The sequence below is a fragment of the Vibrio sp. Vb0937 genome, assembly GCF_033338855.1.
Window position 1 is genome coordinate 1 of the sequence record NZ_JAWOTK010000015.1, and the last position, 81,736, is coordinate 81,736.

General features: G+C 46.6%; 80 protein-coding genes. 45 read left to right on the forward strand and 35 right to left on the reverse strand.

The genetic code is table 11. The features are described 5' to 3' along the window. Window positions 1-120: 120 nt before the first annotated feature. The 3 genes from hemG to R7P67_RS16605 are packed head-to-tail and all read right to left on the reverse strand — an operon-like array spanning window position 121 to window position 2,785. Window positions 121-648 carry a menaquinone-dependent protoporphyrinogen IX dehydrogenase gene (gene hemG / locus R7P67_RS16595; RefSeq protein ID WP_213877810.1) on the reverse strand — a complete coding sequence of 176 codons (528 nt, stop codon included), beginning with the start codon at window positions 646-648 and terminating at the stop codon, window positions 121-123. Window positions 649-657: 9 nt separating this feature from the next. After that, on the reverse strand, window positions 658-2,115 hold the full coding sequence (locus R7P67_RS16600; protein WP_005378893.1) for a TrkH family potassium uptake protein: 1,458 nt from the start codon (window positions 2,113-2,115) through the stop codon (window positions 658-660). Window positions 2,116-2,161: 46 nt separating this feature from the next. Then, window positions 2,162-2,785 carry a YigZ family protein gene (locus R7P67_RS16605; protein WP_213877812.1) on the reverse strand — a complete coding sequence of 208 codons (624 nt, stop codon included), beginning with the start codon at window positions 2,783-2,785 and terminating at the stop codon, window positions 2,162-2,164. A 261-nt stretch (window positions 2,786-3,046) separates the two neighbouring features. Here R7P67_RS16605 and fadB point away from each other — a divergent pair, with 261 nt between their 5' ends. The 3 genes from fadB (at window position 3,047) to R7P67_RS16620 (ending at window position 7,639) form a co-directional block, all read left to right on the forward strand. Then, window positions 3,047-5,218 carry a fatty acid oxidation complex subunit alpha FadB gene (gene fadB / locus R7P67_RS16610; RefSeq protein ID WP_186584584.1) on the forward strand — a complete coding sequence of 724 codons (2,172 nt, stop codon included), beginning with the start codon at window positions 3,047-3,049 and terminating at the stop codon, window positions 5,216-5,218. Window positions 5,219-5,232: 14 nt separating this feature from the next. Continuing rightward, entirely contained in the window at window positions 5,233-6,408 is a 1,176-nt protein-coding gene (fadA, locus tag R7P67_RS16615) for an acetyl-CoA C-acyltransferase FadA (protein WP_006743176.1), read from the forward strand. A gap of 250 nt (window positions 6,409-6,658) precedes the next feature. Further along, window positions 6,659-7,639 (forward strand): MDR family oxidoreductase, encoded by a 981-nt coding sequence (locus R7P67_RS16620; protein ID WP_262646302.1) that lies wholly within the window; start codon window positions 6,659-6,661, stop codon window positions 7,637-7,639. Between the two features lie 52 nt (window positions 7,640-7,691). Here R7P67_RS16620 and R7P67_RS16625 read toward each other — a convergent pair whose 3' ends face one another. Next, on the reverse strand, window positions 7,692-8,636 hold the full coding sequence (locus tag R7P67_RS16625; RefSeq protein ID WP_017821924.1) for a LysR family transcriptional regulator: 945 nt from the start codon (window positions 8,634-8,636) through the stop codon (window positions 7,692-7,694). Window positions 8,637-8,804: 168 nt separating this feature from the next. Then, window positions 8,805-8,987: a hypothetical protein gene (locus tag R7P67_RS16630; protein WP_005378880.1), complete on the reverse strand. Its 183-nt coding sequence runs from the start codon at window positions 8,985-8,987 to the stop codon at window positions 8,805-8,807. Between the two features lie 133 nt (window positions 8,988-9,120). On the opposite strand from R7P67_RS16630, the gene tusA reads away from it, so the two are divergent. After that, entirely contained in the window at window positions 9,121-9,369 is a 249-nt protein-coding gene (gene tusA / locus R7P67_RS16635) for a sulfurtransferase TusA (protein ID WP_005378879.1), read from the forward strand. A 44-nt stretch (window positions 9,370-9,413) separates the two neighbouring features. On the opposite strand, the gene R7P67_RS16640 is transcribed toward tusA, so the two are convergent. Further along, window positions 9,414-9,674 carry a hypothetical protein gene (locus R7P67_RS16640; protein WP_005378878.1) on the reverse strand — a complete coding sequence of 87 codons (261 nt, stop codon included), beginning with the start codon at window positions 9,672-9,674 and terminating at the stop codon, window positions 9,414-9,416. Between the two features lie 160 nt (window positions 9,675-9,834). Continuing rightward, a complete protein-coding gene (locus tag R7P67_RS16645) occupies window positions 9,835-10,389 on the reverse strand; it encodes a TMEM165/GDT1 family protein (RefSeq protein ID WP_005378877.1) in 555 nt (184 codons plus the stop codon). Between the two features lie 484 nt (window positions 10,390-10,873). Here R7P67_RS16645 and glyQ point away from each other — a divergent pair, with 484 nt between their 5' ends. The 4 genes from glyQ (at window position 10,874) to R7P67_RS16665 (ending at window position 17,656) form a co-directional block, all read left to right on the forward strand. After that, a complete protein-coding gene (gene glyQ, locus R7P67_RS16650; RefSeq protein WP_005383818.1) occupies window positions 10,874-11,791 on the forward strand; it encodes a glycine--tRNA ligase subunit alpha in 918 nt (305 codons plus the stop codon). A 13-nt stretch (window positions 11,792-11,804) separates the two neighbouring features. Beyond that, window positions 11,805-13,871, forward strand: coding sequence for a glycine--tRNA ligase subunit beta (gene glyS / locus R7P67_RS16655; protein WP_262654150.1), 2,067 nt, complete (start codon window positions 11,805-11,807; stop codon window positions 13,869-13,871). Window positions 13,872-14,088: 217 nt separating this feature from the next. After that, the gene (locus tag R7P67_RS16660) at window positions 14,089-16,173 is read left to right on the forward strand and encodes an alpha-amylase (RefSeq protein ID WP_262654151.1); all 2,085 of its coding nucleotides are present in this window, start codon (window positions 14,089-14,091) and stop codon (window positions 16,171-16,173) included. A 229-nt stretch (window positions 16,174-16,402) separates the two neighbouring features. Further along, the gene (locus tag R7P67_RS16665; protein WP_017635592.1) at window positions 16,403-17,656 is read left to right on the forward strand and encodes a valine--pyruvate transaminase; all 1,254 of its coding nucleotides are present in this window, start codon (window positions 16,403-16,405) and stop codon (window positions 17,654-17,656) included. Window positions 17,657-17,782: 126 nt separating this feature from the next. Here R7P67_RS16665 and R7P67_RS16670 read toward each other — a convergent pair whose 3' ends face one another. The 6 genes from R7P67_RS16670 to dnaA form a co-directional block, all read right to left on the reverse strand. After that, window positions 17,783-18,220: an Hsp20 family protein gene (locus tag R7P67_RS16670; protein WP_005378857.1), complete on the reverse strand. Its 438-nt coding sequence runs from the start codon at window positions 18,218-18,220 to the stop codon at window positions 17,783-17,785. A gap of 532 nt (window positions 18,221-18,752) precedes the next feature. Beyond that, complete coding sequence (locus tag R7P67_RS16675) at window positions 18,753-19,169, reverse strand: GreA/GreB family elongation factor (protein ID WP_213967173.1); 417 nt, start codon at window positions 19,167-19,169, stop codon at window positions 18,753-18,755. Window positions 19,170-19,512: 343 nt separating this feature from the next. After that, window positions 19,513-21,930, reverse strand: a complete 2,418-nt coding sequence (gene gyrB / locus R7P67_RS16680) for a DNA topoisomerase (ATP-hydrolyzing) subunit B (protein WP_005378841.1) — start codon at window positions 21,928-21,930, stop codon at window positions 19,513-19,515. 13 nt (window positions 21,931-21,943) lie between these two features. Continuing rightward, window positions 21,944-23,023: a DNA replication/repair protein RecF gene (gene recF, locus R7P67_RS16685; RefSeq protein WP_005378839.1), complete on the reverse strand. Its 1,080-nt coding sequence runs from the start codon at window positions 23,021-23,023 to the stop codon at window positions 21,944-21,946. A gap of 9 nt (window positions 23,024-23,032) precedes the next feature. After that, entirely contained in the window at window positions 23,033-24,133 is a 1,101-nt protein-coding gene (gene dnaN / locus R7P67_RS16690) for a DNA polymerase III subunit beta (protein ID WP_005394106.1), read from the reverse strand. 63 nt (window positions 24,134-24,196) lie between these two features. Beyond that, complete coding sequence (dnaA, locus tag R7P67_RS16695) at window positions 24,197-25,603, reverse strand: chromosomal replication initiator protein DnaA (protein ID WP_005378835.1); 1,407 nt, start codon at window positions 25,601-25,603, stop codon at window positions 24,197-24,199. A 412-nt stretch (window positions 25,604-26,015) separates the two neighbouring features. On the opposite strand from dnaA, the gene R7P67_RS16700 reads away from it, so the two are divergent. The 23 genes from R7P67_RS16700 (at window position 26,016) to glmU (ending at window position 46,265) form a co-directional block, all read left to right on the forward strand. Further along, a complete protein-coding gene (locus tag R7P67_RS16700; RefSeq protein ID WP_005378831.1) occupies window positions 26,016-26,762 on the forward strand; it encodes an amino acid ABC transporter substrate-binding protein in 747 nt (248 codons plus the stop codon). 114 nt (window positions 26,763-26,876) lie between these two features. After that, window positions 26,877-27,548 carry an amino acid ABC transporter permease gene (locus R7P67_RS16705; protein WP_005378829.1) on the forward strand — a complete coding sequence of 224 codons (672 nt, stop codon included), beginning with the start codon at window positions 26,877-26,879 and terminating at the stop codon, window positions 27,546-27,548. Beyond that, a complete protein-coding gene (locus R7P67_RS16710; protein WP_054730019.1) occupies window positions 27,545-28,282 on the forward strand; it encodes an amino acid ABC transporter ATP-binding protein in 738 nt (245 codons plus the stop codon). Before R7P67_RS16705 ends, R7P67_RS16710 begins: the two co-directional genes overlap by 4 nt. A 242-nt stretch (window positions 28,283-28,524) precedes the next feature. After that, on the forward strand, window positions 28,525-28,659 hold the full coding sequence (rpmH, locus tag R7P67_RS16715; RefSeq protein WP_005378825.1) for a 50S ribosomal protein L34: 135 nt from the start codon (window positions 28,525-28,527) through the stop codon (window positions 28,657-28,659). A 46-nt stretch (window positions 28,660-28,705) separates the two neighbouring features. Then, the gene (gene rnpA / locus R7P67_RS16720) at window positions 28,706-29,029 is read left to right on the forward strand and encodes a ribonuclease P protein component (protein WP_005394102.1); all 324 of its coding nucleotides are present in this window, start codon (window positions 28,706-28,708) and stop codon (window positions 29,027-29,029) included. Further along, entirely contained in the window at window positions 28,996-29,253 is a 258-nt protein-coding gene (gene yidD, locus R7P67_RS16725) for a membrane protein insertion efficiency factor YidD (RefSeq protein ID WP_005378822.1), read from the forward strand. Before rnpA ends, yidD begins: the two co-directional genes overlap by 34 nt. A 2-nt stretch (window positions 29,254-29,255) precedes the next feature. Beyond that, window positions 29,256-30,878, forward strand: coding sequence for a membrane protein insertase YidC (gene yidC, locus R7P67_RS16730; RefSeq protein ID WP_005383834.1), 1,623 nt, complete (start codon window positions 29,256-29,258; stop codon window positions 30,876-30,878). 130 nt (window positions 30,879-31,008) lie between these two features. Further along, complete coding sequence (gene mnmE / locus R7P67_RS16735; RefSeq protein ID WP_005383836.1) at window positions 31,009-32,370, forward strand: tRNA uridine-5-carboxymethylaminomethyl(34) synthesis GTPase MnmE; 1,362 nt, start codon at window positions 31,009-31,011, stop codon at window positions 32,368-32,370. A gap of 100 nt (window positions 32,371-32,470) precedes the next feature. Next, window positions 32,471-32,905 (forward strand): FMN-binding protein MioC, encoded by a 435-nt coding sequence (gene mioC, locus R7P67_RS16740; protein ID WP_154204938.1) that lies wholly within the window; start codon window positions 32,471-32,473, stop codon window positions 32,903-32,905. Window positions 32,906-33,382: 477 nt separating this feature from the next. Further along, window positions 33,383-35,278, forward strand: a complete 1,896-nt coding sequence (gene mnmG, locus R7P67_RS16745) for a tRNA uridine-5-carboxymethylaminomethyl(34) synthesis enzyme MnmG (RefSeq protein ID WP_062730794.1) — start codon at window positions 33,383-33,385, stop codon at window positions 35,276-35,278. Next, window positions 35,278-35,913: a 16S rRNA (guanine(527)-N(7))-methyltransferase RsmG gene (gene rsmG, locus R7P67_RS16750; protein WP_005378902.1), complete on the forward strand. Its 636-nt coding sequence runs from the start codon at window positions 35,278-35,280 to the stop codon at window positions 35,911-35,913. The genes mnmG and rsmG overlap by 1 nt, the downstream gene beginning before the upstream one ends. 10 nt (window positions 35,914-35,923) lie before the next feature. Then, window positions 35,924-36,697 carry a ParA family protein gene (locus tag R7P67_RS16755; RefSeq protein WP_005383838.1) on the forward strand — a complete coding sequence of 258 codons (774 nt, stop codon included), beginning with the start codon at window positions 35,924-35,926 and terminating at the stop codon, window positions 36,695-36,697. A gap of 24 nt (window positions 36,698-36,721) precedes the next feature. After that, entirely contained in the window at window positions 36,722-37,603 is an 882-nt protein-coding gene (locus tag R7P67_RS16760; RefSeq protein ID WP_005383840.1) for a ParB/RepB/Spo0J family partition protein, read from the forward strand. A gap of 189 nt (window positions 37,604-37,792) precedes the next feature. Further along, window positions 37,793-38,182 (forward strand): F0F1 ATP synthase subunit I, encoded by a 390-nt coding sequence (locus tag R7P67_RS16765; protein ID WP_005378921.1) that lies wholly within the window; start codon window positions 37,793-37,795, stop codon window positions 38,180-38,182. Window positions 38,183-38,190: 8 nt separating this feature from the next. Further along, window positions 38,191-39,003, forward strand: coding sequence for a F0F1 ATP synthase subunit A (gene atpB / locus R7P67_RS16770; RefSeq protein ID WP_005378922.1), 813 nt, complete (start codon window positions 38,191-38,193; stop codon window positions 39,001-39,003). Between the two features lie 57 nt (window positions 39,004-39,060). Next, window positions 39,061-39,315: a F0F1 ATP synthase subunit C gene (gene atpE, locus R7P67_RS16775; protein WP_002540812.1), complete on the forward strand. Its 255-nt coding sequence runs from the start codon at window positions 39,061-39,063 to the stop codon at window positions 39,313-39,315. A gap of 74 nt (window positions 39,316-39,389) precedes the next feature. Further along, window positions 39,390-39,860: a F0F1 ATP synthase subunit B gene (gene atpF, locus R7P67_RS16780; protein ID WP_005378929.1), complete on the forward strand. Its 471-nt coding sequence runs from the start codon at window positions 39,390-39,392 to the stop codon at window positions 39,858-39,860. A 14-nt stretch (window positions 39,861-39,874) separates the two neighbouring features. Further along, a complete protein-coding gene (atpH, locus tag R7P67_RS16785; protein WP_005378930.1) occupies window positions 39,875-40,408 on the forward strand; it encodes a F0F1 ATP synthase subunit delta in 534 nt (177 codons plus the stop codon). 13 nt (window positions 40,409-40,421) lie between these two features. Next, window positions 40,422-41,963, forward strand: a complete 1,542-nt coding sequence (gene atpA, locus R7P67_RS16790; protein ID WP_005378931.1) for a F0F1 ATP synthase subunit alpha — start codon at window positions 40,422-40,424, stop codon at window positions 41,961-41,963. 44 nt (window positions 41,964-42,007) lie between these two features. Then, window positions 42,008-42,874 (forward strand): F0F1 ATP synthase subunit gamma, encoded by an 867-nt coding sequence (atpG, locus tag R7P67_RS16795; protein ID WP_005378932.1) that lies wholly within the window; start codon window positions 42,008-42,010, stop codon window positions 42,872-42,874. A 35-nt stretch (window positions 42,875-42,909) separates the two neighbouring features. Beyond that, on the forward strand, window positions 42,910-44,313 hold the full coding sequence (atpD, locus tag R7P67_RS16800) for a F0F1 ATP synthase subunit beta (protein WP_005383849.1): 1,404 nt from the start codon (window positions 42,910-42,912) through the stop codon (window positions 44,311-44,313). An 18-nt stretch (window positions 44,314-44,331) separates the two neighbouring features. Then, window positions 44,332-44,754 carry a F0F1 ATP synthase subunit epsilon gene (locus R7P67_RS16805; protein ID WP_005378937.1) on the forward strand — a complete coding sequence of 141 codons (423 nt, stop codon included), beginning with the start codon at window positions 44,332-44,334 and terminating at the stop codon, window positions 44,752-44,754. A 149-nt stretch (window positions 44,755-44,903) separates the two neighbouring features. Then, the gene (gene glmU / locus R7P67_RS16810; RefSeq protein ID WP_017821563.1) at window positions 44,904-46,265 is read left to right on the forward strand and encodes a bifunctional UDP-N-acetylglucosamine diphosphorylase/glucosamine-1-phosphate N-acetyltransferase GlmU; all 1,362 of its coding nucleotides are present in this window, start codon (window positions 44,904-44,906) and stop codon (window positions 46,263-46,265) included. A gap of 84 nt (window positions 46,266-46,349) precedes the next feature. Here glmU and R7P67_RS16815 read toward each other — a convergent pair whose 3' ends face one another. Further along, window positions 46,350-47,090, reverse strand: a complete 741-nt coding sequence (locus tag R7P67_RS16815) for an amino acid ABC transporter permease (protein WP_005383852.1) — start codon at window positions 47,088-47,090, stop codon at window positions 46,350-46,352. 115 nt (window positions 47,091-47,205) lie between these two features. Between R7P67_RS16815 and R7P67_RS16820 the strand changes: the two genes are divergently transcribed. Further along, window positions 47,206-47,982 carry a transporter substrate-binding domain-containing protein gene (locus R7P67_RS16820; RefSeq protein WP_005378944.1) on the forward strand — a complete coding sequence of 259 codons (777 nt, stop codon included), beginning with the start codon at window positions 47,206-47,208 and terminating at the stop codon, window positions 47,980-47,982. A gap of 44 nt (window positions 47,983-48,026) precedes the next feature. On the opposite strand, the gene punC is transcribed toward R7P67_RS16820, so the two are convergent. Then, window positions 48,027-49,232, reverse strand: coding sequence for a purine nucleoside transporter PunC (punC, locus tag R7P67_RS16825; RefSeq protein ID WP_005378946.1), 1,206 nt, complete (start codon window positions 49,230-49,232; stop codon window positions 48,027-48,029). 152 nt (window positions 49,233-49,384) lie between these two features. On the opposite strand from punC, the gene punR reads away from it, so the two are divergent. Continuing rightward, window positions 49,385-50,287, forward strand: coding sequence for a DNA-binding transcriptional activator PunR (gene punR / locus R7P67_RS16830; RefSeq protein ID WP_005378948.1), 903 nt, complete (start codon window positions 49,385-49,387; stop codon window positions 50,285-50,287). Window positions 50,288-50,341: 54 nt separating this feature from the next. On the opposite strand, the gene ilvA is transcribed toward punR, so the two are convergent. Genes ilvA through ilvG form a run of 5 tightly spaced genes read right to left on the reverse strand, consistent with a single transcriptional unit; the run spans window position 50,342 to window position 56,640 of the window. Further along, window positions 50,342-51,889, reverse strand: a complete 1,548-nt coding sequence (gene ilvA / locus R7P67_RS16835) for a threonine ammonia-lyase, biosynthetic (RefSeq protein ID WP_215810514.1) — start codon at window positions 51,887-51,889, stop codon at window positions 50,342-50,344. A gap of 2 nt (window positions 51,890-51,891) precedes the next feature. Next, the gene (gene ilvD, locus R7P67_RS16840; RefSeq protein ID WP_005383859.1) at window positions 51,892-53,733 is read right to left on the reverse strand and encodes a dihydroxy-acid dehydratase; all 1,842 of its coding nucleotides are present in this window, start codon (window positions 53,731-53,733) and stop codon (window positions 51,892-51,894) included. Window positions 53,734-53,746: 13 nt separating this feature from the next. Beyond that, window positions 53,747-54,685, reverse strand: a complete 939-nt coding sequence (gene ilvE, locus R7P67_RS16845; protein ID WP_005378953.1) for a branched-chain-amino-acid transaminase — start codon at window positions 54,683-54,685, stop codon at window positions 53,747-53,749. Window positions 54,686-54,697: 12 nt separating this feature from the next. After that, window positions 54,698-54,982 carry an acetolactate synthase 2 small subunit gene (ilvM, locus tag R7P67_RS16850; protein WP_005378958.1) on the reverse strand — a complete coding sequence of 95 codons (285 nt, stop codon included), beginning with the start codon at window positions 54,980-54,982 and terminating at the stop codon, window positions 54,698-54,700. 11 nt (window positions 54,983-54,993) lie between these two features. Next, the gene (gene ilvG, locus R7P67_RS16855) at window positions 54,994-56,640 is read right to left on the reverse strand and encodes an acetolactate synthase 2 catalytic subunit (protein ID WP_053350673.1); all 1,647 of its coding nucleotides are present in this window, start codon (window positions 56,638-56,640) and stop codon (window positions 54,994-54,996) included. 465 nt (window positions 56,641-57,105) lie between these two features. Here ilvG and R7P67_RS16860 point away from each other — a divergent pair, with 465 nt between their 5' ends. Continuing rightward, window positions 57,106-58,629, forward strand: coding sequence for a YifB family Mg chelatase-like AAA ATPase (locus R7P67_RS16860; protein WP_005383862.1), 1,524 nt, complete (start codon window positions 57,106-57,108; stop codon window positions 58,627-58,629). A gap of 55 nt (window positions 58,630-58,684) precedes the next feature. On the opposite strand, the gene R7P67_RS16865 is transcribed toward R7P67_RS16860, so the two are convergent. Beyond that, entirely contained in the window at window positions 58,685-59,641 is a 957-nt protein-coding gene (locus tag R7P67_RS16865) for a DUF2860 domain-containing protein (RefSeq protein WP_054729808.1), read from the reverse strand. Between the two features lie 149 nt (window positions 59,642-59,790). Between R7P67_RS16865 and R7P67_RS16870 the strand changes: the two genes are divergently transcribed. Next, window positions 59,791-60,669 (forward strand): acyltransferase, encoded by an 879-nt coding sequence (locus R7P67_RS16870; RefSeq protein ID WP_137282462.1) that lies wholly within the window; start codon window positions 59,791-59,793, stop codon window positions 60,667-60,669. Window positions 60,670-60,715: 46 nt separating this feature from the next. On the opposite strand, the gene R7P67_RS16875 is transcribed toward R7P67_RS16870, so the two are convergent. From R7P67_RS16875 to R7P67_RS16895, 5 genes are all read right to left on the reverse strand, one after another. Then, complete coding sequence (locus R7P67_RS16875; protein WP_005379036.1) at window positions 60,716-61,318, reverse strand: thiol:disulfide interchange protein DsbA/DsbL; 603 nt, start codon at window positions 61,316-61,318, stop codon at window positions 60,716-60,718. Window positions 61,319-61,352: 34 nt separating this feature from the next. After that, window positions 61,353-62,339 (reverse strand): serine/threonine protein kinase, encoded by a 987-nt coding sequence (locus tag R7P67_RS16880; RefSeq protein ID WP_031777274.1) that lies wholly within the window; start codon window positions 62,337-62,339, stop codon window positions 61,353-61,355. A gap of 53 nt (window positions 62,340-62,392) precedes the next feature. Further along, on the reverse strand, window positions 62,393-63,814 hold the full coding sequence (gene ccoG / locus R7P67_RS16885) for a cytochrome c oxidase accessory protein CcoG (protein ID WP_262654156.1): 1,422 nt from the start codon (window positions 63,812-63,814) through the stop codon (window positions 62,393-62,395). 308 nt (window positions 63,815-64,122) lie between these two features. Further along, a complete protein-coding gene (locus tag R7P67_RS16890) occupies window positions 64,123-64,389 on the reverse strand; it encodes a YihD family protein (RefSeq protein ID WP_005379040.1) in 267 nt (88 codons plus the stop codon). Window positions 64,390-64,555: 166 nt separating this feature from the next. Continuing rightward, window positions 64,556-64,723, reverse strand: a complete 168-nt coding sequence (locus R7P67_RS16895) for a hypothetical protein (protein WP_005379043.1) — start codon at window positions 64,721-64,723, stop codon at window positions 64,556-64,558. Window positions 64,724-65,019: 296 nt separating this feature from the next. On the opposite strand from R7P67_RS16895, the gene R7P67_RS16900 reads away from it, so the two are divergent. After that, window positions 65,020-65,826, forward strand: a complete 807-nt coding sequence (locus R7P67_RS16900) for a sporulation protein (protein ID WP_005379045.1) — start codon at window positions 65,020-65,022, stop codon at window positions 65,824-65,826. 70 nt (window positions 65,827-65,896) lie between these two features. After that, window positions 65,897-66,550, forward strand: a complete 654-nt coding sequence (gene trhA, locus R7P67_RS16905) for a PAQR family membrane homeostasis protein TrhA (RefSeq protein WP_195723066.1) — start codon at window positions 65,897-65,899, stop codon at window positions 66,548-66,550. 33 nt (window positions 66,551-66,583) lie between these two features. On the opposite strand, the gene R7P67_RS16910 is transcribed toward trhA, so the two are convergent. The 6 genes from R7P67_RS16910 to def all read right to left on the reverse strand — a co-directional run bounded on the left by R7P67_RS16910 (window position 66,584) and on the right by def (window position 72,953). Beyond that, window positions 66,584-67,168, reverse strand: a complete 585-nt coding sequence (locus R7P67_RS16910; RefSeq protein ID WP_054575337.1) for a DUF3157 family protein — start codon at window positions 67,166-67,168, stop codon at window positions 66,584-66,586. Window positions 67,169-67,194: 26 nt separating this feature from the next. Further along, the gene (locus tag R7P67_RS16915; protein ID WP_017821575.1) at window positions 67,195-68,640 is read right to left on the reverse strand and encodes a TrkH family potassium uptake protein; all 1,446 of its coding nucleotides are present in this window, start codon (window positions 68,638-68,640) and stop codon (window positions 67,195-67,197) included. A 9-nt stretch (window positions 68,641-68,649) separates the two neighbouring features. Further along, window positions 68,650-70,026, reverse strand: coding sequence for a Trk system potassium transporter TrkA (gene trkA / locus R7P67_RS16920; protein WP_005379062.1), 1,377 nt, complete (start codon window positions 70,024-70,026; stop codon window positions 68,650-68,652). A gap of 63 nt (window positions 70,027-70,089) precedes the next feature. Continuing rightward, window positions 70,090-71,373, reverse strand: coding sequence for a 16S rRNA (cytosine(967)-C(5))-methyltransferase RsmB (rsmB, locus tag R7P67_RS16925; protein ID WP_262654158.1), 1,284 nt, complete (start codon window positions 71,371-71,373; stop codon window positions 70,090-70,092). 80 nt (window positions 71,374-71,453) lie between these two features. Beyond that, window positions 71,454-72,401 carry a methionyl-tRNA formyltransferase gene (gene fmt, locus R7P67_RS16930; RefSeq protein WP_017635609.1) on the reverse strand — a complete coding sequence of 316 codons (948 nt, stop codon included), beginning with the start codon at window positions 72,399-72,401 and terminating at the stop codon, window positions 71,454-71,456. A gap of 33 nt (window positions 72,402-72,434) precedes the next feature. Continuing rightward, window positions 72,435-72,953, reverse strand: a complete 519-nt coding sequence (gene def, locus R7P67_RS16935) for a peptide deformylase (protein WP_005379068.1) — start codon at window positions 72,951-72,953, stop codon at window positions 72,435-72,437. A gap of 138 nt (window positions 72,954-73,091) precedes the next feature. On the opposite strand from def, the gene R7P67_RS16940 reads away from it, so the two are divergent. The 4 genes from R7P67_RS16940 (at window position 73,092) to R7P67_RS16955 (ending at window position 76,407) form a co-directional block, all read left to right on the forward strand. Next, window positions 73,092-74,186 carry a LysM peptidoglycan-binding domain-containing protein gene (locus R7P67_RS16940; protein WP_042523883.1) on the forward strand — a complete coding sequence of 365 codons (1,095 nt, stop codon included), beginning with the start codon at window positions 73,092-73,094 and terminating at the stop codon, window positions 74,184-74,186. Then, a complete protein-coding gene (dprA, locus tag R7P67_RS16945) occupies window positions 74,170-75,279 on the forward strand; it encodes a DNA-processing protein DprA (RefSeq protein ID WP_042523881.1) in 1,110 nt (369 codons plus the stop codon). Before R7P67_RS16940 ends, dprA begins: the two co-directional genes overlap by 17 nt. 2 nt (window positions 75,280-75,281) lie before the next feature. Further along, window positions 75,282-75,761, forward strand: a complete 480-nt coding sequence (locus R7P67_RS16950) for a DUF494 family protein (protein WP_005379074.1) — start codon at window positions 75,282-75,284, stop codon at window positions 75,759-75,761. Between the two features lie 76 nt (window positions 75,762-75,837). Further along, the gene (locus R7P67_RS16955; RefSeq protein WP_017821580.1) at window positions 75,838-76,407 is read left to right on the forward strand and encodes a type I DNA topoisomerase; all 570 of its coding nucleotides are present in this window, start codon (window positions 75,838-75,840) and stop codon (window positions 76,405-76,407) included. A gap of 65 nt (window positions 76,408-76,472) precedes the next feature. Here the strand turns inward: R7P67_RS16955 and R7P67_RS16960 are convergent, their stop codons facing one another. Together R7P67_RS16960 and purE are read right to left on the reverse strand one after the other, a co-directional pair. Further along, window positions 76,473-77,606: a 5-(carboxyamino)imidazole ribonucleotide synthase gene (locus tag R7P67_RS16960; RefSeq protein ID WP_025768914.1), complete on the reverse strand. Its 1,134-nt coding sequence runs from the start codon at window positions 77,604-77,606 to the stop codon at window positions 76,473-76,475. 4 nt (window positions 77,607-77,610) lie between these two features. Further along, window positions 77,611-78,096: a 5-(carboxyamino)imidazole ribonucleotide mutase gene (gene purE / locus R7P67_RS16965; RefSeq protein WP_017635614.1), complete on the reverse strand. Its 486-nt coding sequence runs from the start codon at window positions 78,094-78,096 to the stop codon at window positions 77,611-77,613. Window positions 78,097-78,294: 198 nt separating this feature from the next. Between purE and R7P67_RS16970 the strand changes: the two genes are divergently transcribed. The 4 genes from R7P67_RS16970 to R7P67_RS16985 all read left to right on the forward strand — a co-directional run bounded on the left by R7P67_RS16970 (window position 78,295) and on the right by R7P67_RS16985 (window position 81,019). Continuing rightward, window positions 78,295-78,852, forward strand: a complete 558-nt coding sequence (locus R7P67_RS16970) for an L-threonylcarbamoyladenylate synthase (protein ID WP_005379084.1) — start codon at window positions 78,295-78,297, stop codon at window positions 78,850-78,852. 47 nt (window positions 78,853-78,899) lie between these two features. Next, a complete protein-coding gene (gene hemF, locus R7P67_RS16975; RefSeq protein WP_017635615.1) occupies window positions 78,900-79,817 on the forward strand; it encodes an oxygen-dependent coproporphyrinogen oxidase in 918 nt (305 codons plus the stop codon). A gap of 101 nt (window positions 79,818-79,918) precedes the next feature. Beyond that, a complete protein-coding gene (aroE, locus tag R7P67_RS16980) occupies window positions 79,919-80,752 on the forward strand; it encodes a shikimate dehydrogenase (protein ID WP_042523879.1) in 834 nt (277 codons plus the stop codon). Window positions 80,753-80,755: 3 nt separating this feature from the next. Further along, window positions 80,756-81,019, forward strand: a complete 264-nt coding sequence (locus R7P67_RS16985) for a DUF1488 domain-containing protein (protein ID WP_005379090.1) — start codon at window positions 80,756-80,758, stop codon at window positions 81,017-81,019. 7 nt (window positions 81,020-81,026) lie between these two features. On the opposite strand, the gene R7P67_RS16990 is transcribed toward R7P67_RS16985, so the two are convergent. Next, a complete protein-coding gene (locus tag R7P67_RS16990) occupies window positions 81,027-81,575 on the reverse strand; it encodes a gamma carbonic anhydrase family protein (protein WP_213969140.1) in 549 nt (182 codons plus the stop codon). Window positions 81,576-81,736 lie beyond the last annotated feature (161 nt).

The window sequence follows — 81,736 nt, forward strand, 5'->3', positions numbered from 1 at the left end:
TCAGCGAGGTGGCATTATAGAGATTGCGATCACATTGGCAAGCCCTTTTTCTCGTTTTTTTTGATTTTTTTATCGTTCGGATAAATTTGCATCAAAAGCGGTCAAAAGAGCACGTTATTTCTACAGTTCTCTAAATTTATCTGTGAAAAGAGCCACTTTTTCCCAATTGGTGTACTCCACCTCTTTGGTCGTATCGGTTTCGCCACCCGTCATCGACATAATGAACCTAATCATAGTTCTGTCGAACCAGCTATAACGTGGGTAATAAAGTGCACCAGCAAAAACACCGATTAGCGTTGGTTTCCAAGGGGACTTAATTAGGAACTTGCGAATGTAGGCACTACCTTCAGGTGTATCCTTTCCTTGGTCCTCTTTACGAGCGGTTAAGTTTACGCAGAAAAATGCCACTTTATTTTGCTCCAATTGATTGAGGTTTCGCTCAATAAACTGGTATAGCTTTTTATTAAGATGGCCATAGCGAATAGAGGCGCCTATCAATACTCTGTCGTATTGGCTGAAGTCAATCGTCTCGACATTATGTAAATCCACCAGATCACAATCGAAGTCTGGAAGTTGTTCATCTATATAGTGGAGAATTTTTTTAGTCTGCCCTTCGCGGGAAGAGTATAGAAATAATGCTTTTGCCACGATTTCCCCTTAGCTACGCCAAAACGTCGGCGTAAGTAGAATAAGTAAGGTAAAGATTTCCAAACGACCAAACAGCATAGAAACTATTAATACCCATTTTGCTTTGTCGTTAACATCACCAAAGTGAAGCGCCACTTCTCCCAAGCCAGGACCGAGGTTGTTCAGAGTCGCAGCCACCGCAGAGAACGCACTGAGCTCATCCATTCCTGTTGCAATCAACCCCAACATACAAACCACAAATACCAATGCGTATGCGGAGAAGAAACCCCAAACCGCATCGACAACACGTTGCGGTAGGGCACTGCCACCTACTTTGATGGTGTAAACCGCGCGTGGATGGACTAAACGTTTTAGTTCACGCGCACCTTGTAAGGTAAGAAGCAGGATACGGATCACTTTCATGCCGCCGCCTGTTGAACCAGCACAACCACCTATAAAGGAAGAGAACAATAACAGCACAGGTAAGAAGAGCGGCCAATCCGCAAAACCTGTTGTCGTAAAGCCCGCTGTTGTGGATATTGATACGGTTTGGAACAGAGCCTGATCGAAAGCATCGTATGTCGATGTGTAAGAGTGATGTTTCAGTAATAATAGAAAGCAAATGATAAATAGCAGCACTTGAATAAACAAGAAGGCGCGAAACTCAGGATCTTTCCAGTAATACTTGGGATGTACGCCACCTGATGCAAATGCAGCAAAGTGCAGTGTGTAATTACATGCAGATATAAGCAGAAAAACCACCGTAATCAGGTTAATCGCGTAACTATCAAAGTATCCGATGCTGGCATCGTGGGTAGAGAAGCCGCCAATAGCAATGGTGGAAAAGCTGTGACTGATGGCGTCAAATGGCGTCATACCAGCTAACCAAAAAGCCGAAGCACAGGCGATAGTCAGGCTCAAATAGATGTACCAAAGCGCCTTAGCAGTTTCTGCTATGCGCGGCGTCACTTTAGTGTCCTTGACTGGACCAGGGATCTCGGCGCGGTAAAGCTGCATACCACCGATGCCAAGTACTGGCAAAATCGCCACCGCTAATACGATGATTCCCATACCGCCGAACCACTGCAGTAACTGTCGATAGAATAGAATCGCTTTAGGTAACTCATCCAAACCAACAATAACGGTCGCCCCGGTCGTCGTGAGAGCAGAAAACGATTCAAAAAACGCATCTGTCACTGAGACGTTCGGGTTGTCAGCAATGAGAAAGGGGATCGAGCCTGCACTGCCAAGTACTGTCCAGAATAAGACGACAATAAGAAAGCCATCTCGAGCTTTAAGCTCGTGCTTATACCTGCGGTTTGGGTACCAACAAACGGCCCCACAAAACAGCAGAACAAAAAATGTCGTGACAAAAGGCACACCAGCACCATCTCGATAGATCAGCGCAACGAGTGCTGGCGCAAGCATAGTGACACTAAAGAGTGCGAGCAGTAGCCCGACGATTCGAATAATTGAACGAAATTGCATGGATAAATTGACTAGCGAAGCTGTCCCTGTTGCTTCCTGTTTTTCATTATTGTCCGTCTAGCGGAGTGACAATTGCCTTTGCCCCGCTTTTATTGATGATTGCTTGGGTAAACGCGCTCACTTCTCGAAGCTCAATTTCCACCACTAATACTACCTGATCGCTGTATTCAGCCTCGACTTCTATCGCACCAAATTGCGGCATGATTGATTGTGCGATAGGCATAAACCCATAGTCTAACGTTAGTCTGAGCTTTGTGGTTATTTTTTTCTCAATAGTTTGAAGCAGCTTGAGCGCTTGTTGAACCCCACCCCCATACGCTTTAACCAAGCCGCCTGTACCTAACTTGATTCCACCAGAGTATCGCGTGACCACAGCCGTGATCTCCCCCACCCCAGATCCAGACAGCTGCGCCAGGATTGGTTTGCCTGCCGTCCCTGAAGGTTCTCCATCATCACTAAAGCCCCACTTCATCGAATCTTCTGGTCGACCAGCAACAAAGCCCCAACAGTTATGTCTAGCATCAGCGTGTTTAGCTTTGATTTGATCAACAAATGCTTTTGCAGCTTCGATACTTGGCGTGTGTGTCAAATAAGTAATGAAGACGCTCTTTTTAATTTCTTCTTCAAATTGAGCGGGCTCTGCTGGAATCAGATAAGGCTTGTCATTCATAGGATTATGGATTCATGTCTATTTGCCTGAAGTCTATCACGAGTGTTATTTACCCGTCGCATAAGATCTGCCACAGCGCACAATGTTAAACACTTGTTTAAAAAATGTATTGAAATTAAACAGTCCACGATCCAAACTAACTTTACTGGTCAAACCAGAACAAAAATAAAACGACTTCCTCGATACCTATTTGCCGAGGTACACGGCGTCGTTGAAATAGGTATACAGACAATCCACGATTGTATGTCATGGAGATAGACAATGATTTACCAAGCCGAAACCCTACAGGTAAAGGAAATACAAGATGGTATTGCAGAGCTAAGCTTCTGCTCTCCAAAATCCGTCAACAAACTCGACCTAGCGACATTGGAATCGCTAGATAAAGCTCTTGATGCGCTCATTGCCCATCAAGGCCTCAAGGGATTGTTGCTCACTTCAGATAAAGACGCATTCATTGTAGGCGCAGACATTACCGAGTTTTTAGGTCTGTTTGCTAAAACGGATGCCGAGCTCGACCAATGGCTGCAATTTGCTAATAGCATCTTTAACAAATTAGAAGACTTACCCGTTCCGACCATCTCAGTGATCAAAGGCCACGCTCTTGGTGGCGGTTGTGAATGTGTGCTAGCAACAGACATGCGTATTGGTGACAAAACCACCAGCATCGGCCTACCAGAAACGAAACTGGGAATCATGCCTGGCTTTGGTGGTTGTGTACGCTTACCTCGCGTTATTGGCGCAGACAGCGCAATGGAAATCATCACCCAAGGTAAAGCATGCCGAGCTGATGAAGCATTGAAAATTGGCTTACTCGATGCAGTTGTAGAGACTGATGCTTTATACGAATCAGCACTACAAACTCTTAACTCTGCAATTAATGAGAAACTTGACTGGCAAGCACGCCGAGCACAGAAAACATCTCCGCTAACGCTGAGTAAGCTTGAATCAATGATGAGCTTCACCATGGCGAAGGGTCTGGTGGCACAAAAAGCAGGTCCTCACTACCCTGCCCCAATGACAGCCGTTATCACGATTGAAGAAGGTGCTCGCTTTGCACGTAATGAAGCGTTAGACATTGAACGTAAGCACTTCGTGAAATTGGCTAAATCGGAAGAAGCAAAATCACTCGTTGGCCTCTTCCTTAATGATCAATACATCAAAGGCATTGCGAAAAAAGCAGCGAAGTCAGCAAGTAAAGACACGCAACGTGCAGCCGTATTAGGTGCAGGTATCATGGGTGGCGGCATTGCTTACCAATCAGCGCTAAAAGGTGTGCCAGTCTTGATGAAAGACATCGCACAAGCGTCGCTCGACCTAGGCATGACTGAAGCATCTAAGCTGCTGAATAAACGCTTATCTCGCGGTCGCATTGATGGCTTTAAGATGGCGGGTATTTTAGCATCAATCACACCGAGCTTACATTACGCAGGTATTGAAAACTCTGATGTGATTGTTGAAGCTGTCGTTGAAAACCCGAAAGTAAAAACAGCAGTTTTAAGTGAAGTTGAATCCCATGTCGGTGACGACACCGTTATCACCTCAAACACTTCGACGATTCCTATCAACCTATTGGCAAAATCACTAAAACGCCCAGAAAACTTCTGTGGTATGCACTTCTTCAACCCAGTGCATCGTATGCCTCTTGTTGAGATCATCCGTGGTGAGCACACCTCTGATGAAACCATCAATCGTGTTGTGGCGTATGCTGCGAAAATGGGCAAATCACCAATTGTCGTTAATGACTGCCCAGGGTTCTTCGTTAACCGCGTATTGTTCCCATACTTTGGCGGCTTCAGCATGCTACTTCGTGATGGTGCTGACTTTACGAAAATCGACAAAGTCATGGAGCGTAAGTTTGGCTGGCCGATGGGACCGGCGTACTTACTTGACGTAGTCGGCATTGATACCGCGCACCACGCACAAGCTGTGATGGCTGACGGTTTCCCTGAGCGTATGGGTAAACAAGGTCGTGATGCGATTGATGCACTATTCGAAGCAGACAAATATGGTCAGAAAAATGGTAATGGCTTCTACAGCTACACCATAGATAAAAAAGGTAAGCCGAAGAAAACCTTCTCCGAAGCGATCTTACCGGTACTTGCTGACGTTTGTGCCGATAAGCAGGACTTTGACGATCAGACCATCATTCAACGTATGATGATTCCAATGATCAACGAAGTGGTGCTGTGCCTACAAGAAGGCATCATCGCAACTCCGCAGGAAGCAGATATGGCGTTGGTTTATGGTCTTGGTTTCCCTCCATTCCGCGGTGGCGTATTCCGTTATCTAGACAGCGTGGGTATTGCTGAATACGTTGAAATGGCAAAACAACACGCCGAGCTAGGTGCGATGTACCAAGTACCGCAAATGCTGATTGATATGGCGGCGAAAGGTGAAAGCTTTTACGGTGCACAACAGCAAGGTTCTATCTAAGGAGGGATTCTAAAATGACTAATCAAACAAGAAATGTTGTCGTAGTCGATTGTCTACGTACTCCAATGGGTCGCTCTAAAGGTGGTGCTTTCCGTCATACACGAGCAGAAGATCTATCTGCGCGCCTAATGAAAGGCATTCTTGCGCGTAACCCACAAGTGAACCCAAGCGAGATTGAAGACATCTACTGGGGCTGTGTACAGCAAACACTAGAGCAAGGCTTTAACGTTGCACGTAATGCCGCGCTACTCGCGGGCCTGCCGATTGAAATTGGCGCCGTGACGGTTAACCGCTTGTGTGGTTCATCAATGCAAGCGCTTCACGACGGTACACGTGCCATCATGACTGGCGATGCTGAAATCTGCCTAATTGGTGGTGTTGAGCACATGGGGCATGTGCCAATGAACCACGGTGTAGACTTTCACCCAGGTATGTCAAAGAACGTAGCAAAAGCTGCGGGTATGATGGGCTTAACGGCTGAAATGCTTGGTAAATTACATGGTATTAGCCGTGAGCAACAAGACGAGTTTGCCGCTCGCTCTCACGCTCGTGCGCACGCAGCAACCGTAGAGGGTCGTTTTAAAAACGAAATTCTACCAATTGAAGGCCACGCAGCAGACGGCACACTGTTCACTCTGGATTACGACGAAGTGATTCGCCCTGAAACATCCGTTGAAGGTCTATCTCAACTTCGCCCAGTGTTCGACCCTGCAAACGGTACAGTAACAGCCGGTACATCATCGGCTCTGTCTGATGGTGCATCAGCGATGTTGATCATGAGTGAAGAGAAAGCCAATGAGCTTGGCTTGAAGATTCGTGCACGTATTAAAGGCATGGCCATTGCGGGCTGCGATCCTTCTATTATGGGTTACGGTCCTGTACCTGCGACGAAAAAAGCGCTCAAGCGTGCCGGTCTTTCAATTGAAGACATGGATGTGGTTGAGCTAAACGAAGCATTTGCCGCGCAGTCTCTGCCGTGTGCTAAAGACTTAGGCCTGCTTGATGTTATGGATGAGAAGGTCAACCTTAACGGTGGTGCGATAGCATTGGGTCATCCACTAGGCTGTTCTGGTTCACGTATCTCAACAACGTTGATCAACCTAATGGAAGCGAAAGACGCGAAATACGGTCTGGCCACCATGTGTATCGGTTTGGGTCAGGGCATTGCGACAGTATTTGAACGACCATAACAGTTCAAGACGTTGTTGTAGTGATCGAGCCAACAATCATAAGCAAATGAACTAGTACTAAAATTTTTAGTATTACACTTAAGGGCGACAATTGATGTCGCCCTTTGTTTTACATCAAACATGCATGAAGAGCATACATTAAATGCTCAAGTTTCATTTTATTCATAGACAAAGAAGACATACACTTAGACCAGTTGATATCTTGCTGCATGTGACCCAGAGTCATGCTACCGCACAATCGGAGAACCTTATGTTTAATGCTCTAGTTCTAAATCAAGAAGACAGACGTACTATCGCTAACATCGAGCAAATCGATGAAACACAACTGCCTGAAGGCGACGTTCTGATTGACGTTGATTACTCATCGTTAAACTACAAAGACGGTCTTGCGATCACAGGTAAAGGTAAAATCATCCGTAACTTCCCGATGGTGCCAGGTATTGACCTAGCAGGTACGGTAGTAAGCTCAGAAGACGACCGCTACCAAGCTGGTGACAAAGTTGTCCTTACTGGCTGGGGCGTGGGTGAAAACCACTGGGGTGGTATGTCTCAGCGTGCTCGTCTAAAAGCAGATTGGCTAGTACCACTACCAAAAGGTCTAGACAGCAAGAAAGCAATGATGGTTGGTACTGCTGGCTTCACTGGTATGCTGTGTGTTCAAGCACTGCTTGATGCAGGCATCAAACCTGAAAATGGCGAAATCCTAGTAACTGGCGCAAGTGGCGGTGTAGGCTCAGTCGCAGTAACGCTTCTAGCACAGCTTGGCTACAAAGTTGCTGCAGTGACAGGTCGTGTAGAGAAAAACGGCCCGCTACTTGAAAAACTAGGTGCTAGCCGCATCATCGACCGTACTGAATTTGAAGAACCAGCACGTCCGCTTGAAAAACAAGTATGGGCAGGTGCGGTTGATACTGTAGGCAGCAAAGTACTAGCAAAAGTATTGGCGCAAATGGATTACAACAGTGCAGTTGCAGCTTGTGGTCTTGCAGGTGGTTTTGATCTACCAACCACAGTGATGCCGTTCATACTACGTAATGTTCGCCTACAAGGTGTGGACTCAGTAATGTGCCCTACAGAGAAACGTATCGCTGCATGGGAAAAGCTGGTCGAGCTACTACCAGACAGCTACTTCGAGCAAGCGTGTACTGAAGTTGCTCTTGCTGAAGCACCGAAATATGCAGAAGACATCACCAACGGTCAAGTAACGGGTCGTGTGGTTATCAAGCTATAAACACTGACTCAGTGTAAACAGACGAAGAGCCGGCATTGCTGGCTCTTTTTTGTTAGCAGTTCAGTCCCATATCTTCGATACGTTTAGCTATCAGACGGCTACACTCTTCACGCACAATCGTTCTTAACCATTCTTGAGCAGGAGAATGCTCGCAACGCGCATGCCAAATCATCGAGTATTCAAATGGAGTAAATTGGAATGGTAACGGTTTCACCACCAAGTCATAACGCTCGGCAACCAGATACGCCAAATCCGCTGGCACTGTGATGATAATTGGCAAGGTATCCATGATCGCCAATGCGGCTTCTAAATGATAAGCCCGCAGAACCATTTTACGCTTAGGTTTCTCCATCAAAGCTTGTTCGATCAGTGCCTTAACACCATCACTGATGGCGATCATGGCATGTGGATGACTCAGATAATCATCCAAGCTCATTTCTTTATTCGCTAATGGATGCTGTTTTGAAAGCATACACAGCACCCCCACTCGCCCCAACACTTCACTGCGTAGAGGCTCCACCGGGCCTGTCGGGCGACAAATCGCTAAGTCTGCACCTTCATAAGTGAGCTGATCTGATAAACGGTCGTGTTGCAGTGGTAAGAAGTTGAAAGACACGTTTGGTGCTTCTTGGTAAATTCTCGGCAAAGCGAACGGTAAGATCGTTTGCATGGCATAATCGGTGGTCACGATGTTGAAAGTCTGTACGCATTGCAATGGGTCAAACTCAACCGGAGATAACAACTGACGTAAAGACTCTAATGGCTCGCCCAATGAGCGATCGATCTCTAACGCTTTCTGAGTTGGGATCAAATGCTGTCCCTGACGAGTAAACAGCGGGTCTCCCAATAAGTCGCGTAGACGACCAAGCACACGACTCATTGCCGATTGACTCAAGTTCAGACGTGTTGCCGCCTTACTGACACTGTTTTCTTCTATCAGTACTCGCAACGCAACCAGTAAATTTAAATCTCGGCGATAGATATCTTCCAGTTCCACGAATTAGCCACTTATTTTGTATGTGTTTGGGTAAATTGTACTCTTTAGGCAAAAAAAATCCCGCCTTTCAGCGGGGAAGCCCAAGAAAAATGGGGATAGTGTCGGAATGAAGTGTCGGTAAAAAATAGGTGAGCGTTATTAAAAGCATTCTGATCCAAGCAAGAAGCGCTAATTTTCTTGCTCAGATGCGCCAGACCATCTGCGCATCTCGATCCAAATCCCAATAATAGTGGCAACCATGCCTACTAGAGGCGTCAAAGAGGTGTCAGCTGGCGTCCTGAGTACCAATGCACAAAACGAGATAAAACACAGCACTGAGTAAATCGTAAGTCTGTCTAACGCTGTTAACATTGCCTCTCCCTTGCCAGTTGTTACCAAATTGTTAATTTAAGGTAAAACAAAAAATTCGGTTTGCCAAGTGGTTATTGAATATTTTTTCAACGAAAGTAAAATTCAACGCTCAGTTAGTTACGAGAATCACACTATGAGCTTTAATCCTGAACTGGCAAACAAGACATTAGAGGCGGAAGGACTGCGCTGCCCAGAGCCAGTGATGATGGTCAGGAAGACAATTCGCAACATGCAAGATGGTGAGATTTTGCTGGTCAAAGCAGACGATCCATCCACAACTCGAGACATTCCGAGTTTCTGCCGCTTTATGGACCACCAATTAGTTGCGGCACAAACGGAGCAAGTTCCGTATCAGTACCTGATCAAGAAAGGATTGGAATAATCTGGTCGAACTAAAAACGGCAGCCAATATTGGCTGCCGTTTGTTTATTCGTCGTATTCGAGTGTGCGAACTTCTGATTGGAGCTTGTTAAGTTGTTTCTTCATTGCCCGCATCTCTTCATGCATAGGAATGATGTGAGCGACACGAATCCACGCTTCTACTGTCAATCCAGTAAGGACGAACGATCCTGCTACAATCGGTAACCACATATCAGTTAGCACCATCGCTAGTAAACACAGCGCTAAACCAAAAGTGAATAAATAACTCTGACTCTTCGGGGACATCCCCATGTAACGTGTAAGCATAAACTTGCCCTCTCGCTATCATTCACACCATTAAACTACCATGACAAGTATGACACTTATATGTCATCCGTCACGCAACGGAACGATTTAGAGTCAGAGTTTGAACTCGCGCAGCACGCCACTAATGATTGATAACTCACATCATTTCACGTGCAAAAAATCAGAACAGTGCAGCCCCTATTGCCAGAGCAATAAACAAAAATGCGGTGATTTTACGGATCAGCCCTAAAGGCATCTTGTCGGCCGACAATTTACCAATCAGGACCACAGGTACATTCGCCAGCAGCATACCGATTGTGGTACCGATAATCACCAAACTTAACGCATCCGCGTATTGCGCCCCTAAGATGGAAGTGGCGATCTGAGTTTTATCGCCTATCTCCGCAACGAAGAACGCGATAAAGCTGGCAATAAATGGGCCTCGATTAGAAATCTGCTCGTCATCATCCAGTTTGTCCGGGATCAGAACCCAAGCCGCCATCGCGACAAAACTGACCACCAGCACCCACTTTAAAATCTCAGGTGATAGATAGTCTGCGACAACCACACCTAACCATGCAGCCAAAGCGTGGTTGGCAATAGTTGCCAAAAAGATTGCTGCAATAATTGGGATTGGTTTTCGGTAACGACTTGCAAGTAATAGAGATAGCAATTGGGTCTTATCGCCAATTTCTGCTAACGCTACAGTAGTAATTGAAATAGCTAAAACGCTCACGACATGCTCATTGGGGCAGGGATTATTATTTTTAACCGAAGACAAACCTCACGCCCCTACCCCGGTTCGTGATGATTTGTCTAAGGTCTTGCTAAACTTGAAAGGCTTCAAGTCTCGAACGCCATGGTGATTTTGCACCAATTATGTTGACGGACGAACCAGATGAAACAGAAACTTCATCAGGTAAGCTACTCCCCAAAGACAGGCGCAATTCTAGCCACCTTTGTTGCGCTTCTCAAGAGCCAAAGCAGGCAAAAACTCCCTTTTAGGAAAAATACAGCAGATAACGCGGTAAAAATTCATTAAAGGAGAAAATCGCCCACGAATTAATCAAGATTAGCTCTACTCCCATGCTCAATATCTGGTTATACTAGATTGTTAATTTATTCAACCGTAATTACTCTTTATCGCCGTTGTTAGAGTTGAAAAACTCGGCATAGATGACGAATTAACGAGTAACAAGAGAATCGCGCGAACCTGACTTATGCAAAAATACGATATCAAAACCTTCCAGGGAATGATCCTCGCGCTGCAGGATTATTGGGCTCAAAATGGTTGTACCATTGTTCAACCGCTAGATATGGAAGTGGGTGCGGGTACCTCTCACCCAATGACCTGTCTACGAGCGCTTGGCCCAGAGCCAATGTCGACAGCTTACGTACAACCTTCACGTCGTCCTACTGATGGCCGTTACGGTGAAAACCCTAACCGTCTTCAGCACTACTACCAATTCCAAGTAGCGCTAAAACCATCGCCTGACAATATTCAAGAGTTGTACCTTGGCTCCCTTGAAGTTCTTGGTATTGACCCTCTTGTACACGACATCCGTTTCGTAGAAGACAACTGGGAAAACCCAACACTAGGCGCATGGGGTCTGGGCTGGGAAGTTTGGCTAAACGGCATGGAAGTGACCCAGTTTACTTACTTCCAGCAAGTTGGTGGTCTTGAGTGTAAACCAGTAACTGGTGAAATCACTTACGGTATCGAACGTCTAGCAATGTACATCCAAGAAGTAGACTCTGTTTACGACCTAGTTTGGAACATCGCACCAGACGGCAGCAAAGTGACTTACGGTGATATCTTCCACCAAAACGAAGTAGAGCAATCAACTTACAACTTCGAGCACGCAGACGTTGAATTCCTATTTGGTTTCTTCGAACAGTGTGAAAAAGAGTGTAAAGAACTACTTGAGCTTGAAAAGCCACTGCCACTGCCTGCTTACGAACGCATTCTAAAAGCTGGCCACGCATTCAACCTACTAGATGCGCGTAAAGCGATCTCAGTAACTGAACGCCAACGTTACATCCTACGCATCCGCAACCTGACGAAAGCAGTTGCAGAAGCATACTACGCATCGCGTGAAGCTCTTGGCTTCCCAATGTGTAAGAAAGAACAAGCGTAAGGGGTAGAGTAACATGGCAAAAGAATTTCTAATCGAGCTAGGTACAGAAGAGCTACCACCAACGCAACTTCGCACTCTAGCTGAAGCATTCGCAGCAAACTTCGAAGCAGAACTAAAAGGCGCTGAGCTTGCTCACGAAGGCGTGAAATGGTTCGCGGCACCTCGTCGTCTTGCACTTAAAGTAGCAGCACTAGCAGACAGCCAGTCTGACAAAGTTGTTGAAAAGCGTGGTCCTGCAGTTTCTGCAGCGTTTGACGCGGAAGGCAACCCAACAAAAGCGGCTCAAGGCTGGGCACGCGGTTGTGGCATCACGGTTGACCAAGCAGAGCGCATGGTTACAGACAAAGGCGAATGGCTACTGTTCAAGCAAGAAGTGAAAGGTCAGCCAACGTCTGAGATCGTAGTTGAACTTGCAGCGAAAGCACTAGCGAACCTACCTATCGCAAAACCAATGCGCTGGGGCAACAAAACGACTCAATTTATCCGTCCAGTTAAGACGCTAACCATGCTAATGGGCAGCGACCTAATCGAAGGCGAGATCCTTGGTGTTGCTTCTGACCGCACTATCCGTGGTCACCGCTTCATGGGTGAGCAAGAGTTCACTATCGATTCTGCTGAGCAATACCCTGCGATTCTAGAAGAGCGCGGTAAAGTAATGGCAGATTACGAAGCGCGTAAAGCAATCATCCTAGCTGACGCACAAAAAGCGGCAGCAGCGGTTAGCGGTATCGCTGACCTAGAAGATGACCTAGTAGAAGAAGTAACGTCTCTGGTTGAATGGCCAGTGGTACTAACAGCGAAGTTTGAAGAAGAGTTCCTAAAAGTGCCTTCTGAAGCGTTGGTATACACCATGAAAGGTGACCAAAAATACTTCCCTGTTTACGACGAAAACAAGAAGCTACTACCTAACTTCATCTTCGTATCGAACATCGAATCAAAAGAGCCTCGTTACGTAATCGAAGGTAACGAGAAAGTGGTTCGCCCTCGTCTTGCAGACGCAGAGTTCTTCTTCAACACAGACCGTAAGCGTCCGCTTATCGACCGTCTACCTGAACTAGAGCAAGCGATCTTCCAAAAGCAACTGGGTACGATCAAAGACAAAACAGACCGCATCACAGAGCTTGCTGGCTACATTGCTGAGCAAATCGGTGCTGACGTTGAGAAATCAAAGCGTGCTGGTCTACTAGCAAAATGTGACCTAATGACCTCAATGGTATTCGAATTCACGGATACTCAAGGTGTTATGGGTATGCACTATGCTCGCCACGACGGTGAAGCAGAAGAAGTTGCAGTAGCACTGAACGAGCAATACATGCCTCGTTTCGCAGGTGATGAACTGCCATCAAACGGTGTTTCAACTGCAGTTGCAATGGCAGACAAACTAGACACTATCGTAGGTATCTTCGGTATTGGTCAAGCACCTAAAGGCAGCGATCCATTCGCACTACGCCGCGCATCTCTAGGTGTACTACGTATCATCGTTGAATACGGCTACAACCTAGATCTTGTTGACCTAGTTGCGAAAGCGAAGTCACTGTTTGGCGACCGCCTAACCAACGACAACGTTGAACAAGACGTTATCGAGTTCATGCTTGGTCGTTTCCGTGCTTGGTACCAAGACGAAGGCTTCAGCGTAGACATCATTCAAGCGGTTCTAGCTCGTCGTCCGACTAAACCAGCAGACTTCGACCAACGTGTTAAAGCGGTTTCTCACTTCCGTGAACTAGAAGCAGCAGAGTCTCTAGCAGCAGCGAACAAACGTGTAGGTAACATCCTAGCGAAATTCGACGGTGAACTAGCAGCAGACATCGACCTAGCACTTCTACAAGAAGACGCAGAGAAAGCACTAGCAGAAAGCGTTGAAGTAATGACCGAAGCGCTAGAGCCAGCATTTGCTACAGGTAACTACCAAGAAGCCCTAAGCAAGCTAGCTGACCTACGTGAACCAGTTGACGCGTTCTTTGATAACGTAATGGTAATGGCAGACGACGAAGCACTTAAGAAGAACCGTCTGACACTACTGAACAACCTGCGTAACCTGTTCCTACAGATCGCAGACATTTCTTTGCTTCAAAAGTAATTCATTACTCTTAGAAGTGATTAAGAAATAAGTGAAAGGGAAGCAGATGCTTCCCTTTTTTGTTGCCTTCAAACCGATGAAGGTGACGCTTATTATTCATTTTGTGAACAAGACTAAAATTTGTAGGGTGAGACGCGTTTAACTTGTTGGTGTAGAGCTCGGATTGTAGAGGCATAGTTTTGCTATAACTGGACTGTTTATTCGGGGGAAGGACACAATGAAAAAAACAATTCTCGCACTCTCTATCGGTCTACTGAGCGCCTGCAGCCAGATTCCAGAAAATGCCATCGTATTAAGCGTTGGCGATGACACCGCTGTTTTTGAAGAAAACTCACAAGGCTTACTTGTCGCCGAGCAAAAACTCGAAAAAGGCAGTTACACCTTTACCATTGCTGACAGCAAGCAAAGCTGTGGCAGTAGCTTTGCCCTAGCAGAAGAAGATCGCATCAAGTTCAATCGTCCATTAAAAATGGATAACTGCGCCACTGATGCACAAATGCCGCTGCGTATCTTCAAAGCCAATACCTATCAATTTACGCTCAATCCAACCACCAACGAACTGACGGTAAAAATTAAACCAAAACAAAGTCAGGACATCACCTACTCTTGCCCTGTCGCAACTGACGCGCCAAAAACCATCAACGTTGCTCAAACCTTTAATGATGGCACTGTCGTTCGTGATGCCTTAACCGGACAAGAAGCCACAGTCACCAATGGCACCGTCACCATGCAACCGGGTCCTATGAGCCAAGGTCTATTGCTGCTAGAAGAAGTCGATCAGCAAGCCGACAAACCGTTCAGCTGGGATAACGCAACAGTGTACTTCGTCATGACTGACCGCTTCTACAATGGCAACCCTGACAACGACAACAGCTACGGTCGCAGTAAAGACGAAAAATATGAGATTGGTACCTTCCACGGTGGTGACTTAGCGGGTCTAACGAAAAAACTCGATTACATCGAATCACTTGGTGTGAATGCTATCTGGATAACCTCACCACTGGAACAAATCCACGGCTGGGTTGGCGGCGGCGATAAAGGCGACTTTAAGCACTACGGCTACCACGGCTACTATCACCAAGATTGGACCAAGCTTGATGCCAACATGGGTACCGAAGATGAACTCAGAACCTTCGTCGATACCGCCCACAAGAAAGGTATCCGCGTGATTTGGGATGTAGTCATGAACCACACAGGTTATGCGACATTAGCAGACATGCAGGAATTCGGATTTGGTCAGCTTTACCTTGATGACCAAGAAGCCAAAGAAGTCCTTGGTGAAAAATGGACCGACTGGCAGCCAAAATCAGGACAAAGCTGGCACAGCTTCAACGACTACATCAAATACGGTGATAGCGAAGCGTGGGATAAATGGTGGGGCAAAGATTGGGTCCGCACCGACATTGGCGACTACGATGCTCCGGGCTACAACGACATCACCATGTCTTTGAACTACCTACCGGATCTAAAAACCGAATCGACTCAGAAAACCGGATTACCAAATTTCTTCCGCAATAAAGACACCAATGCGCAAGATGAGCTGCAAACCCCGCGTGAGCATCTGATTAACTGGTTATCCGATTGGGTGCGCGACTACGGCATTGATGGCTTCCGCGTCGACACCGCTAAACACGTTGAAATGGAAGCGTGGGCAGAGTTGAAAGCCAGCACCACTCAAGCCCTGGCCCAGTGGAAGCAAAACAACCCGGACAAAGCCTTGGATGATCTACCTTTCTGGATGACGGGTGAAGTATGGGCACACAGCGTAATGAAGAGCCCGTATTTCGATAACGGCTTCGATTCCATCATTAACTTCGAGTTCCAATCTGATGTGGCACCAAAAGCACTGAAGTGTTTCGCTCAACTTGATAATGATTACCGCCGCTACGCAGAACGCATCAATACCGATCCTGAGTTCAACGTGTTGAGCTACCTATCTTCACACGATACACAGCTGTTTTGGTCAGCGCGCAGCCGCAGCTTTGATGACCAAGCACGTGCCGCGAATGCACTGATGCTGGCTCCCGGTGCAGTACAGATCTATTACGGTGATGAGATAGCTCGTGATTTTGGCATTACTGGTTCAGACGCCCACCAAGGCACACGCTCAGATATGCCATGGGATAAGATTCATGGCGAACGTGAAGATCTACTGCAACATTGGCAAAAGTTGGGTGAATTCCGTAAACGCCACCCAGCGGTTGCTCAAGGTAAGCACATCACTCGCAATCAAGAAGGTTACTACGCGTTCGAACGCCAATACCAAGACGACAAGGTACTGATTGTTTACACCGGTGAGTAAATCACACTCTCTCCACCAGCAAGGGAAGCATAAGCTTCCCTTTTTTATTGTTCTTTTTGCCCTTTTGTCTCGTTCCTCTGGTCTGATGACGCACTTTTTTCTTTTTCGGCTTAATTCACACTTTGCGTTAATTACACATTGAGGTAAGGTCAAGGATTACTCGATAAGCCGATAAAACATCGGCATAAACATACACAAAGCAATCACAATGAATTAGGTATAAGTCAGCATGCAGTTCTCAAAGTTTGGTGAAAAATTTAATCAGTATTCAGGTATTACGCAGTTAATGGACGATTTGAATGATGGTCTGCGCACACCAGGTGCCATCATGCTCGGTGGAGGTAATCCTGCCGCCATTCCTGCCATGCTCGATTACTTTCACCAAGCCAGTGAGGAAATGCTCGCCAGTGGGGAGCTCGTCGCCGCCCTCGCCAACTACGATGGCCCGCAGGGTAAAGACGCGTTCGTCAAAGCGCTAGCTCAGTTATTCCGTGAAACTTACGGCTGGGATATTTCCGAAAAAAACATCAGCCTAACTAACGGTAGCCAAAGTGGCTTTTTCTACTTGTTCAACTTGTTGGCAGGTAAACAGCCAGACGGTTCGCACAAGAAAGTGCTACTGCCTATCGCGCCTGAATACATCGGTTATGGTGATGCTGGCATTGATGAAGATATCTTTATCTCTTACCACCCAGAAATCGAGCTGTTAGATAACGGCCTGTTTAAATACCACGTCGATTTTGAGCAACTCGCCGTCGACGACTCTGTTGCGGCAATCTGCGCGTCTCGCCCAACTAACCCAACGGGTAATGTACTGACAGATGAAGAAGTACGTAAGCTGGACAAGCTAGCACGTGAGAACAACATCCCACTGATCATCGATAACGCCTACGGTCTACCTTTCCCGAACATCATCTTTGAAGATGTCGAACCGTTCTGGAATGAAAACACCATCCTATGCATGAGCCTATCTAAGCTTGGTTTACCGGGCGTGCGTTGTGGCATTGTGATTGCGAGTGAAGAAATCACTCAAGCGTTAACCAATATGAACGGCATCATCAGCCTAGCGCCGGGCAGTGTTGGTCCAGCGCTGGCAAACCATATAATTGGCAAAGGCGATCTTCTTAAACTGAGTTCAGAGGTGATTAAGCCGTTCTACAAGCAAAAATCACAACGTGCGGTTGAACTGCTCCAACAAGCAATTACCGATGAGCGATTCCGCATCCACAAGCCGGAAGGCGCTATCTTCTTGTGGTTATGGTTTGATGAACTGCCAATCACAACAATGGAACTGTACCAACGCTTGAAAGCGCGTGGCGTATTGATTGTCCCTGGTGAATATTTCTTTATTGGTCAGCAAGACGAGTGGGATCACGCGCACCAATGCCTGCGTATGAACTACGTTCAAGATGATGAGATGATGCAAAAAGGCATTGCGATTATCGCTGAAGAAGTGGAAAAGGCTTACCGCGAAGGTAAATAGACGGATTGAACTCAGCCGTTCTTCTCTTTGAAATTACGGCTTTAAAATAGCGGATTTGAAAACCCCAAACTAAAAAGAGCGCCCATATGGCGCTCTTTCTCATTCTATAACCGGGTGGTTAACTGATTAGTTGTTCTCAATCAGGTTGTTACCACCGATAGCAATCTTACGTGGTTGCATGGCTTCAGGGATTTCACGAACTAAATCGATATGAAGCAGACCGTTTTCCATTGATGCACCCACGACTTTTACGTAATCCGCTAGCTGGAATTTACGTTCAAAATCGCGTTCTGCAATACCTTGGTAAACGTAGTTTTTGCCTTCTTCGGCTTTACGTTCGCCCTTCACAATCAACATGTTTTCGTTTTGAGTCAGATCGAGCTGTTCTTCAGCAAAGCCAGCAACGGCCATAGTAATACGGTAGTTGTGCTCGTCTTTTTGCTCAATGTTGTATGGAGGGTAACCGCCAGAAGTATTTTTCGCTGTATTCGCTTCCATCAGGTTTAGCAGACGATCAAAGCCAATTGCATTACGGTATAATGGTGAGAAATCTACATTACGCATAAATCTATCCTCTTAATTAAGCAATAGTCTTAGTTCAGATGAGTTCCATCCTACTGGCGTGTTTATGCAAAAACCAACGCCGAACTAAGAGATTCTTATCATTCCACTGGCCTTGGTTTGGCTCGGAGACATGATATTGAATCTAAAGGTTTAAGTTGTGTACCAAAACGCCATATCCTCTTCTGAGCGATCTCGTTTTAGCGATTCCAGAGGGCTGGTCTTCTAGTCTCTAGCAAGCCAGTCACCCTCTTCATAACTAGATATAAGGTCGTCAAAAATGACTTTCAAGGGAAAAAATAAAAAATTTTTAAAGCATCCACTATCCCCTTGAACAGCTTAGTTCCTCATCACTTCGCGATCAGTGATAAAAAGCCCACCGTTCTGGAGGGCTCAATCTACACTTTACTTGCGGGAGGATTTACGCGCTTTTACAACGCCCTTTTCTGCCGCCTTTTCCTGCTTTAGTTTGCGCTTTTCTTTTAGACTCAACTGCGGTTGTTTCTTTTCTTTCTTACTCATGACTTCACCTCATCTATTGGCACAACAGACAACCACACAGCATTTTCTGAGCTGGTGGCTGCGATTGATGAACAATTTCAGTAATCACAAAGCAGCGTCGCTGATTAAAAATTTCCACTTCAAGCGCATCATTTTTAGCTCGACCTAACAGTCGAGACCCCAAATAAGAATCGACCGCGAGCATACCTGTCATGGGTTGCCCCTTACGCGAGCTGACCAATGTCATGCGATATTGATAGGCGCGTTCAACATCCACTAAGCGAACCGTGTCCCCAACCACAATACGAGCTCGGTTACGGCAATGGGCTTGTTGCTCGCAGATTTCAAATAGCGATAACAACCTTAGTGGTGATTGATAGGTTAAAAAGCGACTGGTTAACCACCAAGTTCGCAGCGCCAAGCAGTACGCCGAGAACCAGCGTTCAAACATGATTATTTCCTTCTTAATGCCTTGTCTTACAAATAAATTCAGTGCATTGAACCGGAAGTGCATCACTTCCGGCTTAGTTCAGGAAAGTCATCACCATTTTCTTAGTCTCCTTAATCATCAGCTCTTCAGCACTATAGCGAGCAGAAAAAAGAAAGCAAAAGCGCTCAAGCGAACAAAATGGCGAGAAAAAAAGAAAACAGATATAAAATGGCAGGCTTGATCGGGTTGTTGGCAGTTAGTACCAGAAAAACATCCGCTTTAGCAGAAAGTGGCGATTTTAGCTGGTGGTACAACAAAAAAAGCAGCGATTTCTCGCTGCTTTTTACTATCACGAACAGTGTCGTTATACGTCTAGGTTCGCTACTTTCAGTGCGTTCTCTTCGATGAAGTTACGACGAGGTTCTACTTGGTCACCCATTAGCGTAGTGAACAGTTGATCTGCGCCTACCGCATCTTCAATCGTTACCTGCATCATACGACGAGTTTCTGGGTCCATGGTGGTTTCCCAAAGTTGGTCTGGGTTCATCTCACCTAGACCTTTGTAGCGCTGACGGCTTAAGCCACGCATTGACTCTTTCACTAACCAGTCAAGCGCTTCTGCAAAGTTTGCCACTGGCATGGTACGCTCACCACGTTTGATGTACGCGCCTTCTTCCAGAAGTCCATCAAGTGCTTCTGATAGATCAGCCAACTTGCCGTACTCTTTCGAGTTTAGGAAGTCGATGCTAATTGCATGTTCGTGCGTCACACCGTGAGTACGAACCACAATCTTAGGCAAGTTTAAGCCTAGCTCTTCGTGCTGCTCAACTTCGTAGCTGTACTGACTTGCACCCACTTCTTTCGCATTCAGCTGCTCAATAAGCTGCTTCGTCCACGCTTCCACAACTGATGCGTCATGGCATTGCTCTGGCGTTAGGCGAGGAGTGTAAATCAACTCGTTTACCAAAGCACTTGGGTAACGACGGCTCATACGTTCCGCCAGTTTAATACCCGCATTGTACTGTTGAACAAGCTTCTCTAGTGCTTCACCTGCCAATGCTGGTGCTTCTGCGTTTACGTGTAGCGATGCGTTGTCCAGAGCCAATGATACTTGGTATTGGTTCATCGCTTCTTCATCTTTGATGTACTGCTCTTGTTTGCCTTTTTTCACTTTGTATAGTGGTGGCTGAGCGATGTACACATAGCCACGCTCGATAAGCTCTGGCATTTGACGGTAGAAGAAGGTCAACAGTAGCGTACGGATGTGCGAACCATCGACATCGGCATCGGTCATGATGATGATGTTGTGGTAACGAAGCTTGTCCGGGTTGTACTCGTCACGACCGATACCACAACCAAGTGCAGTGATCAGCGTTGCTACTTCTTGCGAAGACAGCATCTTGTCGAAACGCGCTTTTTCTACGTTAAGAATCTTACCTTTTAGCGGTAGGATTGCTTGGTTCTTACGGTTACGGCCTTGTTTTGCGGAGCCGCCTGCCGAATCACCCTCCACTATGTATAGTTCAGAGAGTGCCGGATCTTTTTCCTGACAGTCTGCAAGTTTACCTGGAAGGCCAGCTAGGTCTAGTGCACCTTTACGGCGCGTCATTTCACGAGCTTTACGCGCTGCTTCACGAGCACGTGCTGCATCGATGATTTTCGAACAAACCATCTTCGCTTCTGTCGGGTTCTCAATCAAGAACTCAGACAGTTTTTCACCCATTGCAGACTCAACAGCTGATTTCACTTCAGAAGAAACCAGTTTGTCTTTTGTTTGGCTTGAGAACTTAGGATCAGGCACTTTCACCGAAACAACCGCAGTTAGACCTTCACGCGCATCGTCGCCTGAAGTCGCTGTTTTCGCTTTCTTCGAGAAACCTTCTTTGTCCATAAAGCTGTTCAATGTACGTGTTAGCGCAGCACGGAAACCAGCAAGGTGAGTACCACCATCACGCTGTGGGATATTGTTGGTAAAGCAGAAGATGTTCTCTTGGAAACCATCGTTCCATTGCATCGCCACTTCAACTGAAATGCCGTCTTCACGCTCAGAGTTAAAGTGGAAGATTTTTTCGATGATTGGCGTTTTGTTGGTGTTTAGGTGATCAACGAACGCTTGAATACCACCTTCATACATGAAGTGATCATGTTTGTCCGCTTCACGTTCATCAACCAATTTGATCGACACACCAGAGTTCAGGAATGACAGTTCACGCAGGCGTTTCGCTAGAATGTCATAGTGGAACTCAGTGTTAGAGAACGTTTCGGCACTTGGCCAGAAACGAATTTGTGTACCGGTTTTATCCGTATCACCCACAACGGCTAGTGGCGCTTGAGGCTCACCATGGCGGTAGGTTTGCGTATGGATATGGCCACCACGATGAATCGTTAGCTCAACTTTCTCTGATAGTGCGTTTACTACTGAAACACCTACCCCGTGAAGACCACCCGATACTTTGTATGAGTTATCGTCGAACTTACCACCCGCGTGAAGAACCGTCATAATTACTTCTGCTGCAGAGACATTTTCCTCTGAGTGGATTTCTGTTGGAATGCCACGACCATCATCGCTAACGGAAACCGAGTTATCCTCATGAATTGTCACAACGATGTCTTTACAGTGACCTGCCAACGCTTCATCAATTGAGTTATCCACCACCTCGAAAACCATGTGGTGAAGGCCGGTGCCGTCGTCCGTATCGCCGATGTACATTCCTGGACGCTTACGTACCGCATCCAGACCCTTCAGTACCTTAATACTCGATGAATCGTAATTTTCAGACATGAGTTTCTCTCTTCTAGTTTGACTCTATCCTGCCATGTTCCACATGAAACAATTTACCGTTATCGTCCAACATATCGGCGATTTGGCTTTCAGTGATAGAGCTTACAAATACTTGTGCGCCCGTCTCTTTTAAGCAGTCAGCAAGACGCTTGCGACGTTGGCTATCTAATTCCGACGCGAAGTCATCAATTAGGTAAATGCATTGTTTACCGGCCATCTCTGTCAGGTGTTGCCCTTGCGCTACACGCAATGCACACACCATGAGTTTTAATTGACCGCGTGACAGAACATCTTCAACGGGCGTTCCGTTCACTTTAATGCGCAAATCAGCTTTGTTTGGGCCACTAAAGGTGTATCCCAATGCCTGATCACGCTCAAAATTCTTTTCTAGTATCTCGTGGTATGGAGTGTCTTTATCCCAGCCACGATAATACTTCAATTGGATCTCAAATTCTGGCAAAAATGTCTGACAGATAGTTTCTGCGACGGTTTTCATCTGCTCGATGTAACTTGCTCGCCATTGGCTGATGTTTTCAGCCAATCCTGCCATTTCCTGATCCCAATAACTGAGCTCACGATAACTATTGGCGGTTTTCAACAACGCGTTGCGCTGCTTGTTCAGGCGCTTGAACCTTCCCCATGCTTGATAAAAAGCGGGCTCGGTATGAAACACGCCCCAATCAATAAACGCACGACGATGTTTAGGGCCATCTGTCAGTAAATCAAACCCTTCTGGGTGTATCAACTGCAGAGGCAGAACTTGTGCCAACTGCGCTAATTTTTGTCCAGATTGACCGCCTATTTTAACCTCTGTTGAGCCATCACGCTGCTTATTAATGCCGATAGGTAGCTCAAATTGATCCGAGTTCAAAAAACGACCATGAACAAACAGTTCGTCACACTCATTTTGTATCACTCGTCCGGTGAGAGAGCTCTTGAATGAGCGGCCATGCCCGAGCAGATAAACCGCTTCTAAGACACTGGTTTTACCGCTGCCGTTCGGCCCGATAAGAAAGTTAAAGCCTGCTGATAACTCAATATCACAGGCTTTAATGTTTCGAAACTGCTGAATGATGAGACGAGAAAGAGGCATTCAGTTGGCTTATAGACGAATTGGCATCACCACGTACATGGCACTGTCATCGTCGGCATTTTCAATCAACGCGCTAGCGTTAGCATCCGACATCGACACTCGTACATTTTCACAACGCAACGTGTTCAGAACATCAAGCACATAGCTTACGTTAAAGCCGATTTCGATGGCGTCACCTTCAAAAGTTACATCAAGCATCTCTTCCGCTTCTTCTTGTTCTGGGTTATTCGCAGTTATGCGCATTTCAGTATCAGCCAGATTCACTCGCACGCCACGGAATTTTTCGTTGGAAAGAATCGCAGCACGAGAGAAGGCTTGGCGCAACTCGTCACAACTTGCTATTAGGGTCTTATTGGTGCTCTGAGGCAATACACGGCGGTAGTCAGGGAAACGACCATCAACCAACTTAGAGGTAAAAGTAAAGTTATTCACCTCAGCACGAACATTGGAGCTACCGATCTGAAGTACTACAGGCTGCTCTGGCGCATCCATCAACTTTACTAATTCTTGCACACCTTTGCGTGGCACGATGATTTGCTTCTGCGCAAAGTCCGCACCTAGCTGAGTTTGCGATACCGCCATACGGTGGCCGTCCGTCGCCACGCTGCGTAGCGTGGTGCCGTCAATTTCAAACAACATGCCGTTGAGGTAGTAACGAACGTCTTGATTCGCCATCGAGAACTGAGTTTTGTCGATCAGCGTACGTAAATCAGCTTGGCTCAGTGATACTTCCACTTCACTTTGCCAGTCTTCAATATTAGGGAAATCGTTCGCAGGAAGCGTTGCCAATGAGAAACGGCTGCGACCAGAGCGAACTTGTACGCGATCACCTTCTAATACAAATGTGATGATCGCATCGTCCGGTAAACCACGGCAGATATCGAGAAACTTACGCGAAGGAACGGTAATGCTGCCCGCTTCAAAATCACCTTCTAGCGTCACTTTGCTTACTAACTCTACTTCAAGATCGGTTGCCGTCATCGACAATACGTTCTCTTCTACTTTAAGAAGTAGGTTACCCAGGATTGGCAGAGTTGGTCGGCCACCTAAAGCGCCCGAAACCTGCTGTAGCGGTTTGATTAAATGACTACGTTCAATGGTAAATTTCATGCTTGGCTCTTTACGCTGTCAGCTCAATAAATGATTTGCTTAGAATACCGTTATTCTAACCGATTACGAAGACAGGGTGCGAATCAAGTTAGAGTAATCTTCTTTAATGTCGTGGCTCTCTTCACGCAGCTGCTCAATCTTGCGACAAGCATGAAGTACGGTCGTATGATCGCGGCCCCCAAACGCATCGCCAATTTCAGGCAAGCTATGGTTGGTTAGTTCTTTTGCTAACGCCATAGCCAGCTGACGAGGACGCGCTACAGAACGAGAACGACGCTTAGACAGCAAGTCCGCCACTTTAATCTTGTAGTATTCCGCCACGGTCTTTTGAATGTTATCGATCGTCACCAGCTTCTCTTGTAGAGCAAGCAGATCGCGCAGCGCTTCACGCACAAAATCAATCGTGATTGGACGACCAGTAAAGTTCGCGTTCGCGATAACACGGTTCAATGCACCTTCTAGCTCACGAACGTTCGAACGCAGACGCTTGGCAATGAAGAATGCCACTTCATCAGCAAGGTGGATTTGGTGATCTTCAGCTTTTTTCATCAAGATCGCCACACGCGTTTCAAGCTCAGGCGGCTCGATCGCAACAGTAAGACCCCAACCAAAGCGAGATTTAAGACGATCTTCAACGCCATTAATTTCTTTAGGATAACGGTCAGACGTTAGAATGATCTGCTGATTACCTTCCAATAGTGCGTTGAAGGTATGGAAGAATTCTTCTTGCGAACGTTCTTTATTAGCAAAGAATTGGATGTCATCGATAAGGAGTGCATCCACACTGCGGTAGTAGCGTTTGAATTCTTCAATCGCATTGTTTTGCAGCGCTTTCACCATGTCTTGCACAAAACGTTCTGAGTGCATGTAGACCACTTTTGCGTTCGGGTTGTTATCCACAATCGCGTTACCCACCGCATGCAATAAGTGGGTTTTACCCAAACCCGTGCCGCCGTATAGGAATAGTGGGTTGTAAGCTGCACCTGGGTTATCCGATACCTGACGCGCCGCAGCCAAACCCAGTTGGTTCGACTTACCTTCAACAAAGTTGTCGAACTTGTGTTTTGGGTTCATGTTTGAGCGGTGATTGATAGCCGCAATCGCTTGAGCGTCGTCATCCCAGGTTTTGTGTACTGGCTTACGCGCCTGTAATTGCGCAGGTGCAGATGACTCCGCAGCCACATCTGCAGGCGTACGTGTCGGCGCTGGTTTTGGAGCAGAGACAGGTCGGCTCCCCACTTCAAAGCGTAAGTTAGGAATGTCGCCACCACAGTATTCCTGCAGTAAGCGAGTAATATTGTTCAGATACTTATCACGCACCCAGTCCAACACGAAGCGGTTTGGCGCGAATAGAGTGAGAGTATTGTCATTGAGCTCCGCTTGTAGCGGACGAACCCACATGCTGAATTCTGTAGCTGGTAGCTCTTCTTGAAGCTGCTGCAAACATTGCAGCCAAAGCGAAGATGACACGGTGCCCCCACTGAGTAATTGAATTATCGGAAAAGACTGGCAATTTTACCTGTTGATAACCAAGATCGCCAGCGATTGATCGACGATCCAGTGAATAAGATCCAAGTTATTCACAATTATTTCTGCAAACTTGATGAGATCAACACACCTTGCCCCAAATTTGCCCACACAACGATCCACAATTGGGCAAAATTCACAAGATCGAGCGATTGGTGATAAGTCTGTGTATTATTTTATTCCCAATGCTGATTTTGTCGATCATTTCGCTAGGTTCAGTTCGCATTTTCGTCACATTTAACATTCTTCTTCTATTATCTAATAACTCACAGGTCTAGGTTATTGCTCTTGGTTATTTATTTAATTGAGCTAACTAACAGTAGTATTTCCAACCATAAAATTATGGAGATGTATTATGAAAAACTGGATTAAGGTTGCCGTTGCAGCCATTGCACTGTCGGCAGCAACCGTACAAGCCGCTACTGAAGTCAAAGTTGGTATGTCAGGTCGCTACTTCCCGTTTACTTTTGTAAAGCAAGACAAGCTACAAGGCTTTGAAGTCGACATGTGGGATGAAATCGGTAAACGTAACGATTACAAAATCGAATACGTAACAGCCAACTTCTCTGGTTTATTTGGTCTTTTAGAAACTGGTCGTATCGATACGATCTCCAACCAAATCACCATGACTGACGAGCGTAAAGCTAAATACCTATTTGCTGACCCTTACGTTGTAGATGGCGCACAAATTACCGTGCGTAAAGGCAACGACAGCATCAAAGGTGTTGACGATCTTGCGGGCAAAACCGTTGCGGTGAACCTAGGCTCTAACTTTGAACAACTGCTGCGTCAATACGACAAAGACGGCAAGATCAACATTAAAACGTACGACACAGGTATCGAACATGACGTGGCGCTCGGTCGAGCAGATGCATTTGTAATGGATCGTCTTTCTGCGTTAGAGCTGATTAAGAAAACTGGCCTTCCTCTGGAATTGGCAGGCGAACCGTTTGAGACCATTCAAAACGCATGGCCTTTCGTTGACAACGAGAAAGGTCGTAAGCTGCAAGAAGAAGTAAACAAAGCACTGGCTGAGATGCGCGCAGATGGTACAGTAGAGAAAATTTCCGTGAAGTGGTTTGGCGCTGACATCACGAAATAAGAACTCTTTGTACTTTAGGCCGCAAAGTGGTATCACTCTCGGACTAAAATAAACTTACGTAAAGGTGGAACTTGTTTTCCACCTTTTCTTTTCTCTAGCCTTTAGGTAAGCCGTATGGGATTTGACTTTAATTACATGTTGGAACTGCTGCCGATATTGCTGAAATATCTTGGCACAACCATGGAAATGGCGACATGGGGATTGGTGTTTTCGCTGATTTTATCCGTCATTTTAGCCAATATTCGCGTATTTAAACTGCCAGTTCTGGATCAATTAAGCCAACTGTACATCAGCTTCTTCCGTGGCACCCCACTGTTGGTTCAGCTTTTCCTGCTTTACTACGGCTTACCGCAAATTTTTCCATTGATGGTCGGTATCGACGCCTTTTCAGCAGCGGTAATCGGTTTAACGCTGCACTTTGCCGCTTATATGGCGGAAAGTATTCGTGCCGCCATTATTGGCATTGATCGCAGCCAAATGGAAGCGAGCTTATCGGTCGGTATGACGACATCCCAAGCAATGCGCCGAGTGATTTTACCTCAAGCAACGCGTGTCGCACTGCCTTCATTGATGAACTATTTCATCGATATGATCAAGTCAACGTCTCTCGCTTTCACGCTTGGTGTGGCCGAAATCATGGCGAAAGCACAGATGGAAGCCTCATCAAGTTTCCGTTTCTTTGAAGCTTTCCTTGCGGTTGCTCTTATTTACTGGGGCGTGGTGGTAATTCTGACTCGCGTACAAATCTGGGCAGAAGCAAAACTGAATAAGGCGTACGTACGATGATTAAGCTAGAAAATATTCACAAACGTTTTGGTGAGACTGAAGTGCTGAAAGGCATCGACCTCGATATTAAGCAAGGTGAGATCATCGTGATTATCGGCTCAAGTGGTACGGGTAAATCAACCTTGCTGCGTACGGTGAACTTTCTAGAACAAGCAGATGAAGGTCGTATCACGATAGATGACATCTCCGTTGATACTCAAAAACACACTAAAGCCGAAGTATTAGCGCTGCGTCGTCGAACTGGCTTTGTGTTCCAAAACTATGCCCTGTTTGCCCACATGAATGCGCGCCAGAACATTGCCGAAGGTCTAGTGACCGTTCGAGGTTGGAAAAAAGCCGATGCTCTCAAACGAGCGCAACAAATTCTGGATGACATCGGCCTTGGGGATAAAGGCGATAGTTATCCAGCGTCATTATCTGGCGGCCAACAACAACGTGTGGGTATCGGCCGAGCGATGGCGCTGCAACCAGAACTGCTGTTGTTTGACGAACCAACTTCTGCGCTGGATCCTGAATGGGTCGGTGAAGTTCTCTCATTAATGAAGAAGTTAGCTAATCAGCATCAAACCATGCTGGTGGTGACGCACGAGATGCAATTCGCGAAAGAAGTAGCTGATAGAGTGATCTTCATGGCGGAAGGCAATATCGTTGAGCAAGGTTCTCCACAGGATATCTTCGATAATCCACAAGATCCTCGTTTGAAAAAATTCCTTAACCAAGTAGGAATAGAGTAACGATCAAGCATCAGGATCGATTGATCCTTGAGATTTTACTCACACTACGTATAATCGCCCGGCCGGAATTTCGTACTCATTGAGTCATTGACACATTATGTGAGTGTGATTACAATTCCGCCTCTTTGTTGAGAGGCGTCGGTTGTCCTTCTCTATATAAAGAGCTTCTTTATATAAGAAAGCAAATACCCACGCCGGGTTTAACAAGAACCTAAAACTACTGATCAGTAAAGGTAATTATCATGAAACGCACTTTTCAACCTACAGTTCTAAAGCGCAAGCGTACTCACGGCTTCCGTGCTCGCATGGCAACTAAGAACGGTCGTAAAGTTATCAACGCACGTCGTGCAAAAGGCCGTGCGCGCCTATCAAAATAATCGCTAGTTTATTTTGAACACGTACGCGTTTAATCGGGAGTTACGTTTGTTAACTCCCGAGCATTATCAAAACGTCTTCCAGCAAGCTCATCGAGCTGGCTCGCCTCATTTCACCATCATTGCTCGCAATAACAAACTTTCTCACCCACGATTAGGTTTAGCGGTTCCCAAAAAGCAAATCAAAACGGCTGTCGGTCGTAACCGATTTAAGCGTTTGGCTCGTGAAAGCTTTCGTAACAATCAACATCAGCTTCCAAACAAAGATTTTGTTGTGATTGCGAAGAAAAGCGCGCAAGATTTAAGCAATGAGGAAATTTTTAAGTTGTTTGATAAGCTATGGCAACGCCTGTCTCGCCCTTCACGTGGATAGCCATTGGGCTCGTTTATCTGTATCGCTGGTTTATCAGCCCTTTGATTGGTCCTCGTTGCCGGTTCACACCAACCTGTTCCACTTACGCGCTAGAAGCTTTGAGAGCTCACGGTTTTGTAAAAGGATGTTGGTTATCAGGCAAACGTCTATTAAAATGCCACCCTTTGAATGAAGGGGGGTATGACCCCGTTCCACCAGTCCAAAAACAAGACAGAGATAACTAACGATGGATTCTCAACGTAATATCCTGCTCATCGGTTTGGCCCTGGTTTCTTTTTTGCTGTTTCAACAATGGCAAGTTGCAAAGAATCCAGAACCTCAAGCAGTTGAACAGGCTCAATCAAGCAGCACTCTACCTGCACCATCTTTTGCTGATGAACTTGACCCAGTTCCTGGTCAACAGCAAGCTTCTGCAAAAACTATCACAGTAACGACTGATGTTTTAACTCTGTCGATCGACACCGTTGGTGGCGATGTGGTACATGCCAACCTTAACGAATACTCTGCTGAGTTAGATTCATCAGATTCCTTTGTTCTGCTTAAAGACGCTCAAGGTCACCAATTTATCGCTCAAAGCGGTCTAGTGGGTCCTCAAGGTATCGACTTGAGCAGCACAAATCGCCCTCACTACAACGTAAGTGCAGACAGCTTCACAATGGCTGACGGTCAAGATGAACTTCGCGTTCCGATGACATTCACTGCAAACGGCATCGAATACACCAAAACTTACATCTTTAAACGCGGCAGCTACGCGCTTAATGTTGAATACGATGTAGTGAACAACTCAGGCAACAACGCAACATTTGGTATGTACGCTCACCTACGTCAAAACCTAATGGACGATGGTGGTAGCATCACAATGCCTACTTACCGTGGTGGCGCATACTCAACAGAAGATACGCGTTACAAGAAGTACAGCTTTGATGATATGCAGGATCGCAACCTGTCTCTTAACCTAGCCGATGGCCAAGGTTGGGCAGCAATGATTCAGCACTACTTTGCCGCAGCTTGGATCCCACGTAACGAACCAGGTACTAACCTATACACTCGTGTAATTGGCAACCTCGGCGACATCGGCGTTCGTATGCCGAACAAAACTATCGCAACAGGCGATCAGGCTAAGTTTGAAGCAACACTTTGGGTTGGTCCAAAACTGCAAGATGAAATGGCAGAAGTTGCACCTAACCTAGACCTAGTAGTGGACTACGGCTGGTTATGGTTCATTGCGAAGCCTCTTCATATGTTGCTTTCATTCATCCAGAGCTTTGTTGGCAACTGGGGTGTGGCAATCATCTGTCTGACCTTCATCGTTCGTGGTGCAATGTACCCACTAACAAAAGCGCAATACACGTCTATGGCGAAAATGCGCATGCTACAGCCTAAGCTGCAAGCAATGCGTGAGCGTATCGGTGATGACCGTCAGCGCATGAGCCAAGAAATGATGGAACTGTACAAGAAAGAGAAAGTGAACCCACTAGGTGGCTGTTTACCTCTTATCCTACAGATGCCTATCTTCATCGCGCTTTACTGGGCACTAATGGAATCGGTTGAGCTACGTCACTCTCCATTCTTCGGTTGGATTCATGACCTTTCAGCGCAGGACCCTTACTACATCCTGCCTCTACTGATGGGTGCGTCAATGTTCCTAATCCAGAAGATGAGCCCGACAACAGTAACGGATCCAATGCAGCAGAAGATCATGACCTTTATGCCGGTTATGTTTACCTTCTTCTTCTTGTTCTTCCCATCAGGTCTCGTTCTGTACTGGTTGGTGTCAAACATCGTAACGCTTATCCAGCAAACTCTGATCTACAAAGGATTAGAGAAAAAAGGCTTACACAGCAAGTAACCTTTTAGGAAATGATTGAGAAAGGCGGCCAAAAGGTCGCCTTTTTGTTTTTGGCTGATTACAATTCAGCTAATTAATTGTGATGGCTCCCTAGGTATCTTCCCTATAGCCCAGCTCAAAAGGCAAAATTATGACTACAGATACGATTGTCGCTCAAGCGACCGCGCCTGGTCGTGGCGGTGTCGGTATTATTCGAGTTTCTGGCCCTAAAGCCAACCAAGTGGCGTTAGAAGTCACTGGCAAAACACTAAAGCCCCGCTACGCAGAGTACCTGCCGTTTAAGTCAGAAGATGGCACTGTGCTTGATCAGGGCATCGCACTGTACTTCCCTAACCCGCACTCATTTACAGGTGAAGACGTACTTGAGCTGCAAGGCCATGGCGGCCCTGTCGTGATGGATATGCTGATAAAACGCATTCTAGGTATAGATGGTATTCGAGCTGCTCGCCCTGGTGAGTTCTCTGAACGCGCATTTCTGAACGATAAACTCGACCTAGCTCAAGCCGAAGCGATTGCAGACCTCATTGATGCCAGTTCTGAAGAAGCAGCAAAATCGGCGCTGCAATCCTTACAGGGCGCATTTTCAGGCCGTATTAATACCTTAGTTGAGTCGCTGATTCATTTGCGTATCTATGTTGAAGCAGCCATCGACTTCCCTGAAGAAGAGATCGACTTTTTGGCCGACGGTAAAGTGGCTGGTGACCTACAAGCCATCATCGACAACCTAGATGCGGTGCGCAAAGAAGCTAACCAAGGCGCTATTATGCGTGAAGGGATGAAAGTCGTGATTGCGGGTCGTCCAAATGCGGGCAAATCAAGCCTGCTGAACGCACTATCGGGTAAAGAGTCTGCAATCGTAACCGACATCGCAGGAACCACGCGTGATGTACTGCGTGAGCACATCCATATTGATGGCATGCCACTACACATCATTGATACAGCAGGTTTGCGTGATGCTTCCGATGAAGTAGAGAAAATCGGTATCGAACGCGCGTGGGATGAAATAGCCCAAGCAGACCGCGTGTTGTTCATGGTGGATGGCACGACAACCGATGCCACCGATCCGAAAGATATCTGGCCAGATTTTGTGGATCGCCTACCAGACAACATTGGTATAACTGTGATCCGTAATAAAGCGGATCAAACGGGTGAAGATATGGGGATCTGCCACGTCAATAACCCTACCCTTATCCGTTTGTCAGCGAAGACTGGTGCAGGGGTTGAAGCTCTGCGCGATCATCTCAAGGAGTGTATGGGCTTCTCTGGCAACAGTGAAGGTGGGTTTATGGCTCGTCGTCGTCATCTCGATGCATTAGAACGTGCCGCACAGCACCTTCAAATAGGCCAGGAGCAGCTTGAAGGCTATATGGCTGGTGAAATATTGGCTGAAGAGCTACGCATCACCCAACAACATCTCAATGAGATTACCGGTGAGTTCAGTTCTGACGACTTACTGGGACGAATCTTCTCTTCATTCTGTATCGGGAAGTAAATAATCGAACGCGCGGTGCTGAGCTTAACTCACACCGCGTTTCTTTTTGTACGGCAAGCCATCCATGAGCTTTAGCCGTCGCATTCAATAAGGAAGAAGTATGATCCACATTATTACAGGCAGCACGTTAGGTGGCGCAGAATACGTAGGGGATCACCTGAGTGATCTACTCAACGAGAATGGATTTGAAACAACGATCCACAACCAGCCTTCCCTCTGTGATATCGAAAATCAAGGTACGTGGTTGGTGATCACCTCTACACATGGAGCTGGTGAGTATCCTGATAATATCCAACCTTTTATCGCAGCATTACAAAATACACCGCCAAAAATGACTGATGTAAAATTTGCGGTGATTGCGATTGGTGACTCTAGCTACGATACGTTCTGTGCCGCTGGTCAACACGCTTATGATTTATTAGAGGATATTGGTGCAACCCCTCTCGCAGATTGCTTTAAAATCGATGTACTGAGCCATGATGTGCCAGAAGACGCCGCAGAGATGTGGTTAAAAGAGAATATCGAACGTTTTTAAACTCACGACTTTCCCTTCAACAGAGTCGAAATTCGGCTCTGTTTTCTCCCATGTGAATAACTCCCACCAAATTATTTTGTTTAATCGCTCAAAAACCAACCAAACAGACTGTGGGTAACTACAATAAGATCCAGTGATTTTCCTTTAGTTATCCCAATAACAACTTTGATCAATTTTACCCCCTGTGTATAACTACCACTTTTGATCCCAGGTAATCCTCGATCTGATCCAATCATGATCACAAGATATGATCCAAAGAAGATCCATGATCTTGTTGATCATTTTTAGGTTATCCACAGAAACGGTCGATCCTAATAGTAGATCTAATAAAAGATCATATATATAGATCTTATATATATTTATCTTGAAGCTTAAAACGGATAAAACGAGAAAACGTTTTTCTCTCTGGCATAAAGCAGGTAAAATACGGCTCCTTTATCTGTCCATTAAATCCCTTTGAATACCTGAGGTCAGTTCATGCTTTATCACGAAAACTTTGACGTCATTGTTGTCGGTGGCGGACACGCAGGAACGGAAGCCGCGCTCGCATCTGCACGCACAGGACAAAAAACGCTTCTCCTTACCCATAACATCGATACATTAGGCCAGATGTCTTGTAATCCGGCGATCGGTGGTATTGGTAAAGGTCACTTAGTAAAAGAAGTAGATGCTATGGGCGGTTTGATGGCTGAAGCCATCGACCATGCAGGTATTCAGTTTCGTACACTAAATGCCTCCAAAGGTCCTGCAGTACGAGCAACTCGAGCTCAAGCCGATCGCGCTCTGTACAAAGCGTACGTTCGTAATGCATTAGAAAATGCGCCTAACTTAACGTTGTTCCAGCAATCAGTTGATGATCTGATTGTTGAACAAGATCGCGCAGTTGGTGTGGTAACTCAAATGGGACTTCGCTTCCATGCGAAAGCCGTTGTGCTAACCGTGGGTACCTTCCTTGGTGGTAAGATCCACATAGGTATGGAAAGCTCGTCTGGTGGTCGTGCCGGGGATCCACCATCGATCGCATTAGCGGATCGACTGCGTGAACTGCCGTTCCGTGTGGATCGTTTAAAAACAGGTACTCCACCGCGCATTGATGCTCGTACTGTTGATTTTTCAGTGCTAGAAGCTCAGCACGGTGATAACCCAACGCCTGTATTCTCGTTCATGGGCAAACGTGAACAGCATCCGCGTCAGATTCCATGTTTCATCACCCACACCAATGAACAAACTCACGATGTGATCCGTAGTAACTTGGATCGCAGTCCAATGTACGCAGGTGTGATTGAAGGTATTGGTCCGCGTTACTGTCCGTCTATTGAAGACAAAGTGATGCGTTTCGCTGACAAAAACAGCCACCAAATCTTCATTGAGCCAGAAGGCCTAACCACGCACGAGTTATACCCTAATGGTATCTCGACCAGCTTGCCATTTGATGTGCAAGTACAAATCGTGCGCTCAATGAAAGGGTTTGAAAATGCACACATCGTTCGCCCAGGTTATGCGATTGAATATGATTTCTTCGATCCACGTGATTTGAAGCAAACGTACGAGACGAAGTTCATCCATGGTTTGTTCTTTGCTGGCCAGATTAATGGTACGACTGGCTACGAAGAAGCCGCAGCGCAAGGCTTGATGGCCGGTCTAAACGCAAGCTTGTTTAGCCAAGACAAAGAAGGCTGGAGCCCACGTCGTGACCAAGCTTACATGGGCGTGTTGATTGATGACTTATCGACCATGGGTACTAAAGAGCCGTACCGCATGTTCACTTCTCGTGCGGAATACCGCCTGCTACTTCGTGAAGATAACGCCGATTTACGTTTAACGGAAAAAGCGCGCGAGCTAGGCTTGATTGATGATGTTCGTTGGGCTCGCTTTAACGAGAAAATCAACAATATGGAAACGGAGCGTCAGCGTTTGAAAGCAACGTGGATGAATCCGAAGTCAGAGGGTGTTGATGAGTTGAACAAGCTACTGAAAACCCCAATGGCCCGTGAAGCGAGTGGTGAGGATCTTCTGCGTCGTCCAGAGATCACTTATGCGCAACTGACGCAACTTGAAGCGTTTGCTCCTGCTCTTGAAGATCAGCAAGCGGCTGAGCAAGTTGAAATTCAAGTGAAATACGATGGTTACATCAAGCGTCAGCAGGAAGAGATCGAAAAATCACTGCGTCACGAAAATACCAAGTTACCTGCTGATTTGGATTACCGCGATGTAAAAGGTTTATCAAACGAAGTCGTTGCTAAACTGAGCGAGGCCAAACCAGAGAGCATCGGTATTGCATCACGCATTTCTGGTATTACGCCTGCTGCAATTTCTATTCTACTTGTTCACTTGAAAAAGCATGGTTTGCTGAAGAAAGGTGAGGAAGAATAATGAGCGCATTGCGAACAAAGCTGGATTCACTGATCGCGAAAACCGATTTGGAAGTGTCAGAACAGCAACGAGAGCAGTTAGTTGGTTATGTCGAACTGCTCGACAAATGGAACAAAGCGTACAATTTAACATCGGTACGTGATCCGCTTGATATGTTAGTGAAACATATTCTTGATAGTATCGTTGTAAGCGCACACCTGCCCGGTGAGCGCTTCATTGATGTTGGTACTGGTCCGGGGTTACCGGGCATCCCTTTGGCAATAATGAACCCTGAGAAAACCTTCTTTTTGCTCGACAGTCTTGGCAAACGCATTCGTTTTATCAAGCAAGTCGTGCACACATTAGGACTGAAAAACGTGACACCAATTCAAAGTCGCGTCGAAGAATTCCAACCTGAAGAAAAATTTGATGGCGTTTTGAGTCGAGCTTTTGCTTCAATGACAGACATGGTGGAATGGTGCCACCATTTGCCGAAACAAGAGCACGGGGTGTTTCTAGCGCTGAAAGGACAGCACCCTAAAGATGAAATGGATCAGCTTCCTGAATGGTGCAGTGTGACAGAGATCATATCTTTGGCTGTTCCTGAGTTGGAAGGTGATCGTCATCTAGTAATCTTATCGCGCAAGGAAAATTAGCGAGGTAATCGTGGGTAAAATTGTAGCAATCGCCAACCAGAAAGGTGGGGTCGGCAAAACAACAACGTGCATTAACTTAGCGGCTTCGATGGCGGCAACAAAGCGCAAGGTTTTGGTGATCGATCTCGACCCGCAAGGCAATGCTACGATGGCCAGTGGCGTGGATAAGTATATGGTCGACGCCACCGCATACGATCTTTTGGTCGAAGATACACCGTTCGATCAAGTCGTTTGTACCCAAACAACAGGGAAGTATGATTTGATCGCGGCGAACGGAGACGTCACCGCGGCAGAAATCAAATTGATGGAAGTTTTCGCTCGTGAAGTACGTCTAAAAAATGCATTGTCGTCAGTTCGCGATAACTATGATTTCATCTTTATTGATTGTCCTCCTTCTCTAAACCTTCTTACAATCAATGCGATGGCGGCAGCTGACTCTGTGCTGGTGCCGATGCAATGTGAATACTTTGCGTTAGAAGGTTTAACTGCTCTTATGGATACAATCAGCAAGTTAGCGGCTGTTGTGAATGAAAACCTAAAAATCGAAGGTTTATTGCGTACCATGTACGACCCACGCAACCGCTTATCGAATGAAGTATCCGATCAACTTAAAAAACACTTTGGGAATAAAGTTTACCGTACTGTCATTCCGCGTAATGTTCGTTTGGCTGAAGCGCCAAGTCACGGTAAGCCAGCAATGTACTACGATAAGTACTCCGCAGGTGCCAAAGCGTATCTTGCTCTAGCGGGCGAAATGCTCCGCCGCGAAGAAATCCCAGTTTAACTCTAACCTAAGGAATTCAATCCCATGTCTAAGCGTGGTCTCGGAAAAGGACTGGATGCGTTATTGTCGACCAGTTCGTTTGCTCGTGAAAAACAGCATATTGCATCGCATAGCCAAGAATTATCGGCAGACGGTGAGTTAACCGATTTAGCGATTGGTCAATTGCAGCCGGGCGTATACCAACCGCGTAAAGATATGGCGCCTGAAGCGCTAGAAGAACTAGCGGCTTCGATTCAATCACAAGGCATTATTCAACCAATCGTGGTTCGCCAGGTCGAAAATGGTCAGTTTGAGATCATCGCAGGTGAGCGCCGCTGGCGTGCTGCAAGGCAGGCGGGTTTAAAACGCGTGCCGTGTTTGGTGAAAAAAGTTGAAGATCGTGCCGCCATCGCCATGGCGTTGATTGAAAACATTCAACGTGAAGACTTGAATGTGATTGAGGAAGCCCAAGCGCTTGAACGTCTACAAGATGAATTCACGCTGACACATCAGCAAGTGGCCGATGTGATTGGTAAATCAAGAACGACGGTCAGTAACCTATTACGTCTGAATCAGTTGGAAGTTGATGTAAAAGGTCTGGTTGCAGATAAAAAATTGGAAATGGGTCATGCTCGAGCTCTGTTAGCGTTAGAAGGCGAACAGCAAGTCGAAGTAGCTCAACAAGTGGCTAAGAAGCAAATGACTGTTCGCCAAACCGAACAGTTAGTAAAAAAGTGCTTAGCCCCACAAAATGAGCAAAAAGGGCAACAAGAGGATACCGAAGCCGAGCAAATGTCGCATAAATTGAGTCAGCTGCTTGATGCAAAAGTTTCTCTTACCCGTTCTGCAAACGGAAAAGCGAAATTGACGATAAGTCTTGATGAGCCTCACAAATTGGACCAACTAATTGCCAAGCTTGAGGCCTAGATGAGATAATTGATTTAGGTCAATTAATCTAATTAATCGAATTTTGTGCGAAAGTTGTCGTTTTGTAAACAAAACTGTAAGTTTTTGATGCAATCGAATTGCTTTACGTTGAACTGAACGTATAATTTTCGCCAATTTCCCAGCACAGAGAGTTAAGTGCGAAGTGGATATTACTAGAGGTACGAATACATGGTAGCTGCGTTAGCTAGACCAGGACGAGAGCTCGCAAGGCAATTGTTAATGATCCAGTCTGGCGCGGTTATTTTTGTGGCAGCAGGAATGGCGGTAGCCATAAATCCTGACTGGGGATTTTCAGCGCTGATTGGCGGAGGCATTTTTGTTGTTGCCAATGCAGTATTCGCGCTGTGTGCTTTCATGTTTAGTGGAGCTCGCGCTGCCAAGCGCATCGCTGCTTCCTTCTATACGGGTGAAGTACTGAAAATTCTCATCACGGTTGCACTGTTCTATGTTGCCTACATGTATATGCAGGTGGAACTTGTTCCCCTCAAACTAACCTATTTGCTGGTACTAGGTATTAATATCTGTGCACCAGTGCTATTCATTAACAACAAAAAATAGGATGAGTTATGGCTGCGCCAGGTGAAGCGCTAACATCGTCCGGTTACATTGCCCACCACCTTTCTAACCTATCGCTATACAAGTTGGGTTTAGTAGGGTCGGAGACAAGTTTCTGGAACGTACATATCGATAGCCTGTTTTTTTCTTGGTTTACTGGTTTAATCTTCCTAGGAATTTTTTACAAAGTAGCAAAGAGAACAACAGCGGGTGTACCGGGTAAGCTTCAGTGTGCTGTAGAAATGATCGTTGAATTTGTCGCCGATAACGTCAAAGACACGTTCCATGGACGCAACCCACTGATCGCGCCTTTAGCACTGACTATCTTTTGTTGGGTATTTTTGATGAACGTGATGGACTTAGTTCCTATCGACTTCTTACCATACCCAGCAGAGCATTGGCTAGGTATTCCTTACCTTAAGGTTGTACCGTCTGCTGATGTGAATATCACCATGGCTATGGCTCTAGGCGTTTTTGCATTGATGATTTACTACAGCATCAAAGTAAAAGGTCTAGGTGGATTCGCAAAAGAACTTGCACTACATCCATTCAATCACCCACTGATGATTCCGTTTAACCTACTAATTGAAGTGGTATCGCTATTAGCGAAACCTCTATCACTTGGTATGCGTCTATTCGGTAACATGTTCGCGGGTGAGGTTGTATTCATTCTTTGTGCGGCAATGCTACCATGGTACTTACAATGGATGGGTTCACTACCGTGGGCAATCTTCCATATCTTGGTTATTACGATTCAAGCCTTCGTATTCATGATGTTGACAATTGTTTACCTGTCAATGGCACACGAAGATCCTGATCATTAATTTTTTTAAAGCTTTTTATTTGGGCACTAAGCCAACAACTATAAATTGGAGATAGTAATGGAAACTTTACTGAGCTTTTCTGCAATCGCCGTAGGTATTATCGTCGGTCTTGCTTCTCTTGGTACAGCGATTGGTTTCGCACTGCTAGGTGGTAAATTCCTAGAAGGTGCTGCACGTCAACCAGAAATGGCTCCTATGCTACAAGTTAAGATGTTCATCATCGCGGGTCTACTTGATGCGGTTCCAATGATCGGTATCGTAATCGCGCTACTATTCACTTTCGCAAACCCATTCGTTGGTCAACTAGGTTAATCACCTTTAACTCGGGACGGGCGATTATCGCTTGTCACTGATTAACACTAAGTCCAAATAGAGGGGTAGCTGTTGTGAACATAAACGCAACTCTGCTAGGTCAAGCAATCTCGTTCGCACTATTTGTGTGGTTCTGCATGAAGTATGTATGGCCACCATTGATGCAAGCGATCGAAGAGCGTCAGAAGAAAATTGCTGATGGTCTTCAAGCAGCAGAACGTGCTGCGAAAGACTTGGATCTAGCACAAGCCAACGCTTCTGATCAATTGAAAGAAGCGAAGCGCACAGCAACTGAGATCATCGAACAAGCGAACAAGCGTAAGTCTCAAATTCTTGATGAAGCTCGCGAGGAAGCTCAGGCAGAACGCCAGAAAATCCTAGCGCAAGCAGAAGCAGAACTTGAAGCTGAACGCAATCGTGCACGCGATGAGCTGCGCAAACAAGTTGCTACTCTGGCTGTAGCTGGTGCTGAGAAAATCCTTGAGCGTTCTATCGATAAAGATGCGCAAAAAGATATTCTCGACAACATTACTGCAAAACTTTAAGTCTGGGGGCGCATATGTCTGATTTGACTACTATCGCACGCCCCTATGCTAAAGCAGCCTTCGACTTTGCTTTAGAGAAAGACCAGTTGGACCAATGGGGCCAAATGTTATCTTTTGCTGCTGAAGTGGCCAAAAACGAACAAATGAACGAACTACTAACGGGTTCGGTTTCTGCTGACAAAATGGCAGAAATTTTTGTTGCAGTTTGCGGCGAACAAGTTGATGCGCACGGTCAAAACCTTTTGAAGGTAATGGCTGAGAATGGTCGTTTAGCGGCCCTTCCTGATGTTTGTAAAGAGTTTTTTACTCTGAAAAAAGAACATGAGAAAGAAATTGATGTTGAAGTAATTTCAGCAACAGAGCTTTCTGATGAACAACTTGCAAACATTGGCAGCAAACTTGAAAAGCGTCTTGAACGCAAAGTGAAGCTGAATTGCAGTGTAGATGAGACCCTACTTGGTGGGGTTATTATTCGAGCCGGAGACCTAGTCATCGATGACTCAGCGCGTGGTCGTTTGAACCGCCTGAGCGATGCATTGCAGTCTTAATGGGGATTGGAGCATGCAACTTAATTCCACGGAAATTAGCGATCTGATCAAACAACGTATCGAATCTTTCGAAGTTGTTAGTGAAGCTCGCAACGAAGGTACTATCGTATCGGTAAGCGATGGTATCATCCGCATCCACGGCCTAGCGGACGTGATGCAAGGTGAAATGATTGAATTACCGGGTGGCCGTTATGCACTGGCACTTAACCTTGAGCGTGACTCGGTTGGTGCGGTTGTAATGGGCCCATATGCTGACCTTAAGGAAGGCATGAAAGTTACAGGTACTGGCCGCATTCTTGAAGTGCCAGTTGGTCCAGAACTACTAGGCCGCGTAGTAAATACGCTGGGTGAGCCTATCGATGGTAAAGGTCCAATCGAAGCGAAAATGACTTCGCCTGTAGAAGTGATCGCACCAGGTGTAATCGACCGTAAATCGGTAGACCAACCTGTGCAAACTGGTTATAAGTCAGTTGACTCAATGATCCCAATCGGTCGTGGTCAGCGTGAGCTTATCATCGGTGACCGTCAGATTGGTAAAACAGCACTGGCGATCGACGCGATCATCAACCAGAAAGACTCTGGTATTTTCTCTATCTACGTAGCAATCGGTCAGAAAGCATCGACTATCGCTAACGTTGTTCGCAAACTAGAAGAGCACGGCGCACTACAAAACACTATCGTTGTAGTTGCATCCGCTTCTGAATCTGCAGCGCTTCAATACCTAGCGCCTTACGCAGGTTGTGCGATGGGTGAATACTTCCGCGATCGCGGTGAAGACGCACTGATTGTTTACGATGATCTATCTAAGCAAGCGGTAGCTTACCGTCAGATCTCTCTACTACTTAAACGTCCACCAGGCCGTGAGGCATTCCCAGGTGACGTATTCTACTTACACTCGCGTCTACTAGAGCGTGCAGCTCGTGTAAACGAAGAGTACGTAGAGCGTTTCACTAACGGTGAAGTGAAAGGTAAGACTGGTTCTTTGACTGCTCTTCCTATCATCGAAACTCAAGCAGGTGACGTTTCAGCATTCGTACCGACTAACGTAATCTCGATTACCGATGGTCAGATCTTCCTACAAACTGAGCTATTCAACGCTGGTGTTCGTCCTGCTGTTGACCCAGGTATCTCAGTATCTCGTGTAGGTGGTTCAGCTCAGACGAAAATCATCAAGAAACTATCAGGTGGTATCCGTACAGCACTAGCTGCATACCGTGAACTAGCGGCATTTGCTCAGTTCTCTTCTGACCTTGATGACGCAACGAAGAAACAGCTAGACCATGGTCAAAAAGTTACAGAACTAATGAAGCAGAAGCAGTACGCTCCAATGTCTGTATTTGACCAAGCTCTAACTATCTTCGCGGCAGAGCGCGGTTACCTTGATGATGTAGAACTTAACAAAGTTCTAGATTTCGAGGCGGCTCTACTATCGTACGCTCGCGGTCAATACGCTGAACTAGCAGCTGAGATCGACAAGTCTGGCGCTTACAACGATGAAATCGAAGCTCAGTTGAAGAAACTGACTGACGACTTCAAAGCAACCCAAACTTGGTAATTAGGTCGGTGGCAGTTTCTGCCACCAACTAACGGAGAGTAACGATGGCCGGCGCAAAAGAGATACGTAATAAAATCGGTAGTGTTAAAAGCACTCAGAAAATTACGAAAGCGATGGAAATGGTAGCAGCTTCAAAAATGCGTCGTTCTCAAGATGCAATGGAAGCTTCTCGTCCATACGCTGAAACAATGCGTAAAGTGATCGGTCATGTGGCTAACGCAAACCTAGAGTACCGTCATCCGTACCTAGAAGAGCGTGAAGCTAAACGTGTTGGTTACATCATCGTTTCGACAGACCGTGGTCTGTGTGGTGGTTTGAACATTAACGTGTTCAAAAAAGCCGTTACAGACATGCAAGCATGGAGAGAGAAAGGTGCTGAGATTGAGCTAGCCGTTGTTGGCTCAAAAGCAACAGCTTTCTTTAAACATGGTGGCGCAAAAGTTGCGGCACAGGTTTCTGGTCTTGGAGATAATCCAAGCCTACAAGACCTAATCGGCTCTGTTGGCGTAATGCTGAAGAAATACGATGAAGGTGAACTGGACCGTCTATATGTAGTATTCAACAAGTTTGTAAATACTATGGTTCAGCAACCAACGATCGATCAATTGCTACCTTTGCCTAAATCGGACAGCGAAGAGATGCAGCGTGAGCATTCATGGGACTACATCTATGAGCCTGAACCAAAACCTCTACTGGATACGCTATTAGTGCGTTACGTAGAGTCTCAGGTATACCAAGGTGTGGTTGAGAACCTTGCTTGTGAGCAAGCGGCTCGAATGATTGCGATGAAGGCTGCAACGGATAACGCAACCAGTTTGATTGACGATTTGGAACTTGTGTATAACAAAGCCCGTCAGGCTGCGATTACACAAGAACTATCAGAAATCGTTGGTGGTGCAGCTGCGGTTTAAGCTTAGGTAAAACGAAATAGTTTAGAGGATTAACGATGGCTACAGGTAAGATCGTACAGATCATCGGTGCGGTAGTCGACGTAGAGTTCCCACAGAGCAATGTACCTAGTGTATATGACGCTCTAAACGTAACGGACTCAAAAGAGCGTCTAGTTCTTGAAGTTCAACAACAGCTAGGCGGTGGCGTAGTTCGTTGTATCGTAATGGGTAGCTCTGATGGTTTACGTCGTGGAGTTGAAGTGGTTAACACTGGCGCTCCAATTTCAGTACCAGTAGGTACTAAAACTCTAGGTCGTATCATGAACGTCCTAGGTGACGCGATTGACGAGCGTGGTGAAGTGGGTGCGGAAGAGGTTTACTCTATCCACCGTAGTGCACCAAGCTACGAAGAGCAATCAAACGAAATTGCACTTCTAGAAACGGGCGTTAAAGTAATCGACCTAATTTGTCCATTCGCTAAGGGTGGTAAAATCGGTCTATTCGGTGGTGCTGGTGTAGGTAAGACCGTTAACATGATGGAACTTATCAACAACATCGCACTACAGCACTCAGGTCTATCAGTATTTGCTGGTGTTGGTGAGCGTACTCGTGAAGGTAACGATTTCTACTACGAGATGCAGGAAGCGGGCGTTGTAAACGTTGAGAAGCCTGAAGAATCAAAAGTAGCGATGGTTTACGGTCAGATGAACGAGCCACCAGGTAACCGTCTACGTGTTGCACTGACTGGTCTAACAATGGCAGAGCGTTTCCGTGACGAAGGTCGTGACGTACTACTGTTCATTGATAACATCTACCGTTACACACTTGCAGGTACAGAGGTATCAGCACTACTAGGTCGTATGCCTTCTGCGGTAGGTTACCAGCCAACTCTTGCAGAAGAGATGGGTGTACTTCAGGAGCGTATCACGTCAACGAAATCAGGTTCTATCACGTCTGTACAGGCGGTATACGTACCAGCGGATGACTTGACTGACCCGTCTCCAGCAACAACGTTCGCGCACTTGGATGCAACGGTTGTACTTAACCGTAACATCGCTGCAATGGGTCTATACCCTGCGATCGACCCGCTAGATTCAACATCTCGTATGCTTGATCCACTAGTCGTTGGTCAAGATCACTACGAAGTTGCTCGTGGTGTTCAGCAGACTCTTCAGCGCTACAAAGAGCTGAAAGATATCATTGCTATCCTAGGTATGGACGAGCTATCTGAAGAAGATAAGCAAGTTGTATCTCGTGCACGTAAGATTGAGCGTTTCCTAACTCAGCCTTACCACGTAGCAGAAGTATTTACAGGTGACCCTGGTATTTACGTACCTCTAAAAGAGACTCTACGTGGCTTTAAAGGTCTACTAGCTGGTGAATACGACGACATTCCTGAGCAGGCATTTATGTACTGCGGTAGCATCGACGATGCTATTGAGAATGCGAAGAAGCTATAAGGCTAACTAGGAGGCGATATGGCAGCAATAACCTTTCACCTAGACGTAGTAAGCGCTGAGAAGAAAATCTTCTCTGGTCGTGTTGAAACGTTTCAGGTGACCGGTAGCGAAGGTGAACTTGGTATTTTCCATGGTCACACACCGCTGCTGACCGCTATCAAGCCTGGTATGGTGCGTATTGTGAAACAGCACGGCCACGAAGAAATTATTTATGTTTCTGGTGGTATGGTAGAGATTCAGCCTGGTACAGCGACTGTACTAGCTGATACAGCTATCCGTGGTGAAGAGCTAGACGCAGCGAAGGCAGAAGAAGCCAAACGCCGCGCTGAGGAGCAAATCCAGAATCAGCATGGTGACATGGACTTCGCACAAGCGGCCAGTGAACTGGCTAAAGCCATTGCTCAGCTACGAGTTATCGAGCTGACAAAAAAGCGTCGCTAAGCTCAATTAGCAACGTTGCATGAAAAAAGGCGGCCAATTGGTCGCCTTTTTGATTAATTTTAGTTGGAAATTTACATCCCACCATTAACTAATCCTTCCAAGGTGTTTAAAATAACGCCCAATTAAAATAGAACGTCAATAGGTTATTAATGAAATTCAGTGCTGTGATCCTTGCTGCGGGTAAAGGTACCCGTATGTATTCAAACATGCCTAAAGTGCTACACACTTTGGCAGGGAAGCCAATGGCAAAACATGTGATTGATACATGTACAGGTCTTGGCGCACAAAACATCCACTTAGTATATGGTCACGGTGGTGATCAAATGCAGCAAACGCTAGCAGAAGAGCCTGTAAACTGGGTACTGCAAGCGGAGCAACTAGGTACAGGTCATGCGGTTGATCAAGCGTCTCCGAAGTTTGAAGACGATGAAAAAGTACTGGTGCTTTACGGTGATGTTCCACTGATTTCAGCTGAAACGATTGAAAACCTATTAGATGCACAGCCAACAGGCGGTATTGCACTACTAACAGTGATTCTAGATAACCCGACAGGCTACGGTCGTATTATCCGTAAGAATGGTCCTGTTGTGGCGATCGTTGAGCAAAAAGATGCAACAGAAGAACAAAAACAAATTAAAGAGATCAATACTGGTGTGATGGTTGCGACTGGTGGGGATCTTAAGCGTTGGTTGTCTGGCTTAAACAACAACAACGCACAAGGCGAATACTACCTAACTGACGTTATTGCAGCTGCACACGATGAAGGTCGTGCCGTTGAGGCTGTACACCCAGTCAATGCCATTGAGGTGGAAGGGGTCAATGACCGCGCACAGCTTGCTCGTCTAGAGCGTGCTTTCCAGTCAATGCAAGCTCAGAAGCTGCTAGAGCAAGGTGTCATGCTACGCGATCCAGCACGCTTTGATTTGCGTGGTGAGTTACAGTGCGGTATGGACTGTGAAATCGACGTGAATGTTATCGTCGAAGGTAAAGTTTCACTGGGTGATAACGTGGTTATCGGTGCGGGTTGTGTACTGAAAGATTGTGAAATCGACGACAACACCATCGTTCGCCCTTACAGTGTGATTGAAGGTGCAACGGTTGGTGAAGAATGTACGGTTGGTCCATTTACTCGCCTTCGTCCTGGTGCTGAAATGCGTAACGATTCCCATGTGGGTAACTTCGTTGAAGTGAAAAATGCGCGCATCGGAGAAGGTTCAAAAGCGAACCACCTAACTTACTTAGGTGATGCAGAGATCGGTCAACGTACTAACATCGGCGCAGGTACTATCACTTGTAACTACGATGGTGCGAACAAGTTTAAAACCATCATCGGTAATGATGTATTTGTTGGTTCTGATAGCCAGCTGGTGGCGCCTGTCACTATCGCTGATGGCGCAACCATAGGTGCAGGCACGACACTAACAAAAGATGTTGAAGAAGGTGAGTTAGTAATTACTCGCGTCAAAGAGCGCAAAATTACTGGCTGGCAGCGTCCTGTAAAACAGAAATAAACATTACCTGCACTCACTCTATCGCTATACTGTCAAAGCCGCTCAACAAGAGCGGCTTTGTTGTTTCTAGCTCAGGCTTCATCGTTAGTAGCTAGGAATAGCAATACGTTTTTCGAGCCAACGAACGGCTTGAGATACAAATAGGATGAGCAACAAGTACTCCAAAACGAGGAAGGTATAAATCTCTAAGGGTAAGTACTCATTCACCACCAGCTCATTAGCACGGCGAGTGAGATCGCTTAAACCAATCACGCTGACTAAAGAACTCATCTTGAGAATGTAGACAAATTGATTGCCCAGTGGAGGGAGGATTTGTCGAAACGCTTGGGGAAGAATTACCAAGCGCATCTTTTGCCAATAGCTTAAGCCCAAAGACTCAGCTGCTTCATGCTGGCCACGGCTGATAGCTTGTATCCCACCGCGAAACACTTCCGCCATAAACGCACTCTCAGCGATAGTCAGTGCAATAACACCCGCCCAAAAGTGATTGAGTGAGACATCCAATAGTGTAGGCATGCCGTAATACACCCAAAGTAGTAAGACTAAAACTGGCACTGAACGGATCACCTCGACGTAAATACGGTTTATCCACTTCAGAGAGGCAGAGTCCGACAGAGCGGGTAACGCAACGATTAGGCCCAAGCTCATCGCAAATAACATACTAAGGAGTGATACTTGGATGGTGTCGTTAAACCCAGCGATTAAAAACTTTAGATTGGTGAGCCCTTGATCCGTCGAAGGGTCAAGTACATACCAGCCCCATTGATAATCTGAACAACCAGTGAGTAATAGTAGTGAAAATAGCCATAGAGTTCGAAACGTCACATTTACTCCCTGAATTAACTAAAAAACTTCCTTTGTTGTTGCTATGTTATCAGTAGAGCTCTAATAAAGGTTAATTATTAAACCGTATAAGGTCATTATTTTTAAGGGAATAAAAATGAGAAAGATTTTACTAGTGCTAGGAATGTGTTTGCTTGCTGCGACTCAAGTCGCTCACGCTGAAAGCCGTCTTCAATCTATTTTAGACAATGGCGTACTCCGAGTTGGAACGACGGGAGATTGGAATCCGATGACGATGAAAGACCCCGCGACAAACAGTTATCGTGGCTTCGATATCGATGTAACAACAGAACTTGCTAAAGATCTCGGTGTAAAAGTGGAGTATGTTCCCACGGATTGGAAGACGCTAGTTAATGGCATTACCGCCAACAAGTACGATATTACTGGCAGCGCATCTCTGAACATGTCGCGCGCGAAAGTAGCTGGATACAGCCAGCCATATTTCTATCTTGCCTTTGTACCTGTGGTGCAAAAGAAAGATCTCGCCAAATTCTCTGATTGGGCGGATTTTAATAAACCAGAAGTAAAAGTCGCGGCGACGTTAGGTACGGTACAAGAAAAAATGGTTAAGGAGTTCTTCCCGTCTGCTCAGCATATTGTTATTGAAGCGCCAGCGCGCGACTTCCAAGAACTACTAGCTCGCAGGGCCGATGTATCGGTGACGTCCAATGTGGAAGCAGCGACGTTGGTGGACAAGTTTAAACAGTTGGCGATAGTGCCAGTGACCGCACCGCGTAAACCAACCCCAATTGCTATGTTGTTGCCGCAAGACGATCAAGTATGGATTAATTACATCAATCACTGGGTTGAGTTGAAAAAGACTCAAGGCTTTTTTAAGCAGACTGCCAAGAAGTGGGGGTTGAAAAGCTTATAAACAGAAAGAGCCGCATTGCGCGGCTCTTTTTATTATTTGAACGATTAAAGTTCGTCTTCACTCACGACTCGGGCGTTGTCAGGAGTCGTAAAGTGCTTGGATAATTCGCGATTCGACAGAATGTATCCCATCCACAGCCCACCCATACAGATGATGATTGCGATGCCAGTAACCATCTGAGCTTGGCTTGCCATTGCGGCTACCAATGCACTTGAGAAGCTACTTACACAGATTTGCAGGCTGTTTTGCAGACCTGCTGCTGTTGCAGGGCTCTGTTGTGCGCTGGCCAGTGCACGGTTTACCACGATTGGGTACAGCGCGCCGTTAGCGACGGCAATCAAACAGAATGGCGCAAGAATAGGCCAAATCGATGACAGCTCCCACTGTGAAGCAATGAAAATCATTAATGCCGCGACACTAAATAGGCCAATCAGTTGGCGCAGAACCTTTTCATCACCAAATTTTCGAACGCCTACTTTACCTAAGTAGCCACCAGCCATAAACGCGATAGTTTGTGGGATAAAGCTCAAACCAATATCTTTTGCTTCGTAGCCCAGTTGCGCCATGATTTCTGGCATCCCTGTTAGGTAAGCAAAGAATGCAGCTGAAGCCGTCGCAAACATAAACACGTTGCCAAGGTATTTTTTAGAACTCAGCAGCGCTTTGATGTCGGCAGACATACTGGTTTGTTTGATTTCTGCTTTCTCGTCTTTTTGTGCCATGGTCGCAAAGACCAAAAAGACACCAACCAGTGTTAGCGTAATAAAGATACTGTGCCAGCCGAAGTTATCTGCCAACACAACCCCTAATTGAGGTGCTAGTGCTGGTGATAGCGCGACGAGTGGCATGATTGTCGCAAAAATTTGTTGGCTACTGCTTGAGTAGCGCTTAATGACCATAGCCTGCCAGATCACGGCTGGTGCACACACACCGATAGCTTGGATAAAGCGCAGTGTGAGTAGTTGCCATACTTGATCACAGAAAGCCAAACCGAATGACGCGATAGTAAATAGCACCAACCCGGCTGCGAGTGTATTACGATGGCCAAATTTATCGGATGCCAATCCCCACATTAGCTGGCCAATCGCCATACCAACGAGGAATACCGTTAAAGAGAGCGCAATTTGCTCAGGGCCTGTTGCAAAGTCGATTTCCATCGCTTTGAATGCTGGCAGATACATATCGGTAGCAACGAAGCCAAGCATCGATAATGCTGCCAGATAAATGAGCTGTAGTTTTGAGATTTTCATGATTCAACCAGTCAAATTATTTAATCATTTTTTAATCAACATCAGTTGGCGCCAACCCTGATTTATTTACCTTATTATTCTATTTTTCGATTTTGAGAAAATAAAACGCTAAAATTGTTGGTTATCAATCAAATTTTTTGAAAGGTTAAATCATGTTCTCTAAAGCGTCTTTGGAAATGCTGGATACGGTTGCCCGTTTAGGCAGTTTCACCGCTGCGGCTGAGGTATTGCATAAAGTCCCCTCAGCCATCAGCTATGGAGTAAGGCAGGTCGAGCAAGATTTAGATGTGGTGCTGTTTCGACGTTTACCAAGGAAAGTCGAGCTAACTCCAGCGGGTGAACTTTTTATGGCCGAGGCGCGCTCTTTGCTGCGTCAAATGGAAGAGGTGAAAGCACAAACGCGGCGAGCGGCTCAAGGATGGAAAAGCACGTTAAAGCTGACCTTAGATAACGTGGTGAAGTTAGAAAAACTCAAACCTTTGGTGGAAGATTTCTATCGCGAGTTTGAATTTGCTGAATTGCAGATCAATATGGAGGTCTTCAATGGTTCTTGGGAAGCCATAGCACAAGGTCGAGCCGACATTGTCGTTGGCGCGACATCTGCGGTTCCCGTTGGGGGAGATTTTGAAGTCAAAGATATGGGCGTATTAGATTGGGCATTTGTAATGTCACCCGCTCATCCTTGCGTTCGACAACAAGTGCTTACTGAAGCGTTTGTGAGTCAATTTCCGGCGATCTGTCTTGATGATACTTCGAACGTGCTGCCAAAACGCCATACTGGCCATTATCCGCAACAGCGCCGATTATTATTGCCCAATTGGTATAGTGCGATTGAATGTTTAAAAAATGGGGTGGGCGTGGGTTACATGCCACGTCATATTGCAACACCCTTAATCAATGATGGTGTGCTGGTGGAGAAGGTCATGCCGGATGATAAACCGCTCAGTCACTGCTGCTTAGTATGGCGCAAAGATGATAATCATAAATTGATCCAGTGGATGGTGGACTATCTTGGGTCGCCTAATCAGCTACATAAAGATTGGTTACAGTCATAAAAAACACCTCGCATTAGCGAGGTGTTTTCATTGATATGTTTAAAATGTGGCGTTTTATGACAAGAAAAACTTATACGATGGGTTGTCTGTCTCGTCTTTGCATTGATAGCCAAGTTCACGTAAATGTGCAGAAAACTGAGCTAAATCGCTTTCATCTAACTCGAAACCACATAAAACACGTCCGTAGTCAGCGCCGTGGTTACGGTAGTTGAACAAACTGATATTCCAGTGTGTGCCGAGTGTGCTTAAGAACTTAAGTAGCGCCCCAGGGTACTCTGGGAATTCAAAGCTGTAGAGGCGCTCTTTAAGCGGCTTAGACGGCTTACCACCAATCATGTAGCGCACGTGCAGTTTCGCCATTTCATCATCAGACAGGTCAACCACTGGGTAGCCACCATCACGTAAGTCGTGAATGATATGTTCTAGCTCTTCCTGACCGCCTTGCAAACGCACACCGACAAAGATATTTGCCAATGCGTCATCGTTGTAGCGGTAGTTAAACTCTGTCACGGCACGGCCGCCAATGAGATTACAGAACTCAAAGAAAGCACCTTGACGCTCAGGGATGGTGACGGCAAGCAGACCTTCACGTTTTTCACCAAGCTCGCAGCGTTCAGAAACATAACGCAGACCGTGGAAGTTGGTGTTTGCGCCAGACAATACCGTACCTAGGTTTTTGTCTTTCAGCTTGTTCTGTTCAGCAAACTTCTTCAAACCCGCCAGAGCAAGCGCGCCAGAAGGCTCTGCAATCGCACGGGTGTCTTCAAAGATGTCTTTTACTGCTGCGCAGATTTCATCGCTAGAGACTGCAATATGGCCATCAATGTACTTTTGGCATAGACGAAACGTCTCTTCACCAATGCGTTTTACTGCAACGCCATCGGCAAACATGCTGACCTGGTCTAATACTACTGGTTCACCTGCATCCAATGCCGCTTTGAGGCATGACGAATCTTCTGGCTCAACTGCAATCACTTTGATTTCTGGCATCAGTTGCTTCACAAGTACCGCAACACCCGCAGCCAAACCGCCACCACCGACAGGGACGAAAATGTAATCAAGATGACCATTTTGCTGCAGCATTTCCATGCCGATGGTGCCTTGACCTGCAATCACCAGTGGGTGATCGAAAGGAGGGACAAAGGTGTACCCGTTTAACTCGGATAGACGCTCTGCCTCGGCTTTTGCCTCATCAAAGTTGCTGCCGTGCAGCACTACATTGCCACCGAAGCCACGTACCGCATCGACTTTGATGTCTGGTGTGGTTTTGGGCATCACGATGGTGGTCTTGATGCCTAGCTTAGTACCAGAGAGCGCCATGCCTTGAGCGTGGTTACCTGCCGATGCTGCAATGACACCAGCGGCTTTCTGTGCTTCAGATAAACTCGCCACCATGTTGTATGCACCGCGCAATTTGAACGAGTGTACGGGTTGGCGATCTTCACGCTTGATCTGCACATTATTCCCGATACGTGCAGATAAACGAGGCATTTCTTGCAGTGGCGTCACTGTTGCTACTTCATAAACAGGTGCGCGAAGGATTTGGCGCAGATAATCTGCGCCAGTTTGGTTCACTTGTTTTTCGGGTTGAGCTTCCATCATTGCTAGCCCTCTAGCTTCGACTTGTCTCGTACTGCACCCTTGTCAGCACTGGTTGCCATACTCGCGTACGCTTTGAGTGCAAATGAAACTTCACGTTGGCGGTCAACTGGTTTCCAGCCTAGTTCGTCTTGTTTTGCACGGCGCTCAGCAAGTTCTTGTTCAGACACTTGGAGTGAAATTGAACGGTTTGGAATATCAATTGCGATCATATCGCCTTCTTTTACCAGGCCAATTGCACCGCCGTTTGCTGCTTCAGGAGAGGCGTGGCCGATAGAAAGACCTGATGTGCCGCCAGAGAAACGGCCGTCAGTCAGAAGTGCACACTCTTTGCCAAGGCCCATCGATTTTAGATAAGTGGTTGGGTAAAGCATTTCTTGCATGCCCGGACCACCTTTAGGGCCTTCGTAACGGATAACAACCACGTCGCCAGCTTTTACTTTGCCGCCTAAGATGCCTTCTACGGCGTCTTCTTGGCTTTCGAAAACTACGGCTGGGCCAGTGAATTTATGAATGCTCTCATCCACACCAGCAGTCTTAACGATACAACCATCTAATGCGATGTTGCCTGATAGAACGGCTAGGCCACCTTCTTGGCTAAAGGCATGATCGATAGTACGAATACAGCCTTCCGCACGGTCGTCATCAAGGCGATCCCAGCGGCAATCTTGTGAGAACGCTTGAGTAGTACGAATTCCCGCAGGACCTGCGCGGTAGAACTTAAGTACTTCTTCGTCTTCAGTTTGGATGATGTCGTATTTCGCCAGCTGCTCTTTCATCGAAAGGCCAAGCACGGTGCGCGCATCATTGTGTAGAAGACCTGCACGATCTAACTCACCAAGAATTGCCATGACGCCACCAGCGCGGTGTACGTCTTCCATGTGATATTTCTGGGTAGATGGTGCCACTTTACATAGGTGTGGTACTTGGCGTGATAGGCGATCGATATCTTCCATATCGAAATCCACTTCACCTTCTTGCGCTGCAGCCAACAGGTGCAAAATGGTGTTGGTTGAGCCACCCATTGCAATATCCAGTGCCATCGCATTTTCGAACGCATCAAACGTAGCGATGTTGCGTGGCAGTGCTGATTCGTCATCTTGCTCGTAGTAACGACGAGTCAGTTCAACGATGCGACGACCTGCATTAAGGAACAGTTGTTCACGGTCAGCGTGCGTTGCCAGCATAGAACCGTTACCTGGTTGAGAAAGACCCAGTGCTTCTGTTAGACAGTTCATCGAGTTTGCAGTGAACATGCCTGAACACGATCCACACGTTGGACATGCGCTGCGTTCGATCTGCTCGCTTTGCTCATCAGACACTTTTGGATCCGCGCCTTGGATCATCGCATCTACAAGGTCTAGTTTGATGATCTGATCAGAAAGCTTGGTTTTACCCGCTTCCATTGGACCACCAGAAACAAAGATAACCGGGATGTTGAGACGCATAGATGCCATCAACATTCCCGGAGTGATTTTGTCACAGTTAGAGATACATACCATGGCATCGGCACAGTGCGCGTTGACCATGTACTCCACAGAGTCTGCGATAAGTTCGCGTGAAGGCAGTGAGTACAGCATGCCGCCGTGACCCATTGCGATACCATCATCAACCGCGATGGTGTTGAATTCTTTTGCGATGCCGCCGGCTTTTTCGATTTCACGCGCTACAAGCTGGCCCATGTCTTTCAGGTGTACGTGACCCGGAACAAATTGAGTAAACGAGTTTACAACGGCGATGATTGGTTTACCGAAGTCTTCTTCTTTCACACCCGTTGCACGCCACAGTGCTCGTGCACCCGCCATGTTACGACCATGTGTGGTGGTAGCTGATCTATATTTTGGCATTTCCTAATCCTTCTTACTTCTGTTCTGGGTACACATAGTCTAACCAGCCCCACTTATCTTCCGTGGTGCCGTCAAATAGGCCAAAGTAGGCTGCTTGTAGTTCTTTAGTGATAGGGCCGCGCTTACCAGTGCCCACTTCAATCTTGTCGATGGTTGCCACTGGTACAATCTCAGCCGCAGTACCTGTCATGAAGACTTCATCGGCAAGGTAAAGGGCTTCACGAGCAATGTTCGCTTCACGTACTTCGTAGCCTTTATCGCGTGCAATTGTCATGATCGAGTCACGAGTGATGCCCGGTAGAATCGCGCTAGTTGCTGGTGGTGTGGTGATTACGCCATCTTTGATAACGAAGATGTTTTCACCAGCCCCTTCCGATAGGTAACCATCTACGCTTAGCGCAATACCTTCGTCGTAACCGTGACGACGGGCTTCACCACCAACCAGTAGTGAAGATAGGTAGTTACCGCCTGCTTTAGCCGCAGTTGGGATGGTGTTTGGCGCAGCGCGGTTCCAGCTTGAAATCATCGCGTCGACACCTTTTTCTAGCGCTTCTTCGCCTAAGTAAGAGCCCCAAGGAAATGCTGCAATGATTAGATCCATCTCAGTGCCAACTGGTGGACATACGCCTAAGCCAACATTACCGACAAAACCCAATGGACGAATGTAAGCGCTGTCGAGTTTGTTTTGGCGCAGCGTTTCGCGGGTCGCTTCCATGATTTCTTCTACAGAGAAAGGGATCGGAAAGCGGTAAATCTTGGCAGAATCTTTTAGACGTTGTGCATGCTCACGGTGACGGAAGACAATTGGGCCTTTTGGTGTGTTGTAACAGCGCACGCCTTCAAACACGGATGTACCATAGTGCATTGCGTGAGTCAGAACGTGAACGTTCGCCTCTGCCCATGGAACCATCTCACCATTAAACCAAATGAAATCTGCAGTTTTCGTTGCCATTTGTTGCCTTCCTTATGCACTTACGTGTTGTTGTAAGTTGTGATTTGGCAGTTCATCGTTGCGGATTTTTAGCACCTCAACCTTACGAACGTCCCACAACTTCTCTATTTGATTGATCAAAAACGAGATTGGTCGATCGCTGTCGACGATGATCTCGACGCTGGCTACTTTGCTTTCGTGGTTTTGCGTAGCAGCGACTTGTTTGATCACGAAGCCTCGGTGACGAATCACACGTAGAACGCGCTCCAACAGTACCGGTTTGTCATCGGCTTTGATGTCGAGTAAATATCTGTCCATGCGATTGTCTCCTATGTATTTTCCAACATATCACTGTTTGATGCGCCAGGTGGCACCAATGGCCACACGTTTTCTTCTTCATCAATCAAAACGTGAAGCATGTAAGAAGTTTCACTCGCTAGCATCTCTTTGAGAGCAGGTTCGACTTCTTCTTTCTTGGTGATGGTTTTGCCCGGGATATCGAACGCTTTTGCTAACATCACGAAATCTGGGTTGTCATCAAGAATGGTTTCACTGTGGCGACCGTCAAAGAACAATGACTGCCATTGGCGAACCATGCCAAGACGTTGGTTATTAAGAAGGACAATCTTCACTGGAATCTGACGACGCTTCAGCGTGCCCAATTCCTGAACGTTCATCATAAATGAACCGTCACCTGTAATAAGGATAGACTGATCATCAGGACGTGCGACTGCAGCGCCCATCGCTGCTGGCAAGCCAAAGCCCATGGTGCCAAGGCCAGCAGAAGTGATGAAATTTTGTGGTTCGCGTGGCTGGATATGTTGCGCTGTCCACATCTGGTGCTGACCGACGTCGGTCGAGACAATTGAGCTATCTGGCATCATGTCAGACAGTTGTTTAAGCAATAGCGGTGCGTAGATTAATTCGCCCGGGTGGTCGTAACGCCACTTAAAGCCGCTGCGCAGACTTTCACTGTGATGAACCCACGGTGAGATATCTTGAGTCAGCTCTAGCTGAGGAAGAATGGTGTTGATGTCGCCACGTAATGGTGCGTTGGCGTGGCGCAGTTTATGAATCTCCGCAGCATCAATGTCGATGTGAATCACTTTCGCATTTGGTGCAAACGTGTCGAGCTTACCCGTCACACGGTCATCAAAACGCGCGCCAACCACAATCAATAGATCGGCTTCTTGAACCACTAGGTTAGCGGCTTTGGTGCCATGCATACCCAACATACCAAGATAGTGAGGATCATGGCGTTCAATGGTACCGAGGCCTTTTAATGTGCTAACTGCAGGCATTGGGTTTAAGCGAAGAAATTCGCGTACTGCATCGGTTGCTTTCGCAAGTTGCACGCCACCACCAACATACAACACTGGGCGAGTAGATGCTGCCAGCACATCTTGCGCACGTTTGATATCTTCAGCGCTGACATCTTCGATTGCTGGTGCTATGTATGGAGGAAGAAGGTCTGTAGGTGCTTGAGCGAGTTGAACGTCTTTGGCGATATCGACAATGACAGGACCCGGACGACCGGTTTTTGCGACCTCAAAGGCTTCGGCAAGTGTCGGAGCTAGATCTTCAATTTCGGTCACGAGATAGCTGTGCTTAGTACAGGCTAGGGACATTCCGATCACATCCATTTCTTGGAATGCATCGGTACCGATATGAGAGCTAGCAACCTGGCCTGTGATGGCAACTAGAGGTACGGAGTCAAGGAAAGCGTCGGCAAGGCCGGTAACAAGGTTAGTGGCTCCTGGGCCAGAAGTTGCCATGCACACAGCAACGTCTTGAGTGGAACGAGCCATCCCGATAGCTGCCATAGCGGCCCCTTGCTCGTGACGGCATAGGATGTGTTCCACCCCACCGTCATACAAAGCATCATAGATTGGCATGATGGCCCCGCCGGGGTAGCCAAAAACGGTTTCGATGCCTTGCTGTCTTAAAGCGGCTACGACAAGTTGTGCACCAGTCATCGTAAACCTCCTTTGCTACGTTGTGGCTCGTAGCGATTGCCATATTTATTGCACTTCATGTGCACTCCCATTCTTCCCGTTAAACTGTCCGAGGGTTAGACAGATGACAACTTGTAGTTGTAAAAAAACCCCCGGACTTTTCAGTGCGGGGGTTTTTTGTAATTTGTGGTTACCTTTCGCCCACAATACCCCGCGCGGTGCCAATAATGACCACGATAATCAGGGCTAGCAGTGCGTTGATATGAGCGAAAAGGTTCATCTGTCTGTCGTTCTTTTTTCGTTAAAAAATGTTGTGTAATGTTCTACGAAATTGTTTGCGTCATTAGTGGTATCACACAATTCCGCTGCATGACAAGCAAAAAGTCATTCTTTTTTCACATTAACTCTCAATTGGGACGCGGTATATAACATAACCAACTAGATAAAACATTTGTTTACAGAGTGTTCAAAAAAATTGAGGAACGTATGGGGCTGGCAATCATTCATAGTCGAGCAAGCGTCGGGGTGCAAGCGCCATCGGTTAGTGTAGAAGTTCATATCAGCAACGGCATGCCAGGGTTTACCTTAGTAGGCTTGCCAGAGACAACGGTAAAAGAGTCCAAAGATCGCGTACGCAGTGCGATCATTAATTCTAACTTTCAATTTCCTGCTAAGCGGATCACCGTGAACTTGGCTCCGGCAGATCTACCCAAGGAGGGAGGGCGTTTTGATCTTCCTATTGCATTGGGAATTTTGGCCGCTTCGGAGCAAATCGCGACAGATAAGCTCAAAAACTACGAATTTGTTGGTGAGTTAGCGTTATCTGGTGGTCTGAGACCTGTAAAAGGTGTGCTGCCTGCTGCGCTGGAAGCCAGTAAGATTCAACGTCATTTGGTCGTCCCACATGTGAATGGCGATCAGGCGGCGCTGGTGGGGAAGGAACAACATAAATCGGCCCAATCATTACTGGAAGTATGTGCCGAGCTTTGTGGTCAACATCGACTGAATCTTTTTCAAACGCCTAAGCGAAAAACGATCGAAAAACATGGTCGAGACTTACAAGATATTATTGGCCAACAACAAGGTAAGCGAGCACTGGAGATTGCTGCCGCTGGAAACCACAACTTACTTTTCCTTGGCCCGCCAGGTACTGGAAAAACGATGTTGGCTTCGCGTTTGTGTGACTTATTACCGGAAATGAGTGACGAAGAAGCAATGGAAACCGCTTCGGTGGCATCGTTGACTCAGAGTGAAATTAATGAGCATAACTGGAAGTCGCGTCCGTTTCGTTCTCCGCATCATTCAAGTTCAATGGCGGCATTAGTCGGCGGTGGTTCGGTACCCAGACCAGGGGAGATCTCTTTAGCCCACAACGGGTTATTGTTTCTCGATGAAATGCCCGAATTTGATCGTAAAGTTCTGGACTCGTTACGCGAACCGCTCGAATCTGGCGAGATCATTATCTCTCGAGCGCAAGGTAAAACACGCTTTCCGGCTCGTTTCCAATTAGTCGGAGCCTTGAACCCAAGCCCGACAGGATATTACGAAGGCAATCAAGCGCGCACCAATCCACAAGCTATTTTGCGCTACCTTGGTCGATTATCTGGACCACTGTTAGATCGCTTTGATATGTCTTTAGAAATCCCAGCTTTGCCCAAAGGGACATTAGCAGAAGGTGGTGATCGCGGTGAGCCGACTGCTATCGTAAAAGCGCGTGTGAGCCATGCGCGTAACAATATGCTAAACCGCAGTGGTAAGGTCAATGCACTGCTAGGTAGTCGAGAAATTGAGGCGTTTTGTCCCTTGCACAAGAGTGATGCTGAGTTTCTTGAAACCGCTTTGCATCGTTTAGGGCTTTCGATTCGTGCGTATCATCGTATTATCAAAGTGGCGCGAACAATCGCCGATCTGGATGGGGCGGAGCAAATTGAACGAACGCACTTGGCCGAGGCACTTGGGTATCGAGCGATGGACCGTTTACTGAAACAGCTTACGGCGCAAGCGGTATAGACAGCAAAGTGTCATCGCAACAAGTGTTGTAAGCCCCTTGTTGCGATGAAGGGCGTTAGAAGGTGTAGTTGAGACCAAGCGACAATAGGTACTCTTTCTCCTCATAAAACGTGATATTCGAGTCAGTTTGGCTATAGCCGGCTAAAGAAATGAACGACCAGTCTTGCCAGTCAAATACGTTTTGATATTCGTAGGCCGCAAATAGGCTGATGGTGTCGTCATTTCGTGTTTTAGCAAAAGTTTGGCTAGCTCCTTGATAGTCTTTCCATGCATAACCCGCGGTGAGAGCCAATCGATGGCGATTGATAAATTTAAACCAGCTGATGTCAAACCCGTACGAATCAAATGATTCCGCCTTACCGTCGGCATCTTGATTGATGTAGGTGAAAGCGGGTTGCAACATAGACGTTTGGTTGAGTGGAATGCGATAGTCGCCTTTGACATAGTAAAGGTTAGCATCGCGAGCAAGTGAGCGGTCTGTCACTTCCTCCTGCTCGATGTCTTTATCAGCATAAGCAAGATCAAGGTTGAAGTTCTTATCAATTAACCCTTTGATCTGAAAGCGATATGCATTGCCGTCAACATCCGTCTCTTTACGTGCGGTTCCTACTTGATAAGGGTTGCGCCAAGTTTCGCCTTTGAGTACCGTCGGCAGATAGGAAACATCGAGCACGGTGCCAGATTGTAGCTCGTGTTGATAGCCCAACTGAAAAGCGAGTGTACCTACCGCGACATCTGAGCGTGTGGTACCGGCGTAAACTTGGTGGTTGAGTCGGCTACCAAAGGTGTATGTCACACTCCCTAGCGGTGCAGCGATAACGGAACTGTCACTATCGGCACGCTTATCGAGAGAATCGATGGTGTTACTATTTTCTGTATTGAAATTGGATTCTGATGATATGAATCCGGCATTCAGCGAAATTTCACCGCCAAAACCTGCGGTTTCAGCGAGTTGAGCCTGAGCAGAACTGACGACAAAGGCCAAAGGCAAGAGAAGTAGCCTTGGTTTCATTCGTTATCTCCTTGTTGTCGAATGAGTGGTGCACATATTGGTTGCGGTAACAAATCTGACCATTCCCACGCATGTTCCAATGTGGCAAAGGCGCAGTATAATTACACGCTGTTTTATTCTTCACACATTATCACTGTTGTTTGACTATCATGTTGGCATATTTGTTATTTTTTTTTAACGCTTCTTTTGTGATTCTCAATTCTGCGGTTTGTTCACTCGCAATTTGTGTTATCGCTGTATTTAAAATATTGCTTCCTGGCGTAAAGCTAAAAGCGATAGCGACCGCTTGTGCCAATAAGGTGATGTGGTTATGGGCTACCGTTAATGCGTGCATTCTGGCAGTATCTAACCGTGTTGAGTGGGATGTTCAGGGCGGTGAAGCGCTTAAAAAAGACGGGTGGTATCTGCTGATCAGTAACCATCTCAGTTGGACAGATATTGTTGTGCTTTGCTGCGTGTTTAAAGACCGTATTCCCATGCCGAAGTTTTTCCTCAAGCAACAACTGCTGTATGTGCCTTTCATCGGGATGGCGTGTTGGGCGCTCGATATGCCATTTATGCGTCGCTATTCGCGAGAGTATCTGATCCGCAACCCTCATAAGCGAGGTCAAGATTTAGAGACGACACGTCGCTCGTGCGCTAAGTTCAAACACAGTCCAACCACAGTGGTTAACTATGTCGAAGGAACTCGATTTACCGAAGAAAAGCAGCGTAAGAGTAAAGCAAACTATCAATATTTGCTGCAACCAAAATCGGGCGGGATTGCGTACACGTTAGCGGCGATGGGGGAACAGTTCGAGAGCATTATCGACGTTACGTTGGCGTACCCAGAAAATACGCATAAACCGTTCAAGGATTTATTGATGGGTCGCATGAGCAAGGTGGTTGTGCGTGTAAATGTGTTACCCGTTGATGAACGAGTGCTCGGTGATTACTTCAACGATAAGCCCTATAAGCGGCAATTTCAGCAATGGTTGGGTGATGTGTGGCAAGAAAAAGATCGGTTACTACAAGAGATTTACAAATAAACAAAAGGGGAGCGACGTGCTCCCCTTTTGATTGATATCGATGTGCTTATTTTAGTGTCAGCAAGTAGTTCACCAGAGAGAAGTACTCATCCATCGTTTTGATGCTTTGTGCTTGAACTAGGTATTTGTTGTTAACGATAACCGCAGGAACGCCGGTTAGACCGCTGTTTTCAAATTGCTTGTCCATACGGCGAACCATTGAATCAACCGCGAAGCCTTTGAATGCAGAATCGAATTTTTTCGCGTCTACACCTTCATCAAGGAAGATTTGACGAAGTTCTTCATCATTACGTGGCGCCTTCTTTAGATTGTGGATGCGGTTAAACATCACTGGCACCATTTTGTCTTCCACTTTTAATGCAACCATCGTTGCGTAGGCTTTGCTCATTGATGGGCCCATGTTGCCACCCATGAAAGAAACGTGGTTTTTTAATAGCTTAGTACCTTCTGGCAACTGCTTTTTCAGTTGCTGGATAACTGGTTCAAAGCTATTACAGTGCGGGCAGTAGAAAGAGAAAAACTCCGTCACAAGAGGTTTTTTTGATGCCTCAAGATCCAATACTTTGTAATGTTCACCTTCTTTGAATTGCGCTGCATGTGCCGACAGGCTTAACATCAGCATAGAAAACAGTGCGAACAGTTTTTTCATCGAAATATCTCCATTTTTGAATTTTTGGCCTGACTTACCATTGAGGCATTAAAGACAGCGGTGCTTCTTCTAAAGCGGCGATCTGCTCTTTAAATGCAAGGACCTGACCTTCCCAGTATTTTGGCTCATTAAACCATGGAAAAGCGAGAGGAAATGCAGGGTCATGCCAACGTTTTGCTAGCCATGCCATATAGTGCACCATTCGTAGACCGCGAAGTGGCTCGATTAGTTTCAATTCTGCAGGATTAAAGTCGCAAAACTCTTGGTAAGCCTCTAAAACAATATCCAACTGCATCAGTTTGTCTTGGCGTTCACCGTTCAATAGCATCCATAAGTCTTGTACTGCAGGGCCGTTACGAGCGTCATCCAAATCAACAAACATAGGGCCATCTCGCCACAAAATATTGCCTGGGTGGCAATCGCCATGCAAACGAATGATATTGAAGCCTTCTTGCCAGTGGCTTTCAATTGATTTGATCAGCATATCCAAGTCATTGAAGAAGCTGTTCTCCAAGTGCATTGGAATCATATTGGCGTTTTGCAGAATCTCTCTTGGTTGATACAGGTATTCTTGTAAGCCAATAGTAGGACGATGTTGGAAGGCTTGGCGGCTGCCGACTTTATGGATTCGGCCAAGGAAACGCCCTACACCTTCGAGCTGATCTAAATTGTCAACCTCGTATTGGCGACCACCCACGCTATCAAACAGCGCAAAAGCATAGCCTTGATAGTGATGCAGGGTTTCACCGTTGATGCGCACAGGTGGTGCGACGGGGATCTCATTGCCAATCAGCTCTAAAGTAAAGTCGTGTTCCTCTTGGATCTGTTCATTGCTCCAACGTTCAGGACGGTAAAACTTGACGACATAACGACGACGCTCTTCGTCAGTGAATTGATAAACACGGTTTTCGTAGCTATTGAGGGGAAGAAAGCCTGATTCTGCGCGAACGCCGATGCTTTCTAACGCGTACCACATAAAGTCTGGGGTAAGGGCGTCAAAGTTAAACATACTTTGGGACATATAAACAAAAAGGCTCATTACTGAGCCTTTTTCCGTTAGTCACTGAAGTAGCGCTATAGTTTTTTAATAAAACGGCTTTCTACTTCAATAGTGAATTCGTTGCTCTTATCGGTGAGTATAAACTGAATTGTCGTAATCGCAGAGTTTAGCTTGTCAGGATCGGCACCAAGACTCATTGGCAGGTTTAATACCTCACCTGGCTGGACCTGAATTGTCTGCTTACCATACCAGCTTACATCGGATAGCCCTTCAACATCCAACGAGTACTCTTGCACTTGCTGAGTTTTGTTGATCACCTTGAGGGTGTAGGTGTTTTCTACTTCTCCCGAGCCATTAACGCGGAACAGTTGGTTACGGTCGCGAATAACACTCATGCCGGCTGGGTCTACCGCTGCAATTTGGGCAAAGAAAAGACCGACCATGACGAGTAGTACGGCACCATAGCCTAGCAGCTTCGGACGCATGACTTTGGTACTCTTACCCGATAAGCGATGCTCGGTGGTATAACTAATTAGGCCTTTCTCGTAGCCCATGCGATCCATGGTGTTATCACACGCATCAATACAGGCGCCACAGTTGATACATTCATACTGCAAGCCGTCACGAATATCGATACCTGTTGGGCACACCTGCACACACAAATCACAATCAATACAATCACCCAAACCAAGTTGCTTTGGATCGGCTTTACGCGGACGTGGGCCACGTTTTTCCCCACGTTTTGCATCGTAGCCAACGATGAAGGTGTCTTTATCAAACATGGCAGACTGGAAGCGCGCGTAAGGACACATGTGAATACACATGATGGAACGCATCCAACCAGCATTACCATAAGTACAAATGGCAAAGAACATTACCCAAAAGACGGGCCAGAAGTTGGCGTTAAAGGTGAAAAAGTCGATAACCAATTGCTTCATTGGCACGAAGTAGCCAACAAAAGTAAAACCAGTGGCGAGTGCAATGGCAAACCAAGCTATATGTTTGACGGTTTTACGCATCGCTAAATTCGCTGTCAGCTTATTGGAGTCTTGTTTACGGCGTTTATTGGCACTACCTTCCAGCTTCTCTTCAAACCAGATATACATGAAGGTCCAGACGGTTTGTGGGCAGAGATAGCCACACCAAACCCGACCTAAGAAGGTGGTAATAAAGAACAACCCAAACGCCGCGATCACAAACAGCAAGGCGAGTAGGGTAAGATCTTGTGGGTACAGGGTGGTACCGAAAAAGTTGAACTGCTGGTTGCCAATATCAAGCAAGATCGCTTGACGTTCACCGTAAGGAATCCACGGTATCAAAGCGAAGAGAAGTAGTAAGAACCAACCACTGTAACGACGCAGTTTCTGGTAAGTCCCTTTGCTTTCGCGTACATAGATGCGATTACTTGGGTTGAACCGATCCCCGTTTCCTTTATGGGTTTTGGGATTATAGGTTTTAGGAGTCACATCTTTGATATCGATCTTGTCCTGACTCATGCACTCATCCTTCTTAGGCTTTTATAATGTACGGCGTCATTTCTATTGATGTCGCTCGATGACATTGCTGCTCGTTCCGTCATAAAGATGACCGAACATAATTATTTTAGTAAATACTGATGAACGGCGATTATACAATCAATAACAATTCCGTTTCTTTAACGCAGTCAATGTTTAACAACAAAAATCAGTACAGTTAACCTGATAATTGGCTGAACAGTTATAACCAATTGTGGGACTAAAAACTTTGGTTATAAAAAAGCGACTCACAGAGAGAGTCGCTTAAAGAATACTGGCTGTTGAGCTGGTTATTTGATGATGCCACGAGCGCGTAGGATCGCCGTTTTAAAATCGTCCTCTTGGTCTTTTTTGAGTCCAGGGATCATTTCATCTTTGCTGCTATTACGCATTTTAAGGTGGTAGATCAGTACATCGTCGGTCAGATCTTCTAGCTTTCCTTTATAGCCTGCTTCTTTTGCCAGCTTAACGATGAACTGCAAGAGATTCAGCTCTTGATCTTTATGCCATTCAGGCTCTAGTAGCTCAAGCAGCTCTTCAATGCGATGACACTTCATTTCTTTCTCCACAGAATTTATAGGTGTAATTAGCAGTAAAGGTACCAAATTGCTTTGCTAAGACCAAATAGGAAAAACTATCTCTTTCACTGTAGTTTGTTCTAAGTCTTTGAAGCTTTATGAGTCGCGTGCAAAGAAAAAAGCGCAGCTGGCGCCGCGCTTTTGATTAAGCTGCTTTGATAACTTTGGCCGGAACACTCGACATCATTGCTGTCTTCTCAACCAATGTCATTGCTGGCGCAACTTGCTTTGCCTTTGGTGCAGTAGTAAAGCCACTGCGGCGGCGCATTGCACTAGTATTAGTGTGTGCGAACCTGACTGTTGTTGGGCGCATTAATTTACCTAACTGTCAGGCATATCCATTGCCGATGTAATGGCCTGAATCATTATGAGCTAGGCTCCAACAAGATTGAAGAATCACTCTTCTGGCTCTCGCCAATCCAGTTAATGAGTCAGGAATACCGATATGCATGCATATCAAGTGTAAGATTAGCATCCTTGTAATAATTGGTCGATAGTTGAGCAATTGAATTGTTTAGATTTTGTCATTTTGTCGCGATGTTCGAGGCAATTTTTGTTTGATCCCACGATCAGCAGTAGTAGTATGAGATCTCGATGAAGGAGGTGCCTATGTCATTTTTGAAGAAGACACTTGCCAGTTTTGGGATTGGGAGCGCGAAGGTAGACTCAATCTTAAACCAAGACGTGCTATACCCAGGTCAAAGTGTGGATGTGTCGATCCATGTATATGGTGGTGCGACTGAACAAGCGATCGACAACATTGATTTAAAACTCTGTTGCCGCTACATCGCAGAAGCCCCTGATGACCGTGGTGCGCGAGAAGGACACAGCATGCGCCGAGTACCTCAAACTCATGTGCTTGCTAAGTGGAGTCTCCCTTACGCATTTACCATCCATTCCGGCGAAGAGCGTACCTTCGATGTTAAGCTCGATGTGCCTTGGAACACGCCTGTCACCATTGGTGATGCCAAAGTATGGTTAGAAACCGGCTTAGACGTTGCTGCTGCTTTGGATCCGACTGATAAAGACATCCTCACCGTTCGACCTGATCCACTGATGGATGCGGTACTATCTGCATTTGAAGCGCAAGGTTTACGAATTCGCCAGGTGGAATGCGAGGAAGTGAAAGGATTCGATCTACCATTTGTGCAAGAGTTTGAACTGGTGCCAACCGACGGACCTTACCACGGCGTGTGGCGCGAATTAGAATTTGTTGCCCACCGAAGTGAGCAAGAGCTCAAGTTGTGGTTTGAAGTTGACCGCACACGCAAGGGGCAAGGTGGCATGCTCGCGAGCTTACTGGGTAGTGGCAAACTCAAGCGAGAGCTGACCATCCCTGCCACGACTAAGCCAGATCAAGTTGGCGAACTTGTCCTCAATTATCTCGATCAAACTACTGCCGTTCATGAGTCTTAATTTAAGCTTACACGTGTAAGCCTAATGTGCCATACTAGAGCAAATTTCAAACTCTAGTATAGGCGCATTGATGTCCGAGCTGCAGAAACCTCAATACAGTCAACGTGAAGAACTGGCCAATACCATCACCCACGGTATAGGGATGATTTTTGGTATTGTTGGCTTGATACTGCTGTTAGTTAAAGCCATAGACCATCAAGCTGACACTTTAACGCTTACCAGTATGACGATTTATGGTGCGAGTATTATCGTGCTATTTTTGGCCTCGACGCTCTATCATGCGATCCCTCATCCCAAAGCGAAACGTTGGCTAAAAACCTTCGACCATTGTGCTATTTATCTTTTGATAGCAGGCAGCTATACCCCTTTCTTGTTAGTCAGCTTAAGAACACCTCTAGCATTTGGGTTGATGATCGTTATTTGGAGCATTGCGTTGATCGGCATCATCATGAAAGTTGCGTTCGTCTATCGATTTAAAAAGCTTTCTTTGATGACGTATTTGGTGATGGGATGGTTATCGTTGATTGTGATTTATCAATTAGCTATTAACTTGGATGTCGGCGGACTTACACTGCTTGCTGCTGGTGGAATTGTGTATTCACTAGGGGTAATTTTCTACGTCGCGAAGCGCATTCCCTTTAACCATGCGATTTGGCACGGCTTTGTTTTGGCTGGCTGCGTGTGCCATTTCTTTGCGATTTATTACTTTGTTGAGCCTATCTAACCGATAGGCTCAACAAAGAATATTAAACACGTATTAGCGAGTTTTTACCTCTAGCACTTTGGCAGAAAACTGATATTGCTGTGATTGCGGTACAGCCAATTTAATGCTCTTACCTTGTTCCGCTTGCTGTGGTCGCAGGTAGGTATCCGCCATGCGCTTGATGGATTGCCAAACTGTTACGTTTTCTTTTGCCAGTTGCTGACCAGACATATCAAACACTTGCACCTCAACTTCCACTTGAATGACAGATTGAGAGCTTTGGTTGGTGATTGATGTAGGTAAAACAAGCTCACCGCTTTGATAGCTTGCTGAACCAATCAATACATCCACACCTGAATCTGATAGCTGCATGGTTGGCTTTTTGGCGTTTACCACCACGGTCGTGCCAACGGTTTTCGTTACCACTGGAATTGTCGCAATCGCAGGAGCTGCGATTGTTTCAACTACGCTTGCTGTTGTTTGTGTCTCCGTCGCTTGCTGCGCCGGTTTTTTCATGACGTATTCCCAGGTAAAGTCATCGTTCAACTTCACTTCTCGACCATCGGCTAAAGTGATGACCTCGGCGGCGTATGTGGATGAGGCGGCAAGTAGGGTCGCCAGAGTAATCCATGTTTTCATTGTTATACCTTTTAATTAGAGTCTGCTTAGCGGCGCCAAAACGCAGGAAAGAACAGTACAAGAATAGTCAGAATTTCCAAGCGGCCCATTAACATCCCAAAGCTTAAGAGCCATTTGGCAGTATCGGGCAGAGGCGCGAAGTTGCCTGTCGGGCCAATCACACTACCCATACCAGGGCCAACATTGGCAACGGCGGTGATTGAGCCAGAAATACTGGTCACAGGGTCGAGGCCAAGAGCACTTAAACAACCCGCGATAAAGATAATGGTGATAAAAAACATCAAGCCAAATGCCACCACTGAGCGAACAATATCATCATTCACCGGTCGCTGGTTATAACGCTGTACAAACACCCCTGAAGGGTGAATCAACTTCATCATTTGTTTGTTTAGCAGCGTCATCGCAATTTGGAAGCGGAAGATTTTGATCCCGCCAGACGTTGATCCTGAGCATGCTCCCGCCATCATTAAGAATGCGAAAAGAGTAGTGGGTAATGCGCCCCATGCGGTGAAGTCTTCTAAGCCAAAGCCAGTTGTGGTGACGACAGAGACAATATTAAACATCGACACTCGCAGGGCATCCAAAATGGTGTACCCATCTCGAATCACTAGCCAAGCTGAAATCACTAAGCTAGAGAATACGAACAGGTACGCAAATCCTCTAACTTGAGCGTCGTTAACCAACACATCAATACGGCGTTTACGTAACGCGGCGATAAAGAGCAAAAACGGCAAACCACCTAAGAACATAAAGGTAGTGGCCACCCAATGTGCGCCATTAGAGAAGTGGTTCATTGATCCATCAGACGTAGAGTATCCACCCGTCGATAGCGTAGTAAAGGCATGGTTGATTGCTTCGAACAGGTTCATGCCGGTGATCAAGTAGCCCAAAATACATAGGCCTGTTAGCATCAAATAAACCGCTACGATGTTTTTGGCGACCGTTTTCGCTCTTGGACTACTTTTATCCGACCAATCTGATGATTCGGTTTGGAATAGCTTCATACCACCGACATTCAGCATAGGTAGCACTGCTACCGCCATCACGATAAAACCAATGCCACCAAGCCACTGTAAAATAGAGCGCCACAACAATATACTCGGCGCCATGTTGTCTAGGCCACTGAGCACCGTTGAGCCCGTCGTGGTGATACCCGACATCGTTTCGAAGTAGGCGTCGGTGAAGCTGATGTGGTTGATAAACACAAATGGCAAGGCGGCAAATGCACTCGCGATGGTCCAAACCAAACTGGTGATGAGGAACATATCGCGTACGCTGAGTTTGAACTTGGCGGTTCGACCTATCGTTAGGCAGATGAAGGCGGCAAGGTGCGTGATCACAACGGCTTGGGCGAAATCGAGGAATCCCCCCGTACCGGTAAAGAAAGCGACCAAAGTCGGCACGTACATAAACAGGGCCAGTTTGGATAAAACCAGCCCGATAACAAACAGTACGGGACGTAAGTTGACCATAGGAAAATCCTAGAGGAAGAATGGACTCGGCTGGAATAGCGCTTCGACGTCTGATACGTATTTTTTGTTGACCAGGAACATCACCACATGGTCATCCTGCTCGATGACCGTACGGTCGTGGGCAATAAGAACTTCTTCGCCACGAACGATAGCACCAATGGTGGTCCCAGGTGGAAGTTTTATATCTCCAATCGCACGTCCAACCACTTTAGATGTACTTTCATCACCGTGAGCGACGGCTTCAATCGCTTCCGCAGCGCCGCGGCGAAGTGAGGACACGTTTACGATATCAGCGCGACGAACGTGCGTTAGCAAGGCTGAAATAGTGGCTTGCTGAGGTGAGATTGCTACATCAATTACGCCGCCTTGTACCAGGTCTACATAAGCGCCACGTTGGATCAGCACCATCACTTTTTTAGCGCCCATGCGTTTTGCCAACATTGCAGACATGATGTTGGTTTCATCTTCGTTGGTCAGCGCGATGAAGACGTCGACTTGGTCGATGTTCTCTTCCGAGAGAAGCTCTTGGTCTGCCGCATCACCGCAGAACACGATGGTGTTTTCTAGTTGCTCAGAGAGCTTTTCTGCACGCTGGTAGTTACGCTCAATCAGCTTCACGCTGTAAGTTTGCTCTAGGCGTTTAGCCAAGCTTGCGCCGATGTTACCCCCGCCAACAATCATGATGCGGCGGTACGGTTTTTCTAGACGCTGAAGCTCACTCATCACTGAGCGAATATGATTACTTGCTGCAACGAAGAACACTTCATCGTCGGCTTCAATAATCGTGGTGCCTTGTGGGCGAATCGGGCGACCCTGGCGGAAAATAGCCGCCACACGGGTATCGATGTGCGGCATGTGCTCACGCAAAGCAGACAGCGCATTACCCACCAGCGGGCCACCATAGTAGGCTTTCACCGCCACTAGGCTGACTTTCTGTTCAGCAAAGCTCACCACTTGCAGCGCGCCTGGGTATTGGATCAGACGTTCGATGTAGCTCGTGACGAGTTCTTCTGGTGCGATAAGGTGATCAACAGGAATAGCGCCAGATTTAAACAGGGCTTCTTTTTCTGCCAAGTATTCTGGAGAGCGAATACGTGCAACGCGGTTTGGGGTATTGAATAGAGTGAACGCGACCTGACAGGCAGCCATGTTGGTTTCATCAGTGTTGGTTACTGCGACGAGCATATCGGCGTCTTGCGCGCCAGCTTCGTGTAGCACGTCTGGATGGCTCGCATGGCCATTGACCACACGTAGGTCGTATTTGTCCTGTAATTCACGCAGTCGGTCGGCATTATTGTCGACGATGGTGATGTCGTTGTTTTCACCCACTAGGTTTTCTGCCAGTGTGCCGCCAACCTGACCTGCACCAAGAATAATGATCTTCATACTCTTTTCTCGTATCTGAAAAAGGCGATTGAAATCACTTCAATCGCCCTATTTAGCATGCTGTTACGCGTGTGTTTTAGTTAGCACTGCGTAGTAGAAACCATCCATATCTTCTTCGCCTGGTAGAATTTGACGACCAGGCTGGTCGGGATCGGAATCCAGCAGTTGCGCATCCGCGGTACGTGCTAAAAACGCTTTTACTTGCTCCACGTTTTCTTGCGGTGTGATTGAACAAGTCGCGTAAACCATTGTGCCGCCGGGCTTCAGTTGCGTCCACATGGCATCAAAAATTTCACTTTGCAGCTCTGCTAATGCGGCGATGTCGTCTGCACGACGTAGCCATTTGATGTCTGGGTGACGACGAATCACGCCAGTCGCAGAACATGGGGCATCCAGCAAAATGCGATCAAATTGCTCGCCTTGCCACCATTTTTGTGGATTACGCGCATCACCGCAAACCACTTTTGCCTGAAGGTTGAGACGCTTCAGGTTTTCATGCACACGTTTCAAGCGTGTGTCGTCGCAGTCAATCGCGACCACTTCACTGCCCGACGTGCGCTCTAGAATGTGCGCAGTCTTGCCACCTGGCGCAGCACAGCAATCTAAAATCAGTTCGCCGTCTTGTGGTTTTAGGTAGTTGATCGAAAGCTGCGCCGCCGCATCTTGTACCGAAACCCAACCTTTATCAAAACCAGGTAGCTTCATCACGTCACATGGTGCGGCCAATTTTATGGCGTCCATTGCTTCTGTGTGTGGCGTGCTATCAATGTTTTCATTTTTGAGCAGCGCAAGGTATTCATCACGAGTGTGGTGTTGATGGTTCACACGCAGCCACATTGGTGCTTTTTGGTTGTTCGCTTCAACAATACTTTCCCATTGCTTTGGGTAGGCCTCTTGCAGCAGTTTTAGTAACCAGCTTGGGTGACCGTACTTGCCAGCGTTGTTGCTGACGGCCATTTGGTCGAGTTCTTCTTGGTTGCGCTGGTAGTTACGCAATACCGCGTTAATCAAACCACGCAGACGAGGACCTTTCAGCTCTTTAGTGCCTTCAACCGTTTCACCGACTGCTGCGTGCGCAGGAATACGCATGAAGCTCAGTTGGTAAATACCAACCAGAATTAGGTGATGGAATACACGTTGTTTGCCTTTGAGCGGCTTATCCATCAACTGGTTTGCGATCATTTCTAGGCGAGGGAGGTAACGTAGCGCACCGTAACAGATCTCTTGTAGCAGAGCATGGTCACGAGGTCGTACCGTTTGTTGAGCCGCTGGAAGAGCGCTTGAAAGTGAGTGGCCCTTGTCGACGACAAGATACAGGACGTTAGCAGCCGCAGCGCGAACATTCATGATGAGTACCTTAAAGTAAAGGAGGGCATCTCTGCCCTCTAAAAGTTCGTATTATTGGGGATGATAACCCCTAATATGGCTTAAACCAGCAGAGTGCCAACTTCAAACCAAGCCGCACGCGAATTCAGAATATCCTGAACTGACATGGCTTTTTTGCCCGGAACTTGCAGTTGCTCTAGCACCAGTACGCCGTTGCCTGTCGCAACATAAATACCGGTTTTATCTGCTTGTACGATGGTGCCGGCTGGCTTGTCACTGGTTTGCTCTGCCACACGGCTTTGCCATACTTTGATGCTGTTTTCTGCCGCCTCAAAGTGGCTCATTGGCCATGGGTTAAATGCACGAACGCAGCGCTCAATGTGCGCCGCATCGTCGTTCCAGTTGATGCGTGCTTCTTCTTTGCTGAGCTTTTTCGCATAGTTCGCTAGCTCATCGTCTTGCTTCACTGGCACTGCTTTACCCGCAGCAATGTCTACTAGGCAGTCAATCAGGGCTTCTGGACCAAGCTCAGCCAATTTTTCGTACATTGAAGCGCTGGTATCTGTCGCTTCGATTGGCAGAGTTGCAATCTTCAGCATATCACCAGTGTCGAGACCGATGTCCATCTGCATGATGGTCACGCCAGTTTCTGCATCGCCCGCCCAAATAGAGCGTTGGATTGGAGCCGCACCACGCCAACGAGGTAGGATAGAACCATGTACGTTGATACAACCCAGTTTAGGGGTATCAAGAACCGCTTGTGGCAGCAGCATACCGTACGCCACGACAACCATGAGGTCGGCGTTCAGATCGGCAAGTTCTTGTTTCGCTTCGTCGGACTTAAAGCTTTCAGGTTGGTAAACCGGGATATTGTGTTCTAGCGCCAGTTGTTTTACCGGTGGCGCAGCCATTTTTTTGCCACGACCCGCTGGACGATCTGGGTTTGTGTAAACCGCGATGACTTCATGCTCCGAAGACAACAACGCCGCCAAGTGACGGGCGGCGAAATCCGGAGTACCTGCAAAGACAATTCGTAAAGACTGACTCAAGGTAGACTTCCTTCTAATTGGTATGGTTCGAGATTAAGCGTTTTGCTGCTTCTCGTTAAAGCGTTTGATTTTCGCTAGCTTGTCCTGAATGCGTTTGCGTTTCAGTGGCGATAGGTAATCCACGAACAGCTTACCTTGTAAGTGATCAAGCTCGTGTTGAACACAAATCGCTAGCAGGTCGTCGGCTTCAAAGGTGAACTCTTTGCCATCACGATCCAGTGCTTTAACGGTAACTTCTGCAGCGCGAGGCACAAGTGCGCGCGCACCTGGTACCGACAGACAGCCTTCTTCGATGCCATCTTCGCCACGCTTTTCCAGAATCTCAGGGTTGATTAGCACCATCGGCTCATCGCGAGTTTCTGAAATATCAATCACTACGATACGTTTGTGGATATCAACCTGCGTTGCAGCAAGGCCAATACCTTCTTCGTCGTACATGGTTTCAATCATGTCATCGACGATTTTTTGAATCTCAGGTGTCACCGCTTCAACAGGCTTTGCGACTGTGCGCAGGCGATCATCCGGGAATGTTAATACTTGTAATACAGACATATTCACTCGAAATATTGAACTGTGCCGAAACAGCACAAACCTTGTTGGCTCAATTCTAGACATTTTATAGCCTAAATGACAGCATCCTTGCACCAATTTCCATTCTGGTTCCTGCTTAATAGACCAAGGACGAGGGTCATGAATCGAATTTTCCGCAACGTTGCCAGTGTTACGTTGCCGTTACTTTTCTCTTTCAACGCTGTAGCAAATGTGGATGCGAACCCACTGACTGTTAAAGATGATGCGCCACAAACATATGTAGTTGTGAAGGGCGATACGCTATGGGATATTTCGGCCATGTACTTAGATAGCCCGTGGTTGTGGCCTCGTTTATGGCAAGTAAACCCGGAAATCGATAACCCTCATTTAATTTATCCCGGTGACAAGCTGTCTTTGGTGTGGATTAACGGTCAGCCCGTGTTGAGCCTAAAACCGGTTAAGAAGCTGAGCCCGAAAGCTCGCATCACAGAAAAGAAAGCCGTACCAACGGTCGCGGAAGGTTTGGTGATGCCTTACCTTAAATCGGATCGGTTGCTAGATAAAGATTCGTTGAACAGAGCAGCAAAAGTGATGGGTAGCAGCAAAGGCAGTAAGTATCTGACTGCAGGAGATGTGCTGTATATCAATGGCAATCAGACCGCGACAGGTTGGGCTATTTATCGACCAGTAGCTACCTTTTCGCGTGACGATGTGTCCGAAGAGATTACCGCGCTGCGTTTGATTGCCAAAGGCGAGCTCGTTGAAGCTTCGAGTGATTATTCAGGTTTGAAGCTTACATCGCAAATGCAAGAAATCCTACGTAACGATATCGCGTTGCCAAATCAATCGGTTGAGAATACTGACTTCACGACTACGTTCTATCCGCTGCCGTCGCCACAAGGCAGTTCTGCAAAGTTGCTAGGTAATATCGAAGGTATTCGCTTTAGTTCAACTAACCAAGTCGTGGTGATTGATAAAGGCACGTCAGACAATCTCAAGCAAGGCAGTGTGTTTGATTTAAAAGAAGACGCGCACCCAGTTTACAAAGACGGCGATGAGTTCAAGAAAGAGTTTGGCGTGCTTGATAAGAAAATTACTTTGCCTCAAAGCAAAGTTGGTGAGTTGCTGGTCATTCGTCCTTATGAGTACTTTAGCTTGGCACTGATCACTAACAGTACGAAACCCATTAACCAAGATATTTCGGTGGTGTCACCGTTGGCGGACGAATTAACCATCGATGAATCGACGAAATAACGATGATCTCGATGCCTGGTTAAAACTGAGTTGTTTACCAGGCATTGGCGGCGTCAAAATGAATAAGCTACTGGCAAGAGACACGCCACGTAACATCGTAAACTTCTCTCCTGAACAGCTACAACAACTTGGGTTAACAACTAAGCAAATTCAAGCTTGGGCTTCAACAGATAAAGAAGTCGATGCTTGTTTAAGTTGGCTTGAGGCTTCTACAAATCATCATATCCTGACACTGACTGACCCGTGTTATCCACCTCAGCTCAAACAAATCGTTGCACCGCCACCTCTACTTTTTGTTCAAGGAAATCCTACTTGTCTTTCTCAGCCACAAATCGCGATGGTTGGAAGTCGAAATGCGAGTATTGATGGATTACAGCATGCACGTCAGTTTGCTGCAGAGTTTGTTCAGCACGATTTTATTGTCACCAGTGGTCTCGCTTTAGGCATTGATGGTCATGCGCATGATGGTGCGTTGCAAGCGGGTGGTAAGACGATTGCGGTGCTAGGATCTGGCTTAGCAAATATTTATCCGGCACGTCATCGTGGTTTAGCGCAACGTGTTATTGAACACGGGGCTTTGGTGTCTGAGTTTCGGCCTAATGCCAAGCCGCGCCCAGAAAACTTCCCGCGTCGTAATCGTATTATTAGTGGATTATCGCTTGGTGTACTGGTCGTCGAGGCGGCGAAAAAGAGCGGCTCGTTAATTACAGCTCGTTACGCGCTTGAGCAAGGTCGAGAAGTATTTGCGCTGCCAGCGTCAATCAATGCCCCCAATGCCTGCGGTGGAAACCAGTTGATACGTCATGGCGCTTGCCTCGTAGAAAAGACGAAAGATGTCTTAGATGAAATACAGTCCTTGCTTGATTGGTCTATTAATCAGAGTACCGATTTATTTTCTACGTTAAATGATGAAGAAGAATTGCCATTTCCTCAGCTGTTAGCTAACGTAGGAAGTGAAGCTACACCGGTTGATATTCTTGCAAACAGGACCAATATACCTGTCCAAGAAGTCATGATGCAGCTCTTAGAGTTAGAACTCTCTGGGCATGTCGTTGCGGTTTCAGGTGGCTATATTCGAAAGGGGAGGGGCTAGCTATGATGATGGATATACTGATGTATCTATTCGAAACCTACATCCATAGCGATGCAGAGTTACAGGTCGAACAAGACGAGTTGGAAGAAGAGTTGCTTCGTGCAGGCTTCCAACAAAAAGATATCTACAAAGCCCTTGTCTGGTTAGAAGAGCTTGCCGCATTGCAGCAAAGTGACACCTCTTCTGCAATCTCGACTTGCATGGCTTCGTCATCAACTCGTATCTACACAGCGAAAGAGATGCAGCGTTTAGATTTGGAATGCCGAGGGTTTCTATTGTTTCTCGAGCAAATCAATGTGTTAACCACAGAAACTCGCGAAATGGTGATTGACCGAGTGATGGGATTAGAAACGAGTGAGTTTGAGCTTGAAGACCTCAAATGGATCATTCTGATGGTGCTGTTTAATGTGCCTGGCAACGAAAACGCTTACACGCTAATGGAAGAGCTGTTGTACACCAAGGAACAAGGGATTCTTCACTAACCATCTGGGCAAGTTCGAGTTTAGCTAGAATAAACGCGAGCTTGTCTTTTTGTGTGTTTTTCACGAAACGGTAAGTATGAGTAGTAAAATCGACAACACCCTTTTCTCTGCCCATGAACACGCTTTGGAACACGAGCCGTGTCCAAAATGTGGTGGTGAGCTGACTCTCAAGCACGGAAAACATGGCCCATTTCTCGGCTGTAACCATTACCCAAGCTGTGATTACATTAAACCGCTACACAGCAATGATGGTCACATCGTGAAAGAGTTGGGTGTGCCTTGTCCTGAGTGTGGCAATGAGTTGGTTCTCCGCCAAGGGCGCTACGGTATGTTCGTTGGTTGTAGCCATTACCCGGCTTGTCATCATATTGAGTCGATTAATCAACCAGAGCCAGAGGCGCAGTCACAAGAGCAACACGCTTGCCCTGAATGTGGCAAAGGACATTTGGTTGAGCGTAAAACCCGATTTGGCAAAACATTCTACGCGTGTGATAACTACCCTAAATGCAAATTTGCTGTGAACCTTGCTCCGGTCAAGGGGCGATGCGAAGAATGTGGTTTTACTTTGTTGGTGGAGAAGAAACTCGCCAGTGGTGTGAAATTGCAATGTGCCAACCGTAAGTGCCAGCACACCCAACAAGGGTAAATACATCAAAGGAATTAAAAAGGGTCGCATCGTGCGACCCTTTTTTTATTTTTTGCTGCCAAACGTTAGTGTTGAGGCTGTTTAGCGAACGCTTGCACGGCTGGGAAAGCTATTGGGTCTAAGATGTCTGCCAGAGCGCACAACCTACGGTGCAATTCTCCTGGGTAGTCGCCACACACGTTGATGTGTCCCATCTTGCGACCTGCACGTTTCTCTTTGCCATACCAATGAATGTGGCAACCATCCATTAATAACAATGCTTCTGGTAGTGTGTCTTCACCAAGAATATTAATCATTGAGGTTTCACGAACCAATTTCGTACTGCCTAATGGTAAGCCGCACACTGCGCGCAGATGGTTTTCAAACTGACACGTTTCTGCACCTTGCTGTGTCCAGTGACCAGAGTTGTGCACGCGTGGAGCAATCTCATTCACTAAAAGTGCCCCATCGACATCAAAGAACTCAAGCGCTAATACGCCAACGTAATCTAGGCTATCTGCGACTGCCGTGAACATTTGCTTTGCTTGTTCCTGTAACCCTGGCGCATCAATCGCAGTAGAAAGACTCAATACACCGTTGGTGTGGACGTTCTCTGCCAGAGGATACACTTCCACACTGCCATCTTTGCTTCGAGCACCAACCAGTGATACTTCGCGGTTAAAAGGAACAAACTCTTCAGCAACAATCGCTTGAGTTGGTGTTGCCGCGATGCACTCTGCCATCTCAGTCCAAATGTCGTCGACTTGAGAAGCTTCTTTTAAGCGCCATTGGCCTTTACCATCGTAACCACCTAATGCACTTTTCAGAACCATTGGCATACCAACGTGTTCAATTGCGCGCTCAAAGTCTTCACGAGTTTCAATGACGTAGTATTTCGCGTTGCGCACGCCAGCATCATCAAGCAGTGCTTTTTCAATACGGCGATCACCACCTGCTTTGATGGCTTGCGTACTTGGTAGAAACTTGCCGCTCGCTTCGCAAACCTTGAGCACGTCATGTGGAATATGCTCGAACTCGGCAGTAATCACATCAACTTGCATAATCGCATTTTCCAAGCCATGGCCAAGTACCTGTTGAGTTAAAGGGTGAACGACATCACCGCTGCTGATATCGTAAGCTGAAATTTGAATATTCAGTGGCGCACCAGCCAGAGACATCATACGAGCCAACTGACCCGCACCAAGAACCAGTACATGCATCTGATTAATCCTCTGCAGGGTTTGGATTTGCGAGAACTGTTTCCGTTTGCTCATTACGGAATGCTTCTACCTTCGCCATGATGTTTTCATCATGAGTGCCTAGGATTTGCGCTGCTAGGATACCGGCGTTTGTTGCGCCCGCTTCGCCAATCGCCAATGTACCAACCGCAATTCCCTTTGGCATCTGTACAATAGAAAGCAGTGAATCCATACCTTTCAGTGCACGAGACTGAACGGGAACCCCAAGCACTGGCAAACTAGTAAACGCCGCCGCCATACCTGGTAGGTGGGCTGCACCACCTGCGCCTGCGATGATAACTTTGATGCCGCGTTCTTTTGCGCCACTAGCGTAGTCAGCCAGTAATTGAGGAGTTCGGTGTGCTGACACGACTTTTGTTTCGTAAGGCACGCCAAATTGGTCTAGCATGTCCGCTGCTAGTTTCATGGTTGGCCAATCGGATTTAGAACCCATGATGATACCGACTTTCATCTCAAACTCCTTTAAGCTGCAAAAATTAGGTGAGCTATAAATTTGTACGCATTATACGGGGATTTTTATCTCAAGCAAACGTTTGCGTCTTGTTGTTGGCGCTATTGATACATTTTATAAAAAATTGCTTTAGTGTCTGAGAATGAATATTTGTACACTTAGTGAAAACAACACAGTCAAACAAATAGGAAGTAATCGGTGGATAACTTTGAACAAGTGCTCAACGCACTCAAGCAAGGCGAAGTGATTGCCTATCCAACAGAAGGGGTTTTTGGTGTCGGATGTGATCCAGATAACCCAGAAGCAATTCAAAAGCTATTAGAGCTCAAGCAGCGTCCGGTAGAAAAAGGGCTGATTCTCATCGCGGCAAGTTATGATCAGCTCTTGCCTTATATTGATGAATCTCAGTTGACTGAAGAACAATTACAGACTGTTCATGCCACTTGGCCAGGCCCATACACCTGGATCATGCCAGCGAGCGATAAAGTATCCAACTGGGTTTCAGGGCAGTTTGATTCAATTGCGGTTCGTGTGACTGATCATCCTTTGGTGCAAAAAATGTGTAATGCATTCGGAAAGCCGTTAACCTCTACCAGCGCGAATCTTTCCGGCTTACCACCGTGTATGACCACGGAAGAAGTCGAAGAGCAGTTGGGTGATAAGCTGGTCGCCATTCTTCGTGGCGAGACCAGCGGTCGTGATAAACCCAGCGAGATTCGTGACGCCAAAACTTCACAAATATTAAGACAGGGTTAACCCTGCTAGCCAGCCATCATTAGGTTTCACGTAATAGGTAATAACGTATGTCAGCGATCGATAAGCACGCCGTAAAGCAGTTCTTGATGTCACTTCAGGACTCCATTTGTCAGCAGTTAGAACAAGAAGATGGAAAGGCCGTCTTTGTCGAAGATGCATGGCAACGTGAAAAAGGAGAGCGTCTGGGTGGCGGTGGTCGCTCACGTGTTTTGCGTGATGGCCTTGTTTTCGAGCAGGGAGGCGTGAACTTCTCGCATGTGGAAGGGAAAGAAATGCCAGCATCTGCGACAGCGCATCGCCCAGAGCTAGCGGGTCGTCGTTTTGAAGCGATGGGTGTTTCTTTGGTTATTCACCCTAAAAACCCTTATGTACCGACTTCACACGCCAATGTCCGCTTCTTTATTGCAGAAAAAGATGGCGAAGACCCAATTTGGTGGTTTGGTGGTGGTTTTGACCTAACACCGTTCTACCCATTTGAAGAAGATTGCCAATCATGGCACGACACTGCAAAACAGCTTTGTGCACCATTTGGTGACGATGTTTACCAAGAGCATAAAGCATGGTGTGACAAATACTTCTTCCTACCACATCGTAATGAAACTCGCGGTGTTGGCGGTTTGTTCTTTGATGATCTAAACCAGTGGGAATTTGATAAGTGTTTTGCTTACATCAAAGCAGTGGGTGAAGGCTATTGCCAGGCTTACTTGCCGATCGTTTCTCGTCGTAAAGAGATCAAGTATGGTGAGCGTGAGCGTGAATTCCAACTATATCGTCGCGGCCGTTACGTAGAGTTCAACTTAGTGTATGACCGTGGCACCTTATTTGGTTTACAAAGTGGTGGGCGTACTGAGTCGATTCTGATGTCAATGCCGCCGCTCGCTCGCTGGGAGTACTGCTACGAGCCAGAAGCGGGATCGCCAGAAGCTGAACTTTACGAGCGATACCTAACGCCCCGAGAGTGGTAAGCACGGAATCTCCTTTTCTATATAGATAGATAGTGATAGGGTCATCTGTAATCAGGTGGCCCTGTTTTCTCTATATCTAAGTAAGGAACAAAGGTAAGGAAATGACCCAGCAAATCGATCGCTATGCCGTGTTTGGTAATCCTATCGGACACAGTAAGTCGCCATTCATTCACACCTTGTTTGCTCGTCAAACTAATCAATCTTTGGTGTATACCGCAGAAAGTGCACCTGTTGATGGTTTTATTGACGCGGCGAAGGTGTTTTTTGCTGAAGGTGGCAAGGGGTGCAACATCACTATGCCATTTAAAGAAGATGCTTATCAATTTGCTAGTCGATTGACAGAACGGGCTCAGTTAGCAGGCGCGGTAAATACCCTCAAGAAGTTAGACGATGGTGAAATCATCGGTGACAACACTGATGGTGCAGGTTTAGTGCAAGATCTGCTTCAGCATCAGGTTGTATTGGAAGGTGCGCGAATCCTAATTATTGGCGCTGGTGGTGCAGCTCGTGGTGTTATTAAGCCACTACTCGATCAAAAGCCGACCTCTTTAACCATTACCAACCGTACCTTTAGTAAAGCACAAGAGCTCGCAGAGCTGTTTGTCTCTCATGGTCCTATCGTAGCGAGAGAGATGGAAAGTATTGATGAAGAGTATGATGTCATCATTAACTCTACCTCCGCTTCTCTTAGTGGTGAACTGCCTGCTATCTCTTCCTCTATCTTTGCCGCCAACAGCACAAGCTATGACATGATTTATGGCAAAGGAGTGACGAGCTTTAACTTATGGGCAAGAGAAAATGGTGCCGCTCATGCGTATGACGGTCTTGGAATGCTGGTTGGGCAGGCTGCAGAAAGCTTTATGCTTTGGCGTGGCTTACGTCCTGGTGCCAAACAAATTCTCAGAGAACTAAGAAAGAACCTTGAAGGTCAATAAGCGATGAATCAATCCATCTTATTCCCAGATATTCAATCATGGGATGAAGTATCACAATCGGTAAACTTTTCGGCGCAACAATCAGGCGCACTAATAGAGTGCTTTGTGACGAAACAAAAGCTAGAAAAGCTCAGTGGTTCACTGATTGAAACTGAGCAAGCGGCAATTAAAGTGTTTACTGATTACCGATTCGACCTAGAAGAAATGGCTGAAGAGCTAATAGAAGATGAAGCCTTCAACGAAGAAGGCCATATCATCATCGGTTAACAGGGTTTTAGTTCAAGTCTTTTACTTCATTTAAGTAGTCGTTTTTGTTCTGCACATAGTTGTTGGCAGACTTTTGCAAGAAAGCTCGTTCTTTTTCTGATAGAGGGCGAGCTTGTTTTACTGGGCTTCCAACATATAAGTAGCCACTTTCTAATACTTTCCCAGGTGGCACTAAACTGCCTGCTCCGACCATCACCTCTGACTCAATTACAACAGCATCTAAAACAATAGCTCCCATACCAACCAAAACACGATCGTGGATCTCACAACCGTGCAGCATCACTTTGTGGCCAATCGTAACGTCATTACCAATAATCAATGGGTAGCCGTTTGGGTTTTCGGCGTTCTTATGGGTGACATGCAAAACACTGCCATCTTGAATATTCGTTCGATCACCAATGTGAATGTGGTTTACATCGCCTCGCGCTGCTACCAATGGCCAAATGCTAGAATCATCGCCAATTCGGATATCACCGACTAAAACAGAGGTTGGGTCAACGTAAACACGCTCACCAAGTTCAGGCTTTATACCTTTGTAGCTTCTCATTGAGCTCATCTTTTTTCCTTATTCAGGGCGATTACAGGGTGTATGGAGGTAGAATAGTAGTGAAAACTCGCCTTTTAGAATAAAAAACACCCAAACGATAAAAAAATCAAAAAAAACGAGAAAAAGGGCTTGCCAATGTGATCGCAATCTCTATAATGCCACCTCGCTGA

Coding starts and splice junctions, on each gene's coding strand:
- ilvM (WP_005378958.1), bottom strand. CDS start 54,982: ATGGACAGATATTTACTCGACATCAAAGCCGATGACAAACCGGTACTG.
- trhA (WP_195723066.1), top strand. CDS start 65,897: ATGTCCGAGCTGCAGAAACCTCAATACAGTCAACGTGAAGAACTGGCC.
- rsmB (WP_262654158.1), bottom strand. CDS start 71,373: ATGAATGTTCGCGCTGCGGCTGCTAACGTCCTGTATCTTGTCGTCGAC.
- R7P67_RS16620 (WP_262646302.1), top strand. CDS start 6,659: ATGTTTAATGCTCTAGTTCTAAATCAAGAAGACAGACGTACTATCGCT.
- gyrB (WP_005378841.1), bottom strand. CDS start 21,930: ATGTCTGAAAATTACGATTCATCGAGTATTAAGGTACTGAAGGGTCTG.
- atpA (WP_005378931.1), top strand. CDS start 40,422: ATGCAACTTAATTCCACGGAAATTAGCGATCTGATCAAACAACGTATC.
- R7P67_RS16950 (WP_005379074.1), top strand. CDS start 75,282: ATGATGATGGATATACTGATGTATCTATTCGAAACCTACATCCATAGC.
- R7P67_RS16860 (WP_005383862.1), top strand. CDS start 57,106: ATGGGGCTGGCAATCATTCATAGTCGAGCAAGCGTCGGGGTGCAAGCG.
- fadB (WP_186584584.1), top strand. CDS start 3,047: ATGATTTACCAAGCCGAAACCCTACAGGTAAAGGAAATACAAGATGGT.
- R7P67_RS16675 (WP_213967173.1), bottom strand. CDS start 19,169: ATGTTTGAACGCTGGTTCTCGGCGTACTGCTTGGCGCTGCGAACTTGG.
- R7P67_RS16600 (WP_005378893.1), bottom strand. CDS start 2,115: ATGCAATTTCGTTCAATTATTCGAATCGTCGGGCTACTGCTCGCACTC.
- mnmG (WP_062730794.1), top strand. CDS start 33,383: ATGCTTTATCACGAAAACTTTGACGTCATTGTTGTCGGTGGCGGACAC.
- punC (WP_005378946.1), bottom strand. CDS start 49,232: ATGAAAATCTCAAAACTACAGCTCATTTATCTGGCAGCATTATCGATG.
- R7P67_RS16880 (WP_031777274.1), bottom strand. CDS start 62,339: ATGTCCCAAAGTATGTTTAACTTTGACGCCCTTACCCCAGACTTTATG.
- R7P67_RS16670 (WP_005378857.1), bottom strand. CDS start 18,220: ATGCGTAATGTAGATTTCTCACCATTATACCGTAATGCAATTGGCTTT.
- R7P67_RS16940 (WP_042523883.1), top strand. CDS start 73,092: ATGAATCGAATTTTCCGCAACGTTGCCAGTGTTACGTTGCCGTTACTT.
- ccoG (WP_262654156.1), bottom strand. CDS start 63,814: ATGAGTCAGGACAAGATCGATATCAAAGATGTGACTCCTAAAACCTAT.
- R7P67_RS16875 (WP_005379036.1), bottom strand. CDS start 61,318: ATGAAAAAACTGTTCGCACTGTTTTCTATGCTGATGTTAAGCCTGTCG.
- aroE (WP_042523879.1), top strand. CDS start 79,919: ATGACCCAGCAAATCGATCGCTATGCCGTGTTTGGTAATCCTATCGGA.
- purE (WP_017635614.1), bottom strand. CDS start 78,096: ATGAAAGTCGGTATCATCATGGGTTCTAAATCCGATTGGCCAACCATG.
- R7P67_RS16820 (WP_005378944.1), top strand. CDS start 47,206: ATGAGAAAGATTTTACTAGTGCTAGGAATGTGTTTGCTTGCTGCGACT.
- tusA (WP_005378879.1), top strand. CDS start 9,121: ATGAGCTTTAATCCTGAACTGGCAAACAAGACATTAGAGGCGGAAGGA.
- R7P67_RS16895 (WP_005379043.1), bottom strand. CDS start 64,723: ATGCGCCCAACAACAGTCAGGTTCGCACACACTAATACTAGTGCAATG.
- R7P67_RS16700 (WP_005378831.1), top strand. CDS start 26,016: ATGAAAAACTGGATTAAGGTTGCCGTTGCAGCCATTGCACTGTCGGCA.
- R7P67_RS16605 (WP_213877812.1), bottom strand. CDS start 2,785: ATGAATGACAAGCCTTATCTGATTCCAGCAGAGCCCGCTCAATTTGAA.
- glyQ (WP_005383818.1), top strand. CDS start 10,874: ATGCAAAAATACGATATCAAAACCTTCCAGGGAATGATCCTCGCGCTG.
- R7P67_RS16890 (WP_005379040.1), bottom strand. CDS start 64,389: ATGAAGTGTCATCGCATTGAAGAGCTGCTTGAGCTACTAGAGCCTGAA.
- yidD (WP_005378822.1), top strand. CDS start 28,996: ATGGCAACGCCTGTCTCGCCCTTCACGTGGATAGCCATTGGGCTCGTT.
- R7P67_RS16960 (WP_025768914.1), bottom strand. CDS start 77,606: ATGCATGTACTGGTTCTTGGTGCGGGTCAGTTGGCTCGTATGATGTCT.
- R7P67_RS16705 (WP_005378829.1), top strand. CDS start 26,877: ATGGGATTTGACTTTAATTACATGTTGGAACTGCTGCCGATATTGCTG.
- fadA (WP_006743176.1), top strand. CDS start 5,233: ATGACTAATCAAACAAGAAATGTTGTCGTAGTCGATTGTCTACGTACT.
- hemF (WP_017635615.1), top strand. CDS start 78,900: ATGTCAGCGATCGATAAGCACGCCGTAAAGCAGTTCTTGATGTCACTT.
- trkA (WP_005379062.1), bottom strand. CDS start 70,026: ATGAAGATCATTATTCTTGGTGCAGGTCAGGTTGGCGGCACACTGGCA.
- dprA (WP_042523881.1), top strand. CDS start 74,170: ATGAATCGACGAAATAACGATGATCTCGATGCCTGGTTAAAACTGAGT.
- ilvD (WP_005383859.1), bottom strand. CDS start 53,733: ATGCCAAAATATAGATCAGCTACCACCACACATGGTCGTAACATGGCG.
- atpE (WP_002540812.1), top strand. CDS start 39,061: ATGGAAACTTTACTGAGCTTTTCTGCAATCGCCGTAGGTATTATCGTC.
- R7P67_RS16955 (WP_017821580.1), top strand. CDS start 75,838: ATGAGTAGTAAAATCGACAACACCCTTTTCTCTGCCCATGAACACGCT.
- R7P67_RS16985 (WP_005379090.1), top strand. CDS start 80,756: ATGAATCAATCCATCTTATTCCCAGATATTCAATCATGGGATGAAGTA.
- dnaN (WP_005394106.1), bottom strand. CDS start 24,133: ATGAAATTTACCATTGAACGTAGTCATTTAATCAAACCGCTACAGCAG.
- R7P67_RS16990 (WP_213969140.1), bottom strand. CDS start 81,575: ATGAGCTCAATGAGAAGCTACAAAGGTATAAAGCCTGAACTTGGTGAG.
- atpH (WP_005378930.1), top strand. CDS start 39,875: ATGTCTGATTTGACTACTATCGCACGCCCCTATGCTAAAGCAGCCTTC.
- ilvA (WP_215810514.1), bottom strand. CDS start 51,889: ATGATGGAAGCTCAACCCGAAAAACAAGTGAACCAAACTGGCGCAGAT.
- R7P67_RS16630 (WP_005378880.1), bottom strand. CDS start 8,987: ATGTTAACAGCGTTAGACAGACTTACGATTTACTCAGTGCTGTGTTTT.
- R7P67_RS16765 (WP_005378921.1), top strand. CDS start 37,793: ATGGTAGCTGCGTTAGCTAGACCAGGACGAGAGCTCGCAAGGCAATTG.
- atpB (WP_005378922.1), top strand. CDS start 38,191: ATGGCTGCGCCAGGTGAAGCGCTAACATCGTCCGGTTACATTGCCCAC.
- R7P67_RS16760 (WP_005383840.1), top strand. CDS start 36,722: ATGTCTAAGCGTGGTCTCGGAAAAGGACTGGATGCGTTATTGTCGACC.
- atpD (WP_005383849.1), top strand. CDS start 42,910: ATGGCTACAGGTAAGATCGTACAGATCATCGGTGCGGTAGTCGACGTA.
- def (WP_005379068.1), bottom strand. CDS start 72,953: ATGTCTGTATTACAAGTATTAACATTCCCGGATGATCGCCTGCGCACA.
- yidC (WP_005383834.1), top strand. CDS start 29,256: ATGGATTCTCAACGTAATATCCTGCTCATCGGTTTGGCCCTGGTTTCT.
- recF (WP_005378839.1), bottom strand. CDS start 23,023: ATGCCTCTTTCTCGTCTCATCATTCAGCAGTTTCGAAACATTAAAGCC.
- R7P67_RS16640 (WP_005378878.1), bottom strand. CDS start 9,674: ATGCTTACACGTTACATGGGGATGTCCCCGAAGAGTCAGAGTTATTTA.
- punR (WP_005378948.1), top strand. CDS start 49,385: ATGTTCTCTAAAGCGTCTTTGGAAATGCTGGATACGGTTGCCCGTTTA.
- R7P67_RS16865 (WP_054729808.1), bottom strand. CDS start 59,641: ATGAAACCAAGGCTACTTCTCTTGCCTTTGGCCTTTGTCGTCAGTTCT.
- mnmE (WP_005383836.1), top strand. CDS start 31,009: ATGACTACAGATACGATTGTCGCTCAAGCGACCGCGCCTGGTCGTGGC.
- R7P67_RS16900 (WP_005379045.1), top strand. CDS start 65,020: ATGTCATTTTTGAAGAAGACACTTGCCAGTTTTGGGATTGGGAGCGCG.
- R7P67_RS16665 (WP_017635592.1), top strand. CDS start 16,403: ATGCAGTTCTCAAAGTTTGGTGAAAAATTTAATCAGTATTCAGGTATT.
- mioC (WP_154204938.1), top strand. CDS start 32,471: ATGATCCACATTATTACAGGCAGCACGTTAGGTGGCGCAGAATACGTA.
- R7P67_RS16660 (WP_262654151.1), top strand. CDS start 14,089: ATGAAAAAAACAATTCTCGCACTCTCTATCGGTCTACTGAGCGCCTGC.
- glyS (WP_262654150.1), top strand. CDS start 11,805: ATGGCAAAAGAATTTCTAATCGAGCTAGGTACAGAAGAGCTACCACCA.
- ilvE (WP_005378953.1), bottom strand. CDS start 54,685: ATGGCAACGAAAACTGCAGATTTCATTTGGTTTAATGGTGAGATGGTT.
- R7P67_RS16915 (WP_017821575.1), bottom strand. CDS start 68,640: ATGGTCAACTTACGTCCCGTACTGTTTGTTATCGGGCTGGTTTTATCC.
- rpmH (WP_005378825.1), top strand. CDS start 28,525: ATGAAACGCACTTTTCAACCTACAGTTCTAAAGCGCAAGCGTACTCAC.
- R7P67_RS16710 (WP_054730019.1), top strand. CDS start 27,545: ATGATTAAGCTAGAAAATATTCACAAACGTTTTGGTGAGACTGAAGTG.
- R7P67_RS16910 (WP_054575337.1), bottom strand. CDS start 67,168: ATGAAAACATGGATTACTCTGGCGACCCTACTTGCCGCCTCATCCACA.
- glmU (WP_017821563.1), top strand. CDS start 44,904: ATGAAATTCAGTGCTGTGATCCTTGCTGCGGGTAAAGGTACCCGTATG.
- R7P67_RS16870 (WP_137282462.1), top strand. CDS start 59,791: ATGTTGGCATATTTGTTATTTTTTTTTAACGCTTCTTTTGTGATTCTC.
- ilvG (WP_053350673.1), bottom strand. CDS start 56,640: ATGACTGGTGCACAACTTGTCGTAGCCGCTTTAAGACAGCAAGGCATC.
- atpG (WP_005378932.1), top strand. CDS start 42,008: ATGGCCGGCGCAAAAGAGATACGTAATAAAATCGGTAGTGTTAAAAGC.
- rsmG (WP_005378902.1), top strand. CDS start 35,278: ATGAGCGCATTGCGAACAAAGCTGGATTCACTGATCGCGAAAACCGAT.
- R7P67_RS16805 (WP_005378937.1), top strand. CDS start 44,332: ATGGCAGCAATAACCTTTCACCTAGACGTAGTAAGCGCTGAGAAGAAA.